The organism is Streptomyces sp. NPDC002602 (assembly GCF_042889445.1).
In the GTDB taxonomy this organism is placed as follows: Bacteria; Actinomycetota; Actinomycetes; order Streptomycetales; family Streptomycetaceae; genus Streptomyces.
Genome location: NZ_JBIAQX010000005.1, coordinates 55699 through 167635 on the forward strand (window position 1 = coordinate 55699; position 111937 = coordinate 167635).

Sequence of the window (111937 nt, forward strand, 5' to 3'; positions counted from 1 at the left end):
GAGAGTGCACCCTTGTTGGGGACGGCGATGCGCAGCATGGGGCTTCCTTTGATGCGTGGGTTGCGAAAGGTGGGGGCTGGTGGCGGGCGGGGGCCCGCGGGAGGGTCTGCCGGTCTAGAGGTGCGCGTAGACGTCGTCGAGGGTGATCCCGCGCGCCACCATCATCACCTGGACGTGGTAGAGCAGCTGGGAGATCTCCTCGGCGGCGGCTTCCTTGCCCTCGTATTCGGCGGCCATCCAGACCTCGGCGGCCTCCTCGACGACCTTCTTGCCGATGGCATGCACGCCCTGGGAGACGAGCTCGGCGGTGCGGGACGTGCCGGGGTCGCCGTTGGCGGCCTTGAGCTGGAGCTCGGTGAAGAGCTCTTCGAAGCTCTTGGGGGATGTGTTCGCCATGATGGTCCTCAGAATAAGGGGTCCCCCGCCGCCACTCAGCGCCAGGGTTCGCTGACGGTCCGCAGGGTCATGGCGGTGGAGACGGCGGCGGTGACCGCTTCGTGCCCCTTGTCCTCATTCGACCCCTCAAGCCCGGCGCGGTCCAGCGCCTGCTCGTCGTTGTCGCAGGTCAGTACGCCGAAGCCGACGGGGACTCCGGTGTCGATCGACACCTGTACCAGGCCCTGGGTGACGCCCTGGCAGACGTAGTCGAAGTGCGGGGTGCCGCCGCGGATGACCACTCCGAGGGCGACGATGGCATCGTAACCGCGACCGGCGAGTACCTTCGCCACGACCGGGAGTTCGAAGCTGCCCGGGACCCGCAGCAGGGTGGGCTCGTCGATGCCCAGCTCGTGCAGGGCGCGCAGGGCGCCGTCGACCAGACCGTCCATGACCTTCTCGTGCCACTGGGCCGCGATCACGGCGACTCGCAGGTCTCCGCAGTTCTTCACGCTCAGTTCGGGTGCGCCCTTGCCGCTCACAGCTCTGCTCCTCGGGGGTTGGTCGGGTGGTGCTCGGGGGTTGGTCGGGTGGTGCTCGGGGTGGTGTCTGGTTGGCTCGTACGTGTTACTGGTTGCCGCAGGCGGAGGTGGACACGGCCTCGTCCAGCCAGGGCAGGTCGTGGCCCATCCGGTCCCGCTTGGTGCGCAGGTACCGCAGGTTGTGTTCGCCGGCCTCGACGGGCATCGGCTCCCGGCTGTCGACCGTGATGCCGTGGCGGACCAGGGCGGCGGCCTTGTCGGGGTTGTTGGTCAGCAGTCGGACGCCGTGCACGCCCAGGTCGGCGAGGATGCGGGCGCCGGCGCCGTAGTCGCGGGCGTCGGCGGGCAGGCCGAGTTCGAGGTTGGCGTCGAGGGTGTCGCGGCCTCGCTCCTGGAGCTCGTACGCGCGCAGCTTGGACAGGAGGCCGATGCCGCGTCCCTCGTGGCCGCGCAGGTAGACCACGACGCCGCGGCCCTCGGCCTGGATGCGGGCCATGGAGGCGTGCAGTTGGGGGCCGCAGTCGCAACGCTGGGACTGGAAGATGTCCCCGGTCAGGCACTCGGAGTGCATGCGGACCAGGATGTCCTTGCCGTCTCCCACCTCGCCGTGGACGAGGGCGATGTGCTCGACGCCGTCGACGGTGGAGCGGTAGCCGTACGCGGTGAACTCGCCGAAGGCGGTCGGCAGGCTGACCTCGGCCTCGCGGCGCACGGTCGGTTCGGCCGAGCGCCGGTAGGCGATCAGGTCCTCGATCGAGATGATCGTCAGCCCGTGCTTGCGGGCGAAGGGGATCAGCTCGGGCAGGCGCAGCATGACCCCGTCCTCGCCGGCGATCTCCACGATGGCGCCGACCGGGCGCAGGCCCGCGAGGCGGGCGAGGTCCACGGCGGCCTCGGTGTGGCCGTTGCGGACCAGGACGCCGCCGGGCTTGGCGCGCAGCGGGAAGACGTGGCCGGGGCGGACGAAGTCCGAGGGCTCGGAGGAGCCCGCGGCCAGCAGGCGCAGCGTGGTGGCGCGGTCGGCGGCCGAGATTCCGGTGCTGACGCCGTGGGCGGCGCTCGCGTCGACGGAGACGGTGAAGGCCGTCTGCATGGACTCGGTGTTGTTCCGGACCATCTGGGGAAGTTCGAGCCGGTCCAGCTCGGGGCCTTCCATGGGGGCGCAGATCAGGCCGCGGCACTCGCTCATCATGAACGCGATGATCTCGGGGGTGGCCTTCTCGGCCGCGACGACGAGGTCCCCCTCGTTCTCGCGGTCCTCGTCGTCGACGACGACGATCGGGCGGCCCGCGGCGATGTCGCGGATGGCCTGCTCGACCGGGTCGAGGAGGAAGGTCTCCTCGGCTGCGGCGGGCATGTCCGGCACGGGCTTGAGGGGGGTCATGCCGTTGCTCCTTCGAGGGCCGGGGCGGGGGTGGTGCGCGAGCGCTGGTACCAGTCGTACGCGCCCCACAGGACGAGCGCGAAGTAGACGACGTAGACGAGACCGGAGAAGGCCAGGCCGTTGTTGAAGGCGAGCGGCACGCCGACCAGGTCGACGAGGAGCCAGGCGAACCAGAACTCCACCAGGCCGCGGGCCTGGGCGACCATGGCCACGATGGTGCCGACGAAGATGTAGGCGTCCGCCCACGGGCTCCACGACAGGTGCGGGAACAGCGTGAAGAGGCCGCCGACCGCGAGGGTGCCGAGGGCCGCCCCGGCCAGGAGCAGTCCGCGCTCCGTCCAGCTCGCCGTGCGGACGGCGATGGAGCCGTCCTGGGCCTGCTGCCGGCCCTTCTGCCAGGCCCGCCAGCCCCAGACCGACACGCCGATGACGAGGAGCTGCTTGCCGACGCCGCCGGCGAGGTGTGCGGAGGCGTAGGCGGCGATGAGGATCAGGCCGGAGAGGAGCTGGGCGGGCCAGGTCCATATGGAGCGGCGCCAGCCGAGCGCGAGGGCGGCCAGGCCCATCAGGTTGCCGATCATGTCGGACCAGATGACCTTCTGGCCGACGACCTCGAAGGCCTCGGTGTTGAGCCAGGTCAGGGCGCTCACTTCGACTCCTCCTGGGCGTGCGGGGGGTTCACTCCGGCGGCGAGCAGGCGTTCCACGTACTTCGCGAGGACGTCCACCTCCAGGTTGACCGGGTCGCCGCTCCGCTTGAGGCCGAGGGTGGTCAGGGCGAGGGTGGTCGGGATGAGGCTGATGGTGAACCAGTCGGCGGCGGCCTCGACCACGGTGAGGCTGACGCCGTCGACCGTGATGGAGCCCTTCTCGACGACGTACCGGGCGAGGCCGGCGGGAAGGCCGACCTTGACGATCTCCCAGTGCTCGGAGGGGGTGCGGGAGAGGATCGTGCCGGTGCCGTCCACGTGTCCCTGGACCAGGTGGCCGCCGAGGCGCCCGCCGAGCTCCATCGGACGCTCCAGGTTGACCCGGGACCCCTGGGTGAGGGCGCCGAGGCTGGAGCGGTCGAGGGTCTCCTGCATGACGTCGGCGGTGAACTCGCCGTCGGCGGTCTCCACCACGGTCAGGCAGACGCCGTTGACGGCGATCGAGTCGCCGTGCTTGGCGCCGTCGGTGACGAGGGGGCCGCGCAGGCGGAAGCGGGAGGCTTCCGCGAGCTGCTCGACGGCGGTGACCTCGCCCAGTTCTTCGACGATTCCGGTGAACACTCAGTGCTCCTTGGGGGCGGTGGGGACGGCTTCGGGGACTGCGGTGACGCGGATGTCGGTGCCGATGCGGGTCGTGTCGGTGATCCGGAGACGGAGCGCGTCGGTGAGGGTGGCGACGCCGGCGTCGGCGAGGGCGCTCGGGCCTGCTCCGAGCAGGACGGGGGCGAGGTAGCCGACGACCTTGTCCACGGCGCCCGCCGCGACGAAGGCGCCGGCCAGGGTCGGGCCGCCTTCGAGGAGCACGGAGCGGGTTCCGCGCCGGTACAGCTCCGCGAGCAGGGCCTCGACGGAGAGTCCGTGCGCGTCGCCGGGGAGGCGGACCACGTCGACTCCGGGCAGGTGCCGGGTGTCGGCGTCCTCGCCGACGGCGAGCAGGGTCGGCGCGGCGTCGTCCAGGACGCGGGCGCCGGGCCGGATGCGGGCGTGGGTGTCCAGGACCACCCGCAGCGGCCGGCCCGCGAGGGCCTGCGCCGCGGGTCCGCGCACCGCGAGGTGCGGGTCGTCGGCGCGCAGGGTGCCGGCGCCGACGAGGACGGCGTCGACCTCGGCGCGCAGCCGGTGGACGTCGGCGCGGGACTCGGCGGAGCTGATCCAGCGGCTGGTGCCGTCGGCGGCGGCGACGCGGCCGTCGAGGGTGGCGGCGTACTTCCACAGGACGTGGGGACGGCCCAGGCGTACGGAGGTCAGCCAGGCGGCGTTGCCGTCCTCGGCCTCGTCGGCGAGGAGGCCGGACTCGGCGGTGATCCCGGCCTCGCGCAGGGTGGCGGAGCCGCCGCCGGCCTGCGGGGTCGGGTCGGGGACGGCGTAGAGGACGCGGGTGACGCCTGCGTCGACGAGGGCCTGCGCGCAGGGGCCGGTGCGGCCGGTGTGGTTGCAGGGTTCGAGGGTGACGTAGGCGGTGCCGCCGCGGGCCGCGGCTCCGGCCGCGCGCAGGGCGTGGACCTCGGCGTGCGGGCCGCCGGCGCGTTGGTGCCAGCCTTCGCCGACGACGTGGCCGCCGGCGTCCGTGACGACGCAGCCGACGACGGGGTTGGGGCTGGTGGAGCCGAGTCCGCGGGCCGCGAGCTCGATGGCTCGGCGCATGGCGGTTTCGTCACGTACGGCGCGCGCATCACGTGCGGACGCGTCGTCGTGGTGCGGGTCGACGTGGGGCGCCACCGGGTCCTCCTGCCTCAATCGGGCACGGACTCCGGGGCCTGTCGGGATACGACAGATGAAGCGGGTAGCGCACGCGGGGACGCCGAGGCCGGATGAACGGTCCTTCGAGACGTATCCGCTGGATACGTCGATGGACCGCCGACGGCGGCGTACCGGTGACTGGCCCGCCGCGCACTGCCTCCCATCCGGACTTTAACCGTCGGTCCAGGAATTTCACCTGGTCAACCGGCCGCTGGCTGCGGACGGGTCGCGGACTATAACCGCCGGTTCGGAATTACACCGACCCCGGAGTGCGCTGCTACTGGTACTCAGGCCAGTGTGCCACGGGTGATCGGCGGCCATGCGGGTGAGCGCGTGTGGCCTGGATCACAAACCGGCCATTCTCGAGCACCACTGTCGCGCCGGCCGCGCGCGGCCGGCGCGGGGCGCGCACTTCCCACCGAGCGTTGGTCCAGACCTATTGACGGGTTGGTCTAGTCCTCTTAACGTTCCCTTCATCTTCCCAGGGAGCCGGCCCGTCGGACGTGCGCACGTCGCGGGCCAACCAGCCTCACCTTTCCGCATGTTGATGCACGTCGTGTCCTGCCATCCTCCCCTCCCCAGGAGGCACCATGCCGTCCCCCACACGTACGAGAGCGATGCTCCTGGCATCCGGCGCCGCAATCGCCGGACTGCTGGTCGGCGGGCTCTCGGCCGGCGTCTCACACGCCGCCGACAACGAAACATGTCGCCCCGACGGGCTGTACAAGACGGCCGGCGTCGACGTCCCGTACTGCTCGGTCTACGACTCCGAGGGCCGCGAGAAGATGGGCGCGGACCACCAGCGCCGCGTCATCGGCTACTTCACCGGATGGCGCACCGGCAAGGACGGCACCCCCGCCTACCTCGCCAACAACATCCCGTGGTCCAAGGTCACCCACCTGAACTACGCCTTCGCCCACGTCGGCGGGGACAACAAGATCTCCGTGGGCGCGAACAACGCGAACAACGCGGCCACCGGGATGACCTGGCCGGGCGTCGCGGGCGCCGAGATGGATCCGGCCCTCCCCTACAAGGGCCACTTCAACCAGCTGACGAAGTTCAAGAAGCAGTACCCGAACGTGAAGACCCTGATCTCGGTGGGCGGTTGGGCCGAGACCGGCGGCTATTTCGGTGACGACGGCAACCGGGTCGCCTCCGGCGGCTTCTACTCGATGGCCACCAACGCCGACGGCTCGGTCAACCAGGCCGGCATCGACACCTTCGCGAACTCCTCGGTCGAGTTCATCCGCACGTACGGGTTCAACGGCGTCGACATCGACTACGAGTACCCGACCACCATGAAGGACGCGGGCAACCCGCTGGACTGGCAGCTCTCCAACGCCCGCCGGGCCGGGCTGGTCAAGGGCTACGCGGCCCTGATGAAGTCGCTGCGCGAGAAGCTCGACCGCGCGGGCGCCGCCGACGGCAAGCACTACCTGCTCACCGTCGCCGCCCCCTCCTCCGGCTACCTGCTGCGGGGCATGGAGACGTTCCAGATGCAGAAGTACCTGGACTACGTCAACATCATGTCCTACGACCTGCACGGCGCCTGGAACGAGTACGTCGGCCCCAACGCCTCCCTCTTCGACGACGGCAAGGACGCCGAGCTGGCGGCCGCCAACGTCTACGGCAGCTCCCAGTACGGGGGCGTCGGGTACCTCAACACCGACTGGGCCTACCACTACTTCCGCGGCTCCATGCCGGCCGGCCGCATCAACATCGGCCTGCCGTACTACACCCGCGGCCACAAGAACGTGCAGGGCGGCACCGACGGCCTGTGGGGCAAGGCGTCCGCGACGACCTGCCCGGCCGGCGCCGGTCTGACCAAGTGCGGTGACGGCGCGGTCGGCATCGACAACCTGTGGCACGACAAGGACACCAACGGGGTCGAGTCCCCCGCCGGTTCCAACCCGATGTGGCACGCCAAGAACCTGGAGAAGGGGATCGTCGGCGACTACGTCACCACGTACGGCTTCCCCGCGAACACCACCCTGACCGGCACCTACGTCCGCAAGTACGACGCCAAGCTGGTCGCGCCGTGGCTGTGGAACGCGCAGAAGAAGGTCTTCCTCTCCACCGAGGACGAGCAGTCGGTGGCGGCCAAGGCCGACTACGTCGTGGACCGCGGCATCGGCGGCACCATGGTCTGGGAGATGGCCGGCGACTACGCCTGGAACGCCGCGAAGGGCCAGTACGAGATGGGCGACACGCTCACCTCGCTGATGTACGACAAGTTCAAGGCGGCCTCCCCGTACGGCGCGAGCAAGTCGAACACCGCGCTGCCGAAGAAGGCCGTGGACGTGACGACGGAGTTCACCGAGTTCAAGCTCGGCGACTCCAACTACCCGATCACCCCGAAGATCAAGATCACCAACAACACCCGGACCACGCTGCCGGGCGGCACCGAGTTCCAGTTCGACTACGCGACCTCGGCTCCGAACAACGCCTCGGACCAGTCCGGGTTCGGCACGAAGGTGATCAGCAGCGACCACACCGGCAGCAACGTCGGTGGTCTGAAGGGCGACTTCCACCGGGTCTCGCTGAAGCTCCCGGCCTGGCAGACGCTGGCCCCGGGCGCCTCGGTCGACCTGGCGTTCAACTACTACCTGCCGGTGTCCACGCCCTCCAACTGGACGGTGAACATCTCCGGCACGACCTACGCCCTCGCCGGCGACCTGGCACGCGGCACCACGGTGGTGGAGCCGGGCACCACGACCCCGCCCACCACGCCGCCCACCACCCCGCCGACGACTCCCCCGACCACACCGCCGACGACTCCCCCGACCACGCCTCCGGGCGGCACATGCACCAACCCGGCGTACGTCGCGGGTCAGGTCTACAACAGCGGCAACGTGGTCTCGCACAAGGGCCGCAACTGGAAGGCCGGTTGGTGGACGCAGAACGAGGAGCCCGGCACCACCGGTGACTGGGGCGTCTGGAAGGACCAGGGCGCGTGCTGACCCCCGGTCCGCGGGCTTGACCCGACGAGTGTGAGGACCCGGTGGCCCGGCGGCCACCGGGTCCTCGCGCGTGCGCTCGTAGGCTGGTGCGGTGATCACGGACAACGCCGCGACCGGAGCGGACTTCGAGGAACACCGGCAACGGATGTTCGGCATCGCCTACCGCATGCTGGGCTCCGCCCACGAAGCCGAGGACGTCGTGCAGGACGCCTGGTTGCGGTGGAACGGCGCCGACCGCGAACCGATCGCGCACCCGGGGGCCTGGTTGGCCAAAGTGGTCACCCGGCTGTGCCTCAACCGGCTCACCTCCGCGCGCGCCCGCCGCGAGGAGTACGTCGGCCCCTGGCTCCCGGAGCCCGTCCTCACCGGGGACGGGACGCTCGGTCCGCTGGACTCGGCCGAGCGGCGGGACGGCGTCTCGATGGCCCTGCTGGTGCTGTTGGAGCGGTTGACGCCGAAGGAACGCGCCGTGTACGTGCTGCGGGAGGCCTTCGGGTACGGACACCGCGAGATCGCCGGGCTGTTGGACGTCACCGAGGTCAACTCCCGGCAGCTCCACCGGCGGGCCACGGAGCGGGTGGACACCCCGCGGCCGCGGTTCCCGCCCGATCCCGGGCAGTGGCGTGCGCTGGTGGAGACCTTCATGGCCGCGGCGCGCGACGGGGACCTGGCCCGGCTGGAGAACCTGCTCACCACCGACGTGCGGTACGTGTCGGACGGCGGCGGGGCGGTGAGCACGGCCCGGCGACCGATCCTGGGCCGGGAGAAGGTGGCCCGCTTCCTGGTGGGCGCGCTGCGGAAGTTCGTCGGAGCGGAGACGGTCACCTTCGCGGAGGTCAACGGGGCTCCGGCGCTGCTCTTCGGCGAGGTGGCGGTGTTCCTGCCGGAATTCGAGAATGGACTGGTCAGCGGCGCGCGGGTGGTGGTCGCCCCGGAGAAGCTGGGGTTCCTGCGGCGACAGCTGTCACATTCCGGGGGGCTGTCCGGTCCAGGCTGGTGAACGCACCCGCTCGGGAAGGAATGGACACCATGAACACGATCGTCGTCACCGGAGGCACCGGAAACCTCGGCTCGTTCGTCGTGACGCGACTGTCGGCGGCGGGGCACCGGGTACGGGTCCTCAGCCGGCACGCGCCCGACCACCCGGTGGACCTGACCGACGGGTCCGGTCTGGACGCGGCGCTGAGCGGCGCGCAGGTGGTGGTGCACTGTGCGAGCTCCCCGCGCGGGGGCGACGACACGGCGGCCGCGAACCTGGTGGAGGCGGCCCGGCGGGCCGGGACCGTGACCAACATCGTCTACATCTCGATCGTGGGCGTGGACGTGGTGCCGCTGGGCTACTACGTGACCAAGTTGAAGGTGGAGCGGCTGCTGGAGGCCTCGGGGCTGGGCGTAACGATCCTGCGGGCCACGCAGTTCCACGACCTGGTCGCGCAGGTGGTGGGCGCGGCGGCGAAGCTCCCGGTGATGCCGTTGCCGAAGGGGGTCCGGGTGCAGCCGATCGCCGTCGAGGAGGTCGCGGACCGGCTGGCGGAACTGGCGGTGCCCGTCCCGGCGGGGCGGGTGGACGACATGGGGGGCCCGGAGATCCGGAGCCTGCCGGACCTGGCGCGCGCGTACCTGAAGGCGACGGGCAAGCGGCGCCGGATCGTCGCGCTGCCGCTCGCGGGCCGGGCGTACGCCGGTTTCCGGCGCGGCGGGAACCTGGCCCCGTCGCACGCGGTGGGCCGGGGCACCTTCGCGGAGTTCCTGGCCCGGCGGTAGCCGTGCGCGTACGCCGGGCGTGCGGGAGCGGTACGAGTGGCGCGGGCCGGGGACGGGGGCGGGCCGGGGCCGGGGCCTCGGGTCCCCGCGGGCCCGGCGCCGGTGCGTCGGGGCCGGGCGGGGTGCGGGCGTGCGGGCGTGCCGGGTGGGGTCCGGTCCGGCCGGGTGGGCTCCGCCGGGGGCGGGGTCCGGCCGGATGGGGGCCGGCCGGGCGGCCGGGTGGGGTCAGCCGCCGCCGAAGAGCACGGCCTGCGCCTCCTCGCGGGCGGCCAGTCTGGCTCCCGCCAGTACCGCGGCCCCGCCGAGGACCGTGGCACGGACCTCCGTGGTGACCGGGGTCAGGGTGCCGAGGCGGGCGGCGACGCGGGCCGCCAGCGCGGGGCCGCCGGCGTGGCCGAGTTCGCCCGCCAGGACCACGCAGCCCGGATCGAGGACCGCCGCGACGGCCGCCGCCCCGATCGCGAGGCGTTCGGCGAGCGCGTCCAGGAACGCCTCGCCGGCGGCTCCGGCGACCGCCTCCTCCACCGGTCCCCGGAAGCCGTGTTCGACCGCGAGCGCGGTGACGGCCCGGCGTCCGGCCAGCGCGTGGAAGCCTCCGCCGCAGTCGGTGTCGGACGGCAGTGCGGCGGTCCCCGGTACGGGCAGGAAGCCGATCTCCCCCGCCCCGCCGGAGGCCCCTCGGCGCAGCCGCCCGTCCAGGACCACCGCCGCGCCCACACCGGCGCCCAACCACAGCAGGACGAAGGAGTCCACGTCCCGGGCCGCGCCGATCCGCTGTTCGGCGAGGGCGGCGAGATTGGTCTCGTTCTCCACGACCACCTTGGCCGGCAGCCGCCGCCGGAGGGCCGCCACGAGGTCCCGGTGCCAGGACGGCAGGCGCAGGGTGTCGCCGAGTTGGCCGCTGTCCGGGGAGACCAGCCCGGGAGCGCCGACGACCACGGTGTGCAGGGGGTCCGCGCCGACCTCCCGCGTCAGGGCGTCCAGCCGGTCCACGGCCTCCTCGACGGCGTTGACCGGCAGCGAGACCTCGGCCAGGGGCAGGCCCAGCAGGTCGGTGACGACGGCGGTCGCGCTGTCGGTGCGCACGTCGAGGGCGGCCAGGTGGGCGCGGCGGGCGACGATTCCGTACAGGCGGGCGTTGGGGCCGCGCCGCTGTTCCCCGGACTCCCCCACGACCTCGATCAGGCCGGCTTCGGCGAGTCGTTCCACGAGGTCGGCCACCGAGGGCCGCGAAAGGCCGGTCAGGTGCTTGAGCTGGGTGGCCGTGAGGGGGCCCTCGGACTGGAGGAGCCCGAGGGCGAGCCGGTCGTTGATGGCTCGGGCCGTGCTCGGCGACGCGGGCGAGGGAGCGGCGGCCGTCAGGGCCTTGGCAGGGGTCACGGCGCCCATCTTAGGGAGTCCCGGGGCATTAACCATCAGGCAGGGTCCCTGATAGTTTACGTGTCATGACCGGGGAAACCGACCTCAGCCCGGCGCGACTGCGCCATGCCCGCTTCGCCATAGCCGCCGTGTTCTGCGCCCACGGCGCCGTCACCGGCTCCTTCGCCACCCGCATCCCCTGGATCCAGGACCACGCGCAGCTCAGCGCCGGCACCCTGGGGCTCGCGCTGGCCTTCCCCGCCCTGGGCGCGGCGCTCGCGATGCCGCTGGCCGGGCGGATCAACCACCGGTTCGGCGCGCGCGCCGCGCTGCGCGGACTGCTGTCGATGTGGACGCTGTCGCTGATCCTGCCGAGCCTCGCGCCGAACCTGGTGACGCTCTGCCTCGCGCTCCTCGTCTACGGGGCGAGCGCGGGGATGGCGGACGTGGCCATGAACGCGCTCGGCGTGGAGACCGAGAACCGGATGGGCCGCTCGATCATGTCCTCGCTGCACGGCATGTGGAGCGTGGGCGCGCTCCTCGGCTCGGCGGCGGGCACGCTCGCGGCTCACACCGGGGCCGACGCCCGCCTGCACCACCTGATCGCCGCGCTCGCGCTGACCGCGGCCGGGCTGTTCGCCGTACGGGGCGTGCTGGACCTGCGCAGCGCGGAGAACGCGGAGGCGCCGCCGGGCTTCGCCCTGCCTCCGAGGTCGGCGCTGCTGATCGGCGCGATCGGCTTCTGCGCGGTGTTCGCGGAGGGCGCCAGTCTCGACTGGTCCGCGGTGTACCTGCGGGACGTGCTGCACACGGACGCGGGTCTCGCCGCCGCCTCCACCACCGCGTTCGCGCTGACGATGGCCGTCGCGCGGTTGGTCGGTGACCGGGTCGTGGACCGGTTCGGCGCCGTGCGCACCGTCCGGGTGGGCGGCGTGTTGGCCACCCTGGGCGGGGTGTTGGTGGTGACCGTGCGCCATCCGGCGGCGGCCCTCACCGGGTTCGGGTTGATCGGGCTGGGCATCGCGGTGGTGGTCCCGTTGGCGTTCGCGGCGGCGGCGCGCAGCGGTCCGGCGCCCGCGCAGGCCATCGCCGGGGTGGCGACGATCACGTACACCTCCGGTCTGATCGCGCCGTCGGCGATCGGCGCGGTGGCGGACGCGACCTCGCTCGTGGTCTCCTTCGGTCTGGTCACCCTGCTGGCGTTCGCGCTGGTGGTGGGGGCCGCCGTGCTGCGCCCGAAGCCCGCGGCCGGCAAGGCCGCCGCGACCAACCGGGACGAAACCGCTGGAATCCGGCCGTAATATGTCGGCTGGCTCCCGTGGTTCGACACGCGGTGCGGCCCGGATGGTTGACGGTCGGTGAAACGGGAGTGGTGGAACATGGGCTTCGGCGTGCGCTGGACCCTGCACGGAGACGGGCGGACGCCCGCCCCCGGCGCGGTGGTGCGGCCCGATGAGCGGCTGTCGTGGCCGCGGACCGCCGGGCTCGGCGCCCAGCACGTCGTGGCCATGTTCGGCGCGAGTTTCGTGGCGCCGGTCCTGATGGGCCTGGACCCGAACCTGGCCATCATGATGTCGGGCGTCGCGACGATCATCTTCCTGCTCGCGACGCGCGGTCGGGTCCCCTCGTACCTGGGCTGTTCGCTCGCCTTCGTCGGGGTCGCGGCCGCGATCCGGGCCGGCGGCGGGGACAGCGCGGTCGTGACGGGCGCGGTGTTCGTGGTCGGCGTGGCGCTGTTCCTCGCGGGCCTCGCGGTCCAGCGGTTCGGGGCGCGGATCATCCACGCGGCGATGCCGCCGGTGGTGACCGGCGCGGTGGTGATGCTGATCGGCTTCAACCTGGCGCCCGTGACGGCCTCGACGTACTGGCCGCAGGACCAGTGGACGGCGCTGCTCACGATGCTGGTCACCGGACTGGCCGTGGTGTGTCTGCGGGGTTTCTGGTCCCGGATCGCGATCTTCCTGGGCCTGGTCTTCGGCTACGCGCTCTCCTGGATCCTCGACCTGGTCTTCGGCAAGATCCACTCGACCACGGGCGGGCCGGAGAAGGTCGACCACTGGCGGCTCGACCTCTCCGGGGTCTCCCAGGCCGACTGGATCGGACTGCCGAGCTTCCACGCGCCGGCCTTCGAATGGTCCGCGATCCTCATCGCGTTGCCGGTGGTCATCGCGCTGATCGCGGAGAACGCCGGACACATCAAGGCCGTCGGCGAGATGACGGGCGACCCGCTCGACGACAAGCTCGGCACCGCCATCGCGGCCGACGGGGCCGCGTCGATGCTGTCGACGGCGGTGGGCGGCCCGCCCAACACCACGTACTCCGAGAACATCGGCGTCATGGCGGCCACCCGGGTCTACTCGACGGCCGCCTACTGGGCCGCCGCCGGCTTCGCCCTGCTCTTCGGCCTGTGCCCGAAGTTCGGCGCGGTCGTCGCCGCCATCCCCGGCGGGGTGCTGGGCGGCATCACCGTGATCCTCTACGGCATGATCGGCCTGCTCGGCGCCCAGATCTGGATCAGCGGCCGGGTGGACCTGCGCAATCCGCTGAACCTGGTGCCGGCCGCGGCGGGCATCATCATCGGCATCGGCGGGGTCACGCTGAACATCACCGACAGCTTCGAGTTGGGCGGCATCGCGCTCGGCACCATCGTGGTGATCACCGGCTACCACACGCTGCGGTACTTCGCCCCGGCGCACATGAAGCGGGACGAGCCGCCGCTCGACTCGGGCACCTCCGACTACGACGGTCCGGAGGGCGGGGACGGGCCCGGGGACAAGCGGGGTTGACGCCGCTTCGCCCGAACCGGCGAAGGGTACGGCCAAGTTCCCCACGCGGCGCGTTCCTGCTGCGACGCTGCCTCCCATGGAAGCGGTGCTCGCGCGAATGCGCGCCCTGGACGAGCGGCTCCCCGCGCAGGACGGTGTGGCCGTCTTCAACCGGGTGTACCTGACGGTGACGCAGACGCTGCACGAACGGCTCTCCCACGGGGCGTTCCCCGCCCCGCGCAGGGCGCAGGCCCTCAGCGTGTGCTTCGCCGAGCGCTACCTGGCGGCCGTGGAGGCGGACCGGGCCCCGGCCTGCTGGCGTCCGCTCCTCCAATACCGCCGACACCCCGGGATCCGGCCGCTCCAGCACGCGCTGGCGGGCATCAACGCGCACATCGGACACGACCTGGCGTTGGCGGTGGTGGCCACCTGCCGTCACCTGGGCTGTGAACCGGCCGCGCTGGAAGGGGACTTCGACCGGGTCGGCGACACCCTGGTCTCCCTGGAGGAGCAGATCCGCGAGGACCTGATGCCGGGCCCCGACCTGCTGGAGATCGCCGACCCGTTGACCCACCTGGTGGGGTCGTGGAGCCTGGAGCGCGCCCGGGCCGGCGCCTGGTCCGCGGCCCGCCTGCTGTGGACGCTGCGGCGCGTCCCCGAACTGGCCGAGGAGTTCACCGACTCCCTGGACGCCGGCGTCGGACTGGTCGGCCGCTGTCTGCTCACCCCTCGCGGCTGAAACCCCCGTGCGGGCGGGAAGGGCCGCCGGCTACGCTCCCCCGGTGAGCAGCTTCGCCACCCATCGCCTGCGCGCCCTCGACCCGACCCGTGCGCCCCGGCGGCGGTTCGCCGCACTGCGCACCTGCGTCACGGAGTTCGCCCCGTACGGATTCCGCGCCACCTTCGACCACCTCGCGCGCAACGCCCGGATCCCCGCCGAACCGGAACGGGATCCGGACGCGGTGGTGCGGGCGGTGGAGGAACTGCACGCGGCGCGCGAGGTCTGGTTCGCGGCGTTCCGCCCCTGGCAGGAGCTGCGCAGGGCGCAGAAGCGGGCCGGTGTGCGCGTTCCCCGTCCGCCGGAGCCCTGGCGCCGGCTGTACTGCCCCGACCCCGCCTTCCATCCGGACGCGCCGCTCCCGGTCGTGATGCCGAGCATCCTGCGCGCCGGCGCCGGCCCGTGGCCGCCGCCCCTCTGCCCGGTCTGCGCGCGGGACCGCGGTACGCGGGAGCTGCGCACCGGTCACCGGGTGCACCGGGTGTGCGCGGGGTGCGGGGTGGGCCTGGGCGGGCGGGACACCGGGTTCGAGCCGGCCGTGGCCGCCGCACGCGAGGAACGCTGGAAGTCGATCTGGCTGCGGCGGACGTGACGGGACGGCGGCGGGCACGAGAACGGGCGCGGGCACGAGAACGGGCCGCCGCCGCGCTGTTCGCGCGGCGGCGGCCCGTGGTCACGGGGTCCGGGAGGGGTCAGTCCTCCGGGAGCTCCACCGGCGCGATGTCGTCGTAGACGTCGCCCGGTCCCGGGTTCGTGGTGTCGGTCGTGCCGCCGAGGTGGTGCATGACGCCCCAGACCGCGTTGAGGGCGGTCTGTACGGCGCCCTCGGCCCAGCCGGCCGTCCAGGAGATGTCGTCGCCCGCGAGGAATATGCCGCGCTTGTCCTCGGGGAGGCGCTCCTGCATGAAGTGGGTGAACAGGCGGCGCTGGTAGCGGTAGTGGCCCGGCAGGTTCGCCTTGAACGCGCCCATGAAGTAGGGCTCGTTCTCCCAGGAGACGGTGACGGGGTTGCCGATGACGTGGCGGCGGATGTCGACCTTCGGGTAGATCTCGCCGAGGGACTTCAGCATGACCTCCATCCGCTCGTTCGCGGACAGCGGCAGCCACTTCAGGCTGTCGTCGCACCAGGTGTACGAGAGGCAGATGACGGCCGGCTTGTCGGGGCCGTTGTCCAGGAGGTAGGTGCCGCGGGTCATCCGGTCGGTCAGCGTCATCGACATGACGTCGCGGCCCGTCTGCTCGTCCTTGTCCAGCCAGAACGGCCGGTCGACGGGGACGAACAGCTTCGAGCTCTCCATGTAGTGGGTGCGCTCGATCGCCGTCCAGTGGTCGATCGGGAAGAGCGTGTCATCGCACTCGATCTTGGACAGCAGCATCCACGACTGCGCGGTGAAGATCGCGGCGCGGTACGTGCGGATGTCGCCGGTGGCGTCGGTGACCGTGATCCGGTTGCCGGCCGTGCGGTGCAGGCGGGTGACCGCCGGGCGCGGGGTGCCGTCGTGCAGGGTGGACAGCGAGGTGCCCTGGGCCCAGTGGACGATCTTGCCGGGCGCGCGGTCCCACAGGCGCAGCGGGAGCTGCTGCGAGCCGCCGACGATGCCGCGGTGGTGGTCGTCCGCCTCGGTGTAGACGACGCGGAGGATCTCCAGGATGGAGTTCGGGAAGTCGGTGTCCCAGCCGCCCGTGCCGAAGCCGACCTGGCCGAAGATCTCGCGCTTGCGGAAGGACTGGAAGGCCTCGGACTTGCAGAGGAAACCGTAGAAGGTCTCGTCGTCGAGCTTCTCGACGAGCTTGGCCCAGATCTCGCGGATGCGCGGGACGTCCCGCTCGCGCATCGCGGTGTTCATGTCGGAGAAGTCGGCGCCCTCGTCGAGGCAGGCGTTCCACGCGGCGGCGACGTCACGGTAGACCTGCGGGAGGTCGGCGATGGTCTCGGCGTAGTGGGTCTCGCCCTTGAGGTCCACGACCGTCGAGGGGGTGGCCTCGGCGAGCGGGTTCGGGAAGGGCTCGGTGACCAGGCCGACGAGGTCGATGTAGTGCTGGAGGGCCGTGGAGGACGGCGGGAAGCGCATGGCGCCCATCTCCGCGGTCAGCTCCTCGGTGCCGGCGCCCTCGAAGCCGACGGTGCGCAGCCGGCCGCCGATCTGGTCGGCCTCGTAGACGACGGGCTTGAGGCCCATCTTCATCAGCTCGTACGCGGAGATGATGCCGGACAGTCCGCCGCCGATGACGGCGACCTCGGTGCCGAACTCCGTCGCCGGGATCTGGCCGAGCCCCGCCGGGTGGGCCAGGAAGTCGTCGTACGCGTACGGGAAGTCCGGGCCGAACATGGTGATCGGGGGCTGTCCGTCGCTGTGCGGGACGGCGGTGGTGGGCACCGTGGACGTCATGGGGTACGGCTCCTTGCGAACGGACTCGGGCAGGGTGGGGGCGGGAGGGCGGACCGGGGGCGGGTCCGGGGGTTCCGGGGGTCTGGTGGGTCAGACCAGCGAGGCGTAGAGCCCCGGGCGGCGGTCGCGCAGGTAGGGGTTGGTCTCGCGCGAGGCCCGCAGCAGTTCCGGGTCCGCCTCGCCGAGGACGAGCTCCTCGCCGCGACCGGCCCGGGTCCGGGTGACCCCGTCGGGACTGGCCAGGCAGCTGAGGCCGACGAACTCGAACTCGCCCTCGGGGCCGGTGCGGTTGACGTACGCGATGTACATCTGGTTCTCGAAGGCCCGGACGGGGACCAGCTGCTCGGCGACGAACTGGAACGGGTGCATCTGCGCGGTCGGGACCAGGAGGAGGTCGGTGCCGGCCAGCGCGTGCGCGCGGACGTTCTCGGGGAACTCCACGTCGTAGCAGATCATGATGCCGATGCGGAGGCCGTTCAGGTCCGCCTGGACGACGGGGGTGTCGCCGGGGGTGAAGGCGTCCTGCTCGAAGCAGCCGAAGAGGTGGGTCTTGCGGTAGTTCGCGAGCGCGGTCCCGTCGGGACCGATGAGCTGCGCGGAGTTGAAGACGGCGTCGCCCGCCCGCTCGGGGTAGCCGTACAGGACGGCGATGCCGTGGCGGCGGGCGATGTCGCCGATGGCGACGGCGGACGGGCCGTCGGCCGGTTCGGCGATGCCGGGGATGTCCTGGAGGTCCAGCGCGTAGCCGGTCAGGAACATCTCCGAGGTCACGAGGAGCCCGGCCCCGCCCTGTGCGGCACGTGCCGCGGCCTCGTCGAGCGCCTTCAGGTTCTCGGCGGTGTCGCCGAGCCGTCCGGAGCTCTGGAGGAGGGCGGTGCGCAGCGGGGGCATGGGCGTACCTCTGTGACAGGTGGGGAGGGGGTCATTAGACGGTACGTTCGGGCGTTCGACCGGGACAAGCCGTCACCGTTGCGCTCGGAGTATCGATTCGTTGCGCATTCGGCGGGTCGAGCGGCGATTCGTTGCACGCACCCCCTCCGTACCCGATTCACTCGCCCGAGCGGAAGGCCGGATGGGCGCGGAGGCGACCCAGGTACGAGCGTACGGACCGCCCCGCCTCGGCCGCCGCCGGGTGGTGTCGCAGCGCCACCCACAGGTCCACGTCGGTGACGGTCGGCCGGTCGCCCAGGGCGTACGGGGACCGGGCGAGGCGCTGTTCCAGCAGGGCGAGGGCGGCAGACCACCCGGCCCGGGGCGCGGTGTCGTCCAGGAGGGTCCGGACGGCCTGGGCGAGCGCGGCGGGGGCGGGCGGGGCCAGGTCGGGGCGGCCCGCGAGACCGACGGCCAGGTCGTCGAGGATGTCGGGGGTGTGGTTGCTGACCACGCGGCCGCTCCAGGTGTCGCAGAGGGCGGGAACGCTGAGGGTGCCGTCGTAGTGGTGTCCGGCGGCCTCGTACGCGGCGCGCAGGGCGGCGTGGGAGGCCGGGTCGCCGAGCACGGTGGTGCCGACACGGTCGGCGAGGCCGAGGAGGCGCAGGGTGGTGATCACCCGGAGCGAGCGGGGACAGTCGGCGGCGAGGTACAGGTGGTAGCGGCGGGGTTCGGGCGAGAAGCCGCTGCCGATGCGGCCCCGGGGGGCCGGGGCGGGGGCGGTGCGGGGCAGGGTGATCTGGAGCATGGCTCTCCTCGGTCGTCGGTACCGGGGCCCTGCGGGGCCGCGGGGTGGGGCGGCGGTGAGCGGTGCCCGGGCGAAAGAGACGGCCTGGGGGCCCTGCGCCCGGGCAGGAGAAGGCGCGGCGGGTGGGGGTCGCGGCGCGGGCGGTCCGGTCGTGCCGGGCCACGGTGAGGCGCCCCGGCTGCCACCGCCCCGCGCACGTCGTCGTGGGGGGGGTGTGACAAGGCCGCGGGTGGGCGGGGCCTGATCGGCCGGGCCGGGGCGTGGGGAGGGTTTCAGGCGTGCGCGGCGAAGGCGCTGCAGACGCGGAGCAGGTCGATGTGCAGGCGTCGGGTCAGCCACGAGCGGCGCAGGGGATGTGTCCCCGCCTCGGGTGTCCGGGCCATCTCCACCGATCTCGTCCTGTCCTCGGGGCATAAACCCGCCCGTCGCGGGCGCTGACGATCCTGACCGTCCCCCGCAGTCTCACGGCGTCGCGCGAGGCCGTCAAGAAGCCGGTCACGAACCGGCGACCCCGCGTATTCGACGGAAGGATCCCCGCACCTCATGTCCCCCGACACGGACACCGCCACACATCCTCTCGACAACCCGGTCTGGGCGGCGCTGAGCGGCCCGCACCGCGACTTCGCGGTGCCCGGTGGGCGCGCCGCCCGCTACCGGACGGACGCGAACCCCTTCGCCGCCCTGGAGGACCCGGACGACCCGCGCGCCTGGGAGGACCTCGCGGCGCTGGTGGGTCCCGGCACGGAGGTCTGGCTGACGGGGTTGCCGACGCCGCCCGCCGGCTGGGAGACGGTGTTGGCCGTGCCGGGCGTCCAGCTCGACGGCAGCGCGGTGCCCGGCGAGCCGGCGCCCGAGGCGGTGCGGCTCGGGGCGGCCGACGTCCCCGAGATGCTGGACCTGGTCCGGCTGACCGAGCCGGGGCCCTTCCTGCCGCGCACCGTCGAGCTGGGCACGTACCTCGGGATCCGGCACGAAGGCCGGCTGGTGGCGATGGCCGGGGAGCGGATGCGGCCACCGGGCTGGACGGAGATCAGCGCGGTGTGCACGCACCCCGAGCACCGGGGGAAGGGCCTGGCGGCGCGGCTGATCCGGGCGGTGGCCGCCGGCATCCGCGAGCGCGGGGACGTTCCCTTCCTGCACGCCGCCGCGGGCAATGTGAACGCCATCCGCCTGTACACGTCGATGGGTTTCGTGCTGCGCCGCGAGCCGGTGTTCATCGGGGTGCGCACGCCGGGCGCCGCGGGCGACGAAAAGAAGGCTTAACACGGGGTTCATTGAGTGGGCGTGTCCGGCGCCTTAGGTTCGGGGTGGGTAGCGATGAACAGGGGGGTGGCGGTGGACACGCAGTGTGCGGGCGCCCATCCCACCCCCCGGCTCGCTCCGCGCGGGCCGGTCCGGTGGCACCCCCGGACCCGTTTCGGCCCGGAGCCGGATCCCGCCGCCCTCCGCCGTTCCTGATCAACTCCTCGGCGCCCGGCCCCGTTCGCGGCCGGCGGCGCCCAACGCCTTTTCCCGAGCGGGGAATCGACGTCTCCTCGCCTGCCCGCGCACCCGCCCCGCGGTCCCTCCGCCGCCCGCTTCGACGGGTGGGCGGGCGGGTCGGGATTCCCTTGTGGGCGGGGATGTTTCAGGGGGCACGGAGCGGTCACACGCGGGGGAACCCACGTACCCCTCGGAAAGGAACTGCCATGACCGACGTCTCCCGCCTGCCGGGTTCCGCCCCCGACAATTGGCAGTGGCAATCCCGGGCGGCGTGCCGGGACCTGGGGTCCGCCCGGTTCTTCCATCCCGCAGGTGAGCGTGGCGAGGACCGCGAGGACCGGGACGAGGCCGCCAAGCGGATCTGCGCCGGATGCCCCGTGCGGACGGCCTGCCTCGAACACGCGCTGCGCACCCGTGAGGCCTTCGGGGTCTGGGGCGGCCTGACCGAGGAGGAGCGGCACGCCCTCCTGGGCGGTCGCCGCGCCCCGGCCCATGTGTAGAAGCGCTCGGGAGCGCGCGAACGGGACGAGAGACGACGACGGGTCGGACGCGGTGAACGCGTCCGACCCGTTTCGTTGCGCCCTCCCGGCACGCCCTCCCGGCACGCCCTCCCGGCACGTCCGCCCGGGCACGGAGCGGGCGCCGGCGGCGGGCCGGCGAGAGCGGGCGGCGCCGTTGTCGCCGGGATAAAATTGACTGGCTGTGCGCATCGGCCGCGTGATGGCGCATCGGCCGCGTGACGAGGTTCTGTCGACCGGGGGTCCCACGAGAGGAACACCCATGAAGCGACGCTTTCGTCTGACCGTGCTCACCCCGCTGGCGACCGGCGCCCTCGCCGTCGGTTCCCTGGTGATCTCCTCGGGCGGCGCCGGGGCGGCCGCGCCGGCGGCCACCTGTTCCGTGTCGGCCACCCGGCCCGGCGGAACGGTGTCCGTGTCCGGCAGCGGTTTCGCGCCGGGGCCCGCGGTCCTGTCCTCGCCGACCGCCCAGGGCGGCCGGTTCGAGGTGGGCCCCGACGGCGACTTCACCCTTCCGAAGCGGCAGAACGGCGCCTACACCGTTTCCCAGGGCGGCCGGGACACCAAGTGCGGTGGCGCGGACGAGGCGGACGCGCACGCCCGGGCGGGCGGAGACCCGTACAAGGCCGGTGTCGTCGCCGGGTGGGACGCGGTCAAGGGGAGCTGCGACGCGACCGCGCCGCCGTCGGCGAACCAGCAGTTCTCGGCCGGCTGGAAGAAGGGCGCGGCCGTGGCGCGCGAGGCGTACTGCTGAACACCCCGGCCCGCCGAACACTCCGACCCGCCGATCACCCCGGCCCGCTGAGCGCCCGAGCCGCCGCACGTCCCCGGGACGCCGAAACGCCCCGGTCCGAGGACCGGGGCGTTCGCGGCTACGCGGGTGCGCCGGAGGTGAAGCGGCGCAGCAGCGGGGAGAGGACCAGGACGGATTTGGTGCGTTCCACGAAGGGCTCGCCCGCGATCCGTTCCAGTACGCGTTCGAAGTGCCTCATGTCGGAGGCGAAGACCTGGACGAGGGCGTCCGCGTCACCGGTGACGGTGGACGCGGACACGACCTCGGGGTACCGCTCCAACCCTCGCCGGATGTCGTCCGGCGAGGTGTTGTGGCGACAGTAGATCTCGATGAAGCCCTCGGTCTCCCAGCCCATGGCGGCGGGGTCGACCCGAACGGTGAAGCCGGTGATGGCTCCCTCGGCACGCAGCCGGTCCACGCGCCGTTTGACGGCGGGGGCCGAGAGTCCGACCTCGGAGCCGATGTCCGCGTAGGAACGTCGGGCGTCCTCGGCGAGGGCGTGCACGATGCGTTCGTCGAGATCGTTCAGTCGCACTGCGGGTGGATCACTTCTCTGCTGTGGCCAGTCGGGAGCGGCGAATGCCGTACAGGAAGTAGAACACGAGACCCGCTGCCATCCAGCCACCGAAAACGATCCACGTGACGGTGTCCAGGCTGAACATCATGTAGCCGCAGGCGAGGAAACCGAGGATGGGCGTGATCGGGAAGAGCGCCACCTTGAAGGTGCGCGGCATGTCGGGCTTGGTGCGGCGCAGGATGATGACGGCGACGTTGACCAGGCCGAAGGCGAAGAGGGTGCCGATGCTGGTGGCGTCGGCGAGCTTGCCGAGGGGGATGAAGGACGCGAGGATCCCGCAGAAGAGGGAAACGATCACGACGTTGGCGCGGGGGGCGCCGGTCTTCGGGTTGACCTTGGCGAAGACCTTGGGGACGAGGCCGTCGCGGGACATGGCGAAGAGGATGCGGGTCTGGCCGTAGAGCACGGCGAAGACCACGGAGGCGATGGCGACGACGGCGCCCGCGGCGAGGACGACTCCCCAGAAGGTGTGACCGGAGACGTCGGTCATGATCTGGGCCAGCGCGGCCTCGGTGCCCTCGAAGTCCTGCCACGGCATGGCGCCGACGGCGACGAAGGCGACGAGGACGTAGAGCACGGTGACGATGCCGAGCGAGAGCATGATCGCGCGGGGCAGGTCGCGCTTGGGGTCCTTGGCCTCCTCACCGGCGGTGGAGGCGGCGTCGAAGCCGATGTACGAGAAGAACAGCGTGGAGGCGGCGGCGCTGATGCCGGTGATGCCGAGCGGGGCGAGCGGGGTGTAGTTGCCGGCCTTGATGCCCATGAAGCCGATGCCGATGAAGAGCAGCAGCGTGACGATCTTCACGCCCACCATGATCGAGTTGACCCGGGCGCTCTCCTTGGCGCCACCCATCAGGAAGACCATGGCGAGCAGGACCACGATCAGCGCGGGCAGGTTGATGAAGCCGCCCTCGCCCAGCGGGGCGGATATCGCCTCGGGGATGGTGACGCCGATGGTGCCGTCGAGGAGTTCGTTGAGGTACTCGCCCCAGCCGACGGCGACGGCCGCGACGGAAACGCCGTACTCCAGGACCAGGCACCAGCCACAGACCCAGGCGACGAGCTCGCCCATGGTGGCGTACGAGTAGGAGTACGAGGAGCCGGAGACCGGCACGGATCCGGCCAGCTCCGCGTAGGAGAGCGCGGAGAACAGGGCGGTCAGGCCCGCGATGACGAAGGAGATCGTGACGGCGGGGCCGGCCTTGGGGGCCGCCGTGCCGAGGACGACGAAGATGCCGGTGCCGAGGGTGGCACCGATGCTGATCATCGTCAGCTGCCACATGGTGAGCGAGCGGCGCAGCGAGCCGCCCTCACCCTGGCCGCCCTCGGCGACCAGTTGCTCGACCGGCTTGCGGCGCAGCAAAGGATGGGCAGGCTTGCGGGGCTCTGAGGTGAGCGGTGGCGCCTGGCCGGTTTCGAGCACGAGGGGACTCCTTTGACACTGCGGGTGGGGATTCAGGCATCGACCGCAGCGATCCGGAGCAGGAGCAGGCGGGCAGGAGCCAGCCTGGGCATGGGGGACCGCCGAGCAGGCGGTCCACGCCACTCCACGTACAGCGAGTGAGCCTACGAGCTGAGTGATACCGCCCGTAATGCACCATCCTTGCACATTGGCGCACGATCGTTGCGCGGATCTGTCCTGGATGGTCCTTTGTTGCGCGCGGACGATCGATCACTGCGCGACCCCCCTCCCGACCTCCCCGGCGGCAGTTCCTTGACACTTCGTCAGATCTGCCGCACGGTGCCGCCAGGACGGTGCCGCCGCCCCTCACGGGTGTTCCCGCACGTGACGGGGCAGAAGGCGGTGGTCGACTGCGGGGTCGGCGCGAGGTTTCCGTACCCGACGATCGGAGGCGACGAGTGAGCGTGGTGAGACCGCTGACGGCGGACGACGGGTGGTTGGACCCCGGGCCCTTCCTGCGCGGTGTCGCCTGGCTGGACGAGGGCCGGCCCGTGCGCGCCGACCCGGCGGACACCATGCGGCTGCCCTGGGACACCGGCGAGCGGGCCGCCCTGCCCATCGGGGTGCGGTTGGAGTTCACCACCGAGTCGGCGCACGCGCTGGAGATCCGCTACCGGGCGACCGTGCCCGGTCCCACCGACGCGCTGCGCGACCTCGCGCACGGCTTCGCGCTGTGGAACCGGCACGGCATGCTCACCGAGGTCTTCACCGAGCCGGCCGCGGAGGCCGTCGTACGCGTCGGGATCACCGGCGGGCGCGGACCCTTCACCGTCCATCCGCCCGAGGCCCAGTCCCCCGTGATCCTCGGGGTGCGCGGGATCGGCGGCACGATCGCCCCCGCCCCGAAGGCCCCGCGCTGGGTGGTGCACGGCGACTCGATCACCGAGGGCTGGTGGTCCACCCGCCCCGCGCACGGCTGGCCCGCCGTCGCCGGCCGGTCGCTGGGCTGGGACACCGTCAACCTCGGCTACGCGGGCGCCGCGTGCGGGGAACTCGCCACCGCCGAACAGCTCGCGGGGCTTCCCGCCGACGTGCTCACCCTGGCCTTCGGCACCAACTGCTGGTCCCCCCGGGCGCCCTTCACCCCGGCGATGCTGTACGAGACCACGCGCGCCTTCCTCGACCTGGTCCGGCAGGGCCACCCGAGCACCCCGCTGCTGCTCCTGTCCCCCGTACTGCGCCCCGACGCCGAGCGCACGCCGAACAGGCTGGGCGCCACCCTGGGCGCCCTGCGCGAAGCGATGGAGCGCGCCACCCGCGACCGGATGGCCGCCGGGGACGGCCGGTTGGCGCTGCTGCCCGGGCGGGACCTGCTGGGGCCCGAGCACCTCGCGGACGGACTGCACCCCCATGACGACGGACACCAGGTTCTCGGCCTCGCTGTGTGCACGGCTCTGCGGCGGGCCGGGTTCGACGCGGGCTAGGTGAAAGACGACACACCTCTCGCACTGAACGGTTCGCTCCCCCGACGACGTGTCCTGCACAAGTTGCCGACAATCCGGCGACGGACTCGGCAGTCATCACACGTGGGAGAGATCAAGATGGGCTTCAAGCGCGGAACCACCCTGGCCGTCGTCGCAGTCGCAGTCGCCCTTTCGGCCACGGCCTGCGGCGGAGCCGACAAGGCCGGCGGCAACACCCAGCCGGCCGGGGCCGTGGCTCCCGCGGCCGACCCCTACGGCGCCGGCGCGGACCCCTACGGCGCCGGCGCGAACCCCGCGGGCGCCGCCGAGGCCAAGCCCGCCGGCCAACTGACCATCGCCGAGAACGACAAGCTCGGCTCCGTGCTCACCGACAGCGCCGGGTTCACCCTGTACCGCTTCGACAAGGACACCCCGAAGCCGCCGAAGTCGAACTGCGAGGGTGCCTGCGCGAACACGTGGCCGATCGTCCCCGCCGGGGACGTCACCGCCGCCGCCGGTGTGGATCCGGCGCTGCTGGGCGAGGTGGAGCGCGCCGACGGAAACAAGCAACTGACGGTGGCGGGCTGGCCGATGTACCGGTACAGCAAGGACACCAAGGCCGGCGAAACCAACGGCCAGGGCGTCGGCGGCACCTGGTTCGCCTCCGCCCCCGACGGCAAGAAGGCGGCCAAGGGGGCCGCGGCGGCACCCGCCCCCGCCGCTCCGGAAGGCGCGGGGGCGGCACCCGCCGCTCCGGAGGGCGCGGGCCAGGCGTCCGGCGCGCTGACCGTCGCCAACGACCCGAAGCTCGGCGAGCACATCGTCGACGGCAACGGCATGACCGTCTACCGGTTCAAGAAGGACAGCGCCTGGCCCATGAAGTCCAACTGCGAGGGCGCCTGCGCGGAGAAGTGGCCGGCGGTCGCCCCGGTGGACAAGGCCAACGCCAAGGGCATCATCCAGAAGGGCTACACGGTCCTGAACCGCCCCGACGGCAAGAAGCAGCAGTCGATCGACTGCTGGCCCATCTACACCTTCAGCGGTGACAAGAAGGCCGGCGACACCAACGGCCAGGGCGTCGGCGGCACCTGGTACGCCGTCTCCCCCGAGGGCAAGCTCATCACCACCGCCAAGTAGGCACCACGGACCATCCTGAACGCGCGACCCCCGCCCCCTCCCCCCGGCGGGGGTCGCGCCCCGTTCCGCCCCGGCGCAGCGGAACCCGAGGGCTGTCCCGCGATCCCCGGTGGATCGGCGCACGGCATCGGACGCGGTGCGTCGCACGGCGGAGGGACGTCCTCACACCGGGCGCATTCGGGCGTCCCGGCAACGCGGCCAGGTGCCGCGGCCGGCGTCGTGCGCCCGCCAGGGATCGCGGGACGGCCCTAGACTCGGCCCCATGCTGCGCGCACTGGCCGTCGACGACGAGAGACCCCTGCTGGAGGAACTCCTCTACCTGCTGCGTTCCGACCCGAGGGTGCACAGCGCCGAGGGCGCCTCGGACGCCACCGAGGCACTGCGCCGGATCACGCGGGCGCTGGAGAGCGGCCCGGACGGCCCCGACGGCATCGACGTGGTCTTCCTCGACATCCACATGCCCGGGCTGACCGGGCTGGACATCGCCCGGCTGCTCGCCGGGTTCGCGCACCCGCCGCTGATCGTGTTCGTCACCGCCCACGAGGGGTTCGCCGTCCAGGCCTTCGACCTCAAGGCCGTCGACTACGTGCTGAAGCCGGTGCGTCCCGAGCGGCTGGCCGAGGCCGTCCGCCGGGTCGGCGCCCAACTCGGCCGGGCGCAGGAGCCGCCGGCGGCGGACCCCCCGACCCCCGCGACCGGGACGGACGGCGCCGCGCCGCCGGCGGCACCGGGGGCGGCACCTGGGGCGGGCCGCACACCGCCGGAGGTCGTCGTGGCCGACCGCGCGCCGGACCAGATCGCCGTCGAACTGGGCGGGGTCACCCGCTTCGTGGCCATCGCCGACATCGCCCACGTGGAGGCCCAGGGCGACTACGCCCGCCTGCACACCGACGAGGGCAGCCACCTGGTACGGATCCCGCTGTCCACGCTGGAGGAACGCTGGGCGGCCCGCGGCTTCGTCCGGATCCACCGCCGGCACCTGGTGGCGCTGCGCCGGATCGACGAACTGCGCCTGGACGGCGGCGCCACGACCGTCCGGGTCGGCTCGGCGGAACTCCAGGTCAGCCGCCGCCACGCCCGCGAACTCCGCGAACTCCTGATGCGCCAGGCCACCGGCTGACCTCCGGACCGCCGACCGTCCGGCGCGCCGTTCATCGCGCCGGGGCGGGCGTACGGCGACTCCCGGGGCCCGTCGGTCGCACCGGTCGCCCGGGCGGCCCCCGCGCCGGCGGGCCGCGCGTATCGTGGATCTTCCGGCGTGGGAGGAGCAGCGATTGTCCGAGATCGAGGCGCTGTTGGACACGCTGACCGGACTGCCCCGGACCCGGCCGGCCGGCCCGGCCGAGGCCGAGGCCCTGCTGGCCCGGTTGCGCAGCGCGGCCGCCCGCTGGGCCGACCTGCTGTACGAGGCCCACGACGGCACCCGCCGGCAGTTGCCGCCGCGCGCGGAGGCCGCCCTGATGCAGGCCTTCCGTCGCGCGGAGGAGTCGTACGTGGAGTTGGAGATCGCCCTGCGCGACTGTGCGGACCACCGCGACACGGCGCGCTGAAGCCCCGCCCGGCGCATCCCGGCCCGCGGCGCCCGGTGCACCCCGGCCCGCGCCGCGCGGGGAGGGCGCCGGTGCGGCGGTGCGCGGCCCTCGCGGAGGTGCCGGAACGCACCTGTTCTCCGGTGCGCGGCGCTGCATAGACTCCGACGGTCCCCGCTCCCCACCGCATCTCCCCGTCGAAGGACCGCCCGGTGAACCAGACGTACGCGCTGACCGCGGTCACCGTCGTCGTCCTGGTCACGGTGCTCGTCGGCGCGTTGGGCCTGCGGATATCCCGGACCACCTCCGATTTCTACGTCGCCTCGCGCACCGTGGGTCCGCGCCTGAACGCGGCTGCCATCAGCGGGGAGTACCTCTCCGCCGCCTCGTTCCTCGGCATAGCGGGGCTGGTGTTGCTCCAGGGGCCGGAGATGCTCTGGTATCCGGTCGGCTACACGGCCGGGTACCTGGTGTTGCTCGTACTGGTGGCGGCCCCGTTGCGACGCTCGGGCGCGTACACCCTGCCGGACTTCGCCGAGGCCCGGTTGGAGTCGCAGGCGGTGCGGCGGATCGCCGTGCTGTTCGTCGTCGGGGTCGGCTGGCTCTACCTGCTGCCCCAGTTGCAGGGCGCCGGGCTGACGTTGGAGATCCTCACCGGGGCTCCGACCTGGGTCGGCGGGCTGGTCGTGGCCGGCGTGGTGACGGCGGCGGTGGGGGCCGGCGGGATGCGCAGCATCACCTTCGTCCAGGCGTTCCAGTACTGGCTCAAGCTCACCGCCCTGCTGGTGCCGGCCTTCTTCCTGATCGCGGCCTGGGCCGGGGACGGGAGCCCGCGCGCGGGCTTCGACGCCCCGGCGGTCTTCCGCGAGCACACCGCCGTGACGGTGGGCGAGGACCTGCGGATCGCGTTGGACGAGCCGTTGGCCGTGACGGTGACCGGGCGGGTGGATGGGCGTGCCGTCGAGGGCGAGTCGCTGGTCCTGGCCACCGGGCAGCACTCGGTACGGGCCGGCACCCGTCTGGAGTTCGCACCGGACAGCCGGGTACCCGACGCCCGCGCGGAGTCGGGCCCGGGTCCGAGCAGTTGGTCGGAGCCGCTGTCCGGGGAGCGGCGGGGACGGCAGTTGTACGCCACGTACGGGCTGATCCTGGCGACCTTCCTCGGCACGATGGGCCTGCCGCACGTCGCGGTGCGCTTCTACACGAGCCCCGACGGGCGGACCGCCCGGCGCACCACCCTGGTGGTGCTGGGGCTGGTCGGGGTCTTCTACCTGCTGCCGCCGGTCTACGGGACGCTGGGCCGGATCTACACGCCCGAACTGGCGCTGACCGGCGACGCCGACGCCGCGGTGCTGGTGCTGCCGGGGCGGATGGTGGGCGGGCTGCTCGGCGAGCTGTTGGGGGCGTTGTTGGCCGGGGGCGCGTTCGCGGCGTTCCTGTCGACGGCCTCGGGACTGACCATGGCGGTGGCCGGGGTGCTGCACCAGGACGTGCTGCCCCGGCGCGGGGTGCGCAGCTTCCGGTTCGCGGTGGTGGTCGCGATGCTGGTGCCGCTGGTGGGCGCGGTGGCGGCGACGGCGGTACCGGTGGCGGACGCGGTGGGCCTGGCCTTCGCGGTGTCCGCGTCCTCGTTCTGCCCGCTGTTGGTGCTGGGCATCTGGTGGCGCGGGCTGACCCCGCCGGGGGCGGTCGCAGGGCTGGTCACCGGGGGCGGGGCGGCGCTGGGCGCGGTGGTGGCGACCCGCTGCGGGTTGGCGGCGCCGGGCTGGGCGCACACCCTGCTGGCCTGGCCGGCGGTGTGGTCGGTGCCGCTGGGCTTCCTGACGATGGTGGCGGTGTCGCTGGGTACGAGGTCCCGGATCCCGGCGGGGACCGCGGCGACGCTGGCCCGGCTGCACCTGCCGGAGGACGTGGCCGGGCACCGGGCGGGGGACGCTCGGTGACGGGCACCCTGGGCGCGGTGGGGCTCGCGGCGCCGGCCCTGGCGGGCGCGGCGCTGTTGCTGGCGTCGGGGTGGGCCGGGGGGCGCTGGCAGGCGCGGCGCGGCGACCGGGCGTCGGGGCTCGACCTCGGCACTCCCGTCGAGCGGGCCACCTTCCACACCCTGCACACGGCTTCGCTGGCCGCTCCCCCGCTGCGGGCCGGCTTGACCGAGGACGCCGCCCGCAAGGCCGCCAGGCGGCTGCGGTCGCTGCTCGGCACGGAGGCGCTGTGCCTCACCGACCGGGAGTCGGTGTTGGCCTGGGACGGGCCGGGCGCCGACCACCACGAACGGCGGGCGATGGCCCGGGTGACGGAGATGCTGGAGTCGGGGCGGAGCGTGAGCCTGCGCACCGACTGCCGGCGGCCGGATTGTCCTCTGAAGTGGGCGGTGTTCGCTCCGCTGACCGGTGAGGACGGGATGTCGGGCGCGCTCGTCGCGTACGGCTCGCGGGAGTCCGCGGTGCTGGTGCGGGCCGCGACGGAGGTCGCGCGCTGGGTCTCCGTCCAACTGGAGCTGTCGGAGCTGGACCGGTCGCGCACCCGGCTCATGGAGGCGGAGATCAAGGCGTTGCGGGCCCAGATCTCCCCGCACTTCATCTTCAACTCCCTCGCCGCGATCGCCTCGTTCGTGCGGACCGATCCGGAGCGCGCGCGGGACCTGCTGCTGGAGTTCGCGGACTTCACCCGCTACTCCTTCCGTCGGCACGGCGACTTCACCACGCTGGCCGAGGAGTTGCGTTCCATCGAGCAGTATCTTGCCCTGGCGGGTGCCCGGTTCGGCGACCGGTTGAAGGTGACGCTGCGGGTCGCTCCCGAGGTGCTGCCGGTGGCCCTGCCCTTCCTGTGTCTGCAGCCGCTGGTGGAGAACGCGGTCAAGCACGGGCTGGAGGACTCCACCGAGGAGTGTCGGATCACCATCGCGGCCCGGGACGAGGGTTCGGAGGCCGTGCTGACCATCGAGGACAACGGGGTCGGGATGGATCCGGCGCTGCTGCGGCGGATCCTGGCCGGGGAGCGGACAGGCTCCTCCTCGGGCGTCGGCCTGCCGAACGTCGACGAGCGGATGCGGCAGGTGTACGGGGACGAGTACGGGCTCGTCATCGAGACGGGCGTGGGCGCCGGGATGAAGATCACCGTGCGGATCCCCAAGTACCGGGCGGGTGTGCACTCGTCGACTCCCGGCGAACCCGGTCCGCCGCCGGGCCGGAACCGGCACTGACCGGGTCCCGGCGGCACTGACCGGGTCCCGGCGGCTCCGGCCGGTGCGCGGCGCGACCGTCAGAGGGCGGCGCGTACCGCGTCGAGGATCTCCCGGGCGCCCTCGTCGATCAGTTCTCCGGCCAGGGCGGCGCCGATCTTCTCCGGCGCGTCCGCGGGTCCGGTGAGGGTTCCCGACACCCTGCGGCGGCCGTCGAGGGAGGTGACCTGGGCGTGGAGGGTGAGGGTGCCGTCGGGTGCGGTGCGCGCGTGGGCTCCCACGGGGACGCTGCACCCGCCGTGCAGTTCCGCGAGGAGGGCGCGCTCCGCGCGCACCTGGGCCTCGGTGTCGGGGTCGCCGACGAGGGAGAGGATCTCGCGCAACGCCTCGGACTCCGCGCGGACCTGGATGCCGAGCGCGCCTTGTCCGGGCGACGGGGGGAAGTTCCCGAGCGGGAGGAACTCCCCCACGGCGTCGGCCAGTCCGAGCCGGTGCAGACCGGCGGCGGCGAGGACCACCGCGTCGAGCCCCTCCGTCTGGATCTTGCGGAGCCTCGGCGGCACGTTCCCCCGGATGGGCACCACGTCGAGGTCGGGTCGGACGGCGAGGAGCTGGGCCTTGCGCCGGGCTGACCCGGTGCCCACCCGGGCTCCCTCGCGCAGTCCGGCGAGCGTGGATCCGCAGAGCGCGTCGCGCACGTCCTCGCGGACCGGCGGCGCGAGCAGTGTCAGGCCGGCCGGGTTCTCGGTGGGCAGGTCCTTGAGCGAGTGCACGACGACGTCCACGTCGCCGCGGACGAGCGCCGCCTCCTGTTCGCTGCTGAACGCCGAGCCGCCGCTGACGGCGGAGACGCTCGACAGGAGCGAACGACGGTCCCGGTCCCCGCCTTCGAGGATCACCCGGTGGGTGAACGCCACGTCGGGGAACCGTTCGCGCAGCGGGGCGAGGAACTCGCGGACCTGGGTCCGGGCCAGATTGCTCGCGCGCGAGCCGACGAGATACGTGGTCACAGAAGAGCCTCTCGGATCCTGACGGGGTGTCACCAGGCTACGAGGGGCGGGACGGTGGTGATGCAGACAGCGGGTCGGGAAGGCCGCACGGCCTCCCGCCGCCCCCGCCCACGCGGACACCCGCCGCCCCCGCCCACGCGGACACCTGCCGCCCCCGCCCGCACGGACACCCGCCGCCCCCGCCCGCACGGACTCCCGCGTCCCCGAGCGACAGGGACGCCCGCGGCCCCGGGCCACCCGGAAGGGGCGGGCCCGGGGCCGCGGAAAGGACGCGCCGGTCGGGCGCCGGCCTAGCTCCAGCTGGCGTGCAGCGGCTTGCCCTCGGCGTAGCCGGCGGCGGACTGGATGCCGACCACGGCCTTCTCCTCGAACTCCGCGAGGGAGCCCGCGCCCGCGTAGGTGCACGAGGAGCGGACGCCCGCGATGATCGAGTCGATCAGGTCCTCGACGCCCGGACGGGTCGGGTCGAGGAACATCCGCGAGGTGGAGATGCCCTCTTCGAAGAGCGCCTTGCGGGCCCGGTCGTAGGCCGACTCCTCGGAGGTCCGGTTGCGCACGGCGCGGGCCGAGGCCATGCCGAAGGACTCCTTGTAGAAGCGACCGTCGGCGGACTGCTGGAGGTCGCCCGGGGACTCGTACGTCCCGGCGAACCAGGAACCGATCATGACGTTCGAAGCGCCGGCGGCCAGGGCCATCGCCACGTCGCGCGGGTGGCGGACGCCGCCGTCGGCCCAGACGTGCTTGCCGTGCTTCCTGGCCTCGGCCGCGCACTCCATCACCGCGGAGAACTGCGGGCGGCCCACGCCGGTCATCATGCGGGTGGTGCACATGGCGCCGGGGCCCACACCGACCTTGATGATGTCCGCGCCGGCCTCGATGAGGTCCTTGACGCCCTCGGCGGCGACGATGTTGCCCGCCACGATCGGGACCTGCGGGTCCAGGGCCCGGACGGCCTTGATCGCGTTGATCATCGACTCCTGGTGGCCGTGGGCCGTGTCGATCACGATCGTGTCGACGCCCGCGTCGAGGAGCTGCTTGGCCTTGGCCGCGAAGTCGCCGTTGATGCCGACGGCGGCCGCGATGCGCAGCTTGCCGCGGGCGTCGGTGGCGGGGGTGTACAGGGTCGCGCGCAGGGCGCCCTTGCGGGTCAGGATCCCGACGAGCCTGCCGTTCTCGTCGACGGCCGGGGCCAGCTTGCGGTGGCCGGCGTCGAGCTTGTTGAAGGCCTCGCGCGGGTCGATGTCGGCGTCGATGAGCAGCAGCTCCTTCGACATGACCTCGGAGAGCTGGGTGAAGCGGTCCACGCCGGTGAGGTCGTGGTCGGTGACGACGCCGATCGGGCGGTTGTCGGCGTCGACGACGATACCGGCGCCGTGGGCCCGCTTGGGGAGCAGGGACAGCGCGTCGGCGACGGTCTGGGTGGGCGCCAGGGTGATCGGGGTGTCGAGCACGTGGTGGCGGGTCTTCACCCAGGAGATGACGTCGGTGACGACGTCGATGGGGATGTCCTGCGGGATGACGACGATGCCTCCGCGGCGGGCGACGGTCTCGGCCATCCGGCGTCCCGCGATGGCGGTCATGTTCGCCACGACGAGCGGAATGGTGGTGCCGGTGCCGTCGGGCGAGGACAGGTCCACGGCCTGGCGGGAGCCGACCGCGGAGCGGCTCGGCACCATGAACACATCGTCGTACGTCAGGTCGTACGGCGGCTTCAGGTCATTGAGGAAACGCACGTGCTGAACATCCCAGTCGTTCGGAGGAGCCCGTCATGCCCGGGCGGGGCAGCCGAGGAAACGCACGTACTTCATTCTCCCATGTCCCGCTGTTCGTGCCGCCCGGGTCGATCGTCCAGGACATACCGGGCCGGGTGGTTCTTTCCTACGGGACGTTGGTCCCGAACCGGACGGGCCGGGGCGGCCGGGCGGGGGCCTCGGGGCCCGCGATCGGGGGCGGCCGGCGGTCCGCCGGGCGCCGGTGGACGGGCCCTCGGCGCTCGGCGAGCGGGAACAGCGATCCGCCGTGCCGGACCGCCGTGAACTCGGCGGCGATGGCCAGGGCGGTCTCCTCGGGTGTTCCCCCGCCGAGGTCGAGGCCGATCGGTGAGCGCAGTCGGGCCAGCGCGGCCTCCGTCACCCCCTCCTCCCGCAGGCGTCCGGCCCGTTCGGTGTGGGTGCGCCGGGAACCCATGGCTCCCACGTACGCCAGGGGCAGCCCGAGGGCCAGGGCGAGCAGCGGAACGTCGAACTTGGCGTCGTGGGTCAGTACGCAGACCGCCGTACGGGCGTCCAGGCGCCCCGCCTCCCATTCCGCGGCGAGGTGCCGGTGCGGCCAGTCGACGATCACCTCGTCGGCGTCCGGGAAGCGGGCCCGCGTGGTGAAGACGGGCCGGGCGTCGCAGACGGTGACCCGGTGTCCGAGGAAGGCGCCGATCCGCGCCAGGGCGGCGGCGAAGTCGATGGCCCCGTAGACGATCAGCCGGGGTCGTTCGGCGGCCGATTCGACGAGCAGGGTCAGCGGAGCTCCGCACAGCCCGCCGGCCGTCCCGAGCTCCGCGGTGCCGGTCCGCCCGGCCAGCAGGAGGGCCCGGACCCGCCGCGCGGCGCTCGCGTCGAGGGCCGGGGCGCCGCCGAGGCAGCCCTCGTACGAGCCGTCGGCGTGGACGGCCAGCGCACGACCGACCTGTTCGGGCGGCCCGGACACCACCCGGGCCAGCGCGGCTCTCGCCCCTCCGACGGCGGCGTCGAGGACCGTGCGCAGGACGGGTCGCACGGGGTCCTGCCCGCGTACCGGGGTGATGAGCACGTCCAGGACTCCGCCGCAGGTCAGGCCGATCGCGAAGGCGTCGTCGTCGCTGTAGCCGAAGCGGTGCACACCGCCTTCGCCGGAGGTGATCGCGTCGAGGCACAGTGCGTGCACGGCGGATTCCACGCAGCCGCCGGAGAGGGAGCCGAGGGCGGTGCCGGCGGCGTCCACGGCCAGTGAGGCGCCCGGTCCGCGCGGCGCGCTCCCGCTGACGGCGACCACGGTGGCCAGGGCGAACTCCCGCCGCTCGGCACACCACGCGCGTAGTTCCGCGGCGATGTCGAGCATCAGCGGATGTACTCGCGTCGTGTGGTCTGCCCGGGGATGAGGGGGCGCGGCGGCAGTACGGCGGGGGGCCTGTCGGGGGTTCTCGTCGGCCCCGGGTAGGGCAGGGGGGTGTGCGGTTCGAGGGCCCGGCCGGTGGCGCAGCCGAGCAGTTGTGCGGCGTGGGCGACGCTCGCGAGGGTGGCGTGGTGGTGCCAGCCCCGGAAGGAGCGGCCCTCGAAGTCGCGGATGCCGACGGGTTCGCAGGTCTCGGCGAAGTCCAGGGAGACCCGGTCGGTGAGTTTGGCGAGCAGGAAGAGCTGGGCGAGCGGCCGGTCCCCGATGTTCGTGATCCAGAACTCGGACGGCAGCAGGGCCGCTTCCGTCCAGGCGCCCACGAGCAGCAGTGGGGTGGGTGGGGCCGGCGGCGGCCGGTCCTCGCCGAAGCCGGCGAGGATGGCGGCGGAGGTCAGCAGGGTCACCGCGCCCTCGGTGCGGCCGTGCCGGGTCCATTCCACGACGCGCCGTTGGGAGCGCAGCGAGTCGATGAGTTCGCGGGCGGGCGCGGTGTGCGGTCCGGGTTTGTGGCGGCCCGCGCCGCCGAAGGAGACGGGCAGTGACCCGTCGACCTTGAAGACGAACGGGATGTCCTGGAGGGCGAAGGATTCCACGCAGTAGGGCAGTTCGGCGTTGGACACCTCCATCACCACGGGTCTCCGCTGGAGTTGCCAGGTGGCGGCCATGCGCTGGACGGCGTGTACGGCGTCCTGTGCGGGGGTGAGCGAGCGGGCGGTGTCCGGGATGCCGGCCCGTGTGCGGCGCAGGAGTTCACTGGTCCAGGGCCCGGGGAGGGTGAGGGTCCATTCGACCGGGAAGCTGGCTTCGCTGGAGGCGAGCCAGATCCCGCCGGCCTGCTGACAGTTGGCGGTGCGGCCCAGTTGGGGGACGAACTGCCGGCCGACGCCCACGGAGGCGTCGCCGGCCTTCTCGATGACCATGGGCTGGACCACCCAGGCCAGGGGGCGCTGGGCGGTCCGCTCGAGGTGCTGTGCGAGGGACCGTCTGACGGGGGTCCAGTCCCACGGTGATTTGCTGATGAACTGCTGGAGGCTCTGCTCGACGGAACTGGCCCCGGTTCCGGCGATGTTACGGATCGTTTTCTTCCCGGTGGTACGCACCAGTCCATTGAGATAAACGCGGGCCCAGTTTCGCTGGTCCCGCCGGGGTAATGACTCGAAGAAGAGCGAGATCAGTACGTCGATCAAATCGGAGATTTCCTTCGTGGAATCCTCCGGCAGGACTACGCGAGCCATCTGGGCCTCCCCCGCGACCAGCTAGATCCAATACCCTACTTGACCGCGAAGAACGGCCGTAGGCCGAGACGGCTACTTCCTGAGGTCGCCGGCGGTTTCGAGCCGCTCTTCCTCCACCACGAGCGGGATGGGGATCTGGTTCGCCGCGTAGTAGAGCGCGATCAGGAAGTGTGCGACAAGAGTGAGTGGTGCGGAGAAGAACGACAAGAGCACCGTGAGGGGATACGCGATCGCGCCGAGGCCGAACCGCATCCGGGTCGCTCGCGCGCCCTGCTTGTCCACGCGTTCGTGGAAGAGGTGGCCGACCCGTGTGACATACCACCAGAAGGCCAGGAAGGCCAAGGCATAGAGCACGGTGATGGAACTGTAGAGAACGGCGGCGGCGTTGGCCGAGCCGCCTTCCTCGACGAGGTGTTCGGCGAGGACGGTGGTGGTGTAGGGGATGACCGACACCACCATCAGCACCAGGAGGTTCAGGAACAACAGCGGCCGGTCGACGCGCTTGAGGTGACTGAAGATCGTGTGGTGGTTGACCCACATGACGCCGATGATCAGGAAACTCACCACGTATGCGGCGTAGTGCGGCCATTGTTCCCCGACACCGTGCCAGAAGTCGCTTCCGGTTTCCTCCGGAACCTTTAATTCCAGAACAAGGATCGTGATGACGATGGCGAATACGCCGTCACTGAATGCCTCGACCCGCGCGGTTTCGCGTTCCATGACCTCCCCTTTGCCAATCGGTCGAACATGCGGAGAGGGCGCCGTCGCGCCCTCCCCGCACACGCTACCCAGAGATTCGGGTTCAGCCGCCGAATCCGGCGCTCTGGCGCCAGATCCGGCCATCGCGGACCACGAGTGTCCCGAACGCGTGCTCCGGTTCGCCGTCGAGGTTCATGATCGCCCGGTAGAAGATGGTGTCCTCGGTCTCGATGTAGTCCTGGAGCTCGACCAGGGTGGGCTTGAGGGTGAGGTAGCCGGTGAGCGCCTCCCGAACGGCCTCGATGCCCACCGCGGTCGCCTCGAAGCGCAACAGGACCGCGTCGTCGGTGTAGTTCTTCATCACCGCTTCGATGTCCAGGGCGGCCAGCGCCTCCATCTGGCGGACGAAGACCGGGTGCAGTGTGGCGATGTCGTACTTGGGCATGTTCGACTCCGTTTCAACTGGTGTGGTTCCGCTCGGCGGTTGATGCCGGCGGCGTGGCGAGCGGCAGCCGGACGACCATCCGGGTCTCGCCGACGCGGGAGCGGGTCGCGATCGACCCGTGGTGGCGCTGGGTCACGATCCGGTAGCTGAGGTGCAGCCCCAGGCCCGTGCCCTTGCCCACGTCCTTGGTGGTGTAGAAGGGTTCGAAGATCCGCGGCAGGACGTCCTCGGGGATGCCCCGGCCGGTGTCGACGATCTCCACGACCATGCAGACGCCCTCGGCGAAGGCGCGCAGCGTGAGCGTGCCGGCGCCGCCCATGGCCTCGGCGGCGTTGTCGACCAGGTTGGTCCACACCTGGTTCAACTCTCCTGGATAGCCCGTCAGTTCGGGCAGGTTCTCGTCGTACGCGCGCACGATGGTGATGCCGGTGAGTTTGGCGCGCAGCACGACCAGCGTGTTCTCCAGTCCCTCGGTCACCGCGAAGCGCTGCTCGGGGGCCCGGTCGAGATTGGCGTAATCGCGGGTGGCCGCCACGAGTTGGGAGATCCGCGGGCCGGCCGCCCGCAGCTCGGCGGCCAGCGACCGGATCTCCAGCAGCGCCGCCAGATGGTCCAGGGCGGCGGGCAGGGCGGCCTCGCCGATCCCCTCCAGCCGTGACCACAGCCAGGCTCGTCCCACGCCGAGGTCGGAGACCACCGCCCCGAGCAGGCCCGGCCGTTCGGCGCCGGCGTCCTCGGCCCGGTCGGCGATCTCCTCCTCGTCGTCGGCCTGGGCCAGGGGGTCGCTGGTCTCCGGCGGCGGCAGTTTGTCCAGCTCCTCGGCCAGTCGGTCGAGTACGGCGCGCTCGGCCCCGCCGGCGGCCGCGCCCCAGGCATGGGCGGTGAGGGTCAGCCGTTCCAGTGCGGGGGCCAGCTCCTGCGCGGCCCGGGCCACGGCGGCGGCCGGGTTGTTCAGTTCGTGCGCGAGTCCCGCGGCGAGGGTGCCGAGCGCCTCCACCGTGGCCCGTTTGCGGGCCTGCACCTCGGAGGACTTGATCCGCCAGGCCAGCACGGGGATGAGTACGGCGGCCACCCCGTGGCAGCGGGTCAGCATCTCGAAGAAGACCGCCTTCGGGTAGCCGACGACGGTGGTAGCCGGTCCGCTCGCGGCGGCGGTCGCCACGTACGAGCCGTCCGTCAGCAGTGGCAGCTCCCCGGTGAACCGGTGCGCGGCGGTGGGCTTGCCGTCGTGTTCCTCGGCGGCCGCGCTCTCCTCCTCGGTGGAGTGTCGGGTGAGGACCTCCTCCCGCCCGTCGACCACCTTGGTGACGACCAGCCCGCCGGCGAGCAGGACGTGGAAGCACGTGGCCTCGTCGCCGTCGCGGAAGAGGACCTGACCGTCGGCGAGGACCCGGGGTTCGGAGACGGACACCAGCCAGTCGAGCTGCTCCCCGGTGAGCCCTTCGAAGATCTCCAGTTCGCGCAGGGCCGATCGCAGTTCCGCGGTGTTCCACGGTCCGGTGTTCACGGTGTGCTCCCCTCGGCCCTGACGCGGGCGGACAGCCGCAGGGTGACGATCAGGGCCAGGGCGCACACCCCGGCGACGGCGGCCATGAAACCGACCGAGGTGCGGTGCAGTCCGTGGATGTTGGTCAGCATTCCGGCGAGGACCGCCGGAACGCTCATGGCGAGGTACGCGAAGACGTAGACGGCGGCGGTCAGTTCGCCCCGGTGGGCGGGGTCCGCGAGGGCGCTGAGCGCCCGGAAGGAGCCGAGGAAGGCCGCACCCCAGCCGCAGCCGAGAACGGCCGTGGCGACGAGGAACACCGGCGCCGAGCCGAGACCCAGCGCCAGCAGGACCAGGGCCAGTCCGGCGAGGAGTCCGCACAGTCCCAGTACGGCGGTCCGCAGGGCCTCGGTGCGGCCGAGGAGCAGTTGGGCGCCGGTGGCGGCGCCCGCGAGCAGGGCCACGGTGGCGCCGCCGACGAGGTAGTTGGTGCTCCGGAGCAGGGACAGGGCCAGGTGCGGCCCGAGCGAGAGGTAGAAGCCGCCGACCGACCAGACGGCCACGATGGTCAGCACGAGCACGGCGAACCGGCCCCGGGAGGCGGCCGGCACCCGGATCCGGTGCGGGACCACGCGGAACCGCCCACCGGCCCCGGGAGCGCTCTCACGCATCCGGACCACTCCCGCCAGCGTGACGGCGAAGGCGCCGATCAGCAGGAGGTAGCTCAGCACGGTCGGGGCGGGCGCGTACTGGACGAGCAGCCCGGCCCCGAGCCCGCCGAGCCCGATGCCCACGGTCGGTCCCGCGCTGTTGACCTGGGCGCCGAGTGCCGGCCGTGAGCGCGGGGTCAGTTCCAGCAGGGCGGCGCCCATGGCGCCGGTGGCCAGGCCCACGGCCAGGCCCTGTACGGCGCGGGCGGCGAGCAGCAGCGCCAGTCCCCGGGCCCCGGCGAACAGGGCCATGGAGACGATCGCCAGGACCAGCGCGGCGCCGAGCACGGGGCGCCGTCCGAGGGTGTCGGACAGCGACCCGAACAGCAGGAGTCCGCCGAGCACGGTGACGGCGTACAGGGCGAAGACCACCGTGATGGTGCCGGACGACAGGCCCCACCGCTGCTGGTAGAGCACGTAGAGGGCGGAGGGCACGGAGGAGGAGAGCATCAGCAGGACGAGGATCGCGCCCACCACGCGGAAGCCGGAGCCCGCGGTCGCTCGGGCGGGCGGGCCGGTCGGCTGCACGATGTCCCCCGCGGTCGTCTCGGTCGGTTCGGCCACTGCGTCAACTCCCCCGTGGTGTGCGGTGGTCAGGCGAGTGCCTGGGCCCTCGCCAGCGCGCGGGCGGTGAGCACTCCCGCGAGGTGGCCGAGGTACTCGGCGGAGGTGCCGCGTCCCGGGACGAACAGCTCCCGGGGTTCGGCGCGGAACGCCGCGAGGACGGTGTCCGCGGTGTACGGGCCTTCGCGCAGCCGTTCCTCGACGCCGCGCGGGCGCAGGGCGCGGGCGGTGGCCCCGGTGACCGCGATCCGCGGGCCGTCCGGGGTGATCCGTACGGCGACGGCGCACAGCGGGTAGCGGGTGGCGCGGTCCGGGGCCTTCTCGAAGGCGGCGGCCCGCCCGCCGGGCGGGAGCAGCAGTGCGGTGATCACCGCGCCGTCGGGCACCCCGGAGACGGCGAGCCGCTCGGCGGCGAGGGTGGAGCGGCCCGCGGGGCCGGCGAGTTCGACGACGGCGCCCGCGGCGATGGCGGCGACCGGCAGGTCGGTGGCGCGTCCGCCGGCGGCCAGGTTCCCGCCGGCGGTCCCCAGGTTGCGGACCTGGGGGTCGCCGTTGGCGCGGGCGGCGGCCGCCAGCTCGGGCGCCTCGGCCGCCACCAGCGGGTGCGCGGCCAGTTCGGCGAGCGTGGTCAGCGCTCCGACGCGCAGCCCGTCGGCGGTGCGTGCGATGCCCCGGAGTTCCTCCAGGTGCCGTACGTCGACCAGCAGCCGGGCCCGGTCGGCGCCGGAGCGCAGGTCGGGCAGCAGGCTCTGGCCGCCGGCGAGGACCCGGGCGTCCGGGGCGTCGGCGAGCAGGGTCAGGGCCTCGTCGAGGGCGACGGGCCGTGCGTAGTCGAATTCGGTGAGGATCACCGGGCTTCCCCTCTCAGGCGGCGCCAGACCTTCTCGGGGGTGACGGGCATGTCGATGTGGATCACGCCCAGGTCGGAGAGCGCGTCGACGACGGCGTTGACCACGGCCGCGGCGGGCGGGACGGTGGCGATCTCGCCGGCCCCCTTGGCGCCGAGCGGGTTGTGCGGGGACGGGGTGGTGGTCTTGTCGAGGGAGAAGAACGGCGCGTCGAAGGCCCTCGGCAGGGCGTAGTGGCCCAGATCGGAGCTGAGGAGCAGGCCGTTCTCGTCGTATTCGGCGTGTTCCATCAGGGCCTGGCCGAGGCCGTGCACGATGCTGCCCTCGATCTGGCCGAGCACCACCTTCGGGTTGCCGATGTTTCCGGCGTCGTCGACGGCGGTGTAGGCCACGACCTCGGTCTCGCCGGTCAGTTCGTCGATCTCGACGACGGCGACGTGCGTGCCGAAGGGGTAGTTGAAGTCCGGCGGGTCGAAGTGGGTGGTCTCGTCGAGGGCCGGCTCGATCTCCGGGGGCAGCCCCCAGCCGTACCACATGGCCATCGCCAGTTCGGCGAAGGTCTTGGTGTTCTCCTCGTTGCCCTCTTCGTACACCTTGCCGCCGGCGTAGACGACCTTCTCCTCCGGGACGCCGAGGAAGACCGCGCCGGCCTTGACCAGCTTGCTCTTGATCTTCCGGGCGGTGAGCGCGATGGCGGGCGCGGCCATGCTGTAGGAACGGGACCCGTAGGTGCCCTGCCCGTAGGGGGCCTTGAGGGTGTCGCCCTCGTGGACCTGGACGGTGTCCGGGTCGATGCCGAGTTCGTCGGCGGCGACCTGTGCGAAGACGGTGCCGTGGCTCTGGCCGGTGGAGGCGGAGCCGACGGTGACGGTGACCTCGCCGGTCGGGTGGACGCGGATGTTCGCGCTCTCCCAGGTGCCGCCGAGCATGCCCTCCTTGGACATCCGGGTGGACGGCCCGACCCCGCAGATCGCGACGTACGAGGCGATGCCGACGCCGAGGCGCTTGCCGCGGGCGCGGGCCTCGGTCTTGCGGGCGGGCATGTCGGCGTAGCCGGACAGTTCGATGGCCCGGTCGAAGTTCAGCCGGTAGTCCCCGGAGTCGTAGGTCCAGCCGAGCCCGTTGTCGTACGGGAACTTCTCCTTCGGCACCAGGTTCTTGCGGCGGACGGCCGCCGGGTCCATGCCGATCTCGGACGCGTACCGGTCGACGAGGCGTTCCATCAGGAAGGCCGCCTCGGCGCGTCCGCTGCCGCGTTGGGCGCCGAGCGGGACGGTGTTGGTGAAGGCGGCGTAGACCTCGCAGAAGGCCGCGTCGATGTCGTACATGCCGCTGATGGAGCGGCCCATCAGGGCGGTGGCGACGCCGGGGCCGATGGTGGAGGGGTACGCGCCCAGGTTGGCGTGGCTGGTGGCCCGCACGGCGGTGATCCGGCCGTCGCGGGTGCCGGCGAGGGTCACGTGCTGGCGGTGGTCCCGGCCCTGGACGGTGGAGTTCATCAGCCCGGTGCGGGTGTCCACCCACTTCACGGGCCGGCCCAGCGCCTTGGAGAGCAGCAGGACGAGCGGCATGTCGGGGTACAGGTAGCCCTTGGTGCCGAAGCTGCCGCCGACGGTCGGGGCGATGACGCGGAGCTTGTTGAACGGGATGCCGAGGACCAGCGCGGAGAGCAGGAAGCGGTGGTTGTGCGGGCCCTGGGTGGTGGCGTACAGGGTGTACTCGCCGGTGGTGGGGTCGTAGTCGCCGACCGCGCCGCGGGGCTCGATGGGGCTGTTGATGGTGCGCTGGTTGACCAGGTCGAGTTCGACGGTGACCTCGGCCTCGGCGATGGCCGCGTCGGTGCGGTCCTTGTCGCCGCAGGTCCAGTACGCGTTCAGGTTCCCGGGGACGGCCTCGTGCAGTTGGGGCGCGCCCTCCCGCAGGGCCTCGTCGGCCCGGGTGACCACGGGCAGCGGCTCGTACTCCACGTGGATCGCGGCCAGTGCGGCGGCGGCCTGGCGCGGGGTCTCGGCGACGACGGCGGCGATCGGGTCGCCGACGTGCCGGACGGCGTCGCCGGTCAGTACCGGGCGGGCGCCGGGGAGCCCGTAGGGATGGGGCGGGAAGTGGCTCTCGACCCCGCCGGGTATCCAGATGCAGGGCAGCGGCATCACGTCGGTGAAGTCGGCGGCCGTGGCCACCTTCAGGACGCCCGGGAACCCTTCCGCGGCCTTGGTGTCGATCGAGAGGATCCTCGCGTGGGCCACCGGGCTGCCGAGGATGGCCATGTGGGCCGTGCCGGGCAGGTCGATGTCGGCCACGTACTTCGCCTCGCCGCGCAGGAGGTGCGGGTCCTCGCGGCTGTCCAACGGTTGACCGAGCACTCCCTGTCCCTGAAGGACGTTCTCCCCCGTCGCTGCGGTCATCTCCCTCAACCCTCCTGTCCGGACGCGGCGGTCACGGCGTCGGCCATGGCGTCGCCGACGACGTCCGTCGCGGGGGCCTCGGCCCGGGCGGCGGCGCAGGCGCGCTGCACCCCGCGTACGACGCTGTGGTAGCCGGTGCAGCGGCACAGGTTCCCGGTGAGCCACTCGCGGATCTCGGGTTCGGTGGGGGCGTCGCCGTCCGCCGTGTTGTCCACGAGTTCGCCCAGGGCCATGACCATGCCGGGCGTGCAGAAGCCGCACTGGGTGCCGTGCTCCTGCCGCAGGGCCTCCTGAAGTCCGGTCAGTTCGCCGCCCGGGGTGGCGACGCCCTCGATGGTGGTCACCTCGGAGCCGGCGGCGGCGACGGTGAGGACCAGGCAGCTCTTCGCGGACCTGCCGTCGAGTCGCACGACGCACGAACCGCACTGTCCGGTGTCGCAGCCGACCTTGGTTCCGGTCAGCCCCAGGCCGTCGCGGAGCCGTTCCACGAGGAGTTCGTTCGGCTCGGCGGTGAATTCCCTGGGTCTTCCGTTCACATTCAGTGTCAGATCCATGCGAGCGCCTGCGCTTCCGTGAGCGGCTTGTCGAAGAGGGGACCGTCGGGCTGTCGGAGAATTCCTCCGGAATGGAGCGGTCCGGTTTCCGCGGGCACGAATTCGAGATCCGCGATGATTTCCGCGACGATTCCTTTGGCTTTTCCGTCGCCACCCGCGGCGAAATGGGCCTTGACGCACCTCCGTGAACGGTGGCGGGTCGTTCAGTCCATGCCGATCCAGACCGACTTGGTCTGGGTGTAGCTCTCCAGGGATTCGGGCCCGCACTCGCGGCCGTATCCGGAGGCCTTGTAGCCGCCGTACGGCACGGAGGGGTCGTACTGGTTGTAGCAGTTCACCCAGACCGTGCCGGCCTTGATCTGCGAGGCGACCCGGTGGGCGCGCCGCAGGTCCTTGGTGTGGACACCGGCGGCGAGTCCGTAGGCGCTGTCGTTGGCGATGCGCACGGCGTCCTCCTCGGTGTCGAAGGGGATGATCGACAGGACCGGGCCGAAGATCTCCTCCTGGGCGATCCGCATGCCGTTGTCGACGCCGGTGAAGACGGTCGGCAGGAAGTAGAGGCCCTGGCTGGAGGCGCCCTCGGGGGTCCAGCCGGCGCCGCCGGTGCGCAGGATCGCGCCTTCCTTCTCGCCGACCTCGATGTAGGAGCTGACCTTGTCGAACTGGCCGCGGTGGGCCAGCGGACCGAACAGCGTCCCGGGGTCGCGGGGGTCTCCGGGCTTGAGGGCGGCGGCCCGACGGACCAGCCGTTCGACCATCTCGTCGTGGATGGGGCGGTGCAGGAGCAACCGGGAGCCGGCGGTGCAGATCTCGCCCTTGTTGTAGTAGATGCCGAAGAAGGCGAGTTCCTCGGCGGCGTCGAGGTCGGCGTCGGCGAAGACGATGTTGGCGGACTTGCCGCCGAGTTCCATCGTCACCTTCTTCAGGGTGCCGGCCGACTTGCGGATGATGGCCTGGCCGACGACGGTCGAGCCGGTGAAGGCGATCTTGTCGATGTCCGGGTGGTCGGTGAGGGTCTCCCCCAGTTCCACCCCCGGACCGGTGATGACGTTCAGCACCCCGTCCGGGATCTCCGCCTCCTGGAAGAGCTCCGCGATCTTCAGCGCGGTGAGCGGGGTGGCCGGGGAGGGCTTGTGGACGACCGTGTTCCCGGCCGCGAGGGCCGGGGCGATCTTCGTCATCGACAGCAGCAGCGGGAAGTTGAAGGGGGTGATGGCGCACACCACTCCCAGCGGTTCGCGCAGGGTGTAGGCGAGTTGTCCGCCGGCCGGCGCCCGGGAGGAACCGTCCACCCGGGTGACCGCGCCGGCGTAGTAGTGCATGAGCTGTGCGGCCATCGGGGCGTCGACGGTGCTGGAGAAGGCGAAGGGTTTCCCCATGTCCACCGTCTCCAGCAGCGCGATCTCCTCCAGGTCCCGCTCGATGAGTTCGCCGACCCGGTTCAGTCGCAGCGCGCGCTCCTGGGCGGACAGCCTGCTCCAGGGCCCTTCCTCGTACGCCTTGCGGGCGGCGGCCACGGCCGCGTCCGCGTCGGCTGCGGTGGCCTGGGCCACCGGCACGATCTCCTGCCCGTCCACGGGGCTCACGTCCGGTTCGGTGCGGCCGTCCCGGGCCGGGACCCATTGGCCGCCGATGAACAGCTTCCCGGGGTTGGCCAGGGGCTTGCCGCTCAGCTCGCGCTTGGTCATGGCTGCCTTCCGGTGTCGTGTGCGGGGGCGTGTCAGCCCTTCGCGAGCTGCTGCAAGAACGTCTCGGCGAGGGCCTTCGAGCTGTACGGGTTCTGGCCGGTGGTCAGCCCGCGGTCCACGACCACGTGCGAGTCCCAGATCGCCTCGGCCTTCTCGTACCGGGCGCCGAGCCGGGTGAGTTCGACCTCCAGGATCAGCGGGAGCCGGCCGGCCATGTTGGTGACCAGTTCCTCGCTGTGCGAGAAGGCGGTCATCAGGTAGCCCTCGAAGGGCCAGCGGCCCTCTCCGTCGCGCAGGGCGAGGAGTGCGGTGTGGCCGTGGCACACGGTGGCGAGCGGCTTGTCCTGGGCGATGACCCAGCGCAGGATCTGCGCGAGTTCGTCGGACTTGGGCAGGTCGCCGATGGCTCCGTGACCGCCGCTGACGTAGACGCCGTCGTACTCCGCGATGTCCTTCTCGCCGAGGGATTCCAGCGCGAGGGGGTGGCGCAGTTGTTCGGTCTCCTCGATGACCCGGACGTATTCGGCGGCGTTGGCCGCGTCCTCGTTCGGGGAGCCCGCCGGGCGGACCCACTGGAGGAACTGCGGGTCGACGCTGGTCGGGTCGACGGTGGGGGCCACTCCGCCGATCGTCGCCACGTCCACGGTGTGACCGGCGGCCCGGAACAGCTCGTGGGGGACGACGAATTCCTCGGCCCAGAATCCCGAGGGGTGTTGTTCCCCGTCCAACAGGTGGAGCGTGGCCTTTGCCGTCATGACGACGAGAATCTTCATGATTCTCTCCTTGTTCTGGATTCGCTGCCGATTCAACACGCCCCCCGCTGGGGGCGTAAGGGGGAGGCGTCAGGCCCGTGATACTTCGTCACGTGCGTCCAACGCCGACAGGATCGCGCGGAATTCATCGACCAGGGAGTGGTCGGGATGGGCTTCCGCGAATATGCGTTCTCCGTAGAGCGCCGCCATTTCCGGCACATACGGAAGGATTCCGGCGAGCGGCGCCCCGTAGACGTCCTCGGCCCGCCTTCGGACGGCGGTCCGGTCGGTGCCCTCGGGCGCCATGCTCAGGACCAGGGCTCGCCGGCAGGCCAGACGGCCGACGAGGGCGATGGTCTCCTCGACCCCGGAGAGGTCGATCCGGTCCGCCCGCGCCATGATCATCACCACGTCGGCGCTCGCCATCGCGGTCACCGATTCGTTGTTGAGGCCGGCGTGGGTGTCGAGCAGCAGCACGTCGAGTGCGAAGTGCCCGGCCAGCCGGTCGAAGCCCTCCGGCAGCAGCCCCACGTCGTACCCGGTGGACATCAGTTCGCGCAGGGCCGGGGTCCCGGTCCGGGCCGGTACGACGTACAGCCCGGGCAGTCGGGTCCGCTGGGCCGCGGCCTCGATCTCGCAGCGCCCGAGCAGGTAGTCGGCGAGCGAGCCCGCGCCGGGTGGCAGTCGAAAGAGCAGGTCCAGGGTGGGCGACTGGATGTCGGTGTCGACCACCCCCACCCGGCGTCCCCCGGCCGCGATCAGCAGGGCGAGGTTGGCCAGGGCCGAGGACTTCCCGGTGCCGCCGCGGTGCGAGTGCGCCGCGATGGTCCGGGTCATCTAGGCCACCACCTTGCGACCGGCTCCGTCCGCGTGCGGCCCCCGCGCCGCACGTGGCCGGTGCAGGGCCAGCATGGTGACGTCGTCGTGCTGTTCGGCGGCGCCGGTGTGCTCGCGCACCGCCCGGTCCATCCGCTCGACCGTGTCCTTCCCGCTCACCGGGGGGCCGGCGAGCAGTTCGAGCACCCGCGCGTCCCCGAGGAAGGCCCCGTCGGGACAGCGCGCCTCCGGCACCCCGTCGGTGAAGACGAAGAGGGTGTCGCCGGGGTTCACCTGGGCGTAGCCGAGGGTGTAGACGCAGTCGGGCAGCACCCCGACGGCCGGTCCGGTGACGTTCAGCGGGACGGGTACGTCGCCCGAGCCGGAGAGCAGCAGGGGCGGGTTGTGGCCTCCGTTGATGTAGACGAGGCTTCCGGTGAGCGGGTCGAGCACGCCGAAGAACAGGGTGGCGAAGTAGCCCTGTCTGAGGTGGTTGCGGGTGAGGTAGCCGTTGGTGGCGGTGACCGCGTTGAGCAGGGGGGTGGCGCCGACGACGGGGGTGCGCCGGCCCCCTCCGGTACGGCCCGCCGCCATCAGGTGTTGGAGGCCGCTGTTCTCGGCGGTGTGCCGCAGCAGTGAGCGGATCAGCGCCATGAAGAGCGCCGCGCCGACGCCCTTGTCGCAGACGTCGGCGACGACGACGGCGAGGCGGCGTCCCCGGGAGAGTTCGAAGACGTCGTAGAAGTCCCCGGCGACCTGGCGGGCGGGCCGGAAGCAGACGTCGATCTCCCAGCCGTCCGGGACGGGCAGCGATTCGGGCAGGAAGCCCGCCTGGATCTCCCGACCGATCTCCAACTCCTTCTCGTATCCCATGAGTTCAGCGCGGGCGTCGGCCTCCCGCAGGGTGCGGCCGAGTCCGGCGCGCTCGGAACAACTGTGCAGTCGCGCCCCCACCAGGGCCGGCAGGAACGGCGGTACCAGGTAGTCGTGCCCGAGCCGCACGTGTTCCTCCAGCGCGGTGAACGCGGCCACCGTCCAGACGACCACGATGGGGGCGCCGGCCCGGCGGCGCAGCCTGCGCACGGCCGCCCGTACGGACTCCCCGTCGGCCTCGGCCGGGGCGAGCAGCACGTCGGCGACGGGCAGCGTCTGCGGGCGGTCGTGCAGCAGTTGCGACAGCGTGCGCGAGACGGGTTCCGTGTCCATCAGCCGCAGTGCGTCGAGCAGTTCGGCCGGGGGCGGGGGGTACTCGTCAAGGATGATCACGGTCGTGGAGGGCATGGATCCGTCCCCTCGGCCTTCACGGTCAGCGTGCTGATGTTGCGGCTGTCCCTGCGTGCGTAGTGGTATGCGTCCACGCTGGTCAGCGCGAGGTGAATGCCGAGGCCGCCGACCCGCCGCCGCTGCGGGGGGACCCCGGTGGCGGGGGGCAGGCGCCCTGCGACGGGGTCGAACGCGGGCGCGGTGTCCTCGATCACGATCCGCACCCCGTCCGGGCCGGAGCAGCCGCGGACGGTGATCCGTCCGTCGCCGCCCCGGTATCCGTGCATCACGATGTTGGTGGCCAGTTCGTCCACGGCCAGCCGGATCCGGTACGTGGCCCTCTTGTCGAGCCCGGCCCGGCCGGCCAGCCGCAGGACGAACGCGGCGATGTCGCCCAGTGCCCCCACCGTCGCGGGCACCTCCAGCACACAGGGCTTCCTCGCCAGTTCGACCATGTCACCCACGGCCGTCACCCATCGGTGAGGATGATGCTCCGGTCCAGTCCGGCCGTGCGGATGGTCCGGGAGACGGGCTCGATGGCGCCGACCACCTTGATGGTGACGTGGTCGGCCACCTTCTGCTGGGCGAAGACCAGTGAGCGCAGTCCGGCGCTCGCCATGTAGCCGACGCCGGCCATCCGGATCTCGACGGTGCTGGTGCCGTGACCGGCGGCCTTCTCGATGGTCTGGTGGAACTCCGGTGCGGTCTTGGCGTCCAGCTCGCCCGTCAGTTCGATCACGGTGGTGTCGCCCTCGATGCTCAGGGACACGGAAAGCGGCATGTCAGGTCTCCTTCGGTCAGAGGGTCCCGGTCGTCTCGGGATCGTTCGCGCGGCCCACGAGGATCACCACCGAGCGCGGGCCGATCAGGTACTTGCCGGCGTTGTCGAGTTCCCGCTCCACCCCGGGGGTGCTGATGTCGTACGGAGCCTCGTTGCCGGTGTCGGCGAACAGGTGCCAGCTCCGGCCTCCCGGCAGGGCGGGCAGTTCCAGGTCGTGCGACTCCCAGTGCGCGTTCATGGCCACGTACACCACGTCGTCGTCGCCGGTGCCGCAGCGGGCCACCGCCAACAGCCGGCTGTCGCCGGACCAGTCGGGCTGCCAGGCCCGCTCCCCGTGCCAGCTGATGTCCGGAAGTCCGAGGCCGTCGCGCATGCGGCCGGTGGGGTGGACGGTGGCCCGCAGCTCGCGGTGGCGCTTGCGGAAGGCGATCATCTCGCGGGTGAACCGCAGCAGTTCGGCGTTCTCGTCGACCTGGTCCCAGTCGAACCAGGAGAGTTCGTTGTCCTGGCAGTACGTGTTGTTGTTGCCCTGCTGGGTGCGTGCGACCTCGTCCCCGGACAGCAGCATCGGAATGCCCTGGCTGGTGAAGAGGATGGCGAGGGCGTTCTTCATCTGGCGCTCGCGCAGCGCGTTGACGGCCGGGTCGTCGGTCGGCCCCTCGACGCCGCAGTTCCAACTGGCGTTGTCGTTGCCCCCGTCGTTGTTGCCCTCGCCGTTGGCCTCGTTGTGCTTGTCGTTGTAGGAGACCAGGTCGGCGAGCGAGAAACCGTCGTGCGCGGTCAGGAAGTTGACCGACGCGGAGGTACCGCGTGCGGAGTAGAGGTCCGGCGAGCCGGCGATGCGGGTGGCGAGTTCCCCGGTCACCCCGGGATCGCCCTTGAGGAAGCTGCGGACGGTGTCGCGGTACTTTCCGTTCCACTCCGCCCAGCGGCCGTACGCCGGGAAGTTGCCGACCTCGTAGAGGCCGCCCGCGTCCCAGGCCTCGGCGATGAGCTTGGTGTGGCGCAGGACGGGGTCGTAGGCGAGGAGTTCCAGCAGCGGCGGGTTGGGCAGCGGGGTGCCGTCCGCGGACCGGCCGAGGATGGCGGCGAGGTCGAAGCGGAAGCCGTCGATGTGGTAGTCGGCGACCCAGTGGCGCAGGCAGTCGAGCACGTAGTTGCGCACGACGGGGTGGTTGCAGTTGACGGTGTTGCCGGTGCCGCTGAAGTTGAAGTAGTACCCCTCGGGCGTGAGCATGTAGTACGTGGCGTTGTCGAGCCCCTTGAAGGAGATCGTCGGGCCCTGCTCGTTGCCCTCGGCGGTGTGGTTGAAGACGACGTCGAGGATGACCTCGATGCCGGCGGCGTGCAGGTCCTTGATCAGGGTCCGGAACTCGTCGCCCTGCATCCCGTAGCGTCCGGTGGCCGCGTAGCCGGCCTTGGGCGCGAAGAACGACACCGTGTTGTAGCCCCAGTAGTCGTAGAGCTTCTCGCCCGTCTCCGGGTTGCTCCGCGGGTTGTCGCTCTCGTCGAACTCGAACACCGGCAGCAACTCGACGCAGTTGACCCCGAGTTCCCGCAGGTACGGGATCTTCTCGCGCAGCCCCGCGAAGGTGCCGGGGGCGGTGACCCCCGAGGAGGGGTGTCGGGTGAAGCCGCGCACGTGGGCCTCGTACACGACGAGGTCCTCGGCGGGGATCCTCAGCGGGGTGTCGTCGGCCCAGTCGAAGTCCTGGAGGCAGACCCGCGAGCGGTACTGGTAGCCGCGGCCGCGGTCGGGTTCCACGCCCCACACGTCGCGGCCGGCGATCAGCCGGGCGTACGGGTCGGAGAGGATCTGGCGGGCGTCGAAGCGGTGCCCGGTGACGGGGTCGTAGGGGCCGTCGGCCCGGTATCCGTACTCGATGTTCTCGTGGTCGAGGCCGAAGACCGTCATGGCGAAGACGCTGCCGGTGCGGAACTCCTCCGGGAACTCCAACTCGGCCATCGGCTCGGCCTCGCCGCGCCGGAACAGGACCAGGGTCATGGAGGTGGCCTGGTCGGAGAAGACGGAGAAGCTGACCCCGCCGGGGACCACGTTGGCCCCGAAGGGGTACGGCTTGCCCGCCCGGACGCGGTACCCGCCCACCTCGTGGGTCGGGTACGCGTCGACGCGCAGCACCTGCTCGGACCGGGACTCGGTCATCGCGCGGCCTTCGCCTTGGCCTTGGCCTCGGCGGCCGCGGCCTCGCCTGCCGAGAAGAAGTCGAGGAAGCCGGTGGCCGACATGACGAACCGGACCTCCTCGCTCACCCCGTACAGGGTCACCGCGACGCCGGCGTGCTGCGCCTCGCGGTAGACGACGAGCAGGGTGCGCAGACCCGCGCTGGAGACGTAGTCGACGGCGGTGAGGTCGATGCGCAGCGGCCGGCCCTCGCGGACCAGCGGCAGCAGGGCCTGGAGCAGTGCGCCCGAGGTCTCGCTGTTGATCTCGCCGGTGGCGACGAGCACGGTGGCCGTCTTGTTCCGACGTTCCTTCACACTCAGTGTCATTTGTCTTCCCCTCGTGTCGGGGCGCCCCCCGTTGAGCGCTACTTCCGGTTGACGGGCCGCAGCCGTACCTTGACCTTGACCCGTCCCTGGACGTCGGGCAGCCGCACGGTCAGGCCGTCGGCGTCGAAGTCCGTCCACGGCTTCTCGTCGATCTCGACGGACGCGACGGCCACGGATCCCGCGGGGAGCAGGTCGGGCGAGACGCGCAGCACGCGGTCGGGCAGGTTCGTGGGGTCGGGCTGGAAGTGGAAGTCCATCTCCCGACCGTTGACGAGCAGGTTGTTGTAGACGGCGGAGAGGTAGCAGAGCTCCGCCGAGTGGTACATCGACATCGAGTGGCTGCCTTTGAGGCGCTCGGTGCCGAGGAGGTACGGCGTGCCACTGGCCAGCACGTTGAAGTAGACGGCACCCTCGTCGTGGTCGAGGAAGAAGGTGTTGTAGAAGGCCTCCGCCTGTCGGGCCTCGCGCCGGTACGCGTCCCCGCCGACGGTGCCGTTCAGGATGAGGTAGGCGAGGATCGCCTGTTCCTGCTGCCACCAGGCCTTGCGGTCGTGCCAGGCGAAACGGTGTGTCTCCTCGTCGCCGGACCTGATGCGCTCGACCACGTCGTACCAGCCGCCGCGCTGCACGTCGCTGCCGACGGCCGGCATGGTGTCGCCGATCCTGCGCGCCAACTCCTCGTAGGCCGGCTTGGCCTTCAGCGAGTTCATCCGCATCAGGTTCCAGGCGATCTTGAGGTTGTGACCGACGACGGCGCGGTTCTGCTGCCAACTGTGCTCCGTGTCGGCCGACCAATCGCGGTGGAAGCGCTCCTGGACGAACGGGCTGTTCTCGTAGTCCGGGAAGCGGTCCGCGATGGTGTCGAAGGTGTACTCCAGGAAGTCGGCGTACTTCTGCTCGCCGGTCGCCAGGTACAGGTTGATCAGGTAGGCGGGCGCGTGGTCGCCGACCGAGTTCCAGTTCTTGCGCTCCGCGTTCTCCCCCAGCGACTCGTGGTCGGCGCTGAAGAGGATCGGGTCGATGTGCGAGTAGTAGCCGCCCTGCTCCGGGTCGTGGAAGAACTTGTCGAAGAGCCGGATGGTGGCGTCGGCGTCGTTCCTGATCCGGACGTCTCCGGTGACCCGGTAGGTCTGGATCGGGCCGGCCAGCGCGTAGATCTGCTCGTACATCGGGATCGCGTCGTAGTCGTCGGAGAACTCCGACGTGAACAGCTTGCGTTCGCTGTCCCCGTCCACGCTGATGCCGTGGTACCAGAAGACCACGTCCTCCTCGCTGTCCACGACCCGCATGTGCTTGCGCAGGTACTCGGTGCCGCGCTCGGCGACCTCGAGGTACTCGTCCTTGCCGGTCAGCAGGTAGGCCGAGGCCATGCCGTAGACCAGGCGGGAGATCGTGTCGGTCTCCTGGACATGACTGGCCGTCTTGTCCCCGCCGAGGCGGATCTCGGTGCGGTACTCGGTGAAGTCCACCGGGCCGTCGCCGAACTGCGCCCGCCGGTAGAAGGTGGCCAGCGACTCGATCTGCTTGACCCACCAGCTCGGCTCCTCGAACCGGTAGTCCTCCGCGCCGCGCCCGAGGAAGACAAGGCGCTTGGCGTCGAACCGGCCTCCGTGCTCGGGGTAGTGGATGCCGTAGACGTAGAGGAAGCGGCCGGGCGAGAGCATCTCGTCGAGGTGCCCGGAGGCGTCGACGTAGGGCTCGTCGAGGTTGCGGACCAGTTCGGCGCTCGGGTCGCCGGCCAGCGACACCTCGAACGCGCGGCCGTCCGCGGTCTTCAGGCCGAGCAGCCGGGTCCCGGAGTCGAAGCGGCTGACGTAACCGGCGATGGTGTCGGAGAAGGAGAAGCTCACGGCATCCGCCATGTCATGCACCGTCCGTTTCGTTGAAGGGCCCACCGGGCTGTCGCAATGTGCCGTGCTCGTCCTCGTATCCCTGGCTGACCTCGACGATCACCCCGTCGGGATCGCGGACCCACACGGTCCGCCAGCCGTGGATGAAGTCGTCGAAGTCCAGTGGTCCCAGGGTCACTTCGGCCGCGTCCCCCAGCTCCGCCAGGAACGCGTCCACGTCGTCGGTCTGGAAGGCCAGGTGACGCAGCCGCCCGGGCGCCTGCGGCCCGTCGTCGTGGGCGGGGATCGCCGGCTCCGTGCCGGCCGCGAAGAGTTCCAGGTACGCGTCCCCCTGGCGCAGGAAGACGATCGTGGACTCTCCCAGGTCGACCACGCGGGCCCGCCGGAAGCCGAAGTACCGGGTGTAGAACTCCTCGGTGGCCTTCTGGTCGGCGCAGTTGAGGCCGACGTGCGACCAGACCACGGGCCCCATCAGTCGGCGCCCCGGCCGCGGCCGGCCGCGATCAGCTCGATGATCCGCCGGGCGAAGAGGTGGTGGTGGGCGCCGGTGCGGCCGGTGACCAGGTCGCCGTCGACGACCACGTCCTCGTCCACGTACTGGGCGCCCATGTTCCGGACGTCGCCGACGAGGTTGTTGTGGCAGACGACCTTGCGACCGCGGATCTTGTCCGGGATCGAGGCGGCCAGCCACATGCCGTGGCAGATGATCCCCTTGAGGACCGTCGGCTCCTCGAAGGCCCTGCGCAACAGCTCCGTCGCCGGCGCGAGCACGTCCACGTCCTCGGTGTAGCGCAGCCGGTCGGCCACCATGCCGGACGGCACGATGAGCGCCGCGTACCGGCGCAGTTCCTCGTCGGTCAGCCCCTCCAGGGACCGGTCGGCGGTGAACGGCGCCCGGTACTCGTGCCCGGTGAAGGTGAGGGAGTCGTTGCCCCACAGCCGGGTCAGGAAGTCGACCTCGGCGCCCTCCTCGGCGAAGCGGTGTCGGTAGTAGAAGATCTCCGGTTCGTAGAAGTCGCTCTCGACCAGGACCGCGATCCGGGTCCCGGACAGCGCCCCCTCGCGCGGTACGGCGTCAGGCACGGGACTCTCCCTTGAGGAAGTCCGCCGCGCGCTCGGCGATCATCGCGATGGCGGTGTGGCAGTTGCCCGACGGGACGGCGGGCATCACGCTCGCGTCGACGACGCGCAGGTTGCGCACGCCGTGCACCCGCAGCTCGGGGTCGACGACGGAGAGGTCGTCGATGCCCATGCGGCAGGAGCCGGCCTGGTGGTGGTAGCTCTCGGACTTCCGCTTCACGAAGGTCCGCAGGTCCTCGTCGCTCACGAAGCCGGGACCGGGCTGGAGTTCCTGCTTGTACCAGGGCGAGAAGGCGGAGGTCGCGAAGAGCTCCCGGGCGATCTTGACGCCCTGCACCATCCGCTCCAGGTCCCAGCGGTCGCCCAGGTAGTTCGGGTTGATCAACGGGTGGGCCAGCGGGTCGGCGCTCGCCAGCCTGATCCAGCCGCGCGAGACGGGGCGTACGACGCCCGGCAGGATGCTGACCGTGTTCGGGTGGTCCTGGCCGACGATCACGTCGAACGGCACGTGGACGAAGGCGATCTGCAGGTCGGGGGCGGGGAGGCCGGGCCGCGAGGACAGGAACAGAGCGCTCTCGGACAGGTTCTGTGCCGGCGCCGGGAGCGGCTGGGTGACCTCGGCCATCAGCCCGGTCAGCACGTGGTTGTGGAAGTTCTCCCCGACGCCGGGCAGGGCCGCGGTGACCTCGATGCCGTGGTCGCGCAGTTGCTCCGGGTGCCCGACGCCGGAGAGCAGCAGCAGTTTCGGTGACTCGATGGCCCCCGCCGCCACGAGGACCTCCCGGCGGGCGCGTGCGGTGTGTGTCCCGGGCGAGCCGGAGTCGTCGTGGCCGTCGCGGACGGTGCGGCCGGGGAACTCCGCGGGCGGGGCGAGGCGGGTGTACTCCACGCCCGTGCAGGTGTCCCCGTCGAACAGCAGCCGGGTGCTCTGCGCGTGGGTGCGCAGGGTCAGGTTGGGGCGGTCGAGCGCCGGTTCGAGGTAGGCGGCGAGGGCGCCCTGACGGCGGCCGTCGGCCACGTCGATGTGGTGCCAGCCGGTGCCGAACAGCCCGCGCCGGGGGCCGTCGGTGTTGAAGTCGGCGATCTCCTCGTGGCCGAGTTCCACGGCCGCGTCGATGAAGGCGCGGGAGGTCGGGTTGGGGTGGTGCCGGCCGGCGTGCGTGATCCGTTGGGGGCCCCGGGTGCCGGTGGTCGCCGCGGTGGCGTCCTCCTGTCCCTCCAGCAGGGCGAACCAGGGCAGTACGTCCTCGTACGACCAGCCGGCCGCGCCCTGGTAGGCCCAGTTGTCGAAGTCCGAGGCGTGGCCCCTGACGTGCATCATGATGTAGAGGTTGCTGCTGCCGCCGGGGGCCTTGCCGCGGGGTTCGTGGGTGCGCCGGCCGTCGAGGCCGGGCTGCGGGACGCTGGTGTACCCCCAGTCGAGGGGTCCGCCGAGCAGCTTGTACCAGGAGGAGGGGTCGTCCACCTCGGGCGGGATGCGGGGGCCTCCGGCCTCCAGGACGAGGACGGTGACGTCGGGGTCCTCGGAGAGCCGGTTCGCGAGCACGCTGCCGGCGGTGCCGGCGCCGACCACGATGTAGTCGTATGCGTCCACGGTCATCGCGGGCCCCCTCAGTCCCGGCTCAGGACTTGGAAGGGGACCGTGTCGTGGTGGTTCGCCATGTAGGCGATCTTTCCGTCCACGATCCGGAAGAAGTTCATGACCTCGGCCTCGATGGCCCCGCCGTTCGCGGCGACCGCGGTGAGGTGGGACACGGCCGCGGCCTTCTCCCCGTCGACGAGGAAGTGCACGGGCTCGTTCCGGAATACCCGGTACATCGTCCCCATGCCCTTCATCATCGAGCGCAGGGTCTCCAGGCCCTCGATGTGACCGGCGAGCTGCTCGTCCATGACCTGGTCGTCGGCGAACAGGTCGCACCAGCGGTCCCAGTCACCGGCGTTGGCGTACTCGTAGTACTTCCGAAGGATCTCGGTCGAGCTCTCTCGTGCGTCCGACGCGCTCATCGTGCTCCTCCCCTATCGGTCCCTGCGGGTTCCGTCCGGTGCGAACGGCGCCCAGAACTGGCTGAACGCGGACGCCGTGTCGCCGAAGAGCCCGTCGCGGCCCTCGACGATCCGACCGTCGCGCCACCGCATGAAGTGGAAGACCGGGTAGTCCATCCGCTCGTACGGGGACGTGCTCGCCGGGTCCGCGCCGTCCCGCAGGGCGACGTTGCGGCACACGTCGGCGCTGCAGTCCTCGCCGACGAGCACCGCCTGGACGTCCATCCGGAAGGTGCCGCCGGTGAGCTTGTGGGTCTGCCCCATCAGCTCCAGGAAGGCGTCGAGGCTCTCGTACCAGCCGGCCAGCGGGTGGTTGCCCGGCACCAGCCAGCGCAGGTCCTCGGAGTAGTACTCCAGGACGCGCGCCCGGTCCCCGGAGCCCAGGGCCCGGTAGGCCGCCTCGACCCGCTCCCGTGTCACTTCGGTCATCGCCGTTCCCCCCTCGCGGTCGCCGGCGGTCACAGGGCGCCGGAACCGGGCATCGGCGCCAACTCGTTGACGGTGTACTGCCTGATCAGCGGTCCGTCCGGGCCGGCCACCAGGGTCCAGGTCTGGTCGGCGTCGAAGCCGAGCCACTGGCTGCGGGCGGCCGGCGGGTCCCAGATCTTGGCCTGCCAGTTCACGAGGACCCGGACGACGGCCCGGTCGCCCTCGATCACGGGCTCGACCTTCGTGACGGTGTGGACCTCGTCGAAGAACCGGTGGGTGACGGCCACGTACCAGCGGCCGAAGCCCTCGTGCCCGAGGAAGGTGTCCTCGGGCACCTTGAACTCCAGGTCCTCCGTGACGAGGGCGAGCACCCGGGCCGGCGGAAGGTGCTGGTCCAGTGCCACGTACCACTCCTCGGTGAAGCTGCGGATCGCGTCCTCGGTCAGCCGTTCGGCGGGCATGCGGTCTCCTCCTGTCCGTGCCGGTGAGGTGGTGCGGGGCTCAGCTGAGGTGGTGCGCGCGGGGCTCAGATCTGGATGTCGACGAGGTACGGGCCGGGGTGGGCCAGCATCCTCGTGACGGCGGTGACCGCCTCGTCCGGCTTCTCCACCCGCGTCCCGTCCGCGCCGAGGGCCCGGGCCAGGCCGGCGAAGTCGATCTCGGGGCGGGAGAGGTCGAAGGAGCCCGGGAAGGCGTGCGCGGCGATGTCCCGCTCCTGCCAGTACCGGGTGATGTTGTCGTCGAGCAGCCGGTACTTGCGGTTGTTGCAGACCACGAACTTGGCGTCGATCCCGTGCCGGACGGCGGTCCACAGTGCCTGGTACGTGTACATCGAGCCGCCGTCCCCGGCGAAGCCGACGACGAGCCGGTCCGGGCGGGCCAGCTTGGCCCCGACCGCCCCCGGGAAACCCACCCCGAGCGAACCGCCCCGGGTGAGGTGGTAGTCGCCCGGCCGCTCCGCCGGCAGGTACCTGGTGACCAGCGGCGAGGTGGTCAGCGCCTCGTCGAAGACGATGAGGTCGCCCCCGGTCCGCTCGGCGAGGGTCCGCAGGAAGACGCCCATCGGCGTGCCGTCGTCGTCGCTCCGCCCGCCGTCGAGGGCGGCGCGGGCCCGCTCGCGGGCCCGCGCGTCCAGCCGGGCCGCCGCGGCCGCGCGCTGCCGGGTGGTCTGCCGCTGTCGCAGTACGCCCGCCAGCGCGCGCAGCGCCTCCTTGGGGTCGGCGGCGAGACCGAGGTCCACCGGGTGGTTCTTGGCGATCTCGTAGGCGTCGAGGTCGATGTGCACGACCTTCGCGCCCGCCCGGAAGGGGCTCTCCAACTCGGGGAACACCTCCGGGAAGACATAGGTGCCGACGATCAGCACCCCGTCCGCGCCGCCGATCAGCTCCTTGCTGTGCGGGCCGAACATGTGGCCCGTCTGGCCGCGGCGCAGCGGGTGGGAGGCCGCGATGTTGACCTCGGAGGAGTCGACCTCGTACACGTCGGCGCCCAACAGCTCCGCCACCGCGACGAGTTCGGCCTGCGCCCCGGAGAGGGCCACCCCGTCCCCGATCAGGACGACCGGCCGCTCGGCGGCGGCGAGGAGTTCGGCCGCCCGCCCCACCGAGGCCGGCGAGGGCGCCACGTCGGTGAGCGGTACCGAGGTGGGCAGCACGGGCTCGGAGTTGAGCTCGTCCAGCACGTCCATGGGCAGGGCCACGAACACCGGTCCGCGCGGCGGGGTCAGGGCGATCTTCACGGCCCGTCGTACGGTGCGCAGCACGGACCGCGGGTCGGTGACCCGGGTCGCGTACTTGGTGACCGGCCTCGCCATGGCCACCAGGTCGCAGGCCATCTGCGCGTCCATGGCGTCGTAGCGGACCCCGGCGTCACCGGCGACGACGACGAGCGGGGTGTGGCCGCGCAGCGACTGGTACAGCATGCCGATGCCGTTGCCCAGGCCCACGCCGGAGTGCAACTGGAGCAGCGCCGCACCGCCGGTGGCGCGGGCGTAGCCGTCGGCGATGCCCGCCGCCACGGTCTCCTGGAGGGCGAGGACGTAGTGGAAGTCCGCCGCCGCGTCGACCGCGTCGAGAAATCCCTGTTCCACCGTCCCCGGATTTCCGAACATCACGTGCAGACCGTCGGCCTTGAACTGCTCGATCAGCCTTTCCCGTCCGGGAGTGGCTTCCATGAATTCCCCCTACCACCCGTAACGGGTGAGACCGTCCTCCAGTACTTCCACGATCTTCTGCCCCGTCAAATAGGAATCGGGGGTGGAACGACCCGTCACGAACGGGTAGTCGACGATCACCGACAGGGGGTGGCCGAAATTCCCGTGGTACGCGCCGTTCGGACCGGTGGCATCGCGCAGGATGTATTCGAGCGGGTACGGCGGCGGCCCCATGTTGAAGTCGGTGCCGAGGAATCCGGTGCCGTCCTTGTAGTCGTATTCCTTGCAGTGGCCGGTCACGTGCTTGCCCCGGATGATGCTCTCGCGGTCGCCCCAGTCGCGGGCGAAGGCCAGGCAGGCGACCCCGTAGCACTCGGCGGCCACGACCTTGCCGGCGTTCTTGAAGGCCAGGATCAGGGCGTGCACGCGCTCGTTGTTGGCGAGGTCCGCGATCGGCCCGCTGCCGCCCACGACGAGGATCGCGTCGAAGCCGGCGATCTCCTCCTGGAGTCGGTCCAGATCACGGTGGTACTGCTCCAACTTGGGCAGGTAGTCCGCGTCGCTGGTGTACGGGCGCTCGGGGGCCCAGGCCTCGATGTCGAGCGGCGAGTCCAACCGGCTCGACTGCTCGAACTCGCGGCCGAGCCGGGCGTTCTCCTCGGTGGTCACCGAACGGCCCAGCGGAGGGTCGACGTAGTGCGCGTCGAGGCTCGGCGGGAGGGCGTGCGCCCGCTTTCCGGTGGGTGTGGCGAATACGACTTCGTAGCCCCGCTCGTCGAACTTCGATACGGGCCCGATCAATTCCTCGGCCCAGTAACCGTGTTCGGAGACAATGACCAGAATCTTTCTGCTCACGGATTCCTCCAGGCGCCGCCTGTTGTCGTTGGCGTCCCCCACACTGCTTCCGCCCGGGGCCTGCGTCAAAGGGCCCGTGTGCGACTTCGTGAGGTAGGAGGGCAGGTCTCCCCGACACCTCAGGTAGTCATCTCGCGAGGTCATGAAGTAGCCCCGACACTTCATGACCTCGGCCGAATCGGTGAACCATTCCCGAAGGCCCGACTTATGGTCTGGACGCGCCGTGAATCACTGGCGCGATGAGCGGCACCACAACCGCACGCGATCGGGACGAGCGCGCGAGGAGAGGGACGGGGACGATGACCATGGACCTGTTGTGCACACACGTCGACCGGATACGTCCGGTGAAACCCGGCACCGAGGGCTGCGAGGAGTGCCTGGTCCTGGGCGACGGCTGGGTGCACCTGCGGATGTGCCTCAGTTGCGGGCACGTGGGCTGCTGCGACTCCTCGAAGAACCGTCATGCCACGCGGCACTACCGCACCACGGAGCACCCCGTCGCGGCCTCCCACGAGCCCGGTGAGGACTGGGCCTGGTGCTACGCGGACCAGTTGATGTTGGACCCGGCGTGAGCGCGGCCCGGGAGGGCGCCCGCGTCGCCCCCGCGGGGAGCGGCACCGCCGCCGAGCGCACCGAGAACCGCAAGCCCGTCATCCTGGCCGTGGACGACGACCCGCAGGTCCTGCGCGCCGTCCGCCGGGACCTGCGCAGCGCCTACGGCGACCGGTACCGGGTGCTCGGCGCCTCCTCCGCCGCCGACGCGCTGAAGATCCTGGACTCCCTCGACGAACGCGGTCACGACCCGGCGCTCTTCCTCGTCGACCAGCGGATGCCGGACGTCACGGGGGTCGAGTTCCTGTTGGAGGCGGTCAGCCGCTTCCCCGACGCCCGCCGGGTCCTGCTGACGGCGTACGCGGAGACCGACGCGGCGATCACCGCCATCAACCGGGTCCGGTTGGACTACTACCTGCTCAAGCCGTGGGACCCGCCCCACGAGCGGCTCTTCCCCGTCCTGGACGACCTGCTCTCGGACTGGCTGGCCAACTACCGCCCCGCGTACGACGGGATCATCGTCGCCGGTCACCTGGTCTCCCCCGGCACGCACGCCGTCCGGGACTTCTTCACCCGCAACGGGCAGCCGTTCCGCTTCCTGAACGTGGAGCGGGACCCCGAGGCGCTGACCGTGATCGCCTCCGCGCACGCCGACGCGGCCCTCCCCCTGGTCCGGTTCCCGGACGGGACGGTGCTCTCCGCACCGACCGACACCCAACTCGCCCAGCGGCTGGGCCTGGCCACCACCGCCTCCCGCCCGCACTACGAGTGCGTGATCGTCGGCGCGGGCCCGGCGGGGCTGGCGGCCGGGGTCTATTCGGCGTCCGAGGGCCTGTCCACCCTGATGCTGGACTCCCGCGCCCCGGGCGGCCAGGCGGGCACCTCCAGCCTGATCGAGAACTACCTGGGCTTCCCCTCGGGCCTCTCGGGCGGGGACCTCACCCGCCGGGCGACCATCCAGGCCTCGCGCTTCGGCGCCGAGATCCTGCACCCGGTGGAGGTGGTCTCGCTGACCCGGGACGACCCGGCGAAGATCCTGACCCTGGCGGACGGCACGGAGATCAGCGCGGAGACGGTGCTGCTCGCGACCGGGGTCTCGTACAACCGGCTCCAGGCCCCCGGCGCGGACCGTTTCGAGGGCGCCGGCCTGTACTACGGAGCGGCGACCACGGAGAGTTCGGCCTGCATCTCGCAGCACGTGTTCATCGTGGGCGGCGCGAACTCGGCCGGGCAGGCGGCGGTGCACTTCGCCAAGTACGCGGCCCGGGTGACGATCCTGGTCCGGGCGGCCTCGCTCGACGACAGCATGTCCCGCTACCTGATCGACGAGATCGAGCGGACCCCCAACATCGAGGTCCGGGTGCGGACGACGGTGGTCTCGCTGGACGGTGACGAGCACCTGGAGCGGCTGACCCTGCACGACGCGGAGACCGGCGAGGACAAGGAGGTCCCGGCCCGTTTCATGTTCACCTTCATCGGCGCCCGCCCGCACACGGACTGGCTGGCGGGGGTGGTGGAGCGCGACGAGTACGGCTTCGTCCTGACCGGTTCCGACCTGATCGCCAACGGCGGTGAGCTGCCGCAGGAGTGGAGCCTGGAACGCGCGCCCTACCCCTTGGAGACGAGCGTGCCGGGGGTCTTCGCGGCGGGCGACGTGCGCGCCCACTCCGTCAAGCGGGTCGCGTCGGGGGTGGGCGAGGGGGCGATGGCGGTCTCCCTGATCCACCGCTACCGCTCGATGGGCTGAGAGCGAACACGGCCTCCGTTGCCCGCCGGACCCTTGCGATCAAGCGGGCAACGGATGCAACGTTGATTACATGATTACAGCCGAGCAGCAGACACAGCTCCGCACCTGGTTCTCGGACCGCCTGCCCGTGGACGTCTACGAGTCGCTGGTGTCGGTCACCGTCGACCGCGAGGAGATCACGGTCATCGGGACCGCGCCGGCGAACGAATCGGTCGCGGACTTCCGCGAACGCACCCGCGAGCAGCGCGTCGAGGTCGCCCGCGAGGCGCAGGAGCTCTACCGCCGCAAGGTCGCCTGGGGCGTCCGCTCCGGCGGGGAGACCACCGTCTTCACCCACCTCGCGGTGCCGGTGATGACCCGACTGCGCCAGAGCGAACGCCAGGTCCTCGACACCCTGGTGGCCGGCGGCGTCGCGCGCAGCCGGGCCGACGCCCTCGCCTGGTGCGTACGCCTGGTCGAGCGCAACACCGACGCGTGGCTCACCGAGCTGCGCGACTCCCTCGACAAGGTCCGACAGGTCCGCTCCCAGGGCCCCGACCTCGACGCGGACACCGAGTCCAACATCAAGAAGTCCGGGTCCGAATAGCCGAAAACGTCGCCGGGAACGCAAGATCGCGAAAGGCTGACCGGGACCACCTGAACCCAGGGAGAGGCACGCACACCATGACCACCACCGTCGAATACATCCGCTACCGGATCGCCCCGGGCGATCAGAAGGAGTTCGAGGCGGCGTACGCCCGGGCCGCCGAGTCGCTCGCCGCCGCGCCCGAGTGCGTCGACTACGAGCTGGCCCACGGCGAGGAGGAGGCCGAGCGCTACATCCTCCGCATCCGCTGGACCTCGATCGCGGACCACCTGGAGGGCTTCCGCAAGGGCGAGCAGTTCCCGGCGTTCTTCAGCGCGATCCGCCCGTACGTGAGCAACATCGAGGAAATGAAGCACTACCGGGTGACCGACGTGGTCGGCCCGGGGAAGGCCGCCTCCCGGTCATGAGCACCTCGCCCGACACCACGCCCACCATCTACGAGTGGATGGGCGGCGAGGAGGCGATGAACCGCCTCGCCGACACCTTCTACGCACACGCGCTCCGCGACGAGATCCTCGCCCCGGTCTTCGCCGGCATGGACGCGGAGCACCCCCGGCACGTCGCCGTCTGGCTGTCGGAGGTCTTCGGCGGCCCGAAGGACTACACCGCCCACCACGGTGGCCATCAGCACATGGCCACCAAGCACCTGGGCCGGGGCATCACCGAGAAGCAGCGCCGCCGCTGGGTGGACCTGCTGCTGGACACCGCCGACGAGGTCGGGCTCCCGACGGACCCCGAGTTCCGGGCGGTCTTCGTCTACTACATCGAATGGGGGACCCGGATGGCGCTGATCTACTCGGGCGCCAATCCCCCGCCGGTCGACGCGGCCGACATCCCGGTCTGGTCCTGGGGCCAGACCCCGCCGTGGGTCCCCAAGCCGCCCAAGACCCCGTGACCCGGTGGGGGCCCCGGCCCCCACCTTCCCGCCCCGCCGATCCGGTCCCGGCTATCCAGTCCCGGCAGTCCCGCCGATCCAATCCCGGCGATCCGATCCCGGCGATCCGATCCCGCCGCTTCAGTCCCGCCGGGGCCCGCCGCGCGGCGGTCGGGGCGAGTCCCCGCGCTCCGTCGCCGGCCCGTCCGCCAGCAGCACCGTCAGCGGGGACGACGGTCCGTCGCCGTCCCGCGCCCAGAAGTCCACGGCCTCCTCCAGGATCTCCCGGAGGGTCTCCCAGTCGCCCGGCCGGGCCCGCTCGAACGCCCGCCAGGACGTCACCGCGAGCAGCCGTCCCGGCGCCGCCGGCAGCCACGACAGGTCGATCAGCACGTCCGCCAGCGCGTCCCAGTTGCCGCCGAACCACTCGGGGACCCGCAGCGCGTCACCGAGGCGTCGCATCAGCTCGGCCTTGCTCCGCACACCGTCGAGGTCCAGGTCCAGGGTCGTCCACCCCGCCTTCCTCGCGGCGGCGAGTGCCGGGCCGAGCGGCTGCGCTTCGAGGGTCATCGGAGAACCGCCTTGAAGGTCTCGTAGTGGTCGTCCGTGTAGAAGAACTCCCCGCCCTCGCCCGTCACGATCCGCCGGGCCCCTCGGTCGCGCGCCCCCGGTGTCGTCACCGTGAACTCGTGGTAGTGACCGCGCTTCTGCCGGGGCAGCGCCTTCTCGAAGTTCCCGAAGACGGTCCCGTCCTGCCGGTACGGGTACGGCCCGCCCTTGTCGATCAGCGCCAGCACCTCACGCGCCTGCCGCGGCAGCGCGTCCGCGCGTACCGTGGCCATCCCCTTCGCCCACTTCGGCACGGCGGCGTCGCCCCCGGTGGAGGCGGAAGCCGAGCCGGAGGCAGGCGTGGCGGCGGTGGGCGCGGGATTCTTCGCGCCGCAGCCCGCCGCACCGACCAGCGCGACACAGAGGAACAGCGCCCCCAGCACACGCAGCAACGATCGGGGCACGTTCCGAAAGATCATGCACCGATCGTGCCAAATATCCGATTCGCTCGCGAATCGCCCGGTGGCCTCAGAGCGCGGCCATCTTGGTGTAGGGACTCAGGATTCGTTTCTGGACCGACCCGAAGTCGACGAGAACGGCGATCCCCTCCTCGATCCCGACGACACGGCCGAGACCGTGTTCGTCGTGAGTGACCCGGTCGCCCACGCTGAAGTGCCGCAAGGGCGCTTCCACAGGGGCCTTGAACGGGCTGGACGGCAAATGGCGGCGAGGTACTGCTGACTTTGTCATTGAACCCAGTATGCGCCCCACAGGCCGCCCCACGGTCCGCCGTTCGGATCTCAATTCCGGCACCATCCGCACCACCGACCCCCGACGGGGCCCGGTCAGTCGTCCGGGTCGGCCCGCTCCAGCGCCGGCCGCAGCCCCGGCTCGGATTCGGTGAGCAGGTAGTCGGCGACCGCCGTGTCGGTGACGAGGCTGGTCACCAGGCCCGACCGGAGCACGGCCCCGATCGCGGAGGCCTTGCGCAGCCCGCCCGCGATGGCCACGACCTCGGGGATCCGGCGCAGTCGGTCCGCCTCGACGGTGATGCACCGCTCGCCGAGGTCGCGTCCGACCCGACGACCCTCCGCGTCGAACAGATGCGCGGACATCTCGGCGGCGACGCCCAAGGAGGCGTAGTGCTCCCGTTCCTCGTCCGTCAGCATGTCGTGGACCGTGGAGATGCCCGTCTCCCAGGACCCGATGGAGACGGCCGCGACGGTCACCTTGTCGAAGTACTCGAAGGCGCGCGCGATGCCCGTCTGACCGCGCAGCGCGGCGGCCGTCGCCGGGTCGGGCAGCAGCATGGGGGCGTAGATGGGGTGCGCGTCGCCGCCGGAGACCTGCGCGGCCCTGCGTACGGCCTCCACGGAGCCGCGCTCGGCGGTCCCCGCGTCGTACACGCCGGTCAGCTGGACCACCGTGCAGGGAGGCAGGCGGTGCAGGGAGGCGGCCATGTGAATGGTCGATCTGCCCCACGCCAGACCCAGCACGTCGCCCTCGTTCACGAGCTCGCCGAGGAGGTCGGCCGCGACCGCCCCGAGGTTCTCCGGGTCGGGAGCGTCCTCGGTCGCGTCGGCCGGCGACTCCACCACGACCGCGTGGCGCAACCCGTACCGGGCCCGGAGCGCGTCCGACCGTTCCGCGTCCAGCTCGGCCGGCACCCGGATCTCGATGCGCACGAGATCGCGTTCCAGCGCCGTCTCCAGGACCCGGGCCACCTTGAAGCGGCTCACGCCGAACTCCTCGGCGATCTGGATCTTGGACTTCCCCTCCAGGTAGAAGCGGCGCGCCATGGCCGCCGCCTGCACCAGCTCCGCGGGTCCCATCCGCAGGGCTGACCGTCCCGCCGACATTGCAGACACCGCGTTCTCCTCACTGCTGTTCACACTCTCGTGTTCACACTCTCGACTCGCCGTTCATCCTGTCAGATCCGACGGCCGTTGATCAGCCTGGACAGCCCCCGTTCACCGAGCTGTTCATCAAGCCTTGTCTCAGTGGTCGCAACCCCAGGGCGCGGCGGCGATGGCCGCACTCGCCTGCTCACGCAGCGTCCGCACCGCGGCGGCCGGGTCGACCGCGCCGTAGACCGCGCTCCCGGCGACGAACACGTCCGCGCCCGCCTCGGCGACCCGCTCGATCGTCGAGGCCGACACCCCGCCGTCGACCTGGAGCCAGAGCTCCAGCCCGTGCTTGGCGATCAGCTCCCGGGTACGGCGGATCTTGGGCAGCATGATGTCGAGGAAGGCCTGCCCGCCGAAGCCGGGCTCGACCGTCATGATCAGCACCATGTCCAGCTCGGGCAGCAGGTCCTCGTACTGTTCGATCGGCGTGGCCGGCTTGAGCGCCATCGACGCCCGCGCCCCCTTGGCCCGGATCTCCCGCGCCAGCCGCACCGGCGCGGCGGCGGCCTCGGCGTGGAAGGTGACCGACCCGGCGCCCGCCTCCACGTACTGCGGCGCCCAGCGGTCGGGGTCCTCGATCATGAGGTGCAGGTCGAGCGGGATGTCCGTGGCCCGGCTCAGGGACTCCACGATCGGCATGCCGAGGGTGAGGTTCGGAACGAAATGGTTGTCCATGACGTCGACGTGCAGCCAGTCGGCGCCCTCGACGGCCCTGGCCTCTTCGGCGAGCCGGGAGAAGTCGGCGGACAGGATGCTGGGATTGATCTGAACGGCCATGCCCCAAGGTTGCCATGCCCCCGCCCGGTTCCGGCCATGACCCCGCAAGTCTCCGTGGGGTGCGGGAGGGCGAGTGATCACGGGCCTCGCCCCACTCGTCCCTCGTCACCACCCACGGCACGACCGCGCCGAGCGCGCCCCGCCGCCGCCCAGTGCCGGGGATCGCGCCACCGGCCCACCGCCCCCTCGACCGGGGGCGGCGGGCCGGCCCTCAGGCCGTGCGGCGCAGCAGTGCCAGGTACATGGCGTCCGTACCGTGCAGATGCGGCCAGAGCTGGACGTCCGGGCCGTCTCCCAGGGCCGGAACGCCGCCCATGTAGGGCCTGGCGTCGATCAGTTCGGCCGAGACGGGCGACGCGCCGGCGCCGCGCCCCTTCAGGACGTCGTCCACCACGACCCGGGTCTCCGCCAGGTGCGGGGAGCAGGTCGCGTAGCCGACGATGCCGCCGACGCGGACCGCCGAGAGCGCCTCCCGGAGCAGACCGCGCTGGAGCGGCGCGAAGCCGTCCAGGTCCTCGGGGCGTCGCCGCCAGCGGGCCTCGGGGCGTCGCCGCAGGGCGCCCAGGCCGGAGCAGGGCACGTCCATCAGGACCCGGTCGAAGGAGCCCGGCAGCCACGGCGGGCGGGTGCCGTCGGCGGCGATGACCTGGTACGGGCCGGGGTTGCCGGCCAGCGCGTTCTCCACCAGGCGCGCCCGGTGCGGCTGCTTCTCGGAGGCCAGCAGGAACGCTCCCCGCCGTGCGGCGAGCGCCGCCAGCAGGGCCGCCTTGCCGCCGGGGCCGGCGCAGCCGTCCAGCCACCGGGCGTCGCGGCCCTCGATCGGGGCCGCCGCCAGGGCCATCGCCACCAGTTGGCTGCCCTCGTCCTGCACGCCGGCGCGCCCGTCGCGCACCGCCTCCAGGGCGCCCGGCTCGCCGCCCTCGGCCATCCGCACGGCGTACGGGGACCAGCGCCCGGGCAGCGCCGAGTCCTCGCCGACCGCTTCCGACAGCTCCTCGGTGGTGGACCTCCCGGGTCGCGCCACCAGGGTGACCTCGGGCCGCTCGTTGTCGGCCTCCAGGAGGTCCTCGATGCCCGCGCGGCCCCCGCCGAGGGCGTCCCACAGCGCGCTGACGACCCAACGCGGGTGCGAGTGGTACACCGCCAGGTGCTGTTCCGCGTCGTCCTCGTAGGGCGGGGCGACCTTCTCCAGCCAGCCGTCCAGGTCGTGCGCGGCGATCTTGCGCAGGACGGCGTTCACGAACTTGGCGCGCCCGTCGCCGAGCACCACCCGTGCCAGTTCCACGCTCGCGGAGACCGCGGCGTGCGTCGGGATCCGGGTCCCCAGCAGTTGGTGGGCACCGAGCGAGAGCACGTCCAGCACCGGCGGGTCCACCTCCCGCAGCGGTCGGTCGATGCAGGCCTTGATGACCGCGTCGTACGTCCCCTGGCGGCGCAGCGTCCCGTACACCAGCTCGGTGGCCAGCGCCGCGTCGCGCGCCTGGAAGTTCTCGTCCTGGCGGGCCTTGCGCAGCAGCGGCGGCAGCACGAGGTTGGCGTACGCGTCCCGCTCCCCCACCGCCCGCAGCGCCTCGAAGGCCAGCATCCGCACGGGGTCCTTCTGCGGCCGCCGGTACGGCTTGCCCGGCTTGCCGCCCTGGGCCCCGGACGGCTTGCCACCCCCGGTGGCGGCGGGTCGACGACGAGGCTGGCGAGGCTGTTCGCTCACGTGAAAGGTGCTCCGGATGTACGAGGTGCTACGGGTCTGCAGAGGTGGGGGGGAACGTCGGGGATCAGCCTACGTCGACTCCACCGAGGCGCTCGCCGGGCGCGATCCGCACCCCGCGCGCCCAGTCCGCGCCCTTCATCGGCTTCTTGCCCTGCGGCTGCACCCAGAGCAGCTCCACGGCGTGCGAACCGGTGCCGACGTACACGTTGTTCTTGGCCGGGGCGAGCACCCCGGGCTCCAGGTCCGTGCGGTCGGGCACCAGGCCGACCGAGATCAGCTTGAGCCGCTCGCCGCGGAAGACCGTCCACGCCCCGGGGGCGGGCGTGCAACCGCGCACCACCCGGTCGGCGCGGAGCGCGGGGGCCTTCCAGTCGATCCGGGCGTCCTCCACCGTGATCTTGGGCGCGAGCGAGATCCCGTCGGTCGGCTGCTCGACGGCGCGCAGCGTCCCGTCCTCGATCCCGTCCATGGTGGCCGCCAGCAGACCGGCCCCGGCGAAGGCGAGCCGGGTCAGCAGGTCGCCGCTGGTGTCGGTCGGCCGGATCTCCTCGGTGAGGATCCCGTAGACCGGGCCGGAGTCGAGGCCTTCCTCGATCTGGAAGGTGGACGCGCCGGTGACCTGGTCCCCCGCCATGATCGACTGCTGGACGGGGGCCGCGCCGCGCCAGGCGGGAAGCAGTGAGAAGTGCAGGTTGACCCAGCCGCGCCGGGGGATCTCCAGCGCGCTCTTGGGCAGCAGCGCCCCGTACGCGACGACCGGGCAGCAGTCGGGGTCGATCTCGCGCAGCCGGGCCTGGAACTCGGGGTCGCGGGGCCGGGTGGGCTTGAGGACCTCGATCCCCGCCTCCTCGGCGCGCTCGGCGACGGGGCTCGCGACGAGACGTCGGCCACGACCCGCCGGCGCGTCGGGCCGGGTGACGACGGCGGCGACCTCGTGCCGCCCGGAGGCGATCAGGGCGTCCAGGGCGGGCACGGCGACCTCGGGGGTGCCTGCGAAGACGAGCTTCACCGGTTACTACCTCGCTATCTCGGCTGTCAGCAGCACACCAGTCTATGGGCGTGCGCGCGAGGCGGCTCACCTGCGGTCCGGAGGGGGCGTACGCACACGCGCGCGCCCCTCGCATATGCCGACACGCCCCCACAGCGTGACCTGCGCACCGGCTGGAGCGTTGGTCAAGAGAGATTGACCGAAACGGGCCGCGCATCACACCGGTGTCTGTGGCCCATCCGCTCTTCAGCACCGGTTCGAGAGGCTACTTCATGGCCGACCACGCCACCCACGACGCCCAAGCACGGGCCAGCCTGCACCTGTTGGTGCGGGACATCGAGCGGGTTCGCCGGCAGGTGGATGCCCTGCGTACGCTCACCGCCCAGCTCGGCAACGTGTACCGCCCGCGCCGCTCAGGTCCCTCCACGGGCTTCGTCGTCTACGGAAGGGCGCCCGCGCCCACCGTCCGCCTCGCGCAGGAACTCCGGGACAGCGTCGAGACGCTGGTCACCGCCGCGGTGGACTTCGACCGCTCGCTCGGTTTCTCGTGGGACGCGGTCGGTTCGGCTCTCGGCGTCACCAAGCAGGCCGTGCACCGGCGTTACGGGGCCCGGCGCGCGCAGCCCGTCGAGGCGACCGAGCCGCCGGCCGAGGCGACCACCACCACCCGCACCCTGGGGCCGCTCCCCACGATCCCGGCCGCCCGCTCGGTACCGCCCCAACCCGTGCGCGAGGAGTCGCAGACGGGCGCCCAGGCCGGAGCCGCGGCGGGGTCGGCCCCCCGCTCGCCGGCCTTCCCGGGACCGCGGAACGGCTGATCGGCCCCGCCGCCGGGACGCCGACCCCCGACGGCAGGGCCGAACCGGCCGCGGTACAGCGGTTCCCGCCCCCGGCGGAGCGATCCGAACGGTCGCCCCGCCGGGGGCGTTCCGCGTCCCGGCCACCCGACGCCCCCGGCACACCCGGCACTCCCGGCACCCTCCAACGCTCTCCGGCTCTCCGGCTCTCCGGCTCTCCGGCTCCCCGGCGGAACGACCGGCCGCCCCCGCGCGGCCGTCAGCCGATGTCCGGCGGGTCGATCCTGACCCGGACCGAATCCGCCGCCGACACGCCCCGGGCCAGCCGACCGGCCTGCGCCGACTTGAGCGCCGCCGCCAGGGCCGCGCCGTTGCCGGGCCGGACCCTGACGAGCGCCCGCTCGCCCGAGGAGGCCTCCCCGCGCCGCGCCGGCAGCGGCACCGGGCCCAGGATCTCGGCGTCCGACGGCAGCTCCGCGGCGGCCAGGAAGCCCTCGATCGCCTCCTTGCGGCCGATGACGGACGCCATGCGCGACACCGGCGGGAAGCGCAGCTCGGCGCGCTCCGCCAGCTCGCGCAGCGCGTGTCCCACGGGGTCCCACCTGACCAACGCCTGTACGGGGCGCAGCGTGGGCTCGGCCACGATCACCACCTGGCCGCTGCCGCGCACCAGGGACGACGCGGCGATCCACCGTCGCAGCGCCTCCTCGCTCGCCCGCAGGTCGGGGAAGCCGAGCATCGCCCAGCCGTCAAGGAGCAGCGCTGCCGCGTAGCCCTCGCCCTCGGCCACCGGCTCCGCGCCCGGCGTGGAGACCACCAGGGCCGGGGCGTCGGGTACCCGCTCCAACACGTGGTCGCGTCCGGAGGTGCGCACGGACACGGCGGGGAATGCGCGCCCCAGTTCCTCGGCGGTGCGGCGCGCCCCGACCACCTGGGCCCGCAGGCGGAAGGACCCGCACTCCTGGCAGTGCCAGGCGCTCTCCTGCCGGCCGCACCAGCCGCAGTGCAGCTCCCGGGCGTCGGGCGCCTCCAACGGGCCCGCGCAGGCCCCGCACCGCGCGGGGGTCCGGCACCGCTCGCAGGCCAGCCGGGGCACGTAACCGCGCCGGGGCACCTGGACGAGCACGGGCCCGGTCTTCAGGCCCTCCCGTACGGTCTCCCAGGCCAGGCTGGGCAGGCGGGCCGCGCGGGCCGCCTCGTCCCGCGCGAGGAGTTCGTCGCCGACGGTCCGGATGCGGGGCGCGTGCGCGCGCACCGTCGTCCGGTCGGCCACCAGCGGCCGGGCCCAGCCGGACTCGACCAGTTGGGCGGCCTCGACCGTGCAGCTCGTACTGCCCAGGAGGAAGGCGCAGCCCTCGGTCAGCGAGCGCAGTTGCAGCACCTCCCGCACGTGCGGGAAGGGGGCGTTGTCGTCGCTGTGGCTGGAGTCCCCGTCGTCCCAGACGGCGACCAGCCCCAGGTCCCTGACGGGCGCGAACATGGCCGCGCGGGTCCCGATCACGGCCCGCACCGAGCCCCGGTGCACCGAGAGCCACTGCGTGTAGCGCTTCTGGGGGCCCGATTCGGCGGTGAGCAGGGTGTGCAGCCCCTTGCCGACCAGGGCGGTCAGCGCCTCGTCCACGCGGGCGGCGGCGCGCCCGTCGGGGAGGACGGCCAGCGCGCCGCGGCCGGAGGCCAGGGTGGTCGCCATCGCGCGCGCCAGCTCGTCCGGCCAGTGCGGGCCGGGCAACGCCGTCCACACGGTGCGGGGGCTCGCTCCGGAGGCGAGCTCGCGCAGGAAGCCCGGTCCTGCCGGGTACCGCTCCCAGCCGCCCGGTTCCGGCGCCTCGGGGGCGGGCCTCGGCTCGGGGGACGGGCGGCTCTCGGCCTGGCCGTGGCGCGGCGGGATCGCCAGTTGGAGGACGTCGGCGAGGCTGCCCGCGTAGCGCTGGGCCACGGCCCGGGCGAGCTTCTCCATCCGCGGGCTCAGCACCCGCTCGGGGGACACCACCTGCGCCAGTGCGGCGAGCGGCCCGGTGTAGTCCGTCTCCGCGATCCGCTCGATCACGAAGCCGTCGATCAGGCCGCCGCCCTCGCGGCGTCCGTCGCGGACGCGGCCCTCGCCGGCGCCGAAGCGGACCCGGACCCTGACGCCCGGCTGGGCGTCCTCCGCCAGGTGCTCGGGGACGGCGTAGTCCCAGGTCTGGTCGAGGTGCAGGACACCCTTGTTGACGAGGATCCTGGCGATCGGCAGGTCCTTGGCCAGCGGCGCTCCCCGCCAGGTGCGGGGCTTGGCCTTCTCCTCGGCCGTCGCCTTGGCCTCGGCGACCATCCCCCGGATCAGCGCGAGCTGCTCCGGCGGACCACCGGGACTCCCGTCCTCGGGCCGCTCTTCGGAATCGCTCTCGCTGCTCACACCCGAATTCTTACCAAATGCCGGTGACAACGACGTACGGCCCCGGACCGCGAGGTCCGGGGCCGTACGTGCGGGCGCGTCCGCGCCGGGGGTTTCTACAGACCGGCGGCGGTGCGCAGGGCGTCGACGCGGTCGGTGCGCTCCCAGGTGAAGTCCGGCAGCTCACGGCCGAAGTGGCCGTAGGCGGCGGTCTGCGCGTAGATCGGACGCAGCAGGTCCAGGTCGCGGATGATGGCGGCCGGGCGGAGGTCGAAGACCTGGCCGATCGCCTCCTCGATCTTCTGGACGTCGACCTTGGCGGTGCCGAAGGTCTCCACGAAGAGACCGACCGGCTCGGCCTTGCCGATGGCGTACGCGACCTGCACCTCGCAGCGCGAGGCCAGCCCGGCGGCGACGACGTTCTTGGCGACCCAGCGCATGGCGTAGGCGGCCGAGCGGTCGACCTTGGACGGGTCCTTGCCGGAGAAGGCGCCGCCACCGTGGCGGGCCATGCCGCCGTAGGTGTCGATGATGATCTTGCGGCCGGTGAGGCCGGCGTCGCCCATGGGGCCGCCGATCTCGAAGCGACCGGTCGGGTTCACCAGGAGGCGGTAGCCCTCGGTGTCGAGCTTGATGCCGTCCTCGATGAGCTGGGCCAGCACGTGCTCGACGACGAACTCGCGGATGTCCGGGGCGAGCAGCGAGTCCAGGTCGATGTCGGCGGCGTGCTGCGAGGACACGACGACCGTGTCCAGGCGCACGGCCTTGTCGCCGTCGTACTCGATGGTGACCTGGGTCTTGCCGTCGGGGCGCAGGTACGGGATGGTGCCGTTCTTGCGGACCTCGGACAGGCGGCGCGAGAGCTTGTGCGCGATGTGGATCGGGAGCGGCATCAGCTCGGGCGTCTCGTCGCAGGCGTACCCGAACATCAGGCCCTGGTCGCCGGCGCCCTGCTTGTCCAGCTCGTCCTCGTCGCCCTCGACCCGCTTCTCGTACGCGGTGTCGACGCCCTGCGCGATGTCGGGGGACTGCGCGCCGATGGACACCGACACGCCGCAGGAGGCGCCGTCGAAGCCCTTCTTCGAGGAGTCGTAGCCGATCTCGAGGATCTTGTCGCGGACGAGCTGCGCGATCGGGGCGTAGGCCTTCGTCGTCACCTCTCCCGCGATGTGGACGAGACCGGTGGTGATGAGGGTTTCCACGGCCACGCGCGAAGTCGGGTCCTCGGCGAGAAGCGCGTCGAGGATCGTGTCGCTGATCTGGTCAGCGATCTTGTCGGGGTGGCCCTCGGTCACGGACTCCGAGGTGAACAGGCGACGGGACACAACGCTCCCTGGGGTTGCAGCGGCTGCTGGCTGATCATTTGGCGGAACCACATCGGGGGCTGCGCCCGATCACGTTCCGAGTGCAGTTTATCGGTCGCCGCCGTCTGTCGGACCACCCGTCTCGCCTTGTGGGAGCCGTGTGACCTGCGGCACTCCATTCTGACCCAGGAGTCTGTCTCCCGGAAGCGTCCCGTTCAGGCGCGTCGTGGCGCGAATCGTGCCACGACGTGATCCCAAATCACCTCGGCCAGTACGTCCTTCGGACCATACGGCACCGCCGTCTCGGCCCCATCGGAAGCCAGGACCACCGCTTCGTTCTCCTCGGAACCGAAGGTCTTGCTCTCGCCCACTTCGTTGACGACGAGAAGATCACACCCCTTGCGGCGGAGTTTCGCACGTCCGTTCGCGAGAACGTCGTCCGTCTCGGCGGCGAATCCCACCACGACCTGCCCCTCCCGGGCGCGGTCGGCGGAGACCTCCGCGAGAACGTCGGGGTTGCGTACGAGGGCCACCGGCTCGGGCTCCTGCCCGTCCTTCTTCTTGATCTTTCCGTCCGCGTAGCGGGCGGGCCGGAAGTCGGCGACGGCGGCGGCCATCACCACCGCGTCGGCCTCGGCGGCGGCCTCGAGGACCGCCTCCCGGAGCTGGAGGGCCGTGCCCACCCGTACGACGTCCACCCCGGCCGGGTCGGGCAGCGCGGTGTTGGCCGCGACCAGTGTGACGCGGGCGCCGCGGGCGACGGCGGTGCGGGCGAGCGCGTAGCCCTGCTTGCCGGAGGAACGGTTGCCGAGGAACCGGACCGGGTCGAGCGGCTCCCGGGTACCGCCGGCACTGATCACCACGTGTCGGCCGGCGAGGTCGGGTCCGGCGGCGCCGTCCGCGCGGCCGGCGCCCCGCAGGACGTGGCGGCAGACCTCGTAGATCTCCTCGGGGTCGGGCAGTCGCCCCTTGCCGGTGTCCTTGCCGGTGAGCCGGCCGACGGCGGGCTCGATGACGACGGCGCCCCGTCGGCGCAGCGTGGCCACGTTCTCCTGGGTGGCGGGGTGCTCCCACATCTCGGTGTGCATCGCGGGGGCGAAGACGACCGGACAGCGTGCGGTGAGCAGGGTGTTCGTCAGGAGGTCGTCCGCGAGGCCGTGGGCGGCCTTGGCGAGCATGTCGGCGGTGGCGGGGGCGACGACCACCAGGTCGGCCGACTGTCCGATGCGCACGTGCGGCACCTCGTGCACGGTCTCCCAGACCTGCTGGGAGGCCGGGTTGCCGGAGAGCGCGGCCCAGGTGGCCTCGCCGACGAAGTGGAGGGAGGCCGCGGTGGGCACCACCCGTACGTCGTGCCCGGACTCGGTCAGCCGACGCAGCAGCTCACAGGCCTTGTAGGCGGCGATTCCGCCACTGACCCCCAGCACGACCTTCGGCTTGCCCACCACACACTCCCCTTCGCGGAACATCACTGACACCCATGACACACCACAGGCCCGACAGATGTTCTGCCGGGCCTGTGGTGAAAGGAATTCTCGGTGCTTACTGAGCCGGGGCCTCGATGGCCTCGGAGGTCAGCAGACCCGCGTTGATCTCGCGCAGCGCGATCGAAAGCGGCTTCTCGTGGACGTGAGTGTCCACCAGCGGGCCGACGTACTCAAGCAGGCCCTCGCCGAGCTGCGAGTAGTACGCGTTGATCTGACGGGCACGCTTGGCCGCGTAGATCACGAGGCTGTACTTCGAGTCGGTGGCCTCGAGCAGCTCGTCGATCGGCGGGTTGATGATGCCCTCGGGCGCAGTCATGGAAGAGGACACGCTCTACCTTCCGAAGATGGGTGAAGATTCAAACATCGATCGAAAGAACATCGATCAACGATCAGACAACTTCCATCAAGGCTAGCAGCTCGCGCGCCACGTCCTCGACGGAGGTGTTGACGAGGGTGGTGTCGAACTCCGATTCGGCAGCGAGTTCGACGCGGGCCGCGCCGAGCCGACGCTCGATGACCTCGGCCGACTCGGTCCCGCGACCGGTGAGCCGGCGGACCAGCTCCTCCCAGCTCGGCGGGGCGAGGAAGACCAGCTGGGCCTCGGGCATGGACTCGCGGACGAGTCGCGCGCCCTGGAGATCGATCTCCAGCAGGACCGGCTCGCCGTTCTCCAGGCGTTCCAGTACCGCGCCGCGCGGTGTGCCGTAGCGGTTGCCCGCGAATTCGGCCCACTCCAGCAGCTCGCCATTGGCGATCAGCTTGTCGAACTCGTCGTCGTTGACGAAGAAGTAGTGGACTCCGTGTCGCTCACCGGGCCGCGGCTTGCGGGTGGTGGCCGACACCGAGAGCCATACCTCGGGGTGAACCTTGCGCATATGCGCGACGACCGTGCTCTTGCCGACCCCCGAGGGGCCGGAGAGCACGGTCAGCCGCGGACGAACCTCTGCTGCCATAGAGCGATTATCCAGGTTCTCGGGACTGCCTGAGAACGCCGGGAGAACTTCGTGCGAAGCCTCAGGCGGGCTTGCCGCCGAACTCGCGCTCCAGAGAGGCGATCTGGTTGGAGCCGAGACCTCGAACACGTCGAGACTCGGAGATGCCGAGGCGCTCCATGATCTGCTTGGCGCGGACCTTGCCCACGCCCGGGAGGGACTCCAGAAGAGCGGAGACCTTCATCTTGCCGATGACGTCGTTCTCCTGGCCCAGCTTGATGACGTCATGGAGGGAGGCGCCGGAATGCTTGAGTCGATTCTTCACCTCGGCCCGCTCCCGGCGAGCCGCGGCGGCCTTTTCGAGCGCTGCTGCGCGCTGTTCAGGGGTAAGGGGCGGAAGAGCCACGCCTACGTCACCTCGGATGTCGAACTGTCGGATACGGACCGGCGGGATGCCGGAAGGCATCACACCAGGCGAGCCCCCGAACAGCGGTGGTGCTCGATCGCTGCTCGTTCACTCTGGTCGGAGACTAGCGGCCAAGGCCGCTCCCGTCAGCGAGAACGGACGAAAAGTCCTGGTCAGCCTTTGCTGAACCGTACATCACGGACAAAATACCTCGGTTTTGTCCGGTGAAGGACGTTCGAATTTCGTCAAGCAGTGCGACGTGTCCGGTCCGGGGCTCCCCGAACGGCCCCGTTCGGCCCTCCGGGACCACCCCCGGGCGGGGTCGACGTGATCCGCGTCACGTCGACCCCGCCCAGTGCCCCGCCGGGGTTCAGGCCGAGGCCACCGCGGTCCGGATCTCGTCCGCGAACCGGGCCGCCGACGCGCGCAGGGCAGCGGCGTCGGGACCGTGCTTGAGCACGCCGCGCGACACGTTCGGCACGACGTTGCGCACGGCCGCCCCGAACACGCCCGGGAGATCGGCCGCGGTCGCGCCCTGCGCGCCGATGCCCGGGGCCAGCAGCGGCCCGTTGATGTCCAGGTCGAAGGAGGACAGGTCCCCCAGGGTGGCGCCCACCACCGCGCCGAAGGAGCCCATGGGGGTGGCGCCCGCGTTCTCGGCCGCCAGGTGTCCCAGCATGGTCGCGCCGATCGTGCGACCGTCCTCGCGCACCGCGCGCTGGACCTCCGCGCCCTCCGGGTTCGAGGTCAGGGCCAGCACGAACAGGCCGGCGCCCGACGCGCGCGCCAGGTCCACCGCCGGGGCCAGCGAGCCGTAGCCCAGGTACGGGGAGACCGTCAGCGCGTCGGAGAACAGCGGCGAGGACGGCGAGAGGAAGGTCTGCGCGTACGCGGCCATCGTCGAACCGATGTCCCCGCGCTTGGCGTCCATGACGACCAGGGTGCCCGCCGCCCGGGCGTCCGCGACGGTCCGCTCCAGCACCGCGATGCCGCGCGACCCGAACCGCTCGAAGAAGGCGGCCTGCGGCTTGAAGACCGCGACCTCCTGCGCCAGCGCCTCGACGACCGTGCGGGAGAACCTCTCCAGTCCCGCGATGTCGTCGTCCAGGCCCCAGGAGGCCAGCAGGGCGGCGTGCGGGTCGATGCCGACGCACAGCGGGCCCCGGGAGTCCATCGCCGCGCGCAGGCGGGTGCCGAAGGGGGTCACAGAGGTCACAGCGAGGCCTTCCGGGTCTCGGCGCCCACCGCGTCGGCGAGCGAGTCGTACGGGCTGTCCGCGAGGCGGGCGGCCAGTCCGCGGTGAATGGCGCGGGCGTAGAGCGGACCCTCGTAGACGAAGGCGCTGTACCCCTGGATCAGCGTCGCGCCGGCCAGGATCCGCTGCCAGGCGTCCTCGGCGTTCTCGATGCCGCCGACGCCCACGAGGACCAGTCGGTCGCCCACGCGGGCGTACAGCCGCCTGAGGACCTCCAGGGAGCGCTCCTTGACGGGCGCGCCGGACAGGCCGCCGGTCTCCTTCACCAGGGCGGGGGCGGACTTCAGGCCCAGGCCCTCGCGCGCGATGGTCGTGTTGGTGGCGATGATGCCGTCGAGGCCGAGTTCCAGGGCCAGGTCGGCGACCGCGTCCACGTCCTCGTCGGCGAGGTCGGGGGCGATCTTGACCAGCAGCGGGACCCGGCGGTCGGTGACCACCCGGTCCGCGGCCTCCCGTACGGCCGTCAGCAGCGGGCGCAGGGACTCGGTGGCCTGGAGGTTGCGCAGGCCCGGGGTGTTCGGCGAGGAGACGTTGACGACGAGGTAGTCGGCGTGGCGGGCGAGCCGCTCGGTGGAGGCGACGTAGTCCGCCGCGGCCTCCGCCTCCGGCACGACCTTCGTCTTGCCGATGTTCACGCCGACCACGGTCTTGAAGACGGGGTTGCGGGCGGCCAGCCGGGCGGCGACGGCCTGCGAGCCCTCGTTGTTGAAGCCCATGCGGTTGATGAGGGCGCGGTCCGGAACCAGTCGGAAGAGCCTCTTCCTGGGGTTGCCGGGCTGGGCCTGCGCGGTGACCGTGCCGATCTCGACGTGGTCGAAGCCGAGCATCGCCATGCCGTCGATGGCGACCGCGTTCTTGTCGAAGCCGGCCGCGAGACCGAAGGGGCCGTGCATGCGCAGGCCCAGGGCCTCGGTGCGCAGCGCCTTGTGGCAGGGCGCCAGCCAGGCGGCGACGAAGGTCCGCAGCACGGGGGTGCGGGCAGCGAGACGGATCCAGCGGAAGGCCAGGTAGTGCGCCTGCTCGGGGTCCATGCGCTTGAAGACGAGGTTGAAGAACAGTTTGTACATCGTCCGAAATATCCCTTGTGCGCTCATGAAAGGGGGGACACCGGTCGCTGTGCCGGTGCCCCCCTTTCGTACGGGCTGCTAGTCGCGGGCCGCGATCAGGTGTTCCGCGTGCTCCTGGAGCGAGCGCACGCCGACGTCGCCGCGGTTGAGCGCGTCGATCCCCTGGACGGCGGCGGCGAGCGCCTGGACCGTCGTCAGGCACGGGACGCCGCGCGCCACGGCCGCCGTACGGATCTCGTAGCCGTCGAGGCGGCCACCCGTGCCGTACGGGGTGTTGACGATCAGGTCGACCTGGCCGTCGTGGATGAGCTGGACGACGGTCTTCTCGCCGTCGGGGCCCTCGCCCTCGCTGAGCTTGCGCACGATGGTGGCGTTGATGCCGTTGCGGCGCAGCACCTCCGCCGTTCCCGAGGTCGCCATCAGCTCGAAGCCGTGGGCGACGAGCTCGCGCGCCGGGAAGATCATCGAGCGCTTGTCGCGGTTGGCGACGGAGATGAAGGCGCGGCCCTTGGTGGGCAGCGGGCCGTAGGCGCCGGCCTGCGACTTGGCGTACGCCGTGCCGAAGACGGAGTCGATGCCCATGACCTCGCCCGTGGAGCGCATCTCCGGGCCGAGGACCGTGTCGACGCCGCGGCCCTGGATGTCGCGGAAGCGCGACCAGGGCATCACGGCCTCCTTGACGGAGATCGGCGCGTCGAGGGGCAGGGTGCCGCCGTCCCCGGTCTTGGGCAGCATGCCCTCCTCGCGCAGCTCGGCGATGGTGGTGCCGAGCGAGATGCGGGCGGCGGCCTTGGCCAGCGGGACCGCGGTCGCCTTCGAGGTGAAGGGCACGGTACGGGAGGCGCGCGGGTTGGCCTCCAGGACGTAGAGGATGTCACCCGCCATCGCGAACTGGATGTTGATCAGGCCGCGGACGCCGACGCCCTTGGCGATGGCCTCGGTGGAGGTGCGCAGGCGCTTGATGTCGTGCCCGCCGAGGGTGATCGGGGGCAGGGCGCAGGCCGAGTCGCCGGAGTGGATGCCGGCTTCCTCGATGTGCTCCATGACGCCGCCGAGGTAGAGCTCGTGGCCGTCGTAGAGCGCGTCGACGTCGATCTCGATCGCGTCGTCGAGGAAGCGGTCGACCAGCACGGGGCGGGTCGGGGAGATCTCGGTCGACTCCGCGATGTACGACTCCAGGCGGGTCTCGTCGTAGACGATCTCCATGCCGCGGCCGCCGAGCACGTAGGACGGGCGGACCAGGACCGGGTAGCCGATCTCGTCGGCGATCGCCTTGGCACCCGCGAAGGTGGTGGCGGTGCCGTGCTTGGGGGCGGGCAGCCCGGCCTCCGCGAGGACCTGGCCGAAGGCGCCGCGGTCCTCGGCGGCGTGGATGGCCTCCGGCGGGGTGCCGACGACGGGGACGCCGTTGTCCTTGAGGGCCTGGGCGAGACCGAGGGGGGTCTGGCCGCCGAGCTGGACGACGACACCGGCGATGGGGCCGGCGAGGGACTCGGCGTGGACGATCTCCAGCACGTCTTCCAGCGTCAGCGGCTCGAAGTACAGGCGGTCGGAGGTGTCGTAGTCCGTCGAGACGGTCTCGGGGTTGCAGTTGACCATCACGGTCTCGTAGCCGGCGTCGCTGAGCGCGAAGGAGGCGTGGACGCAGGAGTAGTCGAACTCGATGCCCTGGCCGATGCGGTTCGGGCCGGAGCCCAGGATGATCACCGCGGGCTTGGTGCGGGGCGCGACCTCGGACTCCTCGTCGTACGAGGAGTAGAAGTACGGGGTCTTGGCCGCGAACTCGGCGGCGCAGGTGTCGACCGTCTTGTAGACCGGGCGGACACCGAGGGCGTGGCGGACCTCGCGGACGACGTCCTCGCGCAGGCCCCGGATCTCGGCGATCTGGTGGTCGGAGAAGCCGTGCCGCTTGGCGTCGGCCAGCAGCTCGGGCCGGAGCTTGTCGGCGGCCGCCAGGTCGTCGGCGATCTCCTTGATCAGGAAGAGCTGGTCGACGAACCAGGGGTCGATCCTCGTGGACTCGAAGACCTCCTCCTGGGTGGCGCCGGCGCGGATCGCCTGCATGACGGTGTTGATGCGGCCGTCGGTCGGGCGGACCGCGGTGGCCAGCAGCTCTTCCTTGTCGCCGACCGGGCCGACGAAGGTGAACTGCGAGCCCTTCTTCTCCAGGGAGCGCAGGGCCTTCTGCAGGGCCTCGGTGAAGTTGCGGCCGATGGCCATGGCCTCGCCCACCGACTTCATGGTGGTGGTGAGGGTGGCGTCGGCGAGCGGGAACTTCTCGAAGGCGAAGCGCGGGGCCTTGACGACGACGTAGTCGAGGGACGGCTCGAAGGAGGCCGGCGTCTTCTCGGTGATGTCGTTGGGGACCTCGTCGAGGGTGTAGCCGATGGCCAGCTTGGCGGCGATCTTGGCGATCGGGAAGCCGGTGGCCTTCGACGCGAGCGCCGAGGAGCGAGAGACGCGCGGGTTCATCTCGATGACGATGACGCGGCCGTCGACCGGGTCGATCGCGAACTGGATGTTGCAGCCGCCGGTGTCGACACCGACCTCGCGGATGATCGCGATGCCGATGTCGCGCAGCCGCTGGTACTCGCGGTCGGTCAGCGTCATCGCGGGGGCGACGGTGATCGAGTCGCCGGTGTGGACGCCCATCGGGTCGAAGTTCTCGATGGAGCAGACGACGACCACGTTGTCCTTGGTGTCGCGCATCAGCTCCAGCTCGTACTCCTTCCAGCCGAGGATGGACTCCTCCAGGAGCACCTCGGTGGTCGGGGAGAGCGTGAGGCCCTGGCCGGCGATGCGGCGCAGTTCGTCCTCGTCGTGGGCGAAGCCGGAGCCGGCGCCGCCCATGGTGAAGGAGGGGCGCACGACGACGGGGTAGCCGCCGAGGGTGTCGACGCCGGCGATGACGTCGTCCATCGTGTGGCAGATGACCGAGCGGGCGGACTCGCCGTAACCGATCTTGGCCTTGACGGCCTCGACGACGCCCTTGAAGAGCTCGCGGTCCTCGCCCTTGTTGATGGCCTCGACGTTGGCGCCGATCAGCTCGACGCCGTACTTCTCCAGCACACCCTGCTCGTGCATGGAGATCGCGGTGTTGAGCGCGGTCTGGCCGCCGAGGGTGGGCAGCAGCGCGTCGGGGCGCTCCTTCGCGATGATCTTCTCGACGAACTCGGGGGTGATCGGCTCGACGTATGTGGCGTCGGCGATCTCCGGGTCGGTCATGATCGTCGCGGGGTTGGAGTTGACCAGGATGACCCGCAGGCCCTCGGCCTTGAGGATGCGGCAGGCCTGGGTCCCGGAGTAGTCGAACTCGGCGGCCTGTCCGATGACGATCGGGCCGGAGCCGATGACCAGGACGGACTGGATGTCGGTGCGCTTAGGCACGCTCGGCCTCCATCAGGGATACGAAGCGGTCGAAGAGGTACGCGGCGTCGTGCGGGCCGGCGGCCGCCTCGGGGTGGTACTGGACGGAGAAGGCCGGCTGGTCGAGCAGCTGGAGGCCTTCGACGACCTGGTCGTTCAGGCAGACGTGGGAGACCTCGGCGCGCCCGTAGGCGGTGTCCGAGACCCTGTCGAGGGGCGCGTCGACGGCGAAGCCGTGGTTGTGCGCGGTGATCTCGACCTTGCCGGTGGTGCGGTCCTGCACCGGCTGGTTGATGCCGCGGTGGCCGTACTTCAGCTTGTAGGTGCCGAAGCCGAGCGCGCGGCCCAGGATCTGGTTGCCGAAGCAGATGCCGAAGAGCGGCGTCTTGCGGGCGAGTACGCCCTGCATGACGGCGACGGGGCCGTCGGCGGTGGCCGGGTCGCCCGGGCCGTTGGAGAAGAACACGCCGTCGGGGCTGACCGCGTACACGTCCTCGACGGTGGCGGTGGCGGGCAGCACGTGGACCTCGATGCCGCGCTCGGCCATCCGGTGCGGGGTCATGCCCTTGATGCCGAGGTCCACGGCGGCGACGGTGAACTTCGCGGTTCCGATCGGGACGGCTTCGCCGTCGGGGCCGATCGCGGGGACGACGTACGCCTCCTTGGTGGCGACCTCGGCGGAGAGGTTCGCGCCCTTCATCTGCGGGGCGGCCTGCACCTTGGCCAGCAGCGCCTCGTCGCGGACGCCCTCCCAGGCCTCGCCGGAGAAGATGCCGACGCGCATGGCGCCGCGCTCGCGCAGGTGGCGGGTCAGGGCGCGGGTGTCGATGCCGGAGATCCCGACGACGCCCTGCTTGACCAGCTCCTCGTCCAGCGAGCGCCGCGAGCGCCAGTTGGAGGGGACGCGGGCGGGGTCGCGCACGACGTAGCCGGCGACCCAGATGCGGGAGGACTCGGGGTCCTCGTCGTTCACGCCGGTGTTGCCGACGTGCGGGGCGGTCATCACGACGACCTGTCGGTGGTACGACGGGTCGGTGAGGGTCTCCTGGTAGCCGGTCATGCCGGTGGAGAACACGGCCTCGCCGAAGGTCTCCCCCACAGCGCCGTAGGCGCGGCCGCGGAAGATCCGACCGTCCTCCAGGACGAGTACGGCGGGAGCTTTGGCTGCTCCCCTGGTGGAGGTCGTCATCGTTCGGCGCCTTCCGTCGTGATGGATGAGTTCATGTGGTTGATCGCCTCGACCCAGGCGGCGTGCTCGGCCGCGCGGTCGGAGCGGAATCCGGAGTCGATCAGCTTGTCGCCGTGCGCCCAGGTGACGACGAGCAGACCGCCCTCGGTGAGCACCTTGCCCGCGATTCCCTTGTCGAGGCGGGCGCCGCGCAGCCGCGCGGCCGGTACGAAGAAGTCGGTGGCACCCGGTCGGACCACGTCGAGGCCCGCGTCGGTGAGCGTGAGCTCCACCCGGCTGCGGACGCCCAGGCCGTGGGCGACGATCCGGTCGAGCCACTGCCCGGCGGTGGTCGACCCGTGGTACCGGCCGGTCAGTGCCAGCCGGTGCTCGGGGAGACCGCTCGGAGCGGCGGGGAGTTCCGGCAGATCGCTCTGCAGGGCGCCGCGCCATTTCCAGCCCTGCCGCATCAGCCAGTACACGAACGCGATGAAGACGAGCAGACCGACGACCCACGCGATGCGTGCGCCCAGGTCCGTCACCTCCGCCGACTGTCGTTCGGCGGCCTCGGCGGCCAGTTGGATTACTGCAGGTGTCACGCCAGCGTCCCGTCCACGACCGTTGCCCGGCCCCGCAGGAATGTGTGAGTGACGCGCCCCGGCAGCTCGCGGCCCTCGTAGGGCGTGTTGCGGCTGCGGGAGGCGAAGTGTGCGGGGTCCACGACACCACGGTACGAGGTATCGACCAAGGTCAGGTTCGCGGGTTCACCTGCCGAGACGGGCCGGCCGTGGTTTTCCAGGCCTCCGATGCGCGCCGGGGCGAAGGACATCCGCTGGGCGACGCCCGCCCAGTCGAGCAGCCCGGTCTCCACCATCGTCTGCTGGACGACGGAGAGCGCGGTCTCCAGGCCGACCATGCCCATGGCGGCGGCGGCCCACTCGCAGTCCTTGTCCTCGTGCGGGTGCGGGGCGTGGTCGGTGGCGACGATGTCGATCGTGCCGTCGGCGAGCGCCTCGCGCAGGGCCAGCACGTCGCGCTCGGTGCGCAGCGGCGGGTTGACCTTGTAGACCGCGTTGTACGAGCGGACGAGCTCGTCGGTGAGGAGCAGGTGGTGCGGGGTGACCTCGGCGGTGACGTCGATGCCGCGGGACTTGGCCCAGCGGACGATCTCGACCGAGCCGGCGGTGGAGAGGTGGCAGATGTGCACGCGGGAGCCGACGTGCTCGGCGAGGAGGACGTCGCGGGCGATGATCGACTCCTCGGCGACGGCGGGCCAGCCGCCGAGACCGAGCTCGGCGGAGACGACGCCCTCGTTCATCTGGGCGCCCTCGGTCAGGCGGGGCTCCTGGGCGTGCTGGGCGACGACGCCGCCGAAGGCCTTCACGTACTCCAGGGCGCGGCGCATGATCACGGCGTCGTCCACGCACTTGCCGTCGTCGGAGAAGACGGTGACGCGGGCGGCGGAGTCGTGCATCGCGCCGAGCTCGGCGAGCTGCTTGCCCTCCAGGCCGACCGTGACGGCGCCGATGGGCTGCACGTCGCAGTAGCCGGACTCCTTGCCGAGCCGCCAGACCTGCTCGACGACGCCGGCGGTGTCGGCGACCGGGAAGGTGTTCGCCATGGCGAAGACGGCGGTGTAGCCGCCGCTCGCGGCGGCGCGGGTGCCGGTCAGGACGGTCTCGGAGTCCTCGCGGCCGGGCTCGCGCAGGTGGGTGTGCAGGTCGACGAGGCCGGGGAGGAGGATCTGGCCCTCGGCCTCGATGACGGTCGCGCCCTCGGCGTCCAGGCCCGTGCCCACGGCGGCGATGGTCTCGCCGTCGATCAGGACGTCCTGCGCCTCGCCACCGAGTACCTTCGCGCCACGGATCAGGATCTTGCTCATTACTTGCTCTCCTCGGTGCGGGCTGCGGCGGGGGTGGTGACGGCGGGCTCGGAACCACCGAGCAGCAGGTACAGGACGGCCATTCGGGTGGACACGCCGTTGGCGACCTGCTCGACGGCCGTGCAGCGGTCGGAGTCCGCGACCTCGGCCGTGATCTCCATGCCGCGGTTCATCGGGCCGGGGTGCATCACGATGGCGTGCTCGGGCATCTTCGCCATGCGGTCGCCGTTGAGCCCGTACCGGCGGGAGTACTCGCGCTCGGTCGGGAAGAAGGCGGCGTTCATGCGTTCGCGCTGCACACGCAGCATCATGACCGCGTCGGACTTCGGCAGCACCTCGTCGAGGCTGTACGAGACCTCGCAGGGCCAGCTCTCGACGCCGATCGGGACGAGGGTGGGCGGGGCCACCACGGTGACCTCGGCGCCCAGCGTGTGGAGCAACTGGACGTTGGAGCGGGCCACGCGGCTGTGCAGCACGTCGCCGACGATGGTGATCCGGCGGCCGTTCAGGTCCTTGCCGAGTCCGGCGTCGCGGCCGACGAGTCGGCGGCGCATGGTGAAGGCGTCCAGCAGGGCCTGGGTGGGGTGCTCGTGGGTGCCGTCGCCGGCGTTGACCACGGCGGAGTCGATCCAGCCGGAGGTCGCGAGCCGGTAGGGGGCGCCGGAGGCGTGGTGGCGGATGACGACAGCGTCCGCGCCCATGGCCTCCAGGGTCAGGGCGGTGTCCTTCAGGGATTCGCCCTTGGAAACCGAGGACCCCTTGGCGGAGAAGTTGATGACGTCGGCGGACAGCCGTTTGGCGGCCGCCTCGAACGAGATCCGGGTGCGCGTCGAGTCCTCGAAGAAGAGGTTGACGACGGTCAGGCCGCGCAGGGTGGGCAGCTTCTTGATCGGCCGGTCCGCGACGCGGGCCATCTCCTCGGCGGTGTCGAGGATCAGGACGGCGTCGTCGCGCGTGAGATCGGCGGCCGAGATGAGGTGGCGCTTCATCCGGGTGCTCCGTAGGTCAGGAGGGCAGGCAGGTGGACTGGCTGACTGGCGTGCGGGCAGGGCGTACCGAGGCACGGACCCCGTGGCGGGTCCCGCGCCGGTGGGGGCTACTGCTGCCCTGCTGCCGGGGCGGTCCGCTGGCCGAGCAGCACGGCGTCACGGCCGTCCTCCTCCTGGAGCTGGACCTTGACGGTCTCCCGCAGCGACGTGGGGAGGTTCTTGCCGACGTAGTCGGCGCGGATCGGCAGTTCGCGGTGGCCCCGGTCGACGAGGACGGCGAGCTGCACGGCGCGCGGACGGCCGATGGCGCCGAGTGCGTCGAGGGCGGCGCGGATGGTGCGGCCGGAGAAGAGCACGTCGTCGACGAGGACCACGAGGCGGCCGTCGATGTCGTCGCCGGGGATCTCGGTGCGGCCGATGGCCCGGGCGGGCTTCAGGCGCAGGTCGTCCCGGTACATGGTGATGTCGAGGGAGCCGACCGGGATCTTGGTGCCGGTGATCTCTTCGAGCTTGGCGGCCAGCCGGCGGGCGAGGTACACACCGCGGGTGGGGATGCCGAGGAGCACCACGTCGTCGGCGCCCTTGGCGCGTTCGACGATCTCGTGGGCGATACGGGTCAGGACCCGTGCGATGTCCTGCGCGTCCAGTACGGGGCGCATGTCATCGGGGCTGTGACGGGTGTCCGTGCTGTGCTGGGTGTCCATGAAAAGGACCTCCTTCTCCGCCTCACGGGACGGACCTTAAAGGACGTCTGATCTACGCGTTCCACGGTACCAGGGCGATTCCGCGCGCCTCGCACCGGGCCCGGGCGGGGGCCCTCCCGAGGGGGCGACGAAGACCATTCGGCTTGACGCATCCAAGTAACGCTGCGTAACCTCACAGTGAGTTACCAGCCGCGCGGCGGAGCCGCACGTTGTCCATGTCGTCACAGCGTCACAGCGTCCGGGAGCGTTATGTCCAGCGAATACGCCAAACAGCTCGGGGCCAAGCTCCGTGCCATCCGCACCCAGCAGGGCCTTTCCCTCCATGGTGTCGAGGAGAAGTCCCAGGGCCGGTGGAAGGCCGTGGTGGTCGGTTCCTATGAGCGCGGGGACCGCGCCGTGACCGTCCAGCGCCTCGCCGAGCTGGCGGACTTCTACGGGGTGCCGGTGCAGGAGCTGCTGCCCGGAACGACTCCCGGCGGGGCCGCCGAGCCGCCGCCGAAGCTCCGTCTGGACCTGGAGCGCCTCGCGGGTGTGCCCGCCGAGAAGGCCGGTCCGTTGCAGCGCTACGCGGCGACGATCCAGAGCCAGCGCGGCGACTACAACGGCAAGGTGCTGTCGATCCGCCAGGACGACCTGCGCACCCTCGCCGTCATCTACGACCAGTCCCCCTCGGTCCTGACCGAACAGCTGATCAGCTGGGGCGTGCTGGACGCGGACGCGCGTCGCGCGGTGGCCCACGAGGACATCTAGTCCCGGGGCCCAGGCCCAGCAGAAACGTACCGGCGGCCGCCGGGGTCCCGCACAGGGTCCCCGGCGGCCGCCGTTTGCGTGTGCTCGCGCCTCCCCCGGCTCGGGGGACCCGCGAGGACACACGGAAGGGCCCGCAGCGGTGCGCTGCGGGCCCTTCCGTGTGTGCGTGGCCTGTGCGTCAGCTCTCGCTGCGGCGCAGGTTCGGCTTCAGGTCCTTGAACCGGCTCAGCAGTCCGTTCACGAACGAGGGCGACTCGTCCGTCGAGAACTCCTTGGCGAGCTGGACGGCTTCGTCGATCGCCACGGCGTCCGGGGTGTCGTCCACCCAGATCAGCTCGTAGGCGCCGAGCCGCACGATGTTCCGGTCCGCGACCGGCATGCGGTCGAGGTCCCAGTCCACGGCGTAGGTGGCGATCAAGTCGTCGATGCGGTCCACCTTGTCGGCGTAACCCTCGACAAGATCCATCGTGTAGGCGTTGACCGGCGACTGGCGGTCGTCCGACCGCGCGTGGCGGATCCAGTCCGCGAGGACCTCGCGCACGGGCACCCCGCGCTGATCGGCCTCGAAGAGGATCTGGAAAGCGCGCTTTCGCGCGTTGCTCCGGGCAGCCACGGTTAGCTGTTCACCCGGCCGAGGTAGTCGCTCGTGCGGGTGTCGACCTTGATCTTCTCACCGGTGCTGACGAAGAGCGGGACCGCGATCTCGTGACCGGTCTCCAGCGTCGCCGGCTTGGTGCCACCGGTGGAGCGGTCGCCCTGGACGCCCGGGTCGGTGTGCTGGATGACCAGCTCGACGGCGGCGGGGAGCTCGACGTAGAGAACCTCGCCCTCGTGGCGGGCCACGGAGGCGGTGAAGCCCTCGATCAGGAAGTTGGCGGCGTCGCCGACGACCTTGCGGTCGACCATCAGCTGGTCGTAGGTCTCCATGTCCATGAAGACGAAGTACTCGCCGTCCATGTACGAGAACTGCATGTCGCGGCGGTCGATGGTGGCCGTCTCGACCTTGGTGCCGGCGTTGAACGTCTTGTCGACGACCTTGCCGGAAAGCACGTGCTTGAGCTTGGTGCGCACGAAGGCCGGGCCCTTGCCGGGCTTGACGTGCTGGAACTCGACGACGGACCAGAGCTGGCCCCCGTCGAGCTTCAGCACCATGCCGTTCTTGAGGTCGTTCGTGGAAGCCACGGTTGCGGAATCTCCTGCACTGGAAGACCACGGAGGCGCGCACGGTCCGGTTGGGCGGACTACAGCGCGAGCAGCTCCTTGGTCGTAATGGTGAGTAGCTCGGGACCGCCGTCCGCCTCGGGGCGCACGACGAGCGTGTCATCGATCCGGACACCTCCCCGGCCCGGGAGGTGAACCCCCGGTTCGACGGTGACCGGCACGCAAGCGTCCAGTTTACCCATTGCCGTAGGTGCAAGCTGCGGGTCCTCGTCGATTTCGAGACCGACACCGTGTCCGGTGGACGGCGCGAGGGCCTCGCCGTGGCCGGCCGAGCCCAGTACGGAGCGCGCCGCGCGGTCGACGTCGCGGTAGGCGGCGCCCGGCAGGAGGGCCTCCCGGCCGGCCCGCTGGGCCGCGAAGACCAGATCGTAGAGCTCGATCTGCCAGTCGGCCGGGGTGGTGCCGATCACGAACGTGCGGCCGATCTCGCAGCGGTATCCACGGTAGTTGGCACCCAGGCAGACGGAGAGGAAGTCGCCCTCCTCCACCCGGCGGTCCGACGGTCGGTGCCGGGAGCGGCCGGAGTGCGGGCCGGTGCCGACCGAGGTGGGGAAGGCCGGGCCGTCGGCGCCGTGGTCCACCAGGCGGCGTTCCAGTTCCAGGGCGAGGTGGCGTTCGGTCCGTCCGACCAGGATGGACTCCAGGAGCTCGCCGAGCGCCTGGTCGGCGATCTCGGCGGCGATCCGCAGACAGGCGATCTCCTCCTCGTCCTTGACGAGGCGCTGCTGTTCGACGGATGTCCCGAGGTCGGCGAGGCGCAGTCCGGGCGCCACCGAGCGCAGGGCCCGGTGGCGGCCGACGGTGAGGTGGTGCTCCTCGACGGCGAGCGAGTCGGCCCGCGCGGAGGCGGCCATGTCGGCGGCGGCCACGGCCGGGTCCCCGCCGGGGGCGGAGAGCACGTTCAGCCGGAGTTGGGCGTCCAGGCGGCCCTCGTCGGCCTCCCCGGTGGGCGAGGTGCCGCAGAACAGCACGTCCTCGACGGGTCCGACCAGCAGGACGGCGCCGCGCGGGGACGCCCCGGCGAGGTAGCGGACATTGGCCGGACGCGTGATCAACGCGGCGGCGTTGCCCGCGGCGGCACAGCGGTCGCGAAGCCGGCCTCTGCGGGCCGCGTAGGCGTCTGACATGTCTTCGAGCCTACGAGCGCCCCGCCCATCCGGCCTGGCGAGCGGGTCCGTACGGGCCCGCCACCCCGGGTGGGCGGCCCGGGTCCAGGCCGGCGCGGCCCCCGGGTCCAGGCCTGCGCGGCCCCGGTTCCCCGGTCCAGGCCTGCGCGGCCCCCATTTCCCGGTTCAGGCCTGCGCGCGGCCCCTGGTCAGGCCTGCGGGGCCCCGATGACGCGGGCCAGGGTCTCGTCGAGTGCGCGGGCGGTGCCCTCGACGTCCAGGTGCGAGTTGTCGATGATCGACAGCCCGGACCCGTACCAGCCCGCCATCCGCCCGTGGATGCGCGCGACTTCCTCGTCGGAGAGCCGCCGGTTGCCGGAGCGGGCCGCGTTGCGCTCCAGGACGATCTCCAGTCCGGGCAGCAGGACGACCGGCAGCAGGGCCGGGCCGACGTGCCGTTTCCAGCCGCCCAGGCCCACCACGGGCCGGTCCGGGAAGACGGCGTCGTCGAGGATGCAGGAGATCCCGTTCGCCAGGTAGTTGCGTGCGGCGAACCCGCAGGTGCGGCGGGCGAGCCGGTACTGGGCCTCGGAGTGCTCGTTCCAGCCCGCCTGCGGGTCGGCGAAGCCCGAGCACACCCATTCCCGGACGTCGTCCAGGCTGATGTGCGCGGTGGGCACGGGCCGGGTGGCCGCCCAGTGCCGGGCGACGGTGGTCTTCCCCGCGCCCGCCGGGCCGATCAGCAGGACGGCGAGGGTGGCGCCGCCGGTGCCGGGGGCCACGGCCGGCGGCAGCGGGATGTGTCCCGTCGTCTCCGGGACCACCTGGTGGGGCGGGACCGGCGGGGGTGGCGGCACGGACCCCGGCCAGCCCTGCCCGGGGGGTATGGGCGGCTGCGAGGGCGTCGCCGGGTGTTGTCCCGACCCGCCCCAGGCGCCGCCTCCCACTCCTTGCTGCATCCGCTGCCACTCCGTCTCGTTCCGGCGACTGATGCGAGAACGTTATATGACCCCGGACCGCCGGCGTCCCACCCCTGCCGTCAGGCGGTCACTTCGTCCGCCAGCGCGCGCAACGCCAGGCGGTACGAACCGATGCCGAAGCCCGCCACGGTGCCGGTCGCCACCGCGGCGATCACGGAGGTGTGCCGGAACTCCTCGCGGGCGTACGGGTTCGAGATGTGCACCTCGATCAGCGGCGCGGTGCGCTGCGCCGCCGCGTCCCGCATGGCGTACGAGTAGTGCGTGAAGGCGCCCGGGTTGATGACGACCGGGATCCGGCCGTCCGCCGCCTCGTGCAGCCAGCGCACCAGCTCGCCCTCGTCGTTGGTCTCGCGGACCTCGACGTCGAAGCCGAGTTCCGCGCCGACCGCGCGGCAGCTCTCGACGAGCCCGGTGTAGGAGGTGGCCCCGTACACGTCGGGCTCGCGCGACCCGAGCCGGCCCAGGTTCGGGCCGTTCAGGACGAACACCCGCCGGCTCACGCCCCGACCTCGCCGTACGCCGCGAACAGCACCGCGGGGTCCGGTCCTTCCAGGACGGTCGGCTTGGCCAGCCCGTCGAGGACGATGAAGCGCAGCAGGTCGCCGCGGGACTTCTTGTCGACCTTCATGGTCTCCAGCAGCTTGGGCCACTGGTCTCCGCGGTAGGTCAGCGGCAGGCCGACGGAGGCGAGGACCGCCTTGTGCCGGTCGGCCGTCGCGTCGTCCAGCCGGCCCGCGAGCCGGCCGAGCTCGGCGGCGAAGACCATGCCGACGGACACGGCCGCGCCGTGGCGCCACTTGTAGCGCTCGTTCTTCTCGATGGCGTGCGCGAGGGTGTGGCCGTAGTTGAGGATCTCCCGCAGCCCGGCCTCCTTGAGGTCGCTGGAGACCACGTCCGCCTTGACCTGGATCGAGCGCGTGATCAGCTCGGCGGTGTGCGGGCCGGCGGGCGTGCGGGCCGCCTGCGGGTCCGCCTCGATCAGGTCGAGGATCACCGGATCGGAGATGAAACCGGCCTTGATGATCTCGGCGAGACCGCTGACGTAGTCGTTGACCGGCAGCGAGTCCAGCGCCGCGAGGTCGCAGAGCACGCCGGCGGGCGGGTGGAAGGCGCCGACGAGGTTCTTGCCCTCGGCGGTGTTGATGCCGGTCTTGCCGCCGACGGCCGCGTCCACCATGGCGAGCACGGTGGTGGGTACGGCGATCCAGCGCACGCCGCGCAGCCAGGAGGCGGCCACGAAGCCGGCGAGGTCGGTGGTGGCACCGCCGCCCACGCCGACGATCACGTCGGTGCGGGTGAAGCCGGACTGGCCCAGCGCCTTCCAGCAGTACGCGGCGACCTCGATCGTCTTGGCCTCCTCGGCGTTCGGCACCTGGATGGCGACCGCCTCGTAGCCCTGCGCCGCGAGGTCGTCCCGCAGCGCCTCACCGGTCGAGGCGAGCGCCTCGGGGTGGATCACCGCGATCCGCTTGGCCTTCGTGCCGATCAGGGAGCCGAGCTCGCCGAGCAGCTGCCGGCCGACCAACACGTCGTACGCGTCGTGTCCGGCGCTCGCGCCGACCTGGATGCGCGTCACCTGGTCTGTCATACGTCCTTCAACTCCAGAGCGTCGAGGACCGCCTGCGCGACCTCTTCGGGGGTGCGGTCGTCGGTGGCCACGACGACGCGGGCGACTTCGGTGTACAGGTGGCGCCTGGCCTCCATCAGCTCGCGCCACTGGCGGCGCGGGTTGACGGCGAGCAGCGGGCGCGCGGCGCCCAGGCCGACGCGCCGGACGGCCTCCTCGACGTCCATCGACAGGTAGGCGACGGGCAGGCCGGCCAGCAGGGCGCGGGTGCCCTCGTCGAGGACGGCGCCGCCGCCGAGGGAGAGGACCCCGGTGTGCTCGGCGACGGCGGCAGCGACGGCCTGCCGTTCCAGCTCGCGGAAGTACGGCTCGCCCTCGTCGACGAAGAGGTCGGAGATCTCCCGGCCGGTGGCCGCGACGATGTCGGCGTCGGTGTCCCGGTAAGGGACGCCGAGGCCCGCGGCGAGGAGTTCCCCCACCGTGGACTTGCCGGACCCCATGGGTCCGACGAGGACGACCAGTGGCCCGGCGGTCACCGGATCTGCAGGTTGTCGAGGTACGAGCGGACGTTGCGGCGGGTCTCGGGGACCGAGTCGCCGCCGAACTTCTCGACGACGGCGTCGGCCAGCACGAGCGCGACCATCGCCTCGGCGACGATGCCTGCGGCCGGGACGGCGCACACGTCGGAGCGCTGGTGGTGGGCCACCGTCGCCTCCCCGGTGGCCACGTCCACGGTGGCGAGCGCGCGCGGCACGGTCGCGATGGGCTTCATCGCGGCGCGTACGCGCAGCAGCTCACCGGTGGTCAGACCGCCCTCGGTGCCGCCGGAGCGGCCCGACGTGCGGCGCAGGCCCTCGTCGGTGGTCACGATCTCGTCGTGGGCCTGGGAGCCGGGCACGCGGGCCAGCTCGAAGCCGTCGCCGACCTCGACGCCCTTGATGGCCTGGATGCCCATGAGCGCGGCGGCGAGGCGGGCGTCGAGGCGGCGGTCCCAGTGGACGTGCGAGCCGAGGCCGACGGGCACCCCGTACGCGAGGACCTCGACGACGCCGCCGAGGGTGTCGCCGTCCTTGTGGGCCTGGTCGATCTCGGCGACCATCGCCTTCGACGCGTCGGCGTCGAGGCAGCGCACCGGGTCGGCGTCGAGCTTGTCGACGTCCGCGGGGGTCGGGTAGACGCCGTACGGGGCCTTGGCCGCCGCCAGTTCCACCACGTGCGAGACGATCTCGATGCCCGCGACCTCCTTGATGAAGGACCGGGCGATGGCGCCGAGGGCCACCCGGGCGGCCGTCTCACGGGCGCTGGCGCGCTCCAGGATCGGGCGGGCCTCGGAGAAGCCGTACTTCTGCATGCCCGCCAGGTCGGCGTGGCCGGGGCGCGGGCGGGTCAGCGGCGCGTTGCGGCCGGTCTCCTTGAGCAGCGACGGGTCGACGGGGTCGGCCGACATGACGGTCTCCCACTTGGGCCACTCCGTGTTGCCGATCATGACGGCGACCGGGGAACCCTGGGACAGTCCGTGGCGGACGCCGCCGAGGAAGGTGATCTCGTCCTGCTCGAACTTCATCCGGGCACCGCGGCCATAGCCGAGCCGGCGCCGGGCCAGGTGGTCGGCCACCAGCTCGGTGGTGACCGGGACGCCGGCGGGGAGGCCCTCCAGCGTCGCCACCAGGGCCGGTCCGTGCGACTCTCCTGCGGTCAGCCAACGCAACCTGCTCAACGATGCTCCTCATGCTCGCGCCTGGCACAGCGACGGCGCGATCGGGTGCGCGGCCCGGACCCGCCTCACCCGATCCTCCCATGTCCGCGGGGGTATCCCGGTGCCAGGTCCAGGTATCGGACGGGGGATCCGTCAGGTCCCCGCCCTTCGAGGGGGTGTCACGCCCTCACGGGCGGGCCCGGAGCGCCCCTTCGCCCGCCGCGCGCATGGCGGCCAACGGTCCGGGGGCGCGGCCGGTCATCCGCTCGACCTGGAGGACGGCCTGGTGGACCAGGAGGTCCAGCCCGCCGAGGAGCGTGCCGCCGCGCTCGGTCCAGGCCGCCGCGAGCGCGGTGGGCCACGGGTCGTACAGGACGTCGAACAGGGTCCCCGCGCCGGCGGGCACCTCCCGGGCCAGCGCGTCGGTGGCGCCCGCCGGGGTGGTGGCGATCACCAGCGGCGCGGCGAGCGCCTCGGCCGCCCGCGACCAATCGGCCGTGCGGACGTCGACGCCGAGCCGTTCGCCCCACTGCCGCATCTCGTCGGCGCGCTCGCGCGAGCGCACGTACGCGGTGACCTCGCCGGTGCAGACGCGGGAGAGCGCCGCCAGCGCCGAGGAGGCGGTGGCGCCGGCGCCGAGGACGGCGGCGGCGGGCACCTTCTCGACGCCGCGTTCGTGCAGGGCGGCGACGATGCCGGGGATGTCGGTGTTGTCGCCGAGGCGCCGGCCGTCCGGGGTGAGGAGGACCGTGTTGACGGCCTCCACCGACGCGGCGGTGTCGCTGATCCCGTCGAGCAGCGGGATGATCGCCCGCTTCAGCGGCATGGTGAGGGAGAGCCCGGCCCACTCGGGTCCGAGGTCGGCGAGGAACCGGGCGAGCGTGGCCTCGTCGATCTCGAAGCGGTCGTACGTCCAGTCGAGGAGGCCCAGTTCCCGGTACGCGGCGCGGTGCAGGACCGGGGAGAGGGAGTGCTCGATGGGCGACCCCAGCACCGCGGCCCGCCGTCCTGTCGGCTGCATTTCCCTCGCCCCTCACCCAGATCCCGTCCGCGCGCGGGCACGCACGCGGGCGACCGGGCCGGTGCCCGGGCGCGAGAGACAGTACAGCAGCCGGTGCGGCGAAGCGGACACCCGGCCCTCGTCGTCCGGGGACGACGGGGACCGGGTGCGGACGCGTCTGGAACGGCCGGACTGCCGGCTGGAACGGCCGGACTACTGGCCCGACTTCTTGCGCTCCCTCTCGTACTCCTGGACGTTGACGTTGTGCTCGTCGTTGGTGACGGCGAACAGCGTCTTGTTCTCGTTGACGGACACGAAGTAGTACCAGGGGCCGGGTTCCGGTTTCGTCGCCGCCTTGAGCGCGTCCGCGCCCGGGTTGCTGATGGGACCCGCGGGCAGGCCCACGATCTTGTACGTGTTGTAGGGGTCGGCGATCTGGCGCAGTTCCTTGACCGAACCGACGTCGAGCGTGCTCTGGCCCTTGATGTAGTTGATCGTGGAGTCGAAGTCGAGCAGGCCGTTCGTCTCGGTGTTGCCCGGCTTGAGGCGGTTGTAGACCACGCGCGAGATCTTGTCGAAGTCGTGCTGGTACTTGCCCTCGGCCTGGACGAGGCTCGCGACGGTGACGAGTTCGAGGGGGTTCTTCAGGCCCATCTTCGTGGCCTGGCCCTTGACGTCGGCGTTCGCGTACTCCTGGCTCGCCTTGGCGACCATCTGCTTGAGCAGGGCCTCCGGCTTCATGTCCTTGCCCAGGTCGTAGCGGGCCGGGTAGAGGAAGCCTTCCAGCGGGTCCTTGATGTCCTTGTTGGAGTTGGCCCAGTCCGGCAGGCCGAGGTTCTTGGACTCCTTGGTCGCCACGTCCTTCGTGGTGCCGGGCTTGAGGGAGAGCTTCTTGTCGATCAGGGTGTAGATCTCGAAGTTGCGCTTGCCCTCGGGGATCGTGAGCACGTTCAGGGCCGAGGGGTCGAGCATGATCTCGACCGCGGACCTGGCCGACATCTCCTTCTTGAGGGAGTAGACGCCCGGCTGGATGGACTTGCCCTTGGGGTTGGCCTCGGCGGCGGCGGCGAAGGCCTCCGCGCTGGCCACGACGCCCGCCTTCTTGAGGAGCTGGCCCATGAGCATCAGGCCCGCGTTCTTGGGGATCTCGACGTCGACCGTCTCGTCGTTGCCCGCGCCGGCGAAGTCCGCGGCCGAGCTGAACCTGTCCTTGAGGTAGGTGTAGCCGTAGTAGCCGCCTCCGCCGACGACGCCCACGATCACGAGGGCGGCGATCAGGCACGCGGCGCCGCTGCGTTTCGTCGTGTCCTTCGAACGGCCCGATCTGCGCCCGCCGCCCGACCCGTCGGGGTCGCCGCCGGCGACGTCCTCCTCCTCGCGCTCCTCCGTCAGGAGGTCGCCGTCCTGTGCCTCGGCCCCGGGCTCGGGCTCCAGGTGCCGCCGGCCCGGGGGCCGCGGCGGCGGATAGGCGTCGGGGGTGCTGTACGGGTCGGGGGCCTCGCCGGGGTAGGCGCCCGCGTTCTGCTGGGTGTACGGGTCCACGCCGGCGTACGGGTCCACCGGCGCGGGCCCGGGCACGTACTGGCCCTGGCCGGTGTCCCAGACCTGGTCTCCGTACGGCTGCTGCTGTTGCTGCTGGGGTTGCTGCTGTCCGCCCTGCTGCTGCGGGGCGGGTTGCTGCCGGGGGTACCCCTGCTGCGGGTACTGCCGCTGGTCCGGGTACTGCTGCGGGTCCGGGTACTGCGGGTCCTGGTACTGCGCCTGGGGGTACTGCTGCTGCGCGTACTGCTGCTGGTACTGCGGATCCGCGTACGAGGGCGGGCCGGTCTGGGGGTCCGGATGCTGCGGCGGCTGCTGGTACTGCTCCTGAGCGCCGGTGTCGTAAGGCGTCTGACCCTGTTGGACCGGATGTCCGGTCCACCCCTGGTCCCCGTACAGGGGGTCCTCGGGGTGCCACGGTTCGGGGGTGCGGCCCCGGCCATACTCAGTCATCGATCCCCTAGAGCCGCGAGACGGAGGCAGCGGCTTCGTTGCCGCGGCACCCGGTTCCGCCTCTGAAGTGGTGGGCGACGGCTGTTCGAATGCCGCCACATCGCGCGGAACGTTACCGTATCGCGATCAGACAACCACTTCGACGCACTCACCGGGCGGATTACCCGATACCCGTTCGGTCTCAAGAGCGGTTTGCAGGATCACGACGGCGGCCGCCTGGTCGATGACCGAGCGCCCCTTCTTCGCGTTCTTCCCGGACGCCCGCAGCCCCTGGGCCGCGGTGACCGTGGTCATCCGCTCGTCCACGAGACGGACCGTCACCGGCTTGATGCCCTTGGCCAGTTCGTTCGCGAACGCGCGCACCTTGACCGCGGCCGGCCCCTCCCGCCCGCTGAGCGAGCGGGGAAGGCCGACCACGACTTCGAGGGGCTCGTACTCCGCGACGAGCTGCCGCAGCCGCCGGTGGGCGAAGGGGATGTCCCGTCCCGGCACGGTTTCCACCGGTGTGGCCAGCACCCCGTCGGGGTCGCACGAGGCGACCCCGATCCGGGCGTCACCGACGTCGATGGCCAGCCGGCGGCCGCGGCGCAGTGTCATCGGGCGGTCTCGCCCACGAGCCGCTCGACGGCCGCGACGGCGTCGCCGATGGCGGCCGGGTTCTGACCGCCGCCCTGGGCGACGTCGGGCTTGCCGCCGCCGCCACCACCGAGGGTCTTGGCGGCGGTGCGCACCAGGTCACCGGCCTTGAGGCCGCGTTCGCGGGCGGCCTCGTTGGTGGCGATGACCGTCAGCGGGCGGCCGCCCGCCACGGTGAACAGGGCCACGACGGCCGGGCGGTCGCCCTGCCCCGGCGCCTGGGCGAGTCGGCCGCGCACGTCGAGGACGAGCTTGCGCAGGTCGTCGGCGCCGGTGCCGTCCGGCACCTGACCGGTGACGAGCGCGACGCCCCGTACGTCCTGGGCGCCGGCGGCGAGACCGGCGGCGGCCTGGAGGACCTTCTCCGCGCGGAACTTCTCGATCTCCTTCTCGGCGTCCTTCAGCTTGCCGAGCATGGAGGCGATCTTCTCCGGCAGTTCCTCCGGACGGCCCTTGACCAGCTCCTGGAGCTGGGCGACGACCGTGTGCTCCTTGGCGAGGAAGTTGTACGCGTCCACGCCCACCAGGGCCTCGACGCGGCGCACGCCGGAACCGATGGAGGACTCGCCGAGCAGCTTCACCAGGCCCAGTTGGGCGGTGTTGCCGACGTGCGTGCCGCCGCACAGCTCCTTGGAGAAGTCGCCGATGGTCACGACGCGCACCCGCTCGCCGTACTTCTCGCCGAACTCGGCGATGGCGCCCTGCTTCTTGGCCTCGTCGATGCTCATGATCTCGGCGGTGACGTCCAGCTCGCGCGAGAGCACGTCGTTGATCTTCTGTTCGACGTCGGTGAGGACCGTGCCGGGGACGGCGTTCGGGGAGCCGAAGTCGAAGCGGAAGCGGCCGGGTGAGTTCTCGGAACCGGCCTGGGCGGCCGTCGGGCCGAGGGCGTCGCGCAGCGCCTGGTGCGTCAGGTGCGTGGCCGAGTGGGCGCGGGCGATGGCCCGGCGGCGGTTGACGTCGATGGCGGCGTACGCCGAGGCGCCCACCGTCACCTCGCCGACCTGGACGGTGCCCTTGTGCACGGAGACGCCCGGGACGGGCTGCTGCACGTCGCGGACGACGACGACGGCGCCGGAGTCGAGCTTGATCCGGCCCTGGTCGGCGAGCTGGCCGCCGCCCTCGGCGTAGAAGGGGGTGCGGTCCAGGACGATCTCGACCTCGTCGCCCTCGGAGGCGGCGGGCGCGGAGACGCCGTTGACCAGCAGGCCGACGATGGTGGACTCGCCCTGGTTGGTGGCGTAGCCGGTGAACTCGGTGGCTCCGGCGCCGTCGGCGATCTCCCGGTAGGCGGACATGTCCGCGTGGCCGGTCTTCTTGGCCTTGGCGTCGGCCTTGGCGCGGTCGCGCTGTTCCTGCATCAGGCGGCGGAAGCCGGGCTCGTCCACGGAGAGGCCCTGTTCGGCGGCCATCTCCAGGGTGAGGTCGATCGGGAAGCCCCAGGTGTCGTGGAGCAGGAACGCCTTGTCGCCGGAGAGGACGGTGCCGCCGGTGGCCTTGGTCTCGCTCACGGCGGTGTCGAGGATGTTCGTGCCGCCCTTGACGGCCTTGAGGAAGGCGGCTTCCTCGGCGAGGGCGACGGTCTCGATGCGCTTGCGGTCGGTGACCAGCTCCGGGTACTGCTGCCCCATCGTGTCGATCACGACGTCCACGAGCTCCTGGACGACGGGACCGGTGGCGCCCATGAGGCGCATGTTGCGGATGGCGCGGCGCATGATGCGGCGCAGCACGTAGCCGCGGCCCTCGTTGCCGGGGGTCACCCCGTCACCGATGAGCATCACCGAGGTGCGGATGTGGTCGGCGACGACGCGCATGGAGACGTCGGTGCCGTGGGCGGCCCCGTACTGGACGCCGGTGAGCTCGGTGGCCTTGTCCATGACCACGCGCAGGGTGTCGGTCTCGTACATGTTCTGCACGCCCTGCAGGATCATGGCGAGACGTTCGAGGCCGAGGCCGGTGTCGATGTTCTTCGACGGCAGGTCGCCGAGGATCGGGAAGTCTTCCTTCCCGTCGCCGGCGCCGCGCTCGAACTGCATGAAGACCAGGTTCCAGATCTCCACGTAGCGCTCGTCGTTGACGGCGGGGCCGCCCTCGACGCCGAACTCCGGGCCGCGGTCGTAGTTGATCTCCGAGCAGGGACCACAGGGTCCGGGGACGCCCATGGACCAGAAGTTGTCCTTCTTGCCCAGGCGCTGGATGCGCTCGGCGGGGACGCCGACCACGTCGCGCCAGATCGTCTCGGCCTCGTCGTCGTCGAGGTAGACGGTGATCCAGAGCTTCTCGGGTTCGAGGCCGTAGCCGCCGTCCGCCACGGAGCTGGTGAGCAGCTCCCAGGCGTACTTGATGGCGCCTTCCTTGAAGTAGTCCCCGAAGGAGAAGTTGCCGCACATCTGGAAGAACGTGCCGTGGCGGGTGGTCTTGCCGACCTCTTCGATGTCCGGGGTGCGGACGCACTTCTGCACGCTCGTGGCCCGCGGGGCCGGGGGCTTGGTCTCACCGAGGAAGTACGGCTTGAACGGGACCATGCCCGCGTTGACCAGCAGCAGAGTCGGGTCGTCCGCGATGAGCGACGCCGAAGGGACAACGGTGTGACCGCGCTCCTCGAAGAAGCTCAGCCAGCGGCGGCGGATTTCAGCCGACTCCATCAGTGGTCCTCATTCCGGTTGTACCCGGCCGCCGAGTGGTTCGTGCGGTGGGTGGTCTGGTCGTTCTCCAGGGCCCGCAGCCGTCGCGGCCCGGGGAGGGCGGTGACGTTGTCGGGCCTGTCGGGGTCCTGGTGGAGCCCCAGTGCGTCGTTCAGCTCGTCCTCGCGCTGCGTCATTCCCGCTTTGACGTCGAGGGCGAAGTCCTTGAGGCGGTGTCCCGCCTCCACCGCCTTGTCGGCGGCCTGCGCGGCGAGGCTCTCCGGTGTCAGCTTCTTCAGCTGTCGGTTGACCTTGGTGGTGGCCCACACGCCGGCGGCGGCGCCGGCGGTGAACCAGAAGGCTCGGCGGAACATCGGAGGTCTCAGCCCTTCTGCTTCCGGCGCCGGGGCGTCGGCACCGTACGGCCGACGATCACGGTACGTCGGGATGTCTTCCTCGGCGCGCCGTCCGTGTCCTTGCCCAGCGCCTTGCGGACCCCGTAGCCGAAGGCCGCGACCTTGACCAGGGGGCCGCCGAAGGTGGAGGCAACGGTGGAGGACAGCGCGGAGGCGTTGGAGGTGACTTCCTGGACGTCGCTCGCGATCGCGTCGACCCGGTCGAGCTGGGTGCGCGCGGAGCGGACGGTCGTGGAGGCGTCGGCCAACAGCGGGACCGCCTGTTCGGTCACGTCGGCCACCATCTTGGTGGTCGCCTTCAGGACCTGGGCCAGCCTCACCAACACCACGGCGAGGAAGGAGACCAGAATGGCCCAGAAGACGGCCACGAGGATCCCGGCCACCTCTCCACCGGACACTTCGCACCACTCTCTGCACATCGATCGCCACGTATAAAGGTCGTCGTCCGACCCTATCGCGCCGGAGATCCCCGCCCGTACCGGAATTCCGGAGCCACGGGGTCCGCCTTGTACGGGGCGCGTCCGGACCAGTACTCTCCGTGTCCCATGCGACAGAGACCCCTTCGAAACAGGACCTGGGGCAATCTTCCCTCGGAGCTGAGCGAGTTCGTCGGCCGGGGTGACGAACTCGACGGGTTGGAACGGCTCCTGGGGACCTCGCGGCTCGTGACGGTGACAGGGGTCGGGGGCGTGGGCAAGTCCCGGCTCGTGCTGGCGGCCGCCCGGGAGCTGGAGGCGGCCGGGACCCCGGCCGAGCAGGAACGCTACTGCGACGGCGTGTGGTGGGCGGAGCTGTCCTGCGTGCGGGATCCGGCGTTCCTGGAGTTCACCGTCGCCGAGGCGCTGGGACTGACCGACCACACCACCAGGCCGCTGCGGACCGTCCTGGCCGAGCACCTGGCGGAGCGCCGGCTGCTGTTGGTCCTGGACGGGTTCGAGCAGCTGGTCGACGAGTGCGCGGTCCTGGTGCGGGAGCTGCTGCGCCGCTCCCCCGGGCTGCGGGTGCTGGCCGCGGGGCGGCGTCCGCTGGAGGTGGACGGGGAGCTGGTCTTCCCGTTGGCCCCGCCGGTCACCGAGGAGGCCCTGGCCCTGCTCGCGTCCCGGGCGTCGGCCCTCGATCCGGCCTTCGAGGTGACGGACGCCAACCGGGCGGCGTTGATCGGTCTGTGCGAGCGGCTCGACGGGATCCCGCTGGCGCTGGAGCTGGCGGCGGGCCGACTGCGCGCGCTGGCGCCGGAGCAGGTGTCGGCCCGGCTGGCGGACCGGTTCGCCCTGCTGACGGGCGGGGCACGCGGGGCGTTGCCTCGGCACCGGACGCTGCGTACGGCGATCGGCTGGAGCCACGAGCTGTGCACGCCGCCGGAGCGCCTGCTGTGGGCGCGGCTCTCGGTCTTCGCCGGGCAGTTCGACCTCGACGCCGCCGAGTACGTGTGCGCCGGTCGGGACCTGCCGGTGGAGTCCGTGCTGGACCTGGTCGGGGAGTTGCTGGCCCAGTCGCTGCTGGTGAAGGAGGAGACCGCGGCCGGGGTGCGCTACCGGATGCTGGAGACCGTGCGGCTGTACGGCGCGGGCTGGCTGGAGTCTCTGGGCGACGCCGGACGCCTGCGGCGCCGGCACCGGGACTGGTACATGGGGCTGGCGACGTGGTGCGAGCTGGACTGGTTCAGTCCGCGTCAGCGGGAGGTGGCCGCGCTGGTGGAGGCGGAGCTGCCGAACCTGCGGCTGGCCCTGGAGTGCTGCCTCGACGAACCGGAGGAGCTGCATCTGGGCCAGTACCTGGCGGGCACCCTATGGTTCTACTGGGCGGGCTGCGGCCGGCTCACCGAGGGGCGGCACTGGCTTGACCGCGCGCTGGAGCACGTTCCGGGCCCCGAGTACGAGAGCTCGCGGCTGAAGGCGCTCTGGGTGCTGGGGTACGTCGCCGCCCTCCAGGGCGACGCGGTGGCCTCGATGAGCGCCCTGTACGAGTGCCGGGACGGCGCGGTCCGCGCCGGGAACCCGGTGGCCGCGGCGTACGCGGTGCACCGCCTGGGTTGCCTGGCCCTGGTCTCGGACGACATGCCGCGGGCCCGGGAGCTGTTGGGCGCGGCGTTGGAGCGCTACCGCGAGGCCGGGGAGCTGAACAGCAACGTGTTGATGTGCCAGGTGGAGCTGGCGATGTCACTGGCCTTCCTCGGGGAGCCCGCGGGCGCGCTCTCGTTGTGCGAGGAGGTCCGGGAGATCTGCGAGGAGCGCGGGGAGCTCTGGACGAAGGCGTACGCGCTGTACGTGCTGGCGTACGCGGCGCTGGACGCCGGGGACACGGGGCGGGCCCGGTCACTGCTGACCGAGTGCGTGGAGATCAACCACGCGTTCCGGGACCTGGTGGGGTTGGTCCTCGCGGTGGAGCTGCTGGCCCTGGTCACGGTGACGGAGGGGCATCCGACGGAGGCGGCGGTGCTCCAGGGCGCGGCCGAGCCGATGTGGGACGGGGTCGGGCTGCGGCTCTTCGGTTCGGGGTACTTCAACGCGCCCCGGCTGAGGTGCCTGGAGCGCGCGGGCGAGCTGATCGGCACCGAGCGCTACGCCGCCGGCGCCCGGCACGGGCGTGCCCTGTCGTCGGACGCGTTGGTCGAGCGGGCGTTGCGGGGGCCTGAGCGGGCGCCCGCGGCCGCGCTGCCGAGGCCTCGTACGATGCCGACCCGGACGGCGGGCCGCGCCGGGGCGGGCGCGGACAGCAGGAAGCCCGCCGGCTCCCCCAAGGGGGAACCGGCGGGCTGAACCAGCCTGTGAGGCTACGTCCGCCGAATCAGCGGGCGTAGTACTCGACGACGAGCTGCTCGTCGCAGATGACCGGGATTTCCTTGCGGTTCGGGTCGCGGTCCAGGCGGAAGGCCAGGGCCTTCAGGTTGACCTGCAGGTAACGGGGGGTCTCGCCCTCGCCTGCGTAGCCACCCTCACGGGCAACCTGGAACGGAACCTTCTCGCGGCTGCGCTCGCGCACCGTGATGACGTCGTCCGGGCGGACACGGAACGACGGCTTGTCGACCTTGCCACCGTTGACCTCGATGTGGCCGTGAACGACCATCTGGCGGGCCTGGTAGATGGTGCGGGCGATGCCCGAACGCAGGACCAGGGCGTCGAGGCGACGCTCGAGCTCGACGACCAGCGCCTCGCCCGTCTTGCCTTCGGCCTTCTTGGCGCGGTCGTACGCGCGGGCCATCTGACGCTCAGAGATGTCGTACTGAGCGCGCAGACGCTGCTTCTCCAGCAGACGAACCTTGTAGTCCGAGTTCTGCTTGCGGCCACGGCCGTGCTCGCCCGGCGGGTAGGGGCGGGCCTCGAAGTACTTGACGGCCTTCGGGGTCAGCGCAATGCCGAGGGCACGCGACTTCTTGACCTTGGGTCGCTTCTGGTTCACGTGGAACCTACCTCCATGTAAGTTAGGTGAGGCTTACCTTAGCGAGGAGGACGTAATGTCTCGACCACATGGGATCCCCCTGCCCAGTGCGCGTCGAAGTTCAGATTCCAACGAAACGGAATCTGCTTTCGACGACGATAAGCAAGGTCAGCCGCGTCCCAGGGAAGGCGTTCGGCAGCTCACCGGAGCCGAACGCGTACGAACCCTCGTAGAGTCCAACGCCTCAGTATCCCTCACGCTCCCGGGTGCTTTCGACCAGGAAGAGTTCGGGACAGGGCTGCCGGCCGCTCGGACCGTCACCCCGGACGGGGACGTGATTCTCCTTGTTTCAGGGGAATCCGCGGCTGCCAGGGCAGCCGCTCACGCCCAGGACGGCGACCTCACCGCCGTGATCGAGATCACGGATGTGGCGCCGGTGTCCGTGCCCCATCGTATCCGAGGCCGCGCGTGGCTCGCCGGGTGGCTGACGCCGGTGCGCGGGGACGACCGACCGGCCTGTGCGGCGCTGCTCGCGGAGCGCCGTCCGGTGGGCGAGCTGCTCGGCATGTCCGAGTCCCTGGACGCCCCGTACTCGGGCCGCCCGGCCTGGATGATGCTCCGCCTGGAGGTCGGCGAGATCTCGGTGGACGACCTGTGGGGCGCGGAGCAGGTGGACCCGGACGACCTGGCGGCGGCGGAGCCGGACCCGATGGTCGCCCACGAGACGGAACTCCTCCAGCACCTCTCCGCCGCCCACGGCGACCGGATCGCGGACCTGTGCGGGCTGCTCGGCACCCGCGAGGCGCAGGGCATGAAGGCGGTCCCGCTGGCCCTCGACCGGCTGGGGCTGCGCGTGCGCTTCACGGGCGGCGACCCCTCGTGCGCCTTCGACGCCCGCTTCGACTTCCCGGAGCCGGTCTCGGACATCTGCGGCCTGCGCCGGGCGATGCACACGCTCTTCTCGGCGGCCGGTCACCCCTGAGGGCAGGTCCCCAGCATCTCGACGAGGGCGGCCTTCTCCGGCGGCGTCACGGACAGCCCGTACGCGACCTTGATGCCGGTGTAGCGCCGGGCGTACTCGCACCAGTACGCCCGCCGCGGGGGCTTCCACTTGTCGGCGGTCCTGCTGCCCTTGTCCTGGTTGGTCCGCTTGTCCACGGCGAGCAGGACGTTCAGGTCGTTGGCGTACTCCAGCCTGCGCTGCGGCGTCCACGCGTGGGCCCCGCCCCGCCAGGCGGCGCCCAGCGCGACGACGTGGTCCGTCTCGATCCCGGAGGCACGGCGGTAGGTGTAGGGGATCTCCTTGCCGGTGTACGGGTCGTGCAGCACCCCGGAGAGCACCACACACGGGTTGCGGTCACCCTCCCGGAGGTCCTTGAGGTCCCGGCGCAGCACGTCGTCCCGGGTGTCGCAGCCGTTGCGGCCGCCGAGGGAGTCGGTCTCGTCCGACCAGTGGCGGCCGAAGTTCTCCCGCTTGTAGGTCTGCCAGTTCCTGCCCCACTCGACCTTGAGCCCGGCCAACCGGTCAGCCGCCTCCCGCGCGGTCGGCGGGAACCCGGGGCTCGTGAGCGGCGCCCCCGAGACGAGCGCCGCGATGCCGGCGGGACTCTTCTCCCCGTCCCCGTGGTGGCATCCGGCGGCCAGCAACACGGCCGCGACGGCGATGAGCGGAGCCCGACGTCCCATGCCCGGAGCCTAGGCGGCCTCCCGACGCGGCGACCGCTACGACCCGCGCAGGCGCTCGCGGACCTTCTCCACCACGTCCGCGTACCGCGCCTCGGCGCCGTACCGGGTGGGCTCGTAGTACCGCTTGCCGTGGATCTCGTCCGGCGCGTACTGCTGCGCGGCGATGGCGCCGGGGACGTCGTGCGGGTAGACGTATCCGGCGGCGTGACCGAGCTTCGCCGCGCCCTTGTAGTGGCCGTCGCGCAGGTGCGTCGGTACGGAGCCCGCCAGCCCGGCCCGTACGTCGGCCAGCGCGGCGCCGATCGCGGTCGTGGCGGTGTTCGACTTGGGTGCCAGGGCCAGCGCGATCGTGGCGTGCGACAGGGTCAGGGCCGCCTCCGGGAAACCGATCATGGCCACGGCCTGGGCCGCGGCCACAGCCAACGGCAGGGCCGTGGGGTCCGCCAGACCGATGTCCTCGCTCGCGGAGATCATCAGGCGTCGCGCGATGAACCGGGGGTCCTCCCCCGCGTCGATCATCCGTGCCAGGTAGTGCAGCGCCGCGTCCACGTCGGAGCCGCGGATGGACTTGATGAGCGCGCTCGCCACGTCGTAGTGCTGGTCGCCGTCCCGGTCGTAGCGCACGGCCGCCCGGTCGACCGCCTCCTCGACGGTTTCGAGGGTGATCTCCTCCTCGCCCTTGGCGATGGCCGATCCGGCCCCCGCCTCCAGCGCCGTCAGGGCCCGCCGGGCGTCGCCGCCGGCGATGCGCAGCAGGTGGGCCTCCGCGTCGGCCGGCAGGGTGACGGCCCCGCCCAGGCCCCGTTCCTCCTCCAGCGCCCGCTTCATCAGGGCGCTCAGGTCGTCGTCGGTCAGCGGTTCCAGCGTCAGCAGCAGGGAGCGCGACAGGAGCGGGGAGATGATCGAGAAGTACGGGTTCTCCGTGGTGGCCGCGATGAGGGTCACCCAGCGGTTCTCCACGGCCGGGAGCAGGGAGTCCTGCTGGGCCTTGCTGAAGCGGTGGATCTCGTCGAGGAAGAGGACGGTCTCCTTGCCGTACCCGCCGGCCGCGCGTCGGGCGCCCTCGATGACGGCCCGTACCTCCTTCACGCCCGCCGTGATCGCGGACAGTTCCACGAACCGCTTCTGCGTCGCCTGGCTGACCACGTACGCGAGGGTGGTCTTCCCGATGCCCGGCGGCCCCCAGAGGATCACCGACGAGGCCCCGGCGGGTCCCCCGGCGCCCTCGCCGACGAGACGGCGCAGCGGCGAGCCGGGCTTCAGCAGGTGCTGCTGGCCGACGACCTCGTCCAGGGTGCGCGGACGCATCCGGACGGCGAGCGGAGAGCTCGACGGGTCCTTTTCCTGGCGGTCCTCGGCTGCGGCGGTGAAGAGATCTGGTTCCACACGGGAAGCCTATGCGAGCCCACCGACACGGCCGTCGGGCTCAGGAGACCTCCGGAGGGCTCAGGAGGTCCAGAAGTCCCACCAGCGGGTCAGGATCAGCATGCCGATGATCCCGACGTGCAGCACGGGCACGACCCACGTGAACTCGTCGAAGAAGGCCTTCAGCCACCCCGGGGCGGGCAGCAGCCCCTGGCGCACGTTGTGCGAGGTGACGTACCAGAACATGACGATGGTGGCGACCCAGGCCAGGCAGCACCACAGGCACAGCGAGTTGATGTTGTACAGCGACTGGTACATCAGCCAGGTGCAGAAGGCGACGCCGAAGAGGGTGCCGGCGTTGAGGGTCAGCCAGTACCAGGGCCGGAAGCGGGCCCCGGCGAGCAGGCTCATGCCGACGCAGATCACGATCGCGTAGGTGACCAGGCCCAGCATCGGGTTGGGGAACCCGAAGACGGACGCCTGGTCGCTCTTCATGATGTTGCCGCAGGAGACGATCGGGTTGAGGCTGCACCCCGGCGTGAAGTTCGGGTCCTCCAGCAGCTTGAACTTGTCGATGGTGATCACCCAGGCGGCGAGCAGTCCGGCCGCTCCCGTGATCACCAGAAGGAGCGCCAGGGCCCGGCTGCCGCCGTGGGTCCGGGCGGCGTCCGCGTCAGCACCTGTTGTCGTCATACCCGCCCGCTCCACATCTGCAAGGTCGTCAAGGACCGGCCATTGTGCCGTACGGGGCTGTGCGCCCACCGTTCGATGGACGTAAGGAAGCCGGCCCGAGGGGCTCCGGGCCGTGCCCGTGCCCCCCGGAACGCGCGAAGGGGGGCGGGGTCGGGGAGCGGTCCCCGGCCCCGCCCCTCCTCGGGCGGTCTCGGTCAGGCCAGCCTGGCGCGGAGCACGTCCACCAGGTCCGTCAGGGCCACCGGGCCCTGCTCGCCGGACTGCATGTCCTTGAGCTGGACGACGCCCTCGGCGAGGTCGCGCTCGCCGAGGACGGCCGCGAAGCGCGCCCCCGAGCGGTTCGCGTCCTTCATCGCGCCCTTGAGGCCCTTGCCGCCGAACGCGAAGTCGGCGGCGATGCCGGCCCGCCGCAGCTCCGTGACCTTGCCGAAGAGCACCCGGCGGGCCTCCTCGCCGAGCGCCACGCCGAAGACGGAGGTCGCGGCGGGGATGTCCAGCGTCACGCCCTCGGCCTCCAGCGCGAGGACCGTCCGGTCAACGCCCAGCGCCCAGCCCACCGACGGCAGCGACGGGCCGCCGATCATCTCGGACAGGCCGTCGTAGCGGCCGCCGCCGCCGACCGCCGACTGCGAGCCCAGGCCGTCGTGCACGAACTCGAAGGTGGTCCGGGTGTAGTAGTCGAGACCGCGCACCAGCTTCTCGTCGTCCTCGAACGCGACGCCGGCCGCCGTCACCAGGGCCCGCACCTCCTCGTGGTACGCCTTGCACGCGTCGCAGAGGTAGTCGCGCAGCATCGGCGCCCCGACGAGCTGCTTCTGCACGTCCTCGCGCTTGTCGTCGAGCACCCGCAGCGGGTTGATCTCGGCCCGGCGCACGGTCTCCGCGTCCAGGTCGAGCCCGCGCAGGAAGGTCTGGAGGGCCTCGCGGTAGACCGGGCGGCACTCCTTGTCGCCCAGCGAGTTGAGCAGGACGCGGAAGTCGCGCAGGCCCAGCGTGCGGTACGCCTGGTCGGCCAGGATGATCAGCTCGGCGTCCAGGGCCGGGTCCTCGGAGCCGATGGCCTCGGCGCCGACCTGCGAGAAGTGGCGGTAGCGGCCCGCCTGCTGGCGCTCGTAGCGGTAGTACGAACCGGAGTACCAGAGCTTGACGGGCAGCAGGCCGGCCTTGTGCAGGTTGCCCTGGAGCGCCGCGCGCAGCACCGACGCGGTTCCCTCGGGGCGCAGGGCGAGCTGGTCGCCGCCCTTGGTCGTGAGGGTGTACATCTCCTTGCTGACGATGTCGGTGGACTCACCGACGCCGCGCGAGAAGAGCTCGACGTTCTCGAAGCCGGGGGTCTCGACGTACCCGTAGCCCGAGTTCCTCAGCGGGCCGGAGATCGCCTCGCGCACCGCCAGGAAGGTCGCGGAGCGGGGGGGCAGCAGGTCGTACGTGCCCTTGGGGGCCTGAAAAGTACTCACGAAACTCTCGTCACATTCCTCGTCGTGGAGCGGCGGTGCCGTCTCCGCGGTCCGGGCCGCCGGCGGCGACTTCCCGCAGGTACGGGTTGGTCGCGCGTTCGCGCCCGATGGTGGTCTGGGGACCGTGGCCGGACAGCACCACGGTCGAGTCGTCCAGCGGCAGGCACACGCGGGCCAGCGACCGGAGCATCTCGGCGTGGGAGCCGCCGGGCAGGTCGGTGCGTCCGACGGAGCCGGCGAAGAGCAGGTCGCCCGAGAAGAAGACCGGCGGGATGTCGGCCGCCTCGGGCATCCCGAACGTCACCGACCCCTCGGTATGCCCGGGCGCGTGGGCCACGGAGAAGTCCATCCCAGCCAATCTCAGGGCGGCTCCGTCGGCCAGTTCCCGGACGTCGTCCGGTTCGCCGATGGTCAGCTCGCCCATGAGCGGCATCCCGATGGACCGGCCGAGGGCCTTCTCCGGATCGCTCATCATGTAGCGGTCGGCGGGGTGGATCCAGGCCGGCACGTCGTGCGCTCCGCACACCGGGACCACCGAGGCCACATGATCGATGTGGCCGTGGGTGAGGACGACCGCGACGGGCTTGAGCCGATGCTTCCTCAGCGTGTCCTCGACGCCCTGGGTGGCCTGGTGGCCGGGGTCGATGATCACGCACTCCTCACCGGCGGCGGGGGCGACCACATAGCAATTGGTCCCCCAGGCCCCGGCGGGGAACCCGGCAATCAGCACGTTCGTCCTCAATCGTCGTCCGATGGGGCCACGGAAGCGGCCGCGGATGGAAATACCGCTGCTCAGAGCCTACCGGCGCCGCTCATTACACAGCGAACCCATATACGGTACGGCCTAGCCCAGCCCGGACAGCGGTACCAGAGACGCACAAGGAGACGACCGGTGGTCACGAGCGATCAGCGTCGGCGACAGCTCGCCAGGGAGAAGTACGAGCGCCAGCAGGCGAACCGGGCCTCGGCCCGGCGCAAGGCGCGCCGCAACATGGCGGTGATCGGTGCGGCGGTGGCCGTGGTGGTCGCCACGCTGATCGGCCTGGTGGTGGGAGGCGTCTTCGATTCGAAGGACACGAAGGCGACCGACCCGACGGACACCCCGTCGTCCTCGCCCTCGCCCAAGCAGTCGCCGCCGGCCATGGCGATCGACCAGAAGGCGAAGTACACCTTCGACCTGAAGACGAACGCGGGCGCGATCAAGTTCGAGATGGACGCGGCGAAGACCCCGCAGACCGTCAACTCGTTCAAGTCGCTCGCCGACAAGGGCTTCTTCGACAAGACCAAGTGCCACCGTCTGGTGACCGGCGGGATCTTCGTGCTCCAGTGCGGCGACCCCGAGGGCACCGGGACGGGCGGCCCCGGCTACACCATCCCCGACGAGAACCTCGATTCCCTCGGCAAACCGAACGCCCAGGGTCAGGTCGTCTACCCGGCCGGCACGGTGGCGATGGCGAACACGGGGCAGCCGGGCAGCGGCGGCAGCCAGTTCTTCCTCGTCTACAAGGACAGCCCGCTGACTCCCACGTACACGCCCTTCGGCAAGATCGACGCGGCCGGCGTGAAGGTCCTGGAGGAGATCGCCAAGGCGGGAACCGCCGACGGGGCCCAGGACGGGGCCCCGAAGAACGGTGTGACCATCGAGAAGGGCGTCGTCACCAAGAACTGACCGAGGACCGAGTGACGGCGGCCCGGCCCGGCCGGCCTCCCGCCCGCGCGTCGATATTCCGTCGTGCGGGATGCGGACAGCCGGCCCGGCGGTCGCCTATGTTGGCGTTGTGCAGGGCGGGCGCGGCCCGCCCCAGGAAACTGTGGACGATGCCCAGGGGGTGAACCCCTCGCAAGGCATCAGGTGGAGGAGGCGCTGTGAGCAGCGACCCGTGGGGCCGAGTCGACGAGACCGGCACCGTGTACGTGCGTACTGCCGAGGGCGAGCAGGTCGTCGGCTCGTGGCAGGCCGGCACCCCTGAGGAGGCCCTGGCCTACTTCGAGCGCAAGTACGAGGGCCTGGTGGTCGAGATCGGCCTCCTCGAACGGCGGGTGCGGACCACCGATCTGTCCGCCAAGGACGCCCAGACGGCCATCGACCATCTGCGGACGCAGTT

Annotated in this window: 110 protein-coding genes and 1 riboswitch (2 of these 111 running past the window's edge); of the genes, 27 read left to right on the forward strand and 83 right to left on the reverse strand. The window is 71.7% G+C overall.

All coding sequences use genetic code 11. The features are described 5' to 3' along the window. The 7 genes from hisG to ribD all read right to left on the reverse strand — a co-directional run. Nucleotides 1–38: the beginning of an ATP phosphoribosyltransferase gene (gene hisG, locus ACFYW3_RS16345; RefSeq protein ID WP_351752494.1), read on the reverse strand. Its footprint begins 811 nt before the window's first position; only the first 38 of its 849 coding nucleotides appear in the window; it begins with the start codon at nt 36–38; the stop codon falls past the left edge of the window. Nucleotides 39–114: 76 nt separating this feature from the next. Next, entirely contained in the window at nt 115–396 is a 282-nt protein-coding gene (locus ACFYW3_RS16350) for a phosphoribosyl-ATP diphosphatase (RefSeq protein WP_053681798.1), read from the reverse strand. Between the two features lie 35 nt (nt 397–431). After that, nucleotides 432–917 carry a 6,7-dimethyl-8-ribityllumazine synthase gene (gene ribH / locus ACFYW3_RS16355; protein WP_007262951.1) on the reverse strand — a complete coding sequence of 162 codons (486 nt, stop codon included), beginning with the start codon at nt 915–917 and terminating at the stop codon, nt 432–434. Nucleotides 918–1002: 85 nt separating this feature from the next. Next, nucleotides 1003–2301, reverse strand: a complete 1299-nt coding sequence (locus ACFYW3_RS16360) for a bifunctional 3,4-dihydroxy-2-butanone-4-phosphate synthase/GTP cyclohydrolase II (protein WP_389386621.1) — start codon at nt 2299–2301, stop codon at nt 1003–1005. Further along, a complete protein-coding gene (locus ACFYW3_RS16365; RefSeq protein WP_351752488.1) occupies nt 2298–2951 on the reverse strand; it encodes a nicotinamide mononucleotide transporter family protein in 654 nt (217 codons plus the stop codon). Before ACFYW3_RS16365 ends, ACFYW3_RS16360 begins: the two co-directional genes overlap by 4 nt. Then, nucleotides 2948–3571, reverse strand: coding sequence for a riboflavin synthase (locus tag ACFYW3_RS16370; RefSeq protein WP_351752485.1), 624 nt, complete (start codon nt 3569–3571; stop codon nt 2948–2950). The genes ACFYW3_RS16365 and ACFYW3_RS16370 overlap by 4 nt, the downstream gene beginning before the upstream one ends. Further along, nucleotides 3572–4654, reverse strand: coding sequence for a bifunctional diaminohydroxyphosphoribosylaminopyrimidine deaminase/5-amino-6-(5-phosphoribosylamino)uracil reductase RibD (ribD, locus tag ACFYW3_RS16375; protein WP_389386757.1), 1083 nt, complete (start codon nt 4652–4654; stop codon nt 3572–3574). 242 nt (nt 4655–4896) lie between these two features. Then, nucleotides 4897–5027, reverse strand: a riboswitch (FMN riboswitch). Nucleotides 5028–5340: 313 nt separating this feature from the next. On the opposite strand from ribD, the gene ACFYW3_RS16380 reads away from it, so the two are divergent. From ACFYW3_RS16380 to ACFYW3_RS16390, 3 genes are all read left to right on the forward strand, one after another. Continuing rightward, a complete protein-coding gene (locus ACFYW3_RS16380) occupies nt 5341–7710 on the forward strand; it encodes a chitinase C-terminal domain-containing protein (protein WP_389386622.1) in 2370 nt (789 codons plus the stop codon). 91 nt (nt 7711–7801) lie between these two features. Beyond that, nucleotides 7802–8710 (forward strand): RNA polymerase sigma factor SigJ, encoded by a 909-nt coding sequence (sigJ, locus tag ACFYW3_RS16385; RefSeq protein ID WP_351752479.1) that lies wholly within the window; start codon nt 7802–7804, stop codon nt 8708–8710. 29 nt (nt 8711–8739) lie between these two features. Next, the gene (locus ACFYW3_RS16390) at nt 8740–9474 is read left to right on the forward strand and encodes an SDR family oxidoreductase (RefSeq protein ID WP_389386623.1); all 735 of its coding nucleotides are present in this window, start codon (nt 8740–8742) and stop codon (nt 9472–9474) included. Between the two features lie 225 nt (nt 9475–9699). On the opposite strand, the gene ACFYW3_RS16395 is transcribed toward ACFYW3_RS16390, so the two are convergent. Beyond that, nucleotides 9700–10863, reverse strand: coding sequence for an ROK family protein (locus tag ACFYW3_RS16395; protein WP_389386624.1), 1164 nt, complete (start codon nt 10861–10863; stop codon nt 9700–9702). A gap of 56 nt (nt 10864–10919) precedes the next feature. Between ACFYW3_RS16395 and ACFYW3_RS16400 the strand changes: the two genes are divergently transcribed. The 4 genes from ACFYW3_RS16400 to ACFYW3_RS16415 all read left to right on the forward strand — a co-directional run bounded on the left by ACFYW3_RS16400 (nt 10920) and on the right by ACFYW3_RS16415 (nt 14968). Beyond that, on the forward strand, nt 10920–12134 hold the full coding sequence (locus ACFYW3_RS16400) for an MFS transporter (protein WP_389386625.1): 1215 nt from the start codon (nt 10920–10922) through the stop codon (nt 12132–12134). Nucleotides 12135–12212: 78 nt separating this feature from the next. Beyond that, on the forward strand, nt 12213–13619 hold the full coding sequence (locus tag ACFYW3_RS16405; protein ID WP_351752545.1) for a solute carrier family 23 protein: 1407 nt from the start codon (nt 12213–12215) through the stop codon (nt 13617–13619). Nucleotides 13620–13695: 76 nt separating this feature from the next. Next, nucleotides 13696–14337, forward strand: a complete 642-nt coding sequence (locus ACFYW3_RS16410; protein ID WP_351752467.1) for a DUF5995 family protein — start codon at nt 13696–13698, stop codon at nt 14335–14337. A gap of 43 nt (nt 14338–14380) precedes the next feature. After that, entirely contained in the window at nt 14381–14968 is a 588-nt protein-coding gene (locus ACFYW3_RS16415; protein WP_389386626.1) for a hypothetical protein, read from the forward strand. Nucleotides 14969–15068: 100 nt separating this feature from the next. On the opposite strand, the gene ACFYW3_RS16420 is transcribed toward ACFYW3_RS16415, so the two are convergent. The 4 genes from ACFYW3_RS16420 to ACFYW3_RS16435 form a co-directional block, all read right to left on the reverse strand. After that, the gene (locus ACFYW3_RS16420) at nt 15069–16766 is read right to left on the reverse strand and encodes an NAD(P)/FAD-dependent oxidoreductase (protein WP_351752463.1); all 1698 of its coding nucleotides are present in this window, start codon (nt 16764–16766) and stop codon (nt 15069–15071) included. Nucleotides 16767–16856: 90 nt separating this feature from the next. Then, nucleotides 16857–17657 (reverse strand): carbon-nitrogen hydrolase family protein, encoded by an 801-nt coding sequence (locus ACFYW3_RS16425; RefSeq protein ID WP_389386627.1) that lies wholly within the window; start codon nt 17655–17657, stop codon nt 16857–16859. Nucleotides 17658–17814: 157 nt separating this feature from the next. Next, on the reverse strand, nt 17815–18444 hold the full coding sequence (locus tag ACFYW3_RS16430; protein WP_389386628.1) for a glutathione S-transferase C-terminal domain-containing protein: 630 nt from the start codon (nt 18442–18444) through the stop codon (nt 17815–17817). A 272-nt stretch (nt 18445–18716) separates the two neighbouring features. After that, nucleotides 18717–18833, reverse strand: coding sequence for a cell envelope biogenesis protein OmpA (locus tag ACFYW3_RS16435; protein WP_267799418.1), 117 nt, complete (start codon nt 18831–18833; stop codon nt 18717–18719). Between the two features lie 154 nt (nt 18834–18987). Here ACFYW3_RS16435 and ACFYW3_RS16440 point away from each other — a divergent pair, with 154 nt between their 5' ends. The 3 genes from ACFYW3_RS16440 to ACFYW3_RS16450 all read left to right on the forward strand — a co-directional run bounded on the left by ACFYW3_RS16440 (nt 18988) and on the right by ACFYW3_RS16450 (nt 21198). After that, nucleotides 18988–19707 (forward strand): GNAT family N-acetyltransferase, encoded by a 720-nt coding sequence (locus ACFYW3_RS16440; RefSeq protein ID WP_351752455.1) that lies wholly within the window; start codon nt 18988–18990, stop codon nt 19705–19707. Nucleotides 19708–20132: 425 nt separating this feature from the next. Next, on the forward strand, nt 20133–20426 hold the full coding sequence (locus ACFYW3_RS16445) for a WhiB family transcriptional regulator (protein ID WP_053676570.1): 294 nt from the start codon (nt 20133–20135) through the stop codon (nt 20424–20426). Nucleotides 20427–20706: 280 nt separating this feature from the next. Further along, nucleotides 20707–21198: a hypothetical protein gene (locus ACFYW3_RS16450; protein ID WP_351752449.1), complete on the forward strand. Its 492-nt coding sequence runs from the start codon at nt 20707–20709 to the stop codon at nt 21196–21198. Between the two features lie 118 nt (nt 21199–21316). Here the strand turns inward: ACFYW3_RS16450 and ACFYW3_RS16455 are convergent, their stop codons facing one another. After that, nucleotides 21317–21772, reverse strand: coding sequence for an Lrp/AsnC family transcriptional regulator (locus ACFYW3_RS16455; protein ID WP_007262967.1), 456 nt, complete (start codon nt 21770–21772; stop codon nt 21317–21319). Nucleotides 21773–21782: 10 nt separating this feature from the next. Next, nucleotides 21783–23237 carry an amino acid permease gene (locus tag ACFYW3_RS16460; protein ID WP_351375130.1) on the reverse strand — a complete coding sequence of 485 codons (1455 nt, stop codon included), beginning with the start codon at nt 23235–23237 and terminating at the stop codon, nt 21783–21785. 446 nt (nt 23238–23683) lie between these two features. Here ACFYW3_RS16460 and ACFYW3_RS16465 point away from each other — a divergent pair, with 446 nt between their 5' ends. The 6 genes from ACFYW3_RS16465 to ACFYW3_RS16490 all read left to right on the forward strand — a co-directional run bounded on the left by ACFYW3_RS16465 (nt 23684) and on the right by ACFYW3_RS16490 (nt 30547). Then, the gene (locus ACFYW3_RS16465; RefSeq protein ID WP_389386758.1) at nt 23684–24700 is read left to right on the forward strand and encodes a GDSL-type esterase/lipase family protein; all 1017 of its coding nucleotides are present in this window, start codon (nt 23684–23686) and stop codon (nt 24698–24700) included. Nucleotides 24701–24817: 117 nt separating this feature from the next. Next, on the forward strand, nt 24818–25816 hold the full coding sequence (locus ACFYW3_RS16470; RefSeq protein ID WP_351752539.1) for an SCO0930 family lipoprotein: 999 nt from the start codon (nt 24818–24820) through the stop codon (nt 25814–25816). Nucleotides 25817–26078: 262 nt separating this feature from the next. After that, the gene (locus tag ACFYW3_RS16475) at nt 26079–26936 is read left to right on the forward strand and encodes a response regulator transcription factor (RefSeq protein ID WP_351752446.1); all 858 of its coding nucleotides are present in this window, start codon (nt 26079–26081) and stop codon (nt 26934–26936) included. Nucleotides 26937–27090: 154 nt separating this feature from the next. After that, nucleotides 27091–27366, forward strand: a complete 276-nt coding sequence (locus ACFYW3_RS16480) for a hypothetical protein (RefSeq protein WP_351752444.1) — start codon at nt 27091–27093, stop codon at nt 27364–27366. Between the two features lie 191 nt (nt 27367–27557). Then, a complete protein-coding gene (locus ACFYW3_RS16485) occupies nt 27558–29288 on the forward strand; it encodes a cation acetate symporter (protein ID WP_351752441.1) in 1731 nt (576 codons plus the stop codon). Further along, complete coding sequence (locus tag ACFYW3_RS16490) at nt 29285–30547, forward strand: histidine kinase (RefSeq protein ID WP_351752438.1); 1263 nt, start codon at nt 29285–29287, stop codon at nt 30545–30547. Before ACFYW3_RS16485 ends, ACFYW3_RS16490 begins: the two co-directional genes overlap by 4 nt. Before the next feature lie 59 nt (nt 30548–30606). Here ACFYW3_RS16490 and hemC read toward each other — a convergent pair whose 3' ends face one another. From hemC to ACFYW3_RS16630, 28 genes are all read right to left on the reverse strand, one after another. Beyond that, on the reverse strand, nt 30607–31536 hold the full coding sequence (hemC, locus tag ACFYW3_RS16495) for a hydroxymethylbilane synthase (protein WP_389386629.1): 930 nt from the start codon (nt 31534–31536) through the stop codon (nt 30607–30609). Nucleotides 31537–31826: 290 nt separating this feature from the next. Next, nucleotides 31827–33269, reverse strand: coding sequence for a GuaB1 family IMP dehydrogenase-related protein (locus ACFYW3_RS16500; protein ID WP_351752433.1), 1443 nt, complete (start codon nt 33267–33269; stop codon nt 31827–31829). A gap of 145 nt (nt 33270–33414) precedes the next feature. Next, on the reverse strand, nt 33415–34626 hold the full coding sequence (locus ACFYW3_RS16505; RefSeq protein ID WP_389386630.1) for an XdhC family protein: 1212 nt from the start codon (nt 34624–34626) through the stop codon (nt 33415–33417). Next, nucleotides 34626–35915, reverse strand: coding sequence for a transposase (locus tag ACFYW3_RS16510; RefSeq protein ID WP_351752427.1), 1290 nt, complete (start codon nt 35913–35915; stop codon nt 34626–34628). Before ACFYW3_RS16510 ends, ACFYW3_RS16505 begins: the two co-directional genes overlap by 1 nt. A gap of 72 nt (nt 35916–35987) precedes the next feature. After that, nucleotides 35988–36635 carry a TMEM175 family protein gene (locus ACFYW3_RS16515; RefSeq protein WP_351752425.1) on the reverse strand — a complete coding sequence of 216 codons (648 nt, stop codon included), beginning with the start codon at nt 36633–36635 and terminating at the stop codon, nt 35988–35990. A gap of 82 nt (nt 36636–36717) precedes the next feature. Next, entirely contained in the window at nt 36718–37059 is a 342-nt protein-coding gene (locus ACFYW3_RS16520) for a nuclear transport factor 2 family protein (RefSeq protein WP_351752422.1), read from the reverse strand. Nucleotides 37060–37072: 13 nt separating this feature from the next. Continuing rightward, entirely contained in the window at nt 37073–38566 is a 1494-nt protein-coding gene (locus tag ACFYW3_RS16525; RefSeq protein ID WP_351752419.1) for an ATP-binding protein, read from the reverse strand. Next, nucleotides 38563–39819 carry an MFS transporter gene (locus ACFYW3_RS16530; protein WP_351752417.1) on the reverse strand — a complete coding sequence of 419 codons (1257 nt, stop codon included), beginning with the start codon at nt 39817–39819 and terminating at the stop codon, nt 38563–38565. Before ACFYW3_RS16530 ends, ACFYW3_RS16525 begins: the two co-directional genes overlap by 4 nt. 29 nt (nt 39820–39848) lie before the next feature. Then, nucleotides 39849–40670: an FAD binding domain-containing protein gene (locus tag ACFYW3_RS16535; protein ID WP_389386631.1), complete on the reverse strand. Its 822-nt coding sequence runs from the start codon at nt 40668–40670 to the stop codon at nt 39849–39851. Continuing rightward, a complete protein-coding gene (locus ACFYW3_RS16540) occupies nt 40667–43072 on the reverse strand; it encodes a xanthine dehydrogenase family protein molybdopterin-binding subunit (RefSeq protein ID WP_351752411.1) in 2406 nt (801 codons plus the stop codon). Before ACFYW3_RS16540 ends, ACFYW3_RS16535 begins: the two co-directional genes overlap by 4 nt. 5 nt (nt 43073–43077) lie before the next feature. Then, nucleotides 43078–43626 (reverse strand): (2Fe-2S)-binding protein, encoded by a 549-nt coding sequence (locus tag ACFYW3_RS16545; protein ID WP_389386632.1) that lies wholly within the window; start codon nt 43624–43626, stop codon nt 43078–43080. A 203-nt stretch (nt 43627–43829) separates the two neighbouring features. Further along, a complete protein-coding gene (locus tag ACFYW3_RS16550; RefSeq protein ID WP_351752409.1) occupies nt 43830–45314 on the reverse strand; it encodes an aldehyde dehydrogenase family protein in 1485 nt (494 codons plus the stop codon). Between the two features lie 32 nt (nt 45315–45346). Beyond that, nucleotides 45347–46087 carry a type 1 glutamine amidotransferase domain-containing protein gene (locus ACFYW3_RS16555; RefSeq protein ID WP_351752407.1) on the reverse strand — a complete coding sequence of 247 codons (741 nt, stop codon included), beginning with the start codon at nt 46085–46087 and terminating at the stop codon, nt 45347–45349. A gap of 69 nt (nt 46088–46156) precedes the next feature. After that, nucleotides 46157–46903, reverse strand: a complete 747-nt coding sequence (locus tag ACFYW3_RS16560) for a MinD/ParA family protein (RefSeq protein ID WP_351752405.1) — start codon at nt 46901–46903, stop codon at nt 46157–46159. Then, nucleotides 46904–48163 carry a PP2C family protein-serine/threonine phosphatase gene (locus tag ACFYW3_RS16565; protein ID WP_389386633.1) on the reverse strand — a complete coding sequence of 420 codons (1260 nt, stop codon included), beginning with the start codon at nt 48161–48163 and terminating at the stop codon, nt 46904–46906. Continuing rightward, complete coding sequence (locus ACFYW3_RS16570; RefSeq protein WP_351752533.1) at nt 48145–48600, reverse strand: anti-sigma regulatory factor; 456 nt, start codon at nt 48598–48600, stop codon at nt 48145–48147. Before ACFYW3_RS16570 ends, ACFYW3_RS16565 begins: the two co-directional genes overlap by 19 nt. A gap of 14 nt (nt 48601–48614) precedes the next feature. Beyond that, the gene (locus ACFYW3_RS16575) at nt 48615–48926 is read right to left on the reverse strand and encodes an STAS domain-containing protein (protein ID WP_351752399.1); all 312 of its coding nucleotides are present in this window, start codon (nt 48924–48926) and stop codon (nt 48615–48617) included. Between the two features lie 16 nt (nt 48927–48942). Then, the gene (gene glgX, locus ACFYW3_RS16580; protein WP_389386634.1) at nt 48943–51090 is read right to left on the reverse strand and encodes a glycogen debranching protein GlgX; all 2148 of its coding nucleotides are present in this window, start codon (nt 51088–51090) and stop codon (nt 48943–48945) included. Further along, the gene (locus tag ACFYW3_RS16585; protein ID WP_053676594.1) at nt 51087–51437 is read right to left on the reverse strand and encodes an STAS domain-containing protein; all 351 of its coding nucleotides are present in this window, start codon (nt 51435–51437) and stop codon (nt 51087–51089) included. The genes glgX and ACFYW3_RS16585 overlap by 4 nt, the downstream gene beginning before the upstream one ends. A gap of 38 nt (nt 51438–51475) precedes the next feature. Beyond that, entirely contained in the window at nt 51476–53299 is a 1824-nt protein-coding gene (locus ACFYW3_RS16590; protein ID WP_351752394.1) for an AGE family epimerase/isomerase, read from the reverse strand. 1 nt (nt 53300) lies between these two features. Beyond that, nucleotides 53301–53759: a VOC family protein gene (locus tag ACFYW3_RS16595; protein ID WP_389386635.1), complete on the reverse strand. Its 459-nt coding sequence runs from the start codon at nt 53757–53759 to the stop codon at nt 53301–53303. Continuing rightward, the gene (locus tag ACFYW3_RS16600; protein WP_351752388.1) at nt 53759–54370 is read right to left on the reverse strand and encodes a DJ-1/PfpI family protein; all 612 of its coding nucleotides are present in this window, start codon (nt 54368–54370) and stop codon (nt 53759–53761) included. Before ACFYW3_RS16600 ends, ACFYW3_RS16595 begins: the two co-directional genes overlap by 1 nt. Next, the gene (locus tag ACFYW3_RS16605; RefSeq protein WP_351752385.1) at nt 54363–55967 is read right to left on the reverse strand and encodes a GMC oxidoreductase; all 1605 of its coding nucleotides are present in this window, start codon (nt 55965–55967) and stop codon (nt 54363–54365) included. The genes ACFYW3_RS16600 and ACFYW3_RS16605 overlap by 8 nt, the downstream gene beginning before the upstream one ends. Nucleotides 55968–55978: 11 nt before the next feature. Next, a complete protein-coding gene (locus tag ACFYW3_RS16610; RefSeq protein ID WP_053676598.1) occupies nt 55979–56371 on the reverse strand; it encodes a nuclear transport factor 2 family protein in 393 nt (130 codons plus the stop codon). Between the two features lie 12 nt (nt 56372–56383). Next, nucleotides 56384–56839, reverse strand: coding sequence for a nuclear transport factor 2 family protein (locus tag ACFYW3_RS16615; protein WP_053676599.1), 456 nt, complete (start codon nt 56837–56839; stop codon nt 56384–56386). A gap of 29 nt (nt 56840–56868) precedes the next feature. After that, entirely contained in the window at nt 56869–57300 is a 432-nt protein-coding gene (locus ACFYW3_RS16620) for a nuclear transport factor 2 family protein (protein ID WP_389386636.1), read from the reverse strand. A 65-nt stretch (nt 57301–57365) separates the two neighbouring features. Further along, entirely contained in the window at nt 57366–59012 is a 1647-nt protein-coding gene (locus ACFYW3_RS16625; protein ID WP_389386637.1) for a thiamine pyrophosphate-binding protein, read from the reverse strand. 9 nt (nt 59013–59021) lie between these two features. Beyond that, nucleotides 59022–59846 (reverse strand): type 1 glutamine amidotransferase domain-containing protein, encoded by an 825-nt coding sequence (locus ACFYW3_RS16630; RefSeq protein WP_351752377.1) that lies wholly within the window; start codon nt 59844–59846, stop codon nt 59022–59024. A 299-nt stretch (nt 59847–60145) separates the two neighbouring features. Here ACFYW3_RS16630 and ACFYW3_RS16635 point away from each other — a divergent pair, with 299 nt between their 5' ends. The 5 genes from ACFYW3_RS16635 (at nt 60146) to ACFYW3_RS16655 (ending at nt 63626) form a co-directional block, all read left to right on the forward strand. Beyond that, on the forward strand, nt 60146–60418 hold the full coding sequence (locus ACFYW3_RS16635) for a UBP-type zinc finger domain-containing protein (RefSeq protein WP_329446653.1): 273 nt from the start codon (nt 60146–60148) through the stop codon (nt 60416–60418). Beyond that, nucleotides 60415–62145, forward strand: coding sequence for an FAD-dependent oxidoreductase (locus tag ACFYW3_RS16640; protein ID WP_078998585.1), 1731 nt, complete (start codon nt 60415–60417; stop codon nt 62143–62145). Before ACFYW3_RS16635 ends, ACFYW3_RS16640 begins: the two co-directional genes overlap by 4 nt. A 70-nt stretch (nt 62146–62215) precedes the next feature. Then, complete coding sequence (locus tag ACFYW3_RS16645; RefSeq protein WP_351752374.1) at nt 62216–62731, forward strand: hypothetical protein; 516 nt, start codon at nt 62216–62218, stop codon at nt 62729–62731. Between the two features lie 77 nt (nt 62732–62808). Then, nucleotides 62809–63138, forward strand: a complete 330-nt coding sequence (locus tag ACFYW3_RS16650; protein ID WP_389386638.1) for a putative quinol monooxygenase — start codon at nt 62809–62811, stop codon at nt 63136–63138. Further along, entirely contained in the window at nt 63135–63626 is a 492-nt protein-coding gene (locus ACFYW3_RS16655) for a group II truncated hemoglobin (RefSeq protein ID WP_389386639.1), read from the forward strand. The genes ACFYW3_RS16650 and ACFYW3_RS16655 overlap by 4 nt, the downstream gene beginning before the upstream one ends. Before the next feature lie 120 nt (nt 63627–63746). Here ACFYW3_RS16655 and ACFYW3_RS16660 read toward each other — a convergent pair whose 3' ends face one another. From ACFYW3_RS16660 to fmt, 7 genes are all read right to left on the reverse strand, one after another. Beyond that, on the reverse strand, nt 63747–64175 hold the full coding sequence (locus tag ACFYW3_RS16660; RefSeq protein ID WP_389386640.1) for a barstar family protein: 429 nt from the start codon (nt 64173–64175) through the stop codon (nt 63747–63749). Further along, nucleotides 64172–64633, reverse strand: coding sequence for a ribonuclease domain-containing protein (locus ACFYW3_RS16665; RefSeq protein WP_351752363.1), 462 nt, complete (start codon nt 64631–64633; stop codon nt 64172–64174). The genes ACFYW3_RS16660 and ACFYW3_RS16665 overlap by 4 nt, the downstream gene beginning before the upstream one ends. A gap of 49 nt (nt 64634–64682) precedes the next feature. Then, complete coding sequence (locus ACFYW3_RS16670; protein WP_267797429.1) at nt 64683–64904, reverse strand: CarD family transcriptional regulator; 222 nt, start codon at nt 64902–64904, stop codon at nt 64683–64685. Between the two features lie 95 nt (nt 64905–64999). Then, a complete protein-coding gene (locus ACFYW3_RS16675) occupies nt 65000–66013 on the reverse strand; it encodes a sugar-binding domain-containing protein (protein ID WP_351752529.1) in 1014 nt (337 codons plus the stop codon). Nucleotides 66014–66151: 138 nt separating this feature from the next. After that, on the reverse strand, nt 66152–66838 hold the full coding sequence (rpe, locus tag ACFYW3_RS16680) for a ribulose-phosphate 3-epimerase (RefSeq protein WP_351375216.1): 687 nt from the start codon (nt 66836–66838) through the stop codon (nt 66152–66154). A 211-nt stretch (nt 66839–67049) separates the two neighbouring features. Continuing rightward, nucleotides 67050–68546, reverse strand: coding sequence for an RsmB/NOP family class I SAM-dependent RNA methyltransferase (locus tag ACFYW3_RS16685; protein ID WP_389386641.1), 1497 nt, complete (start codon nt 68544–68546; stop codon nt 67050–67052). Between the two features lie 64 nt (nt 68547–68610). Then, entirely contained in the window at nt 68611–69555 is a 945-nt protein-coding gene (gene fmt, locus ACFYW3_RS16690) for a methionyl-tRNA formyltransferase (RefSeq protein WP_351752360.1), read from the reverse strand. A gap of 251 nt (nt 69556–69806) precedes the next feature. On the opposite strand from fmt, the gene ACFYW3_RS16695 reads away from it, so the two are divergent. Continuing rightward, on the forward strand, nt 69807–70352 hold the full coding sequence (locus ACFYW3_RS16695) for a hypothetical protein (RefSeq protein WP_351752357.1): 546 nt from the start codon (nt 69807–69809) through the stop codon (nt 70350–70352). Between the two features lie 238 nt (nt 70353–70590). On the opposite strand, the gene ACFYW3_RS16700 is transcribed toward ACFYW3_RS16695, so the two are convergent. The 14 genes from ACFYW3_RS16700 to pyrR all read right to left on the reverse strand — a co-directional run bounded on the left by ACFYW3_RS16700 (nt 70591) and on the right by pyrR (nt 87265). Continuing rightward, nucleotides 70591–72726 carry a primosomal protein N' gene (locus ACFYW3_RS16700; protein ID WP_351752354.1) on the reverse strand — a complete coding sequence of 712 codons (2136 nt, stop codon included), beginning with the start codon at nt 72724–72726 and terminating at the stop codon, nt 70591–70593. Nucleotides 72727–72821: 95 nt separating this feature from the next. Further along, nucleotides 72822–74030: a methionine adenosyltransferase gene (metK, locus tag ACFYW3_RS16705; protein ID WP_053676612.1), complete on the reverse strand. Its 1209-nt coding sequence runs from the start codon at nt 74028–74030 to the stop codon at nt 72822–72824. Nucleotides 74031–74224: 194 nt separating this feature from the next. Continuing rightward, nucleotides 74225–75454, reverse strand: a complete 1230-nt coding sequence (gene coaBC / locus ACFYW3_RS16710; protein WP_351752350.1) for a bifunctional phosphopantothenoylcysteine decarboxylase/phosphopantothenate--cysteine ligase CoaBC — start codon at nt 75452–75454, stop codon at nt 74225–74227. A gap of 97 nt (nt 75455–75551) precedes the next feature. After that, the gene (gene rpoZ, locus ACFYW3_RS16715; RefSeq protein WP_030879741.1) at nt 75552–75824 is read right to left on the reverse strand and encodes a DNA-directed RNA polymerase subunit omega; all 273 of its coding nucleotides are present in this window, start codon (nt 75822–75824) and stop codon (nt 75552–75554) included. Between the two features lie 61 nt (nt 75825–75885). Beyond that, entirely contained in the window at nt 75886–76449 is a 564-nt protein-coding gene (gene gmk / locus ACFYW3_RS16720) for a guanylate kinase (RefSeq protein WP_053676614.1), read from the reverse strand. A gap of 61 nt (nt 76450–76510) precedes the next feature. Beyond that, a complete protein-coding gene (locus ACFYW3_RS16725; RefSeq protein WP_053676615.1) occupies nt 76511–76834 on the reverse strand; it encodes an integration host factor in 324 nt (107 codons plus the stop codon). Between the two features lie 370 nt (nt 76835–77204). After that, the gene (pyrF, locus tag ACFYW3_RS16730) at nt 77205–78050 is read right to left on the reverse strand and encodes an orotidine-5'-phosphate decarboxylase (RefSeq protein WP_389386642.1); all 846 of its coding nucleotides are present in this window, start codon (nt 78048–78050) and stop codon (nt 77205–77207) included. Further along, nucleotides 78047–79156, reverse strand: coding sequence for a quinone-dependent dihydroorotate dehydrogenase (locus ACFYW3_RS16735; RefSeq protein WP_389386643.1), 1110 nt, complete (start codon nt 79154–79156; stop codon nt 78047–78049). Before ACFYW3_RS16735 ends, pyrF begins: the two co-directional genes overlap by 4 nt. Before the next feature lie 78 nt (nt 79157–79234). After that, on the reverse strand, nt 79235–82543 hold the full coding sequence (gene carB / locus ACFYW3_RS16740) for a carbamoyl-phosphate synthase large subunit (protein WP_389386644.1): 3309 nt from the start codon (nt 82541–82543) through the stop codon (nt 79235–79237). After that, nucleotides 82536–83711, reverse strand: a complete 1176-nt coding sequence (gene carA / locus ACFYW3_RS16745; protein WP_389386645.1) for a glutamine-hydrolyzing carbamoyl-phosphate synthase small subunit — start codon at nt 83709–83711, stop codon at nt 82536–82538. The genes carB and carA overlap by 8 nt, the downstream gene beginning before the upstream one ends. Then, nucleotides 83708–84289 carry a hypothetical protein gene (locus ACFYW3_RS16750; protein ID WP_351752340.1) on the reverse strand — a complete coding sequence of 194 codons (582 nt, stop codon included), beginning with the start codon at nt 84287–84289 and terminating at the stop codon, nt 83708–83710. The genes carA and ACFYW3_RS16750 overlap by 4 nt, the downstream gene beginning before the upstream one ends. Then, nucleotides 84286–85572 carry a dihydroorotase gene (locus tag ACFYW3_RS16755; RefSeq protein ID WP_389386646.1) on the reverse strand — a complete coding sequence of 429 codons (1287 nt, stop codon included), beginning with the start codon at nt 85570–85572 and terminating at the stop codon, nt 84286–84288. Before ACFYW3_RS16755 ends, ACFYW3_RS16750 begins: the two co-directional genes overlap by 4 nt. Continuing rightward, nucleotides 85572–86561 carry an aspartate carbamoyltransferase catalytic subunit gene (locus tag ACFYW3_RS16760; RefSeq protein ID WP_267797442.1) on the reverse strand — a complete coding sequence of 330 codons (990 nt, stop codon included), beginning with the start codon at nt 86559–86561 and terminating at the stop codon, nt 85572–85574. The genes ACFYW3_RS16755 and ACFYW3_RS16760 overlap by 1 nt, the downstream gene beginning before the upstream one ends. A gap of 107 nt (nt 86562–86668) precedes the next feature. Then, nucleotides 86669–87265: a bifunctional pyr operon transcriptional regulator/uracil phosphoribosyltransferase PyrR gene (gene pyrR / locus ACFYW3_RS16765; RefSeq protein ID WP_351752336.1), complete on the reverse strand. Its 597-nt coding sequence runs from the start codon at nt 87263–87265 to the stop codon at nt 86669–86671. Between the two features lie 249 nt (nt 87266–87514). Here pyrR and bldD point away from each other — a divergent pair, with 249 nt between their 5' ends. Next, entirely contained in the window at nt 87515–88015 is a 501-nt protein-coding gene (gene bldD, locus ACFYW3_RS16770) for a transcriptional regulator BldD (RefSeq protein ID WP_007263032.1), read from the forward strand. A 178-nt stretch (nt 88016–88193) separates the two neighbouring features. Here the strand turns inward: bldD and nusB are convergent, their stop codons facing one another. From nusB to ACFYW3_RS16840, 14 genes are all read right to left on the reverse strand, one after another. Then, on the reverse strand, nt 88194–88628 hold the full coding sequence (gene nusB, locus ACFYW3_RS16775; RefSeq protein ID WP_053676624.1) for a transcription antitermination factor NusB: 435 nt from the start codon (nt 88626–88628) through the stop codon (nt 88194–88196). Nucleotides 88629–88630: 2 nt separating this feature from the next. Beyond that, complete coding sequence (gene efp, locus ACFYW3_RS16780) at nt 88631–89197, reverse strand: elongation factor P (RefSeq protein ID WP_351761912.1); 567 nt, start codon at nt 89195–89197, stop codon at nt 88631–88633. Nucleotides 89198–89256: 59 nt separating this feature from the next. After that, a complete protein-coding gene (locus tag ACFYW3_RS16785) occupies nt 89257–90363 on the reverse strand; it encodes an aminopeptidase P family protein (RefSeq protein ID WP_351761915.1) in 1107 nt (368 codons plus the stop codon). Between the two features lie 188 nt (nt 90364–90551). Continuing rightward, nucleotides 90552–91301 carry an AAA family ATPase gene (locus ACFYW3_RS16790; RefSeq protein WP_351761918.1) on the reverse strand — a complete coding sequence of 250 codons (750 nt, stop codon included), beginning with the start codon at nt 91299–91301 and terminating at the stop codon, nt 90552–90554. Nucleotides 91302–91381: 80 nt separating this feature from the next. Then, entirely contained in the window at nt 91382–91822 is a 441-nt protein-coding gene (gene aroQ, locus ACFYW3_RS16795) for a type II 3-dehydroquinate dehydratase (protein ID WP_053676627.1), read from the reverse strand. Continuing rightward, the gene (aroB, locus tag ACFYW3_RS16800; protein ID WP_351761921.1) at nt 91819–92910 is read right to left on the reverse strand and encodes a 3-dehydroquinate synthase; all 1092 of its coding nucleotides are present in this window, start codon (nt 92908–92910) and stop codon (nt 91819–91821) included. The genes aroQ and aroB overlap by 4 nt, the downstream gene beginning before the upstream one ends. Then, complete coding sequence (locus ACFYW3_RS16805; protein ID WP_351761924.1) at nt 92907–93425, reverse strand: shikimate kinase; 519 nt, start codon at nt 93423–93425, stop codon at nt 92907–92909. Before ACFYW3_RS16805 ends, aroB begins: the two co-directional genes overlap by 4 nt. Further along, entirely contained in the window at nt 93422–94606 is a 1185-nt protein-coding gene (gene aroC, locus ACFYW3_RS16810; protein WP_351375262.1) for a chorismate synthase, read from the reverse strand. Before aroC ends, ACFYW3_RS16805 begins: the two co-directional genes overlap by 4 nt. A 166-nt stretch (nt 94607–94772) precedes the next feature. After that, nucleotides 94773–95606 (reverse strand): shikimate dehydrogenase, encoded by an 834-nt coding sequence (locus ACFYW3_RS16815; protein WP_351761926.1) that lies wholly within the window; start codon nt 95604–95606, stop codon nt 94773–94775. A gap of 192 nt (nt 95607–95798) precedes the next feature. Then, nucleotides 95799–97577 (reverse strand): endolytic transglycosylase MltG, encoded by a 1779-nt coding sequence (mltG, locus tag ACFYW3_RS16820; protein WP_389386647.1) that lies wholly within the window; start codon nt 97575–97577, stop codon nt 95799–95801. Nucleotides 97578–97703: 126 nt separating this feature from the next. Continuing rightward, entirely contained in the window at nt 97704–98174 is a 471-nt protein-coding gene (gene ruvX / locus ACFYW3_RS16825; RefSeq protein WP_351375270.1) for a Holliday junction resolvase RuvX, read from the reverse strand. Next, nucleotides 98171–100858, reverse strand: a complete 2688-nt coding sequence (gene alaS, locus ACFYW3_RS16830) for an alanine--tRNA ligase (protein WP_351761932.1) — start codon at nt 100856–100858, stop codon at nt 98171–98173. Before alaS ends, ruvX begins: the two co-directional genes overlap by 4 nt. Further along, a complete protein-coding gene (locus tag ACFYW3_RS16835) occupies nt 100858–101211 on the reverse strand; it encodes a DUF6167 family protein (protein ID WP_053676635.1) in 354 nt (117 codons plus the stop codon). Before ACFYW3_RS16835 ends, alaS begins: the two co-directional genes overlap by 1 nt. An 8-nt stretch (nt 101212–101219) precedes the next feature. After that, nucleotides 101220–101672: a DUF948 domain-containing protein gene (locus tag ACFYW3_RS16840; RefSeq protein WP_351761936.1), complete on the reverse strand. Its 453-nt coding sequence runs from the start codon at nt 101670–101672 to the stop codon at nt 101220–101222. Between the two features lie 126 nt (nt 101673–101798). On the opposite strand from ACFYW3_RS16840, the gene ACFYW3_RS16845 reads away from it, so the two are divergent. Further along, a complete protein-coding gene (locus ACFYW3_RS16845; protein ID WP_389386648.1) occupies nt 101799–104012 on the forward strand; it encodes an ATP-binding protein in 2214 nt (737 codons plus the stop codon). Nucleotides 104013–104040: 28 nt separating this feature from the next. Here the strand turns inward: ACFYW3_RS16845 and rpsD are convergent, their stop codons facing one another. Next, complete coding sequence (gene rpsD / locus ACFYW3_RS16850; protein ID WP_030294564.1) at nt 104041–104652, reverse strand: 30S ribosomal protein S4; 612 nt, start codon at nt 104650–104652, stop codon at nt 104041–104043. A gap of 55 nt (nt 104653–104707) precedes the next feature. On the opposite strand from rpsD, the gene ACFYW3_RS16855 reads away from it, so the two are divergent. Next, nucleotides 104708–105613, forward strand: a complete 906-nt coding sequence (locus tag ACFYW3_RS16855) for a DUF2470 domain-containing protein (RefSeq protein WP_389386649.1) — start codon at nt 104708–104710, stop codon at nt 105611–105613. Here ACFYW3_RS16855 and ACFYW3_RS16860 read toward each other — a convergent pair. The 5 genes from ACFYW3_RS16860 to ACFYW3_RS16880 form a co-directional block, all read right to left on the reverse strand. Continuing rightward, a complete protein-coding gene (locus ACFYW3_RS16860; RefSeq protein WP_389386650.1) occupies nt 105604–106317 on the reverse strand; it encodes an HNH endonuclease family protein in 714 nt (237 codons plus the stop codon). The genes ACFYW3_RS16855 and ACFYW3_RS16860 overlap by 10 nt on opposite strands. 36 nt (nt 106318–106353) lie before the next feature. Continuing rightward, nucleotides 106354–107703 (reverse strand): replication-associated recombination protein A, encoded by a 1350-nt coding sequence (locus ACFYW3_RS16865; RefSeq protein WP_351761947.1) that lies wholly within the window; start codon nt 107701–107703, stop codon nt 106354–106356. A gap of 60 nt (nt 107704–107763) precedes the next feature. Then, nucleotides 107764–108375 carry a vitamin K epoxide reductase family protein gene (locus ACFYW3_RS16870; protein ID WP_351761950.1) on the reverse strand — a complete coding sequence of 204 codons (612 nt, stop codon included), beginning with the start codon at nt 108373–108375 and terminating at the stop codon, nt 107764–107766. A gap of 194 nt (nt 108376–108569) precedes the next feature. Then, on the reverse strand, nt 108570–109832 hold the full coding sequence (gene hisS / locus ACFYW3_RS16875) for a histidine--tRNA ligase (RefSeq protein WP_351761952.1): 1263 nt from the start codon (nt 109830–109832) through the stop codon (nt 108570–108572). Between the two features lie 10 nt (nt 109833–109842). Then, a complete protein-coding gene (locus ACFYW3_RS16880) occupies nt 109843–110562 on the reverse strand; it encodes an MBL fold metallo-hydrolase (RefSeq protein WP_351761955.1) in 720 nt (239 codons plus the stop codon). A 162-nt stretch (nt 110563–110724) separates the two neighbouring features. Here ACFYW3_RS16880 and ACFYW3_RS16885 point away from each other — a divergent pair, with 162 nt between their 5' ends. Then, a complete protein-coding gene (locus tag ACFYW3_RS16885) occupies nt 110725–111501 on the forward strand; it encodes a peptidylprolyl isomerase (protein ID WP_389386651.1) in 777 nt (258 codons plus the stop codon). A 197-nt stretch (nt 111502–111698) separates the two neighbouring features. Then, nucleotides 111699–111937: the 5' portion of a DUF349 domain-containing protein gene (locus tag ACFYW3_RS16890; RefSeq protein ID WP_351761960.1), read on the forward strand. Its footprint extends 991 nt past the window's final position; 239 of the gene's 1230 nt are visible here — the first part of the coding sequence; the start codon lies at nt 111699–111701; the stop codon falls past the right edge of the window.

Excerpts from the sequence above, each read along its gene's own strand:
- ACFYW3_RS16350 (WP_053681798.1), bottom strand. The coding sequence starts at position 396 with ATGGCGAACACATCCCCCAAGAGCTTCGAAGAGCTCTTCACCGAGCTC.
- ACFYW3_RS16360 (WP_389386621.1), bottom strand. The coding sequence starts at position 2,301 with ATGACCCCCCTCAAGCCCGTGCCGGACATGCCCGCCGCAGCCGAGGAG.
- ribD (WP_389386757.1), bottom strand. The coding sequence starts at position 4,654 with ATGCGCCGAGCCATCGAGCTCGCGGCCCGCGGACTCGGCTCCACCAGC.
- ACFYW3_RS16380 (WP_389386622.1), top strand. The coding sequence starts at position 5,341 with ATGCCGTCCCCCACACGTACGAGAGCGATGCTCCTGGCATCCGGCGCC.
- ACFYW3_RS16390 (WP_389386623.1), top strand. The coding sequence starts at position 8,740 with ATGAACACGATCGTCGTCACCGGAGGCACCGGAAACCTCGGCTCGTTC.
- ACFYW3_RS16395 (WP_389386624.1), bottom strand. The coding sequence starts at position 10,863 with ATGGGCGCCGTGACCCCTGCCAAGGCCCTGACGGCCGCCGCTCCCTCG.
- ACFYW3_RS16400 (WP_389386625.1), top strand. The coding sequence starts at position 10,920 with ATGACCGGGGAAACCGACCTCAGCCCGGCGCGACTGCGCCATGCCCGC.
- ACFYW3_RS16405 (WP_351752545.1), top strand. The coding sequence starts at position 12,213 with ATGGGCTTCGGCGTGCGCTGGACCCTGCACGGAGACGGGCGGACGCCC.
- ACFYW3_RS16410 (WP_351752467.1), top strand. The coding sequence starts at position 13,696 with ATGGAAGCGGTGCTCGCGCGAATGCGCGCCCTGGACGAGCGGCTCCCC.
- ACFYW3_RS16420 (WP_351752463.1), bottom strand. The coding sequence starts at position 16,766 with ATGACGTCCACGGTGCCCACCACCGCCGTCCCGCACAGCGACGGACAG.
- ACFYW3_RS16425 (WP_389386627.1), bottom strand. The coding sequence starts at position 17,657 with ATGCCCCCGCTGCGCACCGCCCTCCTCCAGAGCTCCGGACGGCTCGGC.
- ACFYW3_RS16430 (WP_389386628.1), bottom strand. The coding sequence starts at position 18,444 with ATGCTCCAGATCACCCTGCCCCGCACCGCCCCCGCCCCGGCCCCCCGG.
- ACFYW3_RS16440 (WP_351752455.1), top strand. The coding sequence starts at position 18,988 with ATGTCCCCCGACACGGACACCGCCACACATCCTCTCGACAACCCGGTC.
- ACFYW3_RS16445 (WP_053676570.1), top strand. The coding sequence starts at position 20,133 with ATGACCGACGTCTCCCGCCTGCCGGGTTCCGCCCCCGACAATTGGCAG.
- ACFYW3_RS16450 (WP_351752449.1), top strand. The coding sequence starts at position 20,707 with ATGAAGCGACGCTTTCGTCTGACCGTGCTCACCCCGCTGGCGACCGGC.
- ACFYW3_RS16470 (WP_351752539.1), top strand. The coding sequence starts at position 24,818 with ATGGGCTTCAAGCGCGGAACCACCCTGGCCGTCGTCGCAGTCGCAGTC.
- ACFYW3_RS16475 (WP_351752446.1), top strand. The coding sequence starts at position 26,079 with ATGCTGCGCGCACTGGCCGTCGACGACGAGAGACCCCTGCTGGAGGAA.
- ACFYW3_RS16505 (WP_389386630.1), bottom strand. The coding sequence starts at position 34,626 with ATGCTCGACATCGCCGCGGAACTACGCGCGTGGTGTGCCGAGCGGCGG.
- ACFYW3_RS16510 (WP_351752427.1), bottom strand. The coding sequence starts at position 35,915 with ATGGCTCGCGTAGTCCTGCCGGAGGATTCCACGAAGGAAATCTCCGAT.
- ACFYW3_RS16515 (WP_351752425.1), bottom strand. The coding sequence starts at position 36,635 with ATGGAACGCGAAACCGCGCGGGTCGAGGCATTCAGTGACGGCGTATTC.
- ACFYW3_RS16520 (WP_351752422.1), bottom strand. The coding sequence starts at position 37,059 with ATGCCCAAGTACGACATCGCCACACTGCACCCGGTCTTCGTCCGCCAG.
- ACFYW3_RS16540 (WP_351752411.1), bottom strand. The coding sequence starts at position 43,072 with ATGACCGCAGCGACGGGGGAGAACGTCCTTCAGGGACAGGGAGTGCTC.
- ACFYW3_RS16545 (WP_389386632.1), bottom strand. The coding sequence starts at position 43,626 with ATGGATCTGACACTGAATGTGAACGGAAGACCCAGGGAATTCACCGCC.
- ACFYW3_RS16550 (WP_351752409.1), bottom strand. The coding sequence starts at position 45,314 with ATGACCAAGCGCGAGCTGAGCGGCAAGCCCCTGGCCAACCCCGGGAAG.
- ACFYW3_RS16555 (WP_351752407.1), bottom strand. The coding sequence starts at position 46,087 with ATGAAGATTCTCGTCGTCATGACGGCAAAGGCCACGCTCCACCTGTTG.
- ACFYW3_RS16560 (WP_351752405.1), bottom strand. The coding sequence starts at position 46,903 with ATGACCCGGACCATCGCGGCGCACTCGCACCGCGGCGGCACCGGGAAG.
- ACFYW3_RS16565 (WP_389386633.1), bottom strand. The coding sequence starts at position 48,163 with ATGCCCTCCACGACCGTGATCATCCTTGACGAGTACCCCCCGCCCCCG.
- ACFYW3_RS16570 (WP_351752533.1), bottom strand. The coding sequence starts at position 48,600 with ATGGTCGAACTGGCGAGGAAGCCCTGTGTGCTGGAGGTGCCCGCGACG.
- ACFYW3_RS16575 (WP_351752399.1), bottom strand. The coding sequence starts at position 48,926 with ATGCCGCTTTCCGTGTCCCTGAGCATCGAGGGCGACACCACCGTGATC.
- glgX (WP_389386634.1), bottom strand. The coding sequence starts at position 51,090 with ATGACCGAGTCCCGGTCCGAGCAGGTGCTGCGCGTCGACGCGTACCCG.
- ACFYW3_RS16585 (WP_053676594.1), bottom strand. The coding sequence starts at position 51,437 with ATGACACTGAGTGTGAAGGAACGTCGGAACAAGACGGCCACCGTGCTC.
- ACFYW3_RS16590 (WP_351752394.1), bottom strand. The coding sequence starts at position 53,299 with ATGGCGGATGCCGTGAGCTTCTCCTTCTCCGACACCATCGCCGGTTAC.
- ACFYW3_RS16595 (WP_389386635.1), bottom strand. The coding sequence starts at position 53,759 with ATGGGGCCCGTGGTCTGGTCGCACGTCGGCCTCAACTGCGCCGACCAG.
- ACFYW3_RS16605 (WP_351752385.1), bottom strand. The coding sequence starts at position 55,967 with ATGACCGTGGACGCATACGACTACATCGTGGTCGGCGCCGGCACCGCC.
- ACFYW3_RS16610 (WP_053676598.1), bottom strand. The coding sequence starts at position 56,371 with ATGAGCGCGTCGGACGCACGAGAGAGCTCGACCGAGATCCTTCGGAAG.
- ACFYW3_RS16615 (WP_053676599.1), bottom strand. The coding sequence starts at position 56,839 with ATGACCGAAGTGACACGGGAGCGGGTCGAGGCGGCCTACCGGGCCCTG.
- ACFYW3_RS16620 (WP_389386636.1), bottom strand. The coding sequence starts at position 57,300 with ATGCCCGCCGAACGGCTGACCGAGGACGCGATCCGCAGCTTCACCGAG.
- ACFYW3_RS16625 (WP_389386637.1), bottom strand. The coding sequence starts at position 59,012 with ATGGAAGCCACTCCCGGACGGGAAAGGCTGATCGAGCAGTTCAAGGCC.
- ACFYW3_RS16635 (WP_329446653.1), top strand. The coding sequence starts at position 60,146 with ATGACCATGGACCTGTTGTGCACACACGTCGACCGGATACGTCCGGTG.
- ACFYW3_RS16645 (WP_351752374.1), top strand. The coding sequence starts at position 62,216 with ATGATTACAGCCGAGCAGCAGACACAGCTCCGCACCTGGTTCTCGGAC.
- ACFYW3_RS16650 (WP_389386638.1), top strand. The coding sequence starts at position 62,809 with ATGACCACCACCGTCGAATACATCCGCTACCGGATCGCCCCGGGCGAT.
- ACFYW3_RS16655 (WP_389386639.1), top strand. The coding sequence starts at position 63,135 with ATGAGCACCTCGCCCGACACCACGCCCACCATCTACGAGTGGATGGGC.
- ACFYW3_RS16660 (WP_389386640.1), bottom strand. The coding sequence starts at position 64,175 with ATGACCCTCGAAGCGCAGCCGCTCGGCCCGGCACTCGCCGCCGCGAGG.
- ACFYW3_RS16665 (WP_351752363.1), bottom strand. The coding sequence starts at position 64,633 with ATGATCTTTCGGAACGTGCCCCGATCGTTGCTGCGTGTGCTGGGGGCG.
- ACFYW3_RS16670 (WP_267797429.1), bottom strand. The coding sequence starts at position 64,904 with ATGACAAAGTCAGCAGTACCTCGCCGCCATTTGCCGTCCAGCCCGTTC.
- ACFYW3_RS16675 (WP_351752529.1), bottom strand. The coding sequence starts at position 66,013 with ATGTCGGCGGGACGGTCAGCCCTGCGGATGGGACCCGCGGAGCTGGTG.
- rpe (WP_351375216.1), bottom strand. The coding sequence starts at position 66,838 with ATGGCCGTTCAGATCAATCCCAGCATCCTGTCCGCCGACTTCTCCCGG.
- ACFYW3_RS16695 (WP_351752357.1), top strand. The coding sequence starts at position 69,807 with ATGGCCGACCACGCCACCCACGACGCCCAAGCACGGGCCAGCCTGCAC.
- gmk (WP_053676614.1), bottom strand. The coding sequence starts at position 76,449 with ATGGCAGCAGAGGTTCGTCCGCGGCTGACCGTGCTCTCCGGCCCCTCG.
- ACFYW3_RS16735 (WP_389386643.1), bottom strand. The coding sequence starts at position 79,156 with ATGTACAAACTGTTCTTCAACCTCGTCTTCAAGCGCATGGACCCCGAG.
- carA (WP_389386645.1), bottom strand. The coding sequence starts at position 83,711 with ATGACGACCTCCACCAGGGGAGCAGCCAAAGCTCCCGCCGTACTCGTC.
- ACFYW3_RS16755 (WP_389386646.1), bottom strand. The coding sequence starts at position 85,572 with ATGAGCAAGATCCTGATCCGTGGCGCGAAGGTACTCGGTGGCGAGGCG.
- ACFYW3_RS16760 (WP_267797442.1), bottom strand. The coding sequence starts at position 86,561 with ATGAAGCGCCACCTCATCTCGGCCGCCGATCTCACGCGCGACGACGCC.
- pyrR (WP_351752336.1), bottom strand. The coding sequence starts at position 87,265 with ATGGACACCCAGCACAGCACGGACACCCGTCACAGCCCCGATGACATG.
- bldD (WP_007263032.1), top strand. The coding sequence starts at position 87,515 with ATGTCCAGCGAATACGCCAAACAGCTCGGGGCCAAGCTCCGTGCCATC.
- ACFYW3_RS16785 (WP_351761915.1), bottom strand. The coding sequence starts at position 90,363 with ATGTCAGACGCCTACGCGGCCCGCAGAGGCCGGCTTCGCGACCGCTGT.
- ACFYW3_RS16790 (WP_351761918.1), bottom strand. The coding sequence starts at position 91,301 with ATGCAGCAAGGAGTGGGAGGCGGCGCCTGGGGCGGGTCGGGACAACAC.
- aroB (WP_351761921.1), bottom strand. The coding sequence starts at position 92,910 with ATGACAGACCAGGTGACGCGCATCCAGGTCGGCGCGAGCGCCGGACAC.
- ACFYW3_RS16815 (WP_351761926.1), bottom strand. The coding sequence starts at position 95,606 with ATGCAGCCGACAGGACGGCGGGCCGCGGTGCTGGGGTCGCCCATCGAG.
- mltG (WP_389386647.1), bottom strand. The coding sequence starts at position 97,577 with ATGACTGAGTATGGCCGGGGCCGCACCCCCGAACCGTGGCACCCCGAG.
- ruvX (WP_351375270.1), bottom strand. The coding sequence starts at position 98,174 with ATGACACTGCGCCGCGGCCGCCGGCTGGCCATCGACGTCGGTGACGCC.
- alaS (WP_351761932.1), bottom strand. The coding sequence starts at position 100,858 with ATGGAGTCGGCTGAAATCCGCCGCCGCTGGCTGAGCTTCTTCGAGGAG.
- ACFYW3_RS16835 (WP_053676635.1), bottom strand. The coding sequence starts at position 101,211 with ATGTTCCGCCGAGCCTTCTGGTTCACCGCCGGCGCCGCCGCCGGCGTG.
- ACFYW3_RS16840 (WP_351761936.1), bottom strand. The coding sequence starts at position 101,672 with ATGTGCAGAGAGTGGTGCGAAGTGTCCGGTGGAGAGGTGGCCGGGATC.
- ACFYW3_RS16845 (WP_389386648.1), top strand. The coding sequence starts at position 101,799 with ATGCGACAGAGACCCCTTCGAAACAGGACCTGGGGCAATCTTCCCTCG.
- ACFYW3_RS16855 (WP_389386649.1), top strand. The coding sequence starts at position 104,708 with ATGTCTCGACCACATGGGATCCCCCTGCCCAGTGCGCGTCGAAGTTCA.
- ACFYW3_RS16860 (WP_389386650.1), bottom strand. The coding sequence starts at position 106,317 with ATGGGACGTCGGGCTCCGCTCATCGCCGTCGCGGCCGTGTTGCTGGCC.
- ACFYW3_RS16870 (WP_351761950.1), bottom strand. The coding sequence starts at position 108,375 with ATGACGACAACAGGTGCTGACGCGGACGCCGCCCGGACCCACGGCGGC.